102 protein-coding genes, 1 tRNA gene and 2 pseudogenes (1 of these 105 running past the window's edge) are annotated in these 114536 nt (G+C 71.6%); 57 read left to right on the top strand and 48 right to left on the bottom strand.

Going from position 1 to position 114536, the window contains the following annotated elements; translation table 11 throughout:
- The 5 genes in view from CLV70_RS23065 to pknB are tightly spaced (at most 31 nt apart) and all read left to right on the top strand, a layout consistent with a single transcriptional unit that may run on beyond the window.
- A protein-coding gene (locus tag CLV70_RS23065; protein ID WP_106128671.1) for a PP2C family protein-serine/threonine phosphatase crosses the window boundary here: on the top strand, positions 1-1122 show its 3' portion. It extends 324 nt beyond the left edge of the window; only the last 1122 of its 1446 coding nucleotides appear in the window; its start codon lies off the left edge, out of view; the stop codon is at positions 1120-1122.
- Positions 1123-1153: 31 nt separating this feature from the next.
- Positions 1154-2659: an FtsW/RodA/SpoVE family cell cycle protein gene (locus CLV70_RS23060; RefSeq protein ID WP_106128670.1), complete on the top strand. Its 1506-nt coding sequence runs from the start codon at positions 1154-1156 to the stop codon at positions 2657-2659.
- Positions 2656-4158: a peptidoglycan D,D-transpeptidase FtsI family protein gene (locus CLV70_RS23055; RefSeq protein ID WP_106128669.1), complete on the top strand. Its 1503-nt coding sequence runs from the start codon at positions 2656-2658 to the stop codon at positions 4156-4158. The genes CLV70_RS23060 and CLV70_RS23055 overlap by 4 nt, the downstream gene beginning before the upstream one ends.
- Position 4159: 1 nt before the next feature.
- Positions 4160-5512, top strand: coding sequence for a serine/threonine-protein kinase (locus CLV70_RS23050; protein WP_106128668.1), 1353 nt, complete (start codon positions 4160-4162; stop codon positions 5510-5512).
- Positions 5509-7326 (top strand): Stk1 family PASTA domain-containing Ser/Thr kinase, encoded by a 1818-nt coding sequence (gene pknB / locus CLV70_RS23045; protein ID WP_106128667.1) that lies wholly within the window; start codon positions 5509-5511, stop codon positions 7324-7326. The genes CLV70_RS23050 and pknB overlap by 4 nt, the downstream gene beginning before the upstream one ends.
- Positions 7327-7344: 18 nt before the next feature.
- Here the strand turns inward: pknB and CLV70_RS23040 are convergent, their stop codons facing one another.
- From CLV70_RS23040 to CLV70_RS23025, 4 genes are all read right to left on the bottom strand, one after another.
- Positions 7345-7995 carry an aminodeoxychorismate/anthranilate synthase component II gene (locus CLV70_RS23040; RefSeq protein ID WP_106128831.1) on the bottom strand — a complete coding sequence of 217 codons (651 nt, stop codon included), beginning with the start codon at positions 7993-7995 and terminating at the stop codon, positions 7345-7347.
- Positions 7996-8000: 5 nt separating this feature from the next.
- On the bottom strand, positions 8001-8276 hold the full coding sequence (locus CLV70_RS23035; RefSeq protein ID WP_106128666.1) for a hypothetical protein: 276 nt from the start codon (positions 8274-8276) through the stop codon (positions 8001-8003).
- Between the two features lie 9 nt (positions 8277-8285).
- Positions 8286-10022: a class E sortase gene (locus tag CLV70_RS23030; protein ID WP_245908402.1), complete on the bottom strand. Its 1737-nt coding sequence runs from the start codon at positions 10020-10022 to the stop codon at positions 8286-8288.
- 1304 nt (positions 10023-11326) lie between these two features.
- A complete protein-coding gene (locus CLV70_RS23025; RefSeq protein ID WP_106128829.1) occupies positions 11327-12136 on the bottom strand; it encodes a DUF881 domain-containing protein in 810 nt (269 codons plus the stop codon).
- Between the two features lie 204 nt (positions 12137-12340).
- Here CLV70_RS23025 and CLV70_RS23020 point away from each other — a divergent pair, with 204 nt between their 5' ends.
- From CLV70_RS23020 to CLV70_RS23000, 5 genes are all read left to right on the top strand, one after another.
- Complete coding sequence (locus CLV70_RS23020; protein WP_106128665.1) at positions 12341-12604, top strand: cell division protein CrgA; 264 nt, start codon at positions 12341-12343, stop codon at positions 12602-12604.
- A 162-nt stretch (positions 12605-12766) separates the two neighbouring features.
- Entirely contained in the window at positions 12767-14902 is a 2136-nt protein-coding gene (locus tag CLV70_RS23015; protein ID WP_106128664.1) for a (Fe-S)-binding protein, read from the top strand.
- Positions 14903-14954: 52 nt separating this feature from the next.
- Complete coding sequence (locus tag CLV70_RS23010; RefSeq protein ID WP_106128663.1) at positions 14955-16289, top strand: hemolysin family protein; 1335 nt, start codon at positions 14955-14957, stop codon at positions 16287-16289.
- Positions 16282-17325: a hemolysin family protein gene (locus CLV70_RS23005; RefSeq protein WP_106128662.1), complete on the top strand. Its 1044-nt coding sequence runs from the start codon at positions 16282-16284 to the stop codon at positions 17323-17325. The genes CLV70_RS23010 and CLV70_RS23005 overlap by 8 nt, the downstream gene beginning before the upstream one ends.
- 210 nt (positions 17326-17535) lie before the next feature.
- Positions 17536-18399 (top strand): LamG-like jellyroll fold domain-containing protein, encoded by an 864-nt coding sequence (locus tag CLV70_RS23000; protein ID WP_106128661.1) that lies wholly within the window; start codon positions 17536-17538, stop codon positions 18397-18399.
- 4 nt (positions 18400-18403) lie between these two features.
- Here the strand turns inward: CLV70_RS23000 and CLV70_RS22995 are convergent, their stop codons facing one another.
- From CLV70_RS22995 to CLV70_RS22980, 4 genes are all read right to left on the bottom strand, one after another.
- Positions 18404-19039 carry an MSCRAMM family protein gene (locus CLV70_RS22995; protein WP_158277804.1) on the bottom strand — a complete coding sequence of 212 codons (636 nt, stop codon included), beginning with the start codon at positions 19037-19039 and terminating at the stop codon, positions 18404-18406.
- A gap of 66 nt (positions 19040-19105) precedes the next feature.
- The gene (locus CLV70_RS22990; RefSeq protein ID WP_106128659.1) at positions 19106-20173 is read right to left on the bottom strand and encodes a threonine aldolase family protein; all 1068 of its coding nucleotides are present in this window, start codon (positions 20171-20173) and stop codon (positions 19106-19108) included.
- Positions 20174-20183: 10 nt separating this feature from the next.
- The gene (locus tag CLV70_RS22985; RefSeq protein WP_106128658.1) at positions 20184-21599 is read right to left on the bottom strand and encodes a cytochrome P450; all 1416 of its coding nucleotides are present in this window, start codon (positions 21597-21599) and stop codon (positions 20184-20186) included.
- 122 nt (positions 21600-21721) lie between these two features.
- Positions 21722-22768: an AraC family transcriptional regulator gene (locus CLV70_RS22980; RefSeq protein ID WP_211303846.1), complete on the bottom strand. Its 1047-nt coding sequence runs from the start codon at positions 22766-22768 to the stop codon at positions 21722-21724.
- Between the two features lie 190 nt (positions 22769-22958).
- On the opposite strand from CLV70_RS22980, the gene CLV70_RS22975 reads away from it, so the two are divergent.
- The 3 genes from CLV70_RS22975 to CLV70_RS22965 all read left to right on the top strand — a co-directional run bounded on the left by CLV70_RS22975 (position 22959) and on the right by CLV70_RS22965 (position 26277).
- A complete protein-coding gene (locus CLV70_RS22975) occupies positions 22959-24833 on the top strand; it encodes a substrate-binding and GGDEF domain-containing protein (RefSeq protein ID WP_158277803.1) in 1875 nt (624 codons plus the stop codon).
- 159 nt (positions 24834-24992) lie between these two features.
- Positions 24993-25955, top strand: coding sequence for an NADP-dependent oxidoreductase (locus CLV70_RS22970; RefSeq protein ID WP_245908401.1), 963 nt, complete (start codon positions 24993-24995; stop codon positions 25953-25955).
- Between the two features lies 1 nt (position 25956).
- Positions 25957-26277: an NIPSNAP family protein gene (locus tag CLV70_RS22965; RefSeq protein WP_106128654.1), complete on the top strand. Its 321-nt coding sequence runs from the start codon at positions 25957-25959 to the stop codon at positions 26275-26277.
- Between the two features lie 372 nt (positions 26278-26649).
- Here CLV70_RS22965 and CLV70_RS22955 read toward each other — a convergent pair.
- Together CLV70_RS22955 and CLV70_RS22950 are read right to left on the bottom strand one after the other, a co-directional pair.
- Positions 26650-26720 (bottom strand) — tRNA-Gly (locus tag CLV70_RS22955).
- 415 nt (positions 26721-27135) lie between these two features.
- A pseudogene (locus CLV70_RS22950) lies at positions 27136-27627 on the bottom strand (pyridoxamine 5'-phosphate oxidase family protein); the annotation flags it as partial.
- 75 nt (positions 27628-27702) lie between these two features.
- Here CLV70_RS22950 and dcd point away from each other — a divergent pair.
- Entirely contained in the window at positions 27703-28281 is a 579-nt protein-coding gene (gene dcd / locus CLV70_RS22945; protein WP_106128653.1) for a dCTP deaminase, read from the top strand.
- 16 nt (positions 28282-28297) lie between these two features.
- On the opposite strand, the gene CLV70_RS22940 is transcribed toward dcd, so the two are convergent.
- On the bottom strand, positions 28298-28681 hold the full coding sequence (locus CLV70_RS22940) for a VOC family protein (RefSeq protein ID WP_106128652.1): 384 nt from the start codon (positions 28679-28681) through the stop codon (positions 28298-28300).
- A gap of 83 nt (positions 28682-28764) precedes the next feature.
- Between CLV70_RS22940 and CLV70_RS22935 the strand changes: the two genes are divergently transcribed.
- On the top strand, positions 28765-29073 hold the full coding sequence (locus CLV70_RS22935) for a YciI family protein (RefSeq protein ID WP_245908400.1): 309 nt from the start codon (positions 28765-28767) through the stop codon (positions 29071-29073).
- Between the two features lie 16 nt (positions 29074-29089).
- Here CLV70_RS22935 and CLV70_RS22930 read toward each other — a convergent pair whose 3' ends face one another.
- The gene (locus CLV70_RS22930; protein WP_146164127.1) at positions 29090-29395 is read right to left on the bottom strand and encodes an SCO4225 family membrane protein; all 306 of its coding nucleotides are present in this window, start codon (positions 29393-29395) and stop codon (positions 29090-29092) included.
- Between the two features lie 66 nt (positions 29396-29461).
- Entirely contained in the window at positions 29462-30010 is a 549-nt protein-coding gene (locus tag CLV70_RS22925; protein ID WP_106128650.1) for a phosphoribosyltransferase, read from the bottom strand.
- Positions 30011-30110: 100 nt separating this feature from the next.
- Between CLV70_RS22925 and CLV70_RS22920 the strand changes: the two genes are divergently transcribed.
- Positions 30111-31238 carry a PP2C family protein-serine/threonine phosphatase gene (locus CLV70_RS22920; RefSeq protein ID WP_106128649.1) on the top strand — a complete coding sequence of 376 codons (1128 nt, stop codon included), beginning with the start codon at positions 30111-30113 and terminating at the stop codon, positions 31236-31238.
- Here CLV70_RS22920 and CLV70_RS22915 read toward each other — a convergent pair.
- The gene (locus CLV70_RS22915) at positions 31235-31462 is read right to left on the bottom strand and encodes a hypothetical protein (protein ID WP_106128648.1); all 228 of its coding nucleotides are present in this window, start codon (positions 31460-31462) and stop codon (positions 31235-31237) included. The genes CLV70_RS22920 and CLV70_RS22915 overlap by 4 nt on opposite strands.
- Before the next feature lie 291 nt (positions 31463-31753).
- On the opposite strand from CLV70_RS22915, the gene CLV70_RS22910 reads away from it, so the two are divergent.
- Positions 31754-33610 (top strand): acyl-CoA dehydrogenase, encoded by a 1857-nt coding sequence (locus CLV70_RS22910; RefSeq protein ID WP_106128647.1) that lies wholly within the window; start codon positions 31754-31756, stop codon positions 33608-33610.
- A 75-nt stretch (positions 33611-33685) separates the two neighbouring features.
- Here the strand turns inward: CLV70_RS22910 and CLV70_RS22905 are convergent, their stop codons facing one another.
- Entirely contained in the window at positions 33686-34201 is a 516-nt protein-coding gene (locus tag CLV70_RS22905) for a SixA phosphatase family protein (protein WP_106128646.1), read from the bottom strand.
- A 101-nt stretch (positions 34202-34302) separates the two neighbouring features.
- Here CLV70_RS22905 and CLV70_RS22900 point away from each other — a divergent pair, with 101 nt between their 5' ends.
- On the top strand, positions 34303-34593 hold the full coding sequence (locus CLV70_RS22900; RefSeq protein WP_106128645.1) for a DUF6458 family protein: 291 nt from the start codon (positions 34303-34305) through the stop codon (positions 34591-34593).
- Between the two features lie 37 nt (positions 34594-34630).
- On the opposite strand, the gene CLV70_RS22895 is transcribed toward CLV70_RS22900, so the two are convergent.
- Positions 34631-35473: an SDR family oxidoreductase gene (locus CLV70_RS22895; RefSeq protein ID WP_106128644.1), complete on the bottom strand. Its 843-nt coding sequence runs from the start codon at positions 35471-35473 to the stop codon at positions 34631-34633.
- 125 nt (positions 35474-35598) lie between these two features.
- On the opposite strand from CLV70_RS22895, the gene CLV70_RS22890 reads away from it, so the two are divergent.
- Complete coding sequence (locus tag CLV70_RS22890) at positions 35599-35973, top strand: winged helix-turn-helix transcriptional regulator (RefSeq protein ID WP_106128643.1); 375 nt, start codon at positions 35599-35601, stop codon at positions 35971-35973.
- A gap of 1 nt (position 35974) precedes the next feature.
- On the opposite strand, the gene trhA is transcribed toward CLV70_RS22890, so the two are convergent.
- The 7 genes from trhA to pdhA all read right to left on the bottom strand — a co-directional run bounded on the left by trhA (position 35975) and on the right by pdhA (position 46631).
- Positions 35975-36628, bottom strand: a complete 654-nt coding sequence (gene trhA / locus CLV70_RS22885; RefSeq protein ID WP_106128642.1) for a PAQR family membrane homeostasis protein TrhA — start codon at positions 36626-36628, stop codon at positions 35975-35977.
- 69 nt (positions 36629-36697) lie between these two features.
- On the bottom strand, positions 36698-38473 hold the full coding sequence (locus CLV70_RS22880; RefSeq protein WP_106128641.1) for an NHL domain-containing thioredoxin family protein: 1776 nt from the start codon (positions 38471-38473) through the stop codon (positions 36698-36700).
- A 492-nt stretch (positions 38474-38965) separates the two neighbouring features.
- On the bottom strand, positions 38966-42346 hold the full coding sequence (locus CLV70_RS22875) for a hypothetical protein (RefSeq protein ID WP_106128640.1): 3381 nt from the start codon (positions 42344-42346) through the stop codon (positions 38966-38968).
- Between the two features lie 358 nt (positions 42347-42704).
- A complete protein-coding gene (locus CLV70_RS40155) occupies positions 42705-42845 on the bottom strand; it encodes a hypothetical protein (protein WP_170148650.1) in 141 nt (46 codons plus the stop codon).
- Positions 42846-43009: 164 nt separating this feature from the next.
- Complete coding sequence (locus tag CLV70_RS22870; RefSeq protein ID WP_106128827.1) at positions 43010-44500, bottom strand: dihydrolipoamide acetyltransferase family protein; 1491 nt, start codon at positions 44498-44500, stop codon at positions 43010-43012.
- A 5-nt stretch (positions 44501-44505) separates the two neighbouring features.
- Positions 44506-45495 carry an alpha-ketoacid dehydrogenase subunit beta gene (locus CLV70_RS22865; RefSeq protein ID WP_106128639.1) on the bottom strand — a complete coding sequence of 330 codons (990 nt, stop codon included), beginning with the start codon at positions 45493-45495 and terminating at the stop codon, positions 44506-44508.
- The gene (pdhA, locus tag CLV70_RS22860; RefSeq protein WP_106128638.1) at positions 45492-46631 is read right to left on the bottom strand and encodes a pyruvate dehydrogenase (acetyl-transferring) E1 component subunit alpha; all 1140 of its coding nucleotides are present in this window, start codon (positions 46629-46631) and stop codon (positions 45492-45494) included. The genes CLV70_RS22865 and pdhA overlap by 4 nt, the downstream gene beginning before the upstream one ends.
- A gap of 1743 nt (positions 46632-48374) precedes the next feature.
- Between pdhA and CLV70_RS22850 the strand changes: the two genes are divergently transcribed.
- Positions 48375-48611 carry a hypothetical protein gene (locus CLV70_RS22850; protein WP_106128636.1) on the top strand — a complete coding sequence of 79 codons (237 nt, stop codon included), beginning with the start codon at positions 48375-48377 and terminating at the stop codon, positions 48609-48611.
- Positions 48612-48881: 270 nt separating this feature from the next.
- Here CLV70_RS22850 and CLV70_RS22845 read toward each other — a convergent pair whose 3' ends face one another.
- Genes CLV70_RS22845 through CLV70_RS22835 form a run of 3 tightly spaced genes read right to left on the bottom strand, consistent with a single transcriptional unit; the run spans position 48882 to position 54156 of the window.
- Positions 48882-50105, bottom strand: a complete 1224-nt coding sequence (locus CLV70_RS22845) for a hypothetical protein (protein WP_106128635.1) — start codon at positions 50103-50105, stop codon at positions 48882-48884.
- Positions 50106-50140: 35 nt separating this feature from the next.
- Complete coding sequence (locus CLV70_RS22840) at positions 50141-51829, bottom strand: GTPase (RefSeq protein WP_106128634.1); 1689 nt, start codon at positions 51827-51829, stop codon at positions 50141-50143.
- Positions 51826-54156: an ABC transporter gene (locus tag CLV70_RS22835; protein WP_425440199.1), complete on the bottom strand. Its 2331-nt coding sequence runs from the start codon at positions 54154-54156 to the stop codon at positions 51826-51828. The genes CLV70_RS22840 and CLV70_RS22835 overlap by 4 nt, the downstream gene beginning before the upstream one ends.
- 362 nt (positions 54157-54518) lie before the next feature.
- On the opposite strand from CLV70_RS22835, the gene dnaK reads away from it, so the two are divergent.
- From dnaK to CLV70_RS22815, 4 genes are all read left to right on the top strand, one after another.
- The gene (gene dnaK / locus CLV70_RS22830; RefSeq protein WP_106128633.1) at positions 54519-56393 is read left to right on the top strand and encodes a molecular chaperone DnaK; all 1875 of its coding nucleotides are present in this window, start codon (positions 54519-54521) and stop codon (positions 56391-56393) included.
- Positions 56390-57016 (top strand): nucleotide exchange factor GrpE, encoded by a 627-nt coding sequence (gene grpE / locus CLV70_RS22825; protein WP_106128632.1) that lies wholly within the window; start codon positions 56390-56392, stop codon positions 57014-57016. Before dnaK ends, grpE begins: the two co-directional genes overlap by 4 nt.
- 67 nt (positions 57017-57083) lie before the next feature.
- A complete protein-coding gene (gene dnaJ, locus CLV70_RS22820; RefSeq protein WP_106128631.1) occupies positions 57084-58277 on the top strand; it encodes a molecular chaperone DnaJ in 1194 nt (397 codons plus the stop codon).
- A gap of 24 nt (positions 58278-58301) precedes the next feature.
- Positions 58302-58742: a heat shock protein transcriptional repressor HspR gene (locus CLV70_RS22815; RefSeq protein ID WP_106128630.1), complete on the top strand. Its 441-nt coding sequence runs from the start codon at positions 58302-58304 to the stop codon at positions 58740-58742.
- A 106-nt stretch (positions 58743-58848) separates the two neighbouring features.
- Here CLV70_RS22815 and CLV70_RS22810 read toward each other — a convergent pair whose 3' ends face one another.
- The 4 genes from CLV70_RS22810 to CLV70_RS22795 all read right to left on the bottom strand — a co-directional run bounded on the left by CLV70_RS22810 (position 58849) and on the right by CLV70_RS22795 (position 62434).
- Positions 58849-59295, bottom strand: coding sequence for a hypothetical protein (locus tag CLV70_RS22810; protein WP_106128629.1), 447 nt, complete (start codon positions 59293-59295; stop codon positions 58849-58851).
- A 221-nt stretch (positions 59296-59516) separates the two neighbouring features.
- On the bottom strand, positions 59517-60722 hold the full coding sequence (locus CLV70_RS22805; protein WP_106128628.1) for a cation:proton antiporter: 1206 nt from the start codon (positions 60720-60722) through the stop codon (positions 59517-59519).
- A 7-nt stretch (positions 60723-60729) separates the two neighbouring features.
- The gene (locus CLV70_RS22800) at positions 60730-61227 is read right to left on the bottom strand and encodes a cation:proton antiporter regulatory subunit (protein WP_106128825.1); all 498 of its coding nucleotides are present in this window, start codon (positions 61225-61227) and stop codon (positions 60730-60732) included.
- A complete protein-coding gene (locus tag CLV70_RS22795; RefSeq protein ID WP_106128627.1) occupies positions 61175-62434 on the bottom strand; it encodes a sugar efflux transporter in 1260 nt (419 codons plus the stop codon). Before CLV70_RS22795 ends, CLV70_RS22800 begins: the two co-directional genes overlap by 53 nt.
- A gap of 171 nt (positions 62435-62605) precedes the next feature.
- Between CLV70_RS22795 and clpB the strand changes: the two genes are divergently transcribed.
- On the top strand, positions 62606-65194 hold the full coding sequence (gene clpB, locus CLV70_RS22790) for an ATP-dependent chaperone ClpB (protein ID WP_106128626.1): 2589 nt from the start codon (positions 62606-62608) through the stop codon (positions 65192-65194).
- A 48-nt stretch (positions 65195-65242) separates the two neighbouring features.
- Here the strand turns inward: clpB and CLV70_RS22785 are convergent, their stop codons facing one another.
- A complete protein-coding gene (locus CLV70_RS22785) occupies positions 65243-65422 on the bottom strand; it encodes a hypothetical protein (RefSeq protein ID WP_106128625.1) in 180 nt (59 codons plus the stop codon).
- A gap of 350 nt (positions 65423-65772) precedes the next feature.
- Between CLV70_RS22785 and CLV70_RS22780 the strand changes: the two genes are divergently transcribed.
- From CLV70_RS22780 to CLV70_RS22760, 5 genes are all read left to right on the top strand, one after another.
- Positions 65773-66768 carry a hypothetical protein gene (locus CLV70_RS22780; protein ID WP_146164126.1) on the top strand — a complete coding sequence of 332 codons (996 nt, stop codon included), beginning with the start codon at positions 65773-65775 and terminating at the stop codon, positions 66766-66768.
- Positions 66769-66859: 91 nt separating this feature from the next.
- The gene (locus tag CLV70_RS40460) at positions 66860-67954 is read left to right on the top strand and encodes an FTR1 family protein (RefSeq protein WP_211303845.1); all 1095 of its coding nucleotides are present in this window, start codon (positions 66860-66862) and stop codon (positions 67952-67954) included.
- A gap of 353 nt (positions 67955-68307) precedes the next feature.
- Positions 68308-68700, top strand: coding sequence for a hypothetical protein (locus CLV70_RS22770; protein ID WP_106128623.1), 393 nt, complete (start codon positions 68308-68310; stop codon positions 68698-68700).
- Between the two features lie 57 nt (positions 68701-68757).
- Positions 68758-69135, top strand: a complete 378-nt coding sequence (locus tag CLV70_RS22765) for an ArsR/SmtB family transcription factor (RefSeq protein ID WP_014440216.1) — start codon at positions 68758-68760, stop codon at positions 69133-69135.
- Positions 69136-69482: 347 nt separating this feature from the next.
- Positions 69483-70163 carry a class II aldolase/adducin family protein gene (locus tag CLV70_RS22760; RefSeq protein ID WP_106128622.1) on the top strand — a complete coding sequence of 227 codons (681 nt, stop codon included), beginning with the start codon at positions 69483-69485 and terminating at the stop codon, positions 70161-70163.
- 3 nt (positions 70164-70166) lie between these two features.
- Here the strand turns inward: CLV70_RS22760 and CLV70_RS22755 are convergent, their stop codons facing one another.
- The 4 genes from CLV70_RS22755 to CLV70_RS22740 are packed head-to-tail and all read right to left on the bottom strand — an operon-like array spanning position 70167 to position 75182.
- Entirely contained in the window at positions 70167-70991 is an 825-nt protein-coding gene (locus CLV70_RS22755; RefSeq protein ID WP_342750399.1) for a DedA family protein, read from the bottom strand.
- 54 nt (positions 70992-71045) lie between these two features.
- Entirely contained in the window at positions 71046-73523 is a 2478-nt protein-coding gene (locus CLV70_RS22750; RefSeq protein WP_106128621.1) for a polynucleotide kinase-phosphatase, read from the bottom strand.
- A complete protein-coding gene (locus tag CLV70_RS22745) occupies positions 73520-74944 on the bottom strand; it encodes a 3' terminal RNA ribose 2'-O-methyltransferase Hen1 (protein WP_106128620.1) in 1425 nt (474 codons plus the stop codon). The genes CLV70_RS22750 and CLV70_RS22745 overlap by 4 nt, the downstream gene beginning before the upstream one ends.
- A gap of 46 nt (positions 74945-74990) precedes the next feature.
- Positions 74991-75182: a hypothetical protein gene (locus CLV70_RS22740; protein ID WP_106128619.1), complete on the bottom strand. Its 192-nt coding sequence runs from the start codon at positions 75180-75182 to the stop codon at positions 74991-74993.
- Positions 75183-75371: 189 nt separating this feature from the next.
- Between CLV70_RS22740 and fbaA the strand changes: the two genes are divergently transcribed.
- Positions 75372-76397, top strand: a complete 1026-nt coding sequence (gene fbaA, locus CLV70_RS22735) for a class II fructose-bisphosphate aldolase (protein WP_106128618.1) — start codon at positions 75372-75374, stop codon at positions 76395-76397.
- A 117-nt stretch (positions 76398-76514) separates the two neighbouring features.
- On the top strand, positions 76515-77045 hold the full coding sequence (locus CLV70_RS22730; RefSeq protein WP_245908399.1) for a hypothetical protein: 531 nt from the start codon (positions 76515-76517) through the stop codon (positions 77043-77045).
- A 1-nt stretch (position 77046) separates the two neighbouring features.
- On the opposite strand, the gene CLV70_RS22725 is transcribed toward CLV70_RS22730, so the two are convergent.
- Positions 77047-78228 (bottom strand): LOG family protein, encoded by a 1182-nt coding sequence (locus CLV70_RS22725; protein WP_106128617.1) that lies wholly within the window; start codon positions 78226-78228, stop codon positions 77047-77049.
- Positions 78229-78246: 18 nt separating this feature from the next.
- On the opposite strand from CLV70_RS22725, the gene CLV70_RS22720 reads away from it, so the two are divergent.
- Both CLV70_RS22720 and CLV70_RS22715 read left to right on the top strand, forming a co-directional pair.
- A complete protein-coding gene (locus tag CLV70_RS22720) occupies positions 78247-79236 on the top strand; it encodes an ADP-ribosylglycohydrolase family protein (RefSeq protein ID WP_106128616.1) in 990 nt (329 codons plus the stop codon).
- Positions 79237-79299: 63 nt separating this feature from the next.
- On the top strand, positions 79300-79722 hold the full coding sequence (locus tag CLV70_RS22715) for a DUF3151 domain-containing protein (RefSeq protein ID WP_106128615.1): 423 nt from the start codon (positions 79300-79302) through the stop codon (positions 79720-79722).
- Positions 79723-79843: 121 nt separating this feature from the next.
- Here CLV70_RS22715 and CLV70_RS22710 read toward each other — a convergent pair whose 3' ends face one another.
- The 3 genes from CLV70_RS22710 to CLV70_RS22700 all read right to left on the bottom strand — a co-directional run bounded on the left by CLV70_RS22710 (position 79844) and on the right by CLV70_RS22700 (position 84487).
- Complete coding sequence (locus CLV70_RS22710) at positions 79844-81640, bottom strand: MinD/ParA family ATP-binding protein (protein WP_425440206.1); 1797 nt, start codon at positions 81638-81640, stop codon at positions 79844-79846.
- Positions 81641-82123: 483 nt separating this feature from the next.
- Positions 82124-83191 carry a diacylglycerol kinase family protein gene (locus tag CLV70_RS22705; protein WP_425440198.1) on the bottom strand — a complete coding sequence of 356 codons (1068 nt, stop codon included), beginning with the start codon at positions 83189-83191 and terminating at the stop codon, positions 82124-82126.
- Between the two features lie 3 nt (positions 83192-83194).
- Positions 83195-84487 carry an adenylosuccinate synthase gene (locus CLV70_RS22700; protein WP_106128612.1) on the bottom strand — a complete coding sequence of 431 codons (1293 nt, stop codon included), beginning with the start codon at positions 84485-84487 and terminating at the stop codon, positions 83195-83197.
- A gap of 228 nt (positions 84488-84715) precedes the next feature.
- Here CLV70_RS22700 and purD point away from each other — a divergent pair, with 228 nt between their 5' ends.
- The gene (purD, locus tag CLV70_RS22695) at positions 84716-85957 is read left to right on the top strand and encodes a phosphoribosylamine--glycine ligase (protein ID WP_106128611.1); all 1242 of its coding nucleotides are present in this window, start codon (positions 84716-84718) and stop codon (positions 85955-85957) included.
- A 101-nt stretch (positions 85958-86058) separates the two neighbouring features.
- On the opposite strand, the gene CLV70_RS22690 is transcribed toward purD, so the two are convergent.
- A complete protein-coding gene (locus CLV70_RS22690) occupies positions 86059-86511 on the bottom strand; it encodes an SCP2 sterol-binding domain-containing protein (RefSeq protein ID WP_106128610.1) in 453 nt (150 codons plus the stop codon).
- A gap of 130 nt (positions 86512-86641) precedes the next feature.
- On the opposite strand from CLV70_RS22690, the gene CLV70_RS22685 reads away from it, so the two are divergent.
- Genes CLV70_RS22685 through purB form a run of 3 tightly spaced genes read left to right on the top strand, consistent with a single transcriptional unit; the run spans position 86642 to position 89861 of the window.
- The gene (locus tag CLV70_RS22685; RefSeq protein ID WP_106128609.1) at positions 86642-87187 is read left to right on the top strand and encodes an ArsR/SmtB family transcription factor; all 546 of its coding nucleotides are present in this window, start codon (positions 86642-86644) and stop codon (positions 87185-87187) included.
- Positions 87184-88443 carry an MFS transporter gene (locus tag CLV70_RS22680; RefSeq protein ID WP_106128608.1) on the top strand — a complete coding sequence of 420 codons (1260 nt, stop codon included), beginning with the start codon at positions 87184-87186 and terminating at the stop codon, positions 88441-88443. Before CLV70_RS22685 ends, CLV70_RS22680 begins: the two co-directional genes overlap by 4 nt.
- Positions 88440-89861 (top strand): adenylosuccinate lyase, encoded by a 1422-nt coding sequence (gene purB, locus CLV70_RS22675; RefSeq protein ID WP_106128607.1) that lies wholly within the window; start codon positions 88440-88442, stop codon positions 89859-89861. Before CLV70_RS22680 ends, purB begins: the two co-directional genes overlap by 4 nt.
- Positions 89862-89915: 54 nt before the next feature.
- On the opposite strand, the gene CLV70_RS22670 is transcribed toward purB, so the two are convergent.
- Entirely contained in the window at positions 89916-90599 is a 684-nt protein-coding gene (locus CLV70_RS22670) for a S1 family peptidase (RefSeq protein WP_106128606.1), read from the bottom strand.
- 324 nt (positions 90600-90923) lie between these two features.
- Between CLV70_RS22670 and purS the strand changes: the two genes are divergently transcribed.
- From purS to purL, 3 genes and pseudogenes are all read left to right on the top strand, one after another.
- Positions 90924-91190: a phosphoribosylformylglycinamidine synthase subunit PurS gene (gene purS / locus CLV70_RS22665; protein WP_106128605.1), complete on the top strand. Its 267-nt coding sequence runs from the start codon at positions 90924-90926 to the stop codon at positions 91188-91190.
- A complete protein-coding gene (gene purQ / locus CLV70_RS22660) occupies positions 91187-91900 on the top strand; it encodes a phosphoribosylformylglycinamidine synthase subunit PurQ (protein WP_106128604.1) in 714 nt (237 codons plus the stop codon). Before purS ends, purQ begins: the two co-directional genes overlap by 4 nt.
- A pseudogene (gene purL / locus CLV70_RS22655) lies at positions 91897-94473 on the top strand (phosphoribosylformylglycinamidine synthase subunit PurL); the annotation flags it as partial. The gene purQ and the pseudogene purL, both read left to right, overlap by 4 nt.
- 486 nt (positions 94474-94959) lie before the next feature.
- Here the strand turns inward: purL and CLV70_RS22650 are convergent.
- On the bottom strand, positions 94960-97110 hold the full coding sequence (locus CLV70_RS22650; RefSeq protein WP_146164125.1) for a carboxypeptidase-like regulatory domain-containing protein: 2151 nt from the start codon (positions 97108-97110) through the stop codon (positions 94960-94962).
- Between the two features lie 160 nt (positions 97111-97270).
- Between CLV70_RS22650 and CLV70_RS22645 the strand changes: the two genes are divergently transcribed.
- The 5 genes from CLV70_RS22645 (at position 97271) to amcA (ending at position 102211) form a co-directional block, all read left to right on the top strand.
- Positions 97271-97633 carry a sterol carrier family protein gene (locus CLV70_RS22645; protein WP_106128602.1) on the top strand — a complete coding sequence of 121 codons (363 nt, stop codon included), beginning with the start codon at positions 97271-97273 and terminating at the stop codon, positions 97631-97633.
- Positions 97634-97711: 78 nt separating this feature from the next.
- Positions 97712-99316: an amidophosphoribosyltransferase gene (gene purF, locus CLV70_RS22640; RefSeq protein WP_106128601.1), complete on the top strand. Its 1605-nt coding sequence runs from the start codon at positions 97712-97714 to the stop codon at positions 99314-99316.
- A 78-nt stretch (positions 99317-99394) separates the two neighbouring features.
- Positions 99395-100546: a phosphoribosylformylglycinamidine cyclo-ligase gene (gene purM, locus CLV70_RS22635; RefSeq protein WP_106128600.1), complete on the top strand. Its 1152-nt coding sequence runs from the start codon at positions 99395-99397 to the stop codon at positions 100544-100546.
- A gap of 371 nt (positions 100547-100917) precedes the next feature.
- A complete protein-coding gene (amcB, locus tag CLV70_RS22630) occupies positions 100918-102021 on the top strand; it encodes a cyclophane-forming radical SAM peptide maturase AmcB (protein ID WP_106128599.1) in 1104 nt (367 codons plus the stop codon).
- Positions 101990-102211, top strand: a complete 222-nt coding sequence (gene amcA, locus CLV70_RS22625; protein ID WP_106128598.1) for a multiple cyclophane-containing RiPP AmcA — start codon at positions 101990-101992, stop codon at positions 102209-102211. Before amcB ends, amcA begins: the two co-directional genes overlap by 32 nt.
- Before the next feature lie 273 nt (positions 102212-102484).
- Here amcA and CLV70_RS22620 read toward each other — a convergent pair whose 3' ends face one another.
- Both CLV70_RS22620 and CLV70_RS22615 read right to left on the bottom strand, forming a co-directional pair.
- Positions 102485-102700, bottom strand: a complete 216-nt coding sequence (locus CLV70_RS22620) for a DUF3073 domain-containing protein (RefSeq protein ID WP_106128597.1) — start codon at positions 102698-102700, stop codon at positions 102485-102487.
- Positions 102701-102879: 179 nt separating this feature from the next.
- Positions 102880-103962, bottom strand: a complete 1083-nt coding sequence (locus CLV70_RS22615; protein WP_106128596.1) for a Glu/Leu/Phe/Val family dehydrogenase — start codon at positions 103960-103962, stop codon at positions 102880-102882.
- A gap of 162 nt (positions 103963-104124) precedes the next feature.
- Here CLV70_RS22615 and CLV70_RS22610 point away from each other — a divergent pair, with 162 nt between their 5' ends.
- The gene (locus CLV70_RS22610; RefSeq protein WP_106128595.1) at positions 104125-104964 is read left to right on the top strand and encodes a DUF8083 family protein; all 840 of its coding nucleotides are present in this window, start codon (positions 104125-104127) and stop codon (positions 104962-104964) included.
- A 302-nt stretch (positions 104965-105266) separates the two neighbouring features.
- Positions 105267-105476 carry a BldC family transcriptional regulator gene (locus CLV70_RS22605; protein WP_014687221.1) on the top strand — a complete coding sequence of 70 codons (210 nt, stop codon included), beginning with the start codon at positions 105267-105269 and terminating at the stop codon, positions 105474-105476.
- Positions 105477-105562: 86 nt separating this feature from the next.
- Here CLV70_RS22605 and CLV70_RS22600 read toward each other — a convergent pair whose 3' ends face one another.
- Positions 105563-105934 carry a PPOX class F420-dependent oxidoreductase gene (locus tag CLV70_RS22600; RefSeq protein WP_106128594.1) on the bottom strand — a complete coding sequence of 124 codons (372 nt, stop codon included), beginning with the start codon at positions 105932-105934 and terminating at the stop codon, positions 105563-105565.
- An 18-nt stretch (positions 105935-105952) separates the two neighbouring features.
- On the opposite strand from CLV70_RS22600, the gene CLV70_RS22595 reads away from it, so the two are divergent.
- From CLV70_RS22595 to CLV70_RS22585, 3 genes are all read left to right on the top strand, one after another.
- Entirely contained in the window at positions 105953-106729 is a 777-nt protein-coding gene (locus CLV70_RS22595; RefSeq protein ID WP_106128593.1) for a class I SAM-dependent methyltransferase, read from the top strand.
- 115 nt (positions 106730-106844) lie between these two features.
- Positions 106845-107414 (top strand): hypothetical protein, encoded by a 570-nt coding sequence (locus CLV70_RS22590; RefSeq protein ID WP_106128592.1) that lies wholly within the window; start codon positions 106845-106847, stop codon positions 107412-107414.
- Positions 107411-108706, top strand: a complete 1296-nt coding sequence (locus tag CLV70_RS22585) for a PrsW family intramembrane metalloprotease (protein WP_106128591.1) — start codon at positions 107411-107413, stop codon at positions 108704-108706. Before CLV70_RS22590 ends, CLV70_RS22585 begins: the two co-directional genes overlap by 4 nt.
- An 8-nt stretch (positions 108707-108714) precedes the next feature.
- On the opposite strand, the gene CLV70_RS22580 is transcribed toward CLV70_RS22585, so the two are convergent.
- Positions 108715-108963 (bottom strand): hypothetical protein, encoded by a 249-nt coding sequence (locus CLV70_RS22580; protein ID WP_106128590.1) that lies wholly within the window; start codon positions 108961-108963, stop codon positions 108715-108717.
- A 160-nt stretch (positions 108964-109123) separates the two neighbouring features.
- On the opposite strand from CLV70_RS22580, the gene CLV70_RS22575 reads away from it, so the two are divergent.
- Genes CLV70_RS22575 through CLV70_RS22565 form a run of 3 tightly spaced genes read left to right on the top strand, consistent with a single transcriptional unit; the run spans position 109124 to position 110588 of the window.
- Entirely contained in the window at positions 109124-109474 is a 351-nt protein-coding gene (locus tag CLV70_RS22575; protein ID WP_106128822.1) for a hotdog fold thioesterase, read from the top strand.
- 37 nt (positions 109475-109511) lie between these two features.
- Positions 109512-109904, top strand: a complete 393-nt coding sequence (locus tag CLV70_RS22570; protein ID WP_106128589.1) for a hypothetical protein — start codon at positions 109512-109514, stop codon at positions 109902-109904.
- Between the two features lie 3 nt (positions 109905-109907).
- Positions 109908-110588, top strand: a complete 681-nt coding sequence (locus tag CLV70_RS22565) for a DUF2786 domain-containing protein (protein WP_106128588.1) — start codon at positions 109908-109910, stop codon at positions 110586-110588.
- Here the strand turns inward: CLV70_RS22565 and CLV70_RS22560 are convergent.
- A complete protein-coding gene (locus tag CLV70_RS22560; protein WP_106128587.1) occupies positions 110566-110883 on the bottom strand; it encodes a hypothetical protein in 318 nt (105 codons plus the stop codon). The two genes, CLV70_RS22565 and CLV70_RS22560, sit on opposite strands and share 23 nt — an antisense overlap.
- A gap of 152 nt (positions 110884-111035) precedes the next feature.
- Between CLV70_RS22560 and CLV70_RS22555 the strand changes: the two genes are divergently transcribed.
- Together CLV70_RS22555 and CLV70_RS22550 are read left to right on the top strand one after the other, a co-directional pair.
- A complete protein-coding gene (locus CLV70_RS22555) occupies positions 111036-111464 on the top strand; it encodes an ATP-binding protein (protein WP_106128586.1) in 429 nt (142 codons plus the stop codon).
- 14 nt (positions 111465-111478) lie between these two features.
- Positions 111479-111787 carry an STAS domain-containing protein gene (locus CLV70_RS22550; RefSeq protein ID WP_158277801.1) on the top strand — a complete coding sequence of 103 codons (309 nt, stop codon included), beginning with the start codon at positions 111479-111481 and terminating at the stop codon, positions 111785-111787.
- A gap of 41 nt (positions 111788-111828) precedes the next feature.
- On the opposite strand, the gene CLV70_RS22545 is transcribed toward CLV70_RS22550, so the two are convergent.
- Complete coding sequence (locus CLV70_RS22545; RefSeq protein WP_158277800.1) at positions 111829-112755, bottom strand: SGNH/GDSL hydrolase family protein; 927 nt, start codon at positions 112753-112755, stop codon at positions 111829-111831.
- Between the two features lie 1490 nt (positions 112756-114245).
- On the opposite strand from CLV70_RS22545, the gene CLV70_RS42035 reads away from it, so the two are divergent.
- Positions 114246-114536, top strand: a 291-nt coding sequence (locus CLV70_RS42035) for a fumarylacetoacetate hydrolase family protein (RefSeq protein WP_211303852.1), incomplete at its 3' end; no start/stop codon positions are given.

The raw sequence follows: 114536 nt of genomic DNA, 5'->3' as shown, positions 1-114536 counted from the left end.
GGCATGGTGCACATCGGGGACTCCCGCGCGTACATGCTTCGCCACGGAGAGTTCTCGCAGATCACCAAGGACGACACGTACGTTCAGATGCTCGTCGACGAGGGCCGGATCAGCCCGGAGGAGGCGAGCAGCCACCCGCAGCGGTCGCTGCTCACCCGCGCCCTCGACGGCCGCGACATCGACCCGGAGTATTCGGTACGCCAGGTGCTCAAGGGCGACCGTTACCTGATCTGCAGCGACGGTCTCTCCGGTGTGGTGAGTGCGGAAACCATCGGCGAGAGCATGCGGGACATCCCGGACCCGCAGGTGTGCGTGGAACGGCTCGTGCAGCTGGCGCTCCGCGGCGGCGGTCCGGACAACATCACCGTGGTGGTCGCCGACGCCACCGACGCGGACATCGTCGAGCAGGCACCGATCGTCGGCGGCGCGGCCGCCCGCGACCGCGGCAACTCGACCGTGGCGGACAGTTCCAGCGCGGCGGCCCGTGCGGCGGCCCTGCAGGCACCTCCGCGCCCGGCCCAGCCCGAGGGGCCCGCCTACGAGCGCGAGGACCCGGAGCCGCCGCCCAAGCGGCACCCGGTCCGCACCAGCCTCCTCGTCCTGCTGCTCCTCGCCGTGCTCGGCGGCGGCCTGTGGAGCGGCTGGAAGTACACCCAGGATCAGTATTACGTCGGCGCCACGGAGCAGGGCCAGCTGGCCATCTTCCGCGGCGTGCCGGGCCAGATCGCCGGCCTCGACCTGTCGAGCGTCAACGAGACCAGCGCCGCACGCCTCGACGATCTGACCACGGTCGCGCAGGACCGGGTCAAGCAGGGCATCCACGCCGACAGCAGGACCGACGCCCAGCGCCGGTTGCTCGAGCTGACCAGCGAGGACGCGTCCAACCCCAACCTCAAGCCGGTGTGCGCGCCCAGCAGCGCGCCGCCGTCCGCCGGGCCGACCGGTCCCACGACTCCGCCGACCGGGCGGACCACACCGCCCTCCGGGAAGACGACGCCCCCCACCCGGGGCACCGCCTCCCGGGCGCCCGAAACCGCGCCCGCCTCCACGCCGGACGCCCAGCCTTCGGACCCGAACCCGCCGGTCACCAGCGACCCGGTCGGGTGCCGGCCCGTCGACTGAGCGCCGCCCGACCGAAGTCTGGGGACTCTTCTTGACCGCGCCCGCCCTCCCGGCTCCCACACCCGCCACCACGGGTGAGATGCCGCGCGTCCCGGGCACGAGGACGGGACGCAACGCGGAGCTGGGTCTGCTCCTGTTCGCGATGGTGATCGTGGCCCTCTTCGGCGCCACGGCGGAGATCAACCAGCTCGACAAGCTGTCCTCGTCGTTCTGGGTTCCGGCGGCGCTGCTGACCGTTCTGTTCGTCGGGCTCCACCTGGTCGTCCGCTTCCGGGCGGTATACGCGGACCCGGTGCTGATCCCCGCGGTCGCACTGATCAACGGCCTGGGCGTCGCCTTCCTGCGGCGCATGGACCTCGAACGCGCCATCGCCCGCAAGGAGCCCATCCCCGGGATCTTCGGTGCGGTGGGCGGCCGGCAGCTCATGTGGACGCTCTTCGCGCTGATCCTGGCGGCGCTGCTGCTGGTGATCGTCCGCGACCACAAGACCGTCTCGCGGTATGCGTACACGCTGGGCCTGGTCGGTATCGTCCTGGTGATGATCCCGGCGGTCCTGCCGGCATCGATCTCCGAGGTCAACGGCGCCCGCCTGTGGATCCGGATCGGCTCCTTCTCGATCCAGCCGGGTGAGTTCGCGAAGTTGGCGCTGGTGTCGTTCTTCGCGTACTACCTGGTTCGCAAGCGCGAGGTGCTGTCGCTGGCCAGCCGCCGGTTCCTCGGCATCGACTTCCCCCGCGGCCGGGACCTCGGCCCGGTCGTCACGGTGTGGCTGCTCTCACTGCTGGTCCTCGTCTTCGAGAAGGACCTCGGTACGGCGCTGCTCTACTTCGGCCTCTTCGTCGTGACCCTGTACGTCGCCACCGAGCGTGCCAGCTGGCTGATCATCGGCCTGCTCATGTTCTTCGGCGGCGTCTACGTGGCGTACCTGCTGGGCGCCTCGGTGGGCGGCCCGTTCGCCAACTTCTACGACCGCGCCTCGGTCTGGCTCGACCCGTTCGCCGACAAGTTCTACAACCGGGAGTTCGGCGGCAGCTACCAGCTCGTCCAGGGCCTGCTCGGCCTGGGCACGGGCGGCCTGTTCGGTTCGGGGCCGGGTGGAGGCTCGCCCTGGATCGTGCCCGAGGTGCGCACCGACTTCATCTTCGCCGGCCTCGGCGAGGAGATCGGCCTCTTCGGCCTGTCCGCGCTGCTCGTGTGCTACCTGCTCATCGTCGAGCGGGGGCTGCGCGCGGCGCTGGCCGTACGCGATTCGTTCGGCAAGCTGGTCGCCGGCGGCCTGGCCTTCACCCTGGGGTTGCAGGTCTTCGTCATCCTGGGTGGCATCACGGGCCTGATCCCGCTGACCGGGCAGACCACGCCGTTCCTGTCCGCCGGTGGCTCGTCGCTCATGGCGAACTGGCTGCTCGTCGCCATGCTGCTGCGGATCTCCGACGCGGGCCGCAAACCCGCGACGGGCGGGCCGGCGGTGCAGGCCGGCGGCCCCAAGCAGCCACCCGCACAGTTGCACGGCGCCATGACGGAGGTGATCAAGCCGTGAACGCTCCCCTGCGCAAGGCCGGCGTGGTCATCCTCGTCCTGTTCGGGCTGCTCTTCGCCAACCTCAACTGGGTTCAGGCGTACAAGGGCGACGAATACCGCACGACCGACCGCAACGGCCGGGTCCGGGTCGCCGAGTACGAGATCCCCCGCGGCGTCATCGAGGCCGGTGGGCAGGCCCTGGCGGAGAGCAAGGCCACCGACGGCGAGCTCAAGTTCCTCCGCGTCTACCCGGAGAAGCAGGTGTACGCCCCGATCGTCGGCTACAAGCCGGTAGGCGGCGCCGAGGTCGGCATCGAGCGCAGCGAGGACGAGTTCCTCTCCGGCGCCAGCGACAAGCTCTTCGCCGACCGGATCAGCGCCATGTTCACCGGCGAGGAGCCGGCCGGCGGCAACGTCGTGCTCTCGATCAAGCCGAAGGCGCAGGAAGTCGCCTGGAAGCAGCTGACGAACAACGAGCGCGGCGCGAAGAAGGGTTCCGCGGTCGCGATCGACCCGCGTACGGGTGCGATCCAGGCGCTGGTGACCATGCCCAGCTACGACCCGAACCCGCTGGCCAGCCACGACGACAAGGTGTCGGGGGCGGCGTACAAGAAGCTCAACGAGGACAAGGACAAGCCGCTGCTCAACCGGGCGACGTCCGAGAACTACCCGCCCGGCTCGACGATGAAGGTCATCATCGCGGCGGCGGCGCTGAAGAACGGCTACACGCAGAGCAGCGAGATCCAGGCCGGCCCGGAGTACATCGCGCCGGGCTCCGGCGCCCCGATCCGCAACGCCGAGGCGGAGACCTGCCCGTCGAGCAAGGTGACGCTCAAGGAGGCGCTGACCGACAGCTGCAACACCGGCTTCGCGCGCCTCGGCGTCGAGCTGGGCGGCGACAAGGTCAAGAAGGAGGCCCAGGCCTGGGGCTTCGAGCAGGAGGACCTCACCATCGGCAGCCTCCGCGACGGCGGCCTGCCGGTCACCGCGAGCCGCACCGGCGCCATGCAGAACGCGGACGGCAGCATCGACCAGGCCGCCCTCGCCCAGTCGTCGATCGGGCAGAGGGAAGTCCGGATGACCACCGTGCAGGGCGCGCTGATGGCCGCGACCGTCGCCAACGGCGGCCGTCAGATGCGCCCGTACCTGGTGCAGCAGGAGCTCAGCCCGGACCGCCGGCCGATCTACAACGCCGACCCGACGACCCTGCGGACGCCGATCGACAGCAAGGTGGCCGGTGATCTCAAGGAGATGATGGTCAGCGTCGTCGAGAACGGCACCGGCAAGCGGGCGCAGATCGACGGGTACGAGGTCGGCGGCAAGACCGGCACCGCGCAGAACGCCGAGGGCGCCGACCCGCACGGCTGGTTCGTCGGCTTCGCGTTCAACGACAAGGGACAGCCCGTCTCGGCGGTCTGCGTCATGCTGGAGAACGTGTCCGGCGGTCACGCGAGCGCCGAAGCCGCCCGCATCGCCGGGAAGATCATGAAGGCCGCGGCCGGCGGGGGAGGGGACTGACATGATCAGCCCTGGGGTGACCCTCGGTGGCCGGTACCGCCTGGACGAGCGCATCGCCGGCGGCGGCATGGGCGACGTGTGGCGCGGCACCGACGAGGTGCTCGGCCGTACGGTCGCGGTCAAGATCCTGTTGCCGGCCCTGCTGGACGAGCCGGGGTTCGCCGAGCGGTTCCGCGGCGAGGCCCGGACCATGGCGACCATCAACCACCCCGGCGTGGTGGACGTCTACGACTACGGCAGCGACCAGCAGCTCGCCTTCCTGGTGATGGAGTACGTCGAGGGCGACGCGCTCTCCCGCACGCTCAGCCGGGTCGGCCGCCTCACCCCCGCGCGCACCATGGCGCTCGTGGCCCAGGCGGCGGACGCGTTGCAGGCCGCCCACGCGAACGGGATCGTGCACCGGGACGTCAAGCCGGGCAACCTTCTCGTACGCCCGAACGGCACGCTGGTCCTCACCGACTTCGGCATCGCCCGTTCCGCGCTCGTCGGCCAGCTCACGGTCGCCGGCTCGGTCCTCGGCACCGCCTCCTACATCTCTCCCGAGCAGGCATCCGGGGCGGTGGCCACCGCCGCCTCCGACGTGTACGCGCTCGGCGTGGTCGCGTACCAGTGCCTGTCCGGGCACCGGCCGTTCGACGGTGCGACGCCGATCGAGATCGCGATGAAGCACGTACGCGACTCGCCGCGCCCGCTGCCGGCCGACATCCCGCCCGCGGTCCGGGCGATCGTCGACCGGGCGATGGCCAAGGACCCGGGCGCCCGCTGGCCCACGGCGTCCGCGATGGCCTCCGTCGCGCGGCAGGCCGCGTCGTCGCTGACCACGCAGGTGCATCAGCCGGCCGTCAACGGCGCCGGCCAGCAGGGACGCCCGATGTCCGGCGGACCGGCCGTGAACCGTCCGCAGTCCGGCGGCCCCTCGGTCGCCAACCGGCCGCATTCCGGCGCGCCCACGTCCGGCCCCACCGGGCACCCGAACGCCGGACAGGCCCGGCCGCCGTATCCGCCGGTGCCCCGGCCCGTGTCCGGCGGCCAGGGTGCGCGCGGCGCGGCCTCGGTGCCGCCGCTGCAGCAGCCGTACCGGCACCCCTCGGCCCCGCCGATGCAGCACCCGGCGATGACCCCCGGCAAGCAGAGCGACAATTCGGGCGGGCGGCAGGTCCTGATCGTGCTGGCCGTGGTGCTGGCGCTGCTCGTCCTGCTCTGCGCCGGCGTGATCTCGTTCCTCCTCAAGGAGGGCAACACCGCCATGGGCGCGACCGAACCGTACACGGCGTCGTCGTCGTACCGTCTTACGAAGCAGGCTGGCGCCCCGCACAGCCCGAACCCCGCGACCGAAGGACGACAGACGTTATGACGGCGCAGGCCCGCCTGCTGGGTGGCAGGTATCAGGTCGGCGAGCTGCTCGGATACGGCGGCATGGCCGAGGTGCACCGGGGTCGCGACCTCCGGCTCGGCCGCGACGTGGCCATCAAGATGCTGCGGTCGGATCTCGCCCGCGACGCCACCTTCCAGGAGCGGTTCCGGCGCGAGGCGCAGAACTCGGCGGCCCTGAACCACCCGGCGATCGTTGCCGTCTACGACACCGGCGAGGAGACCTCGTCGACCGGTGAGCGTCAGCCGTTCATCGTCATGGAGTTCGTGAACGGCCGGACGCTCAAGGAGGTGCTCGCGGCCGAGCAGCGACTACAGACCCGCAAGGCCCTCGAGATCATCGCCGACATCTGCGCCGCCCTCGAGTTCAGCCACCGGCACGGGATCATCCACCGCGACATCAAGCCCGGCAACGTGATGATCACGCAGAACGGGCAGGTCAAGGTCATGGACTTCGGCATCGCCCGGGCCCTGGCCAGTGGCGCGACGACGATGACACAGACCAGTGCGGTCATCGGTACGGCGCAGTACCTCTCCCCGGAGCAGGCCCGCGGCGAGTCGGTCGACGCCCGCTCCGACGTGTACGCGGCCGGCTGCGTGCTCTTCGAGCTCCTCGTCGGACACCCGCCCTTCGTCGGCGACAGCCCGGTGAGCGTGGCGTACCAGCACGTCCGCGAGGACCCGAAGGCGCCCAGCGACATCGTCCGCGAGGTGCCGCCGGACGTCGACGCGATCGTCCTCAAGGCGCTGGCGAAGAACCCGATCAACCGCTACCAGAGCGCGCAGGAGATGCGCGCGGACGCCCTGCGCGCCGTCTCCGGCCGTCCCGTCATGGCGACCCCGGTGATGACCGAGGCCGAGACCATGGCCATGACCGGCGGCCCGATGCGCCAGGCGCCGACCGCGACCACGCGCGCCATCCCCGCCGGGGCCCGGGGCCCGGTCGGCCCGCCGCCGCAGGAGCGCAGGACGTCCTCCTGGGTCATGGCCGTCCTCGCGGCGCTCGGCGTGCTCGCCGTGATCGCCCTCGGCATCGGCCTCGCCCTGGCCAACAACAAGGACGACACGCCCGACCCGGTCAAGCAGGCGGCCGTGCCGAAGGTCACGAACCTGTCCGAGAAGGACGCCCGGGACAGGCTCACCGCGGCCGGCTTCTCCAAGGTCGTGCTCGGTACGCCCGAGGAGACCCAGGACTGCAAGGACACGGTCAAGAGCCAGAGCCCCCAGCCGAACGAGACGGTTCCGGTCGACCGCACCATCACCCTGGTGATGTGCCAGAGCCCGGAGACCTCCCGCGTGCCGACCGGCTTGGTCGGCGGCTCGGAGGACGCGGCCAGGGACGCGCTGGCCGCCCGGGGCTTGAAGATCAACGTCGACCGGGTGGACAACATCGCCGACGAGGGCGACGTGGTCTCCGTCGAGGACGAGGGCAAGGTGGTCGACCGCGGCACGACGATCACCGTGAAGGTGTCCCGCGGCAACCTCCACGAGATCCCGGACGTGACGGGCCAGCCCTTCGAGGTCGCCAAGGCCCGGCTGGAGGATCGCGGCTTCACCAACATCGTGCGGGAAGAATCCAACCAGGACGGCGTTCCCGGCACGGTCGTCGAGCAGACCCCCGGCCCCAAGCAGCAGCGTTCGTCCTCGACGAAGATCACGCTGACCGTCATCGCGGCGGAGGTGCCGGACCCGGACGGCTCGGGTACGCCCGACCCGGGCGGCACCACGACGCCGCCGGGCAGTGAAGGCGGCACCGGTGGCACCGGCGTCGGCGGCATCCTCGGCCGCAACAACTAGCCGGAGCCGGGCCCCTCGCTACGTGGTGGCGAACGCGGAGCGGCGGCGGGTCTCGACCTCGGCCGCCAGCTCCGGCGCGCGGTCCCGGGCCTCCGGCAGCCCGCACGCCGCCAGCCAGTTCGCCAGCATGGTGTGGCCTCCCTCGGTCAGCACCGACTCGGGGTGGAACTGGACGCCCTCGATCGGCAGCGTGCGGTGCCGCATCGCCATGACCACGCCGGACCCGGTCCAGCCGGTCACCTCGAGCTCGTCGGGCAGGGTGTCCGGCACGACCGCCAGCGAGTGGTAGCGCGTCGCCGTGAACGGGTCGGGGAGGCCGGCCAGCACGCCCTCGCCCTTGTGCTGCACCGACGACGTCTTGCCGTGCAGCAACTCCGGGGCACGGGTCACCGTCGCGCCGAACGCCGCACCGATCGCCTGGTGGCCCAGGCAGACGCCGAAGAGGGGAAGCTTTCCCGCGTACGCGCGGATGACGTCCATCGTGATGCCGGCGCGTTCGGGCGTACCCGGTCCGGGTGAGAGCAGGACCCCCGCGGCGCCGAAGCCGCCGACGTCGGCGACCGAGATTTCGTCGTTGCGCCGCACTTCGCACTCGGCGCCGAGCTGACCGAGGTACTGGACCAGGTTGAACACGAACGAGTCGTAGTTGTCGATCACGAGGATGCGCACGGCGGTCACCTGGGGCTCGCGGACGGGTCGGGGTCGTTCGTGTGCTGGTCGTACGGGATCTCGTCGGGCCCCAGCACACTCTCGTCGCCGGGCACCACCGAGTCGGGGCCCTGCTGCTCGGTGCCCGTGCCGACCTGCACGTCGTCGAAGGGCAGCAGCGGGGTCGCCCACGGGAAGACGACGTACCAGAGCAGCGCGCCGACCGTGGCGATCAGCACGAGCGAGCCGGTGAGCTTGCCCCACAGGCCGAAGGGCAGTTTGCGCCAGATCCAGGCGTACACGGGACTTTCCTACGCCTTCTTCTTGATGTCCGCGGGCCGGCCGGCGTCGGGCAGCTTCGGGTCCCGCTTGACGGTCTCCACCAGCTCGGCGTGCACGATCAGCCGCTGATAGTTGTTGAACTTCGGGTTGCACGTCGTCAGCGTCAGCATCGCCTTCGTCGGCTTCTTCCCCGGCTGACCCGGTACGGGCGCCACGACCTCGATCTGGGTGGGCCGCACGACCTCGCTGCTGCTGACCTTGTAGACGTACCAGTTGCTGCGCGTCTCCACCCCGATCACATCGCCGGGGTGCAACTCGTCCAGCCGCCAGAAGATCTTGCGGATGCGGTGCCCGGCGACGGAGAAGTTACCGATCTTGCCCGGCTTGGCCGACTGCGGATAGTGCCCGGGCGCGTACCGGATGTCGTGCGGCTCCACGCCGTCGACCACCACCCAGTTCATCCCCAGCTTCGGGATGTAGAGCCGCCCCACCAGATCCTTGCCCGGCGCGGCGGGCGCGGCCTTGCTCGGCCCCGTACTCGGCGCCACCGTCGGATCGTTCCACTGCTCGTCCAGCTGGTTGGCCAGGGTGTCCTGCTCGTCCTCCACCTTCGCCGAGTTGCCGAACACCTCGTACCCGGCGAACAACAGCACGATCAGGCCGAACGTGATCATCAGCTCGCCGGACACCCGGACCCCGGTCCGGATCCGCGAACCGAGAGTCGGCCGGGTCAGCTCCGAATACACGCTCTTGTAGCCCTCGCCGGTCTGCTCGGGGCGCAGCTTGACAACCTTCTCGCCGCGCTTCGGCTTCGTCTCCTCCGCCGGCTCGTCACCACCGCCGTCCCGGGCCGCCGCCGCTGCCGCGGCCACGGAAGCAGCCCCGACGGCATCACCCTTGTCCTTCACGGCGGGCCGCACCGGCTTGGCATCATCCTTCTTCCGTACGGCGGGAAGCAGCCCGGTAGGAGCATCAGCAGTCCGGATCACCGCGGTGGCGGACGGATCCTGCCCCGCCGCCTGAGCAGCCACGGGCAACTGCTCCGCACCGCGCCGCTCAGCCCCCCGCCGCCGCTGCGCTCCGTCCCGCCGATCGGCGAGCGGGGGCAGATCGCCGTCACCCCGCCGAAGGTCGCTGTGCGGAAGCAACTCACCCTCATCGGGCCGCCGCAGGCCGTCCTGGCGCAGGTCGCCGCCGAACTCGCGACCTTGACGAGGGTCGGCCCCCTGGCGCAGGCCGGTTTCCTGGCGCGGGCCAGCTTCCTGGCGCATGTCGGCTTCTTGGCGCGGGCCGGCGGCCGGTGCGGAGGTCGGCGCGGATCGGGCGGGGCTGCGGTCGGCCCACGCGCCGGTGTCGCTGGCGCCGGTCCAGGCGTGCTCCTCGCCCCAGCCGTTGTTCTCCCGCGACCCCGACCAACCGTCGGCCGGACCGGACCAGGTGTCAGCGGGCCCACTCCAGGCCCCTGCCAGATCGGCCCGCCCGGCCAGATCGGCCCGCCCGGCCAGATCGGCCCGCCCGGCCAGATCGGCCCGCCCGGCCGGCGCGGCAGCGGCCCAGGCTCCGGTGCGGTCGGCTCCGGGCTCACGCCAAGCATCCGCGGCGGCCCCCGGGTGGCCGTGCGGACGAGCCTCCGCGTGCTCACCGGGCCAGGCGGCCGTCCGCTGCGGGGCGGCGTCGCGCAGCGACGGCACGATCGCGGTCGGCTCGGCGAGCCCGGCATGGTCGGCGGGACGCCCCGACGGACCGGCGCTCGGAGATCCGCCCACACCCGACCCGGCCGCGACGGCATGCGGCGGAATGCCAGCAGCCGACGGCCGACCGGCGGCATACGGCGCGGCACTCGGAGGCGCGGCGGCATACGGCGCCGGACCCGGTGGCGCAGCGACCGGCGGTGGCGTGGCGGCGAAGGGTGGTGCGGCGACCGGCGGTGGCGCAGCGACGGAGGGTGGTGCGGCGACCGGCGGTGGCGCAGCGACGGAGGGTGGTGCGGCAGCCGACGGTGGCGTGGCGGCGAAGGGTGGTGTGGCGACCGACGGTGGCGCAGCGCCGAAGGGCGGTGCGGTAGCCGGCGGTGCGGCGAAGGGCGGTGCGGCAGGCGGCGGTGGCGTGGCGGCGAAAGGCGGTGCGGCAGGCGACCGGGGCGCTGCGGGGGCATTTGGCACGGCGGCGTGCGGGCCGTTCGCGGAGGACGGCGCGACGGACTGCGGCGTGGCCGGCTGCCGCAGTGCGGCCTCGTGCGGCCCAGCGGGTTGCACGGGCGCTTGTGGAGACGTGGGGCGTGGCGGCATGGCGGGATACGCCGCGGTGGGGAGATGGGCGGCGGCCTGCGCTGCTACGTCGCTGGGCAACTGAGCCGGCGACGCAGGGTGCGGAACCGGCCGAGCCGGCCCGGAGACACTCCCGCCGCTGACCGGCCCAGCCATCCCGGCCGGACTCATGCCGCTGACCGACCTAGCCGTGCCCGCTGCGCCCATGCCACTGACGGGCCCAGCTGTCCCGGCCGAGCTCGCGTCGCCGCCCGGCCCGGCCGAGCTCATGCCGCTGACCGGCCCGGCCGTGGCCGTGCGGGCGGCCCCGCTGATCGGTCCGGGGGCCCCGGCACCCGATCCGCCGGCCGGGGCTGCCGCGCCCGCGGAAGCTGCACCGCCGACGGGTCCTGGCGGCGTCGGGCCGGCGGGGGTGGCGGCGGGGGTTGTTCGTGGGGCGAAGAAGTCGAATTCTCCCGGGACGGGTGCCGGGGCCGGGGCGCTCGGGCGTACGGGAGGGGTGCCCTTGCGGGCCGCTGCTCGCGCCGCTGCGGCGGCGCGGGCCACCTCCGGGTCGATGCCGTCGGGGGCCGGGAGTGTCTGATTTGTAGCAGCCTGCGGGGGAACGTCGGTTTCCGAGGTTGGTGCCGAAGATCCGGGCCACGGAGGGGTGAGGGGGGCGGGCTGCGGGTCGAGCGGGCCGCCCGGTACGCCGTCGGCCGACACGTCGGTGATGCGGGGGATGAACGCCGTCTGCGCGTCACCGTCCGGTGCGCGGTGCCGACCCGAGTTCGCCGCGCCCCCCGGGGCGTTCGACGGGTCCATCACTCGGTGACCTCGGCGGATCGGAGGTCACTCGACCCGTCGTACGCCCGCACAGTCACGTTCCTCTCGACGGTTTCCGTGTAGCCGAGGCCGTAATCGGCGACCGCACTCCGGAATTGTTGGACTCCCTCTGCGGACTCCAACGCCCGATGCATCGCTGTGGGTTCGCCGATCGCCGTGATCTTGAATGGCGGCGAGAAGACCTGGCCGTGTAGCAGCAGCGTGTTGCCGACACAGCGTACCGCGCTCGTGGAGATGACGCGGATATCCATGATCGACATTGCCTCGGCCCCACCTGCCCAGAGGGCGTTCACGACGGCCTGGACGTCACCCTGGTGGACGACGAGATCGTCATTCTGCGGGGCGTCGTCGCCGCCGTCGGCGGGCCGCCGCGACGAGTCGTTGAGGGTGACCGTGACGCCGGGGCCGCGCAGCTCCGTGAAGCCGGCCGGCTCGCGCATGCCGTCGGCGCGCTGGCGGGCCTCCTTGACCGGTTCGTCCACGTCGGCGAGCCGGGCGGCGTCCTGGTCGACCGTCGTACGCAGGGACGCGGCCTGATGCTCGCGCTCCTCGAGCCGTACGCGCTTGTCGGTGATGAGCTGGGCGAGCTGCGGCCGGCGATCGTCGCGCAGGGCCGTGCCGCTCGCCGTGGTGGCCGACGTGGTGAAGAGCAGCCCGGCCGCCAGCGCGATGAGCGGTACGCCCACCGACCACCCGCGTTGCCGCTGTCCTCGCCGTCGCGGCCGCAGCCCCCCGAGGGCGCGGCGCATGACAAGTCGCCACGAGGGCGTCCCCGTGGTGTACTCCACGTCCGCCTTCCTCCCCGTGTCCATCCGAACCCGTACCGGTCCGAAAAACCCGTGCTGGTCCGAAAAACCCACCGGCGGGTGCCTGTACGCGCGCCGCCTTGACTACGCTAGCTATCGAACAGTATTCGCCACGGGCAGCATTCGGGGTCCCCGGAGCCGCTCAGCGGTGGGTTGTTCACCACTTGTTGCCCTCAGGAGAGCACCGTGCCGAAGTCACAGGTCCGCAAGAAGAAGGTCTACACGCCGCCGACGGACGTCCGCCCGGCAGCGACGGCCGCGTCCCGGAAGCCGAGCCCGGTGTGGCTGCCGATCACGGCGGTCTTCCTGATCGTCTTCGGCATCGGCTGGCTGGTCGTCTACTACCTCTCCGAGCAGCAGTATCCGGTCGAGGCGTGGCGCTACTGGAACCTGCTCGTCGGCTTCGGCTGCATGGTGGCTTCCCTGGGACTTCTCTCGCGCTGGCGGTAGCCGCCGTAAGGTCTGATTCGTCCCCACTGCGCACCTCAGGGCTCCCGGCCATGAGGTGCGCTTTCGGCTGCGGCGTGAACACCGGAGACGATCTCCCGCACGCAAAACGATTACCCGTGGGTAACATAGGTCGGCACCCCCGACCGAGGAGGCACAAGGCACATGGGCATCGCGCAGATCGTCGCCACCGTCCTGGCGGGCGCCGTCACCCTCGTGGCGGTCGTGCTCGCGGTGCGCGCCGTCATGTCCATGATCGCGGTCATCCGGCTCGGCAAGCCCGACCCCACCCGCTCCGGTGACAGGGGCCTCCGCACCAGGACGATGCTCAAGGAGACCCTGGGCCACACCAGGATGCTCAAGTGGACCGCGATCGGTGCCGCGCACTGGTTCGTGATGGTCTCCTTCATGATCCTGTTCCTGCTGGTGGTCGAGGCGTACTTCGAGGTCGTCGACCCCGAGGGCGGGCTGCCGATCGTCGGGCACTGGACGATCTACGGGCTGGTCACCGAGGTGATCGGCGCCCTGGGCCTGGTCGGCATCAGCTACCTGATCTACCGCCGGCAGCGCGACAAGAACAAGAAGCGCAGCAGGTTCACCGGCTCCACGATGTGGCAGGGCTACTTCGTCGAGGCCGTGATCATCGGCGTACTGATCTGCGGGTTCCTGATCCGGGGTTTCAAGGTCGCCAACGACACGTTCGAGTTCCCCACCTGGGCCACCCCGATCAGCCACGGCGTCGGCGCGCTGCTGCCGGCCGCCGCCGACGGGCCGACCTGGGTCGCGCTGGTCAAGCTGTGCATCTCCATGGGCTGGCTGATCACCATCGCGCTCAACGTGACGATGGGCGTCGCCTGGCACCGCTTCCTGGCCTTCTTCAACATCTTCTTCAAGCGCAGCCCGGAGAAGCCCGCCGGTTCCGGCCTGGGCGCGCTGAAGCCGATGATGAGCGAGGGCAAGCCGCTCGACTTCGAGGAGGCGGACCCCGAGAAGGACCAGTTCGGCGTCGCCCAGGTCGAGCAGTTCACCTGGAAGGGCCTGCTGGACTTCTCCACGTGCACGGAGTGCGGCCGCTGCCAGTCGCAGTGCCCGGCCTGGAACACGGCGAAGCCGCTGTCGCCCAAGCTGCTCGTGCTGTCGCTTCGCGATAACGCGTACGCGAAAGCCCCGTATCTTCTGGCCGGTGGTGGCAAGGACCTGACGGGCGAGGAGAAGGCGACCGAGGAGCAGCTCAAGGGCGTCGACGTGCTGGCCCTGGCCGAGGCCGAGCGGCCCCTGATCGGTGGCGCCGACGAGAACGGCATCATCGACCCGGACGTGCTGTGGAGCTGCACCACCTGTGGGGCGTGCGTGGAGCAGTGCCCGGTGGACATCGAGCATGTCGACCACATCGTGGACATGCGGCGCTACCAGGTGCTGATCGAGTCGAACTTCCCGGCCGAGGCCGGCGTCATGCTGCGCAACCTGGAGAACAAGGGCAACCCGTGGGGCGCGCCGCAGAACACCCGTGAGGACTGGACCAAGGGCCTCGACTTCGAGATCAAGCGGGTCGGCGAGGCGGACTTCGACTACCTGTTCTGGGTCGGGTGCGCCGGCGCGTTCGAGGACCGGGCCAAGAAGACCACCCGCGCGGTGGCCACACTGCTGCACGAGGCCGGCGTCGACTTCGCCATCCTCGGCGAGGGCGAGACCTGCTCGGGCGACCCGGCTCGGCGGATCGGCAACGAGTTCGTGTTCCAGATGCTCGCCCAGCAGAACGTGGAGACGTTGCAGGAGGCGAACGTCAAGAAGATCGTGGCGACCTGCCCGCACTGCTTCAACACCCTGGGCAACGAGTACGAGCAGCTGGGCCTCAAGGTCGAGGTCGTGCACCACACGCAGCTGCTGGCCCACCTGGTGAAGGAGGGCAAGCTGACGCCCGTGCAGCCGATCGAGGGCGACGTCACGTACCACGACCCGTGCTACCTGGGCCGGCACAACCGCGTGTTCGAGGCGCCCCGGGAGGTTCTGGGCGAGGCGGCCAACCTCGTCGAGATGCCGCGCAACCAGGAACGCTCCTTCTGCTGCGGCGCCGGCGGCGCGCGCATGTGGATGGAGGAGAAGATCGGCAAGCGGATCAACGTGGAGCGCACGGAGGAGGCCCTCGCGACCGGCGCCAAGACCATCGCGGTCGGCTGCCCGTTCTGCTACACGATGATCGGCGACGGGGTCACCGGCAAGGGCGAGCAGGAGAACGTCGAAGTCATCGATGTTGCCAGCGTTCTGCTGCGCAGCATCAAGGGTGACAAGACCTCCGCCTGACGGCGCCCCCTCAGCCTCGTTCCGGCACAATGAGGGCCGAGGTGAACCGATCATGGACGGCCTGCTCCTGACCGCGGTGCTCCCGCTGGCGGCCTTCGCGCTGCTCACGCTGGGCAACGCGTTCTTCGTGGCAGCCGAGTTCGGACTGGTCACCGTCGACCGGGTCGAGATCGACAAGCGCGCCGACGCGGGCGACCGCCGGGCCCGTACGGTCCGGCACGCCCTGCACGAGCTCTCCTTCCAGCTCTCCGGCACCCAGCTGGGCATCACGCTGACCGCCCTGCTCACCGGCTACCTCGCCGAGCCCGCGCTGTCCCGGCTGTTCACCCCGGCCATCGCGCCGATCGCCGGCGGGCACACCGACACGATCACGCACCTGCTCGCGCTGGTCCTGGCCACGCTCGTGTCGATGCTCTTCGGTGAGCTCGTACCGAAGAACGCCGCCCTTGCCCGCCCGATGCGCGTCGCCCTGGCGACGGCCGCGCCGCTCCGGACCTTCTCCCGGCTCTTCAAATGGCTGATCGGCGCGCTGAACGGCTCCGCCAACTGGCTGGTCCGGCGGCTCGGCATCGAGCCGCAGGAGGAGCTGGCCAGCGCGCGTTCCCCGGAGGAGCTGGGCCTGCTCGCCGCGATCAGCGCCCGGGCCGGCGCGCTGCCCGCGGAGACCGCGACGCTGCTGCGCCGCACCATCCGCTTCGGCGAGAAACGCGCGGCGAAGGCGATGACCCCGCGCGTCGACGTGGTCGGCCTGAAGACCACCGCGAGCGTCGCGGATCTGATCAAGGTCGCGCGCGAGACCGGACACACCCGCTTTCCCGTGTACGAGTCGACGCTCGACCTCGTGGTGGGCGTCGTCGGGGTGCCGGACGCCCTGGGGGTACGGCCCGACCGCCGGGCCACGACACCGGTGTCGGCGGTGGCCCGGGAGCCGGTCTACGTCCCGGAGAGCCTCGGCCTGGACCGGGTGCTGGCGGCGCTGCGGGCGGCGGACGCGGACCTCGCGATCGTCGTCGACGAGTACGGCGGCACCGACGGCGTGGTCACGGTCGAGGACCTGATCGAGGAGCTGGTGGGCGAGATCGCCGACGAGTACGACGTCGAGGTCACCGATGCCGGCAGCGCCACGCTGACCGCGCCGGGCGGTGACCGTACGTTCCTGGTCGACGGCCTGCTGCGCGAGGACGAGCTGGCCGAGCAGACCGGCTTCCGGCTGCCCGAGGGCCCGTACGAGACGCTCGCCGGCTTCCTGCTCGCCCGCCTCGGGCACATCCCGGCGCCGGGCGAGTCGCTCGAGGACGAGGGCTGGGAGTTCACCGTCATGGAGGTGGACCGGCACCGCATCGAGCAGGTCCGGGTGGTCGCGCCGCCGGAGCACGCCGATGACTGAACTGCTGGTCACGGTGGTGCTGCTGCTGGGCAACGCGCTCTTCGTCGGTGGCGAGTTCGCGCTGATCGCGTCCCGGCGTACGGCGCTGGAGCCGCTCGCCGAGTCGTCGCGCCCGGCCCGCTGGGCGTTGTCGGCGATGAACCAGATCCCGTTGATGATCGCGGGAGCGCAGCTGGGCATCACGATCTGCTCGCTGGGCCTCGGCGCCATCGCCGAACCGGCGCTGGCCCACCTGGTGGAGGGCCCGTTCGAGGCGGCCGGCCTGCCCGAGAACGCGGTCCACCCGGTCGCGTTCGTGCTGGCCCTGGGCGTCGTCGTCTTCCTGCACACGGTGGTCGGCGAGATGGTGCCGAAGAACATCACGCTCGCCGGCCCGGAGCGCTCGGCGTTGATCCTCGGGCCCTTCATGCTTGCCTTCTGTACGGCGACCAGGCCCATCCTCACGGCCATGCGCTGGGCGTCCCGCACGGTGCTGCGGCTGTGGAAGATCGAGGCGACGGACGCGGTCAAGACGGTCTTCACGGCCGAGGAGCTCGCCGGCATGGTCAGCCAGGCGCGGGCGGAAGGACTCCTGGGCACCGAGCAGTACGCGCGCATCCACGCCGCCCTCGGGCTGAACGAGCGGACCGCGGCGGACACCCTGCGCCCGTGGTCGGGCGTGACCACGGTGGCGGACGACGCCTCTCCCGCCACGATCGAGGCGCTGGCCACGCGCAGCGGCCGGTCCCGGTTCCCGGTGGTGCAGCGGGAGACGCGGCGCGTGCTCGGCTTCGTACACGTGAAGGATGTCCTGGGTTACGAGGGCGCCGAGCGGCGGCAACCGGTCCCGGCGCAGATCATCCGGCCGCTCGCCGTGGTGCCGCCGGACCGGAACCTGGCGGACCTGCTGCTGGCCATGCGCCGCGACCGCCGGCACATCGTGCTGGTGAGCGACGGGCGACGGCCGCTCGGCGTCATCGCGCTGGACGACGTCCTGCACGCGGTCATCGGCGAACCCACCTCGACCGCGGAACCGGCGGGCCGGGCCGCGGTCTGAGCGGGTGCCGCCCGCCCGGAACCGGCGGGCGGGGCCGCGGGTCGGGCGCGTGTCACCCGGCCCTGAGCCGGACCGCGGGCCGCCGGCCGGGGCCGGGCCGTGGCCTGGCGCGGACCGTTCGGGTGACCGCAATCGGGTGCTTTACGCCACTTTTGCGCCGACGCGGAGTTTGTACTTAACAGTTGTAGCCGAGTTTCGGACAATAGCCGCATGTTCGCCACCCGCCGGTCCTGGTTCAGCCCGCTCGGCGCCCTCGCGTCCGCCACCGTCCTCGGCGTCGGCCTGCTGACCGTCGCCCACTTCGCGCAGCGCAGCGACGCCGCGCCCCGGCTCGCGCCGCTGGTCCAGCCGCACCCCTCCGGCGGCGTGCTCACCCCCGGCGCCGATTTCGGCTTCCAGGCGCCGGACCGGACCCGCAGGCCCGGCGTGGCGACCGTCCCCGTGACGGTCCGTTACACCTTCGACGGCGGCGTCCACCAGCCGATCACCGACCAGCGCGGCGGCTTCGAGCTGCGGCCGCTCGGCCAGAACGGCGGCACGCTGAGCCTGGTACCCCAGGGGAACGGCCTGGCCGTGCAGTATCCCGAGCGCTGCACGCTGCCGCGCGAACGGGAGTGCCCGCGGGCCATCCTCGAGGGCCTGCCCGACGACGACCTCAACCCCGGCACCCGGCCGATGCGGTACGGCGCGTCGATCCTCATGACGCACAGCGACCTGGCCGACGGCGCCAACGTGCTCCAGAAGGGCTACTCGGTCGGCGGCCGCAGCCAGTTCAAGCTCCAGGTCGACCACCGGCAGGGGCACCCCAGCTGCGTGATCGCCAGCCGTACGCGCATCTACCGCGCGGAGCCCGCCGTCGACGTGGCCGACGGCGCATGGCACGAGCTGGAGTGCTCCCGTACGGGAAACCGGTTGGAGCTGGCGGTGGACGGCGTGCCGCGGGCCTCCGTGGCCGTGCCGCCGGACCTGTCCATCGCCAACGCCGAGCCGCTGCGCGTGGGAGGCAAGGGCCCGAACCGCGGCAACGACCAGTTCGCCGGTCAGATCGACAACGTCTTCCTGACCATCCTGTAGGGCGTTACCGCAGCCTGGCCTCGACCGGCGTGACGACGTCCTCGACGACGCGCGTGAAGGTCCGGCTCACACCCTGGTTGCCGTCCGCGGCCACGGACAGCGCGTAGGTGCCCACCGGAAGGTCGGAGAGCACCAGTACGCCCTCAGCCGTGCAGCCGGCCTTCAGGTAGAGCTCGCCGATGGCGTCGACGCAGAACCCCGGGATGCTCGCGCCGTCGGCCGCGCGCAACGTGATCCGCAGGCCGCCGGTCGGGAAGAGCGCCTCGTCGACGATGGTCGTCTCGCCGTCACGCACGGTGAACCACGTGGCCTGGGACTCCCGGGCCTTCCGCGGCACCCACTGCGTCGACAGCGTCTCCGGGAAGTAGAAGCCGATGCGGTACTGCCCGGCGGGCAGCGGCGCGAGCTCGTAATGCCCGGCCTCGTCGGTGCGGACGAGGGGAAGCTGGTCGTCCGCGCCGGTGGACGACTTCACCTGTACGCGGATGCCGGCGACGGGTGCGCCCTTGGCGGTGGTGAGGGTGCCGGCGATCGTTCCGCCGGAGCCGGCAGCCGGCGCGGCGTGGCCGGGGGCGGGCGCGAGGACGACGGCGGAGACGAGAACGGCGAGGGACGCGGCGAGAGAGCGAAGACGGAACACGGTGTCCTTTCCTGGTCGGTCATCGGCCACCGTAGATGGTCCTGTTCGCCTCCGCTGCCCCGTTTCTCAGCGGGCGAGCTCCTCCCGGATCACCGCGACGAAGGCGTCGACGTCGTCCTCGGTGGTGTCGAACGAGGTCATCCAGCGCACCTCGCCGGCCGCGCGGTCCCAGTCGTAGAACTTCACCCGCTCCCGGATCCGGTCGGCCACGTCGTTGGCCAGCACCGCGAAGACGCCGTTCGCCTGCGTCGGCCGGCTGAAACCCAGGCCGCTGATCTCGCCGCGGGCGATGCCGTCCTCGAGCGCCGCCCGCAGCCGGGCGGCCATCGCGTTGGCCCGGCCGGCCGAGCGCAGATACAGGTCGTCGTCGAACAAGGCCAGCAGCTGGGCGCTGACGAAACGCATCTTCGAGGCGAGCTGCATGTTGAGCTTGCGCAGATAGACGAGCCCGTCGGCCCGGCCCGGAGTGAGGGTCACGATCGCTTCGCCGTACAGAAGGCCGTTCTTGGTCCCTCCGAAACTGAGAATGTCGACACCAGCGTCGGTCGTGAACTCCCGCAGCGGCACCCCGAGAGCGGCAGCCGCGTTAGCGATCCGGGCGCCGTCCATGTGCAACGCCATCCCTTTTTCGTGTACGTGCTCAGCAACCGCCCGGATCTCGCCGGGCGTGTAGAGCGTGCCCAGCTCGGTGGTCTGGGTGATGCTCACGGCCAGCGGCTGGGCCCGGTGCTCGTCGCCCCACCCCCACGCCTCCCGATCGATGTGCTCCGGCGTGAGTTTCCCGTCGGGGGTGTCGACGGTCAGCAGCTTGAGCCCGCCGATGCGCTCCGGAGCACCGTTCTCATCGGTGTGCAGATGAGCATTCGAGGAGGCGATGACGGCGCCCCACCGCGGCAGCAGAGCGGTCAGCGCGGTGACGTTCGCCCCGGTCCCGTTGAACACCGGGAACACCTCGGCCCGGTCCCCGAAATGCCCGCGCATGACTTCGGCGAGCCGCTCGGTGTAGACGTCGGCCCCGTACGAGACCTGATGCCCGCCATTGGCCTCGGCCAGCGCGGCAAGCACCTCGGGATGCACCCCGGCGTAGTTGTCGCTGGCGAACCCCCGCTGACCCGGATCATGTAGCTGCTTCACGGCCGAAAGACTAGCCCCGTGCCGGGCGGGTCTCGCGGCTCCGCGGGCGCAGGAACAGATTCGTGGGAAAGACGGTGAAGGCCGCCTTCTCCCCGACCGGGCCGGACGAGCGGTCGGGCACCAGTTCCATCTCCCGGGCCAGCACCGACACGACCACCCCCGCCTCCAGCAGCGCCAGGTTGCGGCCGGGACAGAAGCGGGGACCGCCGCCGAACGGCGCGAACGGAAACGTCTCGGCCGTCGGCTCGGCGTCCAGCCATCGTTGCGGGCGGAACGCGTACGGGTCGGGGAAGCGCTCGACGTCGCGAAGTGCGCCGTACGTGTTCAGCAGGAAGATCTGCTGCCCCGCCGGCAGGAAGAGCTCACGCCGGTCCTGGCCGGTCAGCGTCAGGTCGCGGGTCGGCTCCACGATGAGGTACGGCGCGACCGGGCACATGCGCTGCGCCTCCTGGACGACCGCGGCGGCATACTTCAGCCGGCCGACCATGGGCGGATCGTCGGGCGTCCGCCGGCTCCCGAGAACCTCGTCGGCCTCCGCGCGCAGCCTCTCCTGGACGTCCGGATTCTCGGCGACGAAGTGCAGCGACCACGCGATCAGCGACGAGGTCGTGTCCTCACCGGCCACCAACATGGTGAGCATGTTGCTGACAACCTCCTCGTCGGTGAGTTCCGGCTCGTTCTCCAGCGGTCGCACCAGCGCCTCGAGGAAGTTCGACGGCGGCCGGCCCAGGTTCACCCGGTCCCGGGCCAGCGCGAAGTGTTCCCGGACCACCGCGGCGAACTCGTCCAGGGTTTCCGCGAGCCGCCGGTCGCGGGGCAGCTTCGCGTAACGCCAGTACGGAAAGGGCGCGAAGAGCCGGTCGGCGATCGCCGGGAAGAGGGTGGCCATCCGGCTGGGCAGCCCGGTGCCGTCATCCTCCAGCGCGTTCAGGTCGACGCCCATGGCCAGGCCGGCGGTGACGTCCAGGGTGAAACGAAGCATGCTGTCGAGCACGTCGACCCGGGCACCCGCCGCGGCGGCGGCCTCCCAGCGCCCGAGCAGCCTCTCGGTCACCCGCGTGATGGTCGCGAAGTACTGCCGCAGATAGGCGGCGTTCAGCGACTGCGTGGCGACGTGGCGAAGCCGGCGCCATTGCTTGCCCTCGGCCGTGAAAACACCGTGGGGAGCCAGTTCCTCGAGGACCTCGGCCATCCGCCGGGCGCGGCGGAAGTCGTCCGGGCGCCGCCGCAGGGCGACATCGAGATGCGCCGGGTCCGCGGTGCCGACGACGTCCGTACGGCCCATGCGAAAGCGATAGGTGGGGCCGTACGTGTCGGCCCAGTCGGTCAGCACCCGGTGCAGCCGGTTGCCACGCGTCAGTTCCGGCAGGTTGCCGACCAACGGCAGCGGCCTCGGTCCGCCCAGGGTGCGTACGCTCAGTGACATGCCGGGAAGTATGTTGCCGGCCCCGACCGCCGGCAACGACCTGACCCGGGTCTCCGGGGAAAGGCCGCGCTACATCAAACTCCTTTCGCGCTCGATCAAATTCTGAGGTCGCCGACGCCCGTTCACCGTGGTGCGCCCTCGTGCGACCCGGCCCTCCGGCGCAACGCGGACGGGCTCATCCCCCACCATCGGTGGGCGCAGCGGCTCAGCACGGCCTGGCCGGCGAACCCGAGCGCACGGCTCACCTGGCCGAGCGACATGTCCGTCGTGGTCAGCAGGATGCGCGCCCGGGACCGGCGCAGGTCGTCGAGGATCCGCGCGAAGGACTGGCCCTCGCCGGCCAACTCGCGCTGCAGGGTGCGTGGGTGTATCAGCAGCACCCGGGCGACGTCGGCCAGCTCTGCCGAGCCGGAACCGAGCTCCCGGGCGAGGACCGCGTACACCCGCGCGGCGGCGTCGCTCGCGGGTTTCGGTGCCTGCCGGGACAGGAACGCCAGCGCCAGGTTCCGCAACGTGGCGTCGGCCCCGTTCAGCGGCCGGTCGAACAGGCTCACCGGGAGCCGGAGCACCGCCTCCGGCCGGTCGAAGTGCACCCGTACGCCGAACGCCTCCCGATAGCGTTCGGCGGGCGCCGCGGCCGGGTGCGGGAGATCCACCGAGCGGAGGCCGTACTCGCCGCCGACCAGGAACGCGATCGACCGGTGCAGGAACAGCATCGTCATGTCGATCGCCTGGGGCAGCGGCCGGACGCCCTCGCCGAACGCGTACCGCATGCCGGTCATGCCCGGCTCGCCCTCCCGGTCCCCGATCAGGGACAGGCGCCCGCCGCGGAAGTGCACGAACATGTACTCCGCGGTGCATTCCAGCGCGTCGCGCATCGAGGGCGCATGCCGGATGGCGACGGCCAACGGGCCCAGCATGCTCAGCTCCTGCGCGGCGGCCACCCGCAGGCCCAGGTCCGGGCAGCGCAGATCGACCGCCGCTATCTCCAGCGCCGCCGCCAGCGCGGCGTCCGGGATCAGCAGGTCGTCCGTGTCGAGGGCGGCCACGGGCAGACCGGCTTCCCGGGCGTAGTGGACGGGGTCACCGCCCAGCCCCACGACGGTGTCCCGGAACCGTTGCAGGCCGGCGGAACGAACGGCACGGCGGCGATCATACGAATCGGGCACCACCACCTTCGGGCAGGTCGGCGGCTGCCAACGGCCGAAGCGCCGGTCGCTCGCGCCGCCTCGGTTCGGCCGGACTTTCGTGACGGGGCCGGGCATGCCTCCTCAGGATCCGGCCGGCCCTGCCGAAAGTGGGGATGGGCCGCCTACGGCGGACAGCTGGGCACCGGAGGTATCGACAAACGGAGGCGGCGTGCCCGACATCCGCACCTTCGCAGTGCTCTCCCCCTTCGTCGGCGGCGACTATTTCGGTGCCCTGATCGCCGGCGTGAACCGGGCCGCGGTCGAGGCCGCCCACCGGATCATCGCGATCCAGACGTTGAACCCCGGGGCGGTCGACGCGGAGTCCAGCGGCCTGCCCGACTTCCGGCAGCCGATCGCGTGGAGCTACCTCGACGGCGTGCTGGTGTTGCCCGGAGCGATCCACCCTTCGTACGCGAAAGCCCTGCGGGACAGCGGCGTTCCGGTGGTGGCGATCGGCCACGAACTGCCCGGCGCCGACGTCCCGGTCGTCCTGGTGGACAACCGCGGCGGGGTCGAGGAGAGCGTCAACCATCTCATCGCGCACGGCCACGAACGGATCGCTTTCGGCGGAGACCTGGACACGTTCGACGTCCGGGAGCGCTACGAGGCCTACCGGACGGCGCTGCTGGACAACGGCATCGACCCCGATCCGGCCCTCCTGCTGACCACGCCCGACAACATGGAGACCGGCGGCCGGCTGCTCGCCGGGAAGCTGCTGGCGGCCGGCATGCCCGCCACCGCGGTCGTGCTCGGCACCGATCGCAACGCGGTCGGCCTGATGGAGACCCTGGCCGCGGCCGGTCATGACGTGCCGGGCGCGGTCGCCGTGGTCGGGTTCGACGACATCCCCCAGGCCCAGTTCCTGCGGCCGAGCCTCTCCAGCGTGCAGCAGCCGCTGGATCGGCTCGCGCGGGTCGCGTACGACCTGCTCACCGACGGATGGGAGAACCGGTCGGCGGCGACGCACACCGTGCCGTCCGTGTTCGTCGCCCGGGACTCGTGCGGGTGCCCGCCGAAGGAACTGGAGATCTCCGAGACCACCTACCGGGCGATGTTCCAGGAGAACGTCTACCTGGATCAGACCCTCAACATCCAGTATCGGCTGAGCTTCGAACTTCTCGGCCGGCACGACCGGGACCCGCTGGACCTGAGCTGGCTGGGCCGGACCCCCGCTGTCGGTGGCTGCCTGGGCCTCTGGCGTACGGCCGACGACCCGGCGGGAACGATCCCGGAGCGCGAGATCGAGATCGTCGGCGCGTTCAGCGCCGGCCGGCAGCAGCCGGAGACGGCGAAGGGACTCGTCCTGGCCCGGGAGTTCCCCCCGGTCGACATGTTCGCGCTCGCCGACGGCGCGGCCGACGAGACCGTCTTCGTCGTTCCGGTACGCAGCGAGACTCACGACTGGGGGCTGCTGGCGGCCGTGGGCCGGATCCAGGACACCACACCGCCGGGACGCGAGATGATGAACCACTCCGGCGCCCTGCTGGCGATGGCGCTCGAGCAGGACGCCCTGCTGCGTTCGCTGCGGGAGAGCGACGAGCGGCTGCGTCAAGCGGCCCTGCACGACGACCTGACCGGTCTGCCGAACCGCGCCCTCTTCACCGAACGGTTGCGGCAGGCCTGGCAGCGTTCGACCGCCGACCCGGGCCACCGGTTCGCCCTGCTGTTCCTCGACCTCGACGGCTTCAAGCAGGTCAACGACTCGCTCGGGCACGCCACCGGCGACCAGCTCCTGGTGTACGTCGCGCGGCGACTTCACGGACTGCTGCGCGACGGCGACACGGCGGCCCGGCTGGGCGGCGACGAGTTCGTGATCCTCCTCGACGGGGTGGACCTGCCCCACGGCCCGAACCACGTGAGCGAGCGCATCCGTACCCTGTTCGTCGACCCGATCCTTCTGGACGGCCAGGAGATCCGCGTCGGCGCGAGCGTCGGCGTCGCCACGTCCGTCGAGGGGCTGTCCAGCCCGGACGACGTCCTCCGGCAGGCCGACGCCGCCATGTACGACACCAAACAGCGCCGCAAGGCCAACCGCGCAGCCTAGGTGGGCGGAGTGCTCCAGCTCGCATTCCAGGGCCGGAGAGGCGCGTGTGAGCAGCGCATTCGGGGTCAGGGCTGGTTACCTCGAGGTGCCTAGGCGTCCTTGCCGGTTACCAGGCTTCGGCGGCTACGGTCCCGTTCACCTGACGTCGTGGAGGTAACGATGACTGACAAGACGATGCGAGCCGTGGTCCAGCACGAGTTCGGCGGCCCCGAGGTGCTTCGCGTCGAGCGGGTGCCACTGCCCGATCCTTTGCCGACGGAGGTCCGGGTCCGGGTGACCGCCGCCGGCATCAACCCGGTCGACTGGAAGACTCGGGCCGGCTCGGGAATGGCCGGCGTGCTCGGCGCGCCGCCGTTCGTGCTCGGCTGGGATGTCTCCGGCGTCGTCGAGCAGCTCGGCTTCGGCGTGACGACCTTGGCGGTGGGCGACGAGGTGTTCGGGATGCCGTGGTTCCCTCGGCAAGCCGGCGCCTACGCGGAGTACGTGACCGCTCCCGCCCGCCAGTTCGCGAGGAAGCCCGCGAAGGCGACCCACGAGCAGGCCGCCGGGGTGCCGCTGGCGGCACTGACCGCGTGGCAAGCTCTGGTCGACACCGCCGGAGTACGGGCCGGGCAGCGAGTACTGGTGCACGCGGCCGCCGGCGGTGTCGGACACTTCGCCGTACAGTTCGCGAAGCACCTGGGCGCCCACGTGATCGGCACCGCGTCCGCGGCCCGGCACGAGTGGCTGACGGGCCTGGGCGCCGACGAGCTGATCGACTACCGCACAGCCCGGTTCGAGGACACGGTCGGCAACGTCGACGTGGTTCTCGACCTGGTCGGCGGGGAAACCGGCCTCCGGTCGGTGCCGACCCTCCGCCCCGGAGGCCTGCTGGTCGCCGTCCCCGGCGGAGTCTCGCCGGAACTCGCCGCCGCCGCCCAGGAACACGAGGTACGCACCACGCCGTTCCTGGTCGAACCCGACGGTGTATCCCTGATGAGCATCGCCGCCCTGATCGACAACGGCATCGTCACCACCGAGATCGAGGACGTCTTCGACCTCGCCGACGCCGCAGCCGCCCACGAACGCGGCGAACGCGGCCGCACCCGCGGCAAACTGATCCTCCGGGTCGAGGGAGCCTGACATGTTCTACGAAATCCGTCGCTACTGGACCAAACCCGGCCGCCGCGACGAGTGGGTCGCCTACATGGAATCAGTGGTCCTGCCGTACCAGATCGAACAGGGCATGTCGGTGACCGGCTCCTTCATCGACGAACAAGACGACGACGCCTACCTCTGGATCCGCCGCTTCGACGACGAACAGGACCGCGAACGCCGCTACGCCGCGGTCTACGAAAACCCCCGCTGGACGGACGAAATCGCCCCCCGAGTCCACGAACTCCTCGACACCGACCGCACGGTCGTAACAAGAGCGATCCCCACCCCGGTCTCCGCCCTACGCTGACCCGCCTTGCTCCACCCCCGAAACGCGCCGGCATGGCGAAGGCCGGGCAGCAGGAGGCACATCTTCCCGCTGTCCGGCCTTACCGCGCGTCAGCCCGCAAGCCAGCCGAACGAAGCCAACGCGCCCGCCCAAGCACCGACAAGACGGCCCGCCCAAGCCAACGGCACCCCAATGCCACCCCGCCGCTCCGGCGTTCCGCCGCTCCCGCCGCTCCCGCCGCTCCCGCCGCTCCCGCCGCTCCCGCCGCTCCCGCCGCTCCCGCCGCTCTTAGAGCGACCACTGCAACGTGGGGGTCTGGGGGGGCGCCCCCCAGGCCAGCATGCGAAAAGCCCCTGGTCCGCGCACTTTGCGGACAGGGGCTTCCCGGATTTGAGCGGGTGACGGGAATCGAACCCGCACTGTCAGCTTGGGAAGCTGATGTTCTGCCATTGAACTACACCCGCGGGCGGCCCCACTGTACCCGATGTTGGGGTTCTGTGGCGGGACCGCCCTGGGGTAGGCGCCGACCGGAGGTGGCGCGGCCCAGCTCCCTCCGGGCCTGGCAGCGCCCCGCGAACGCAGATCGCGGTTTCCGGTCGGCGCCTACGCACTGGTGGTGGCGGGGGACAGGTCTTGGAGGAGGCGGGTGGCTGGGCGGAGGGGGCGGACCGGCGGGGTCGGTGGCTTGGGGGATCGGGGCTGGTCGGTGGTGGAGGCTTCGGTCGGGGGTGAGGGTGGGGTGGCCGGCTTCTCGAGGGAGGTGGCGGCTGCGGCTGGGGGTGCGGGGGCGGCGGCCGGGTTGGTGGGAGGTAGGGGGTGGTCGACCGTGGGGGTGGCGAGGGTCACGGTGGTGGTGGAGTGGGGTGCGAGGCCCGGCTGGGGCGGGGTGGCGTGGGGGTCGGGGGCGTGCCACGTGAGGGTGATCGGTGGGTAGCGGACGCTCATGGCCAGGGGGAGGGCGCCGGCGGGGCCATGGCGGCGGAGCATGGCTGTTTCGATGGTGAGTTCGAAGAGGCGCCAGTCGATGTGGGGGGAGGCTCGGAGGGCGTCGGCCAGGCGGGTGGTCACGGCGGGGTCGGTGACGCGGTGGGCGTGGCCGGTCAGGTAGGCCTCGTCGTCGCTCTCCTCCGGTGGGTAGGAGTGGAGGGCGTAGCGGCCGTCGCGTTCCAGGTCGCGGCGTTTCGCCGAGTCGACCACGAAGCAGTAGAGGCCCTCGTCGGTGATCACCGGCGAGACCGGGTGCACGCGGGGGCCACCGTCGGCGCGCACGGTGGCGAGGTAGCCCATGCCGGGGCCGTACTGCTGGAGCAGCGCGCGGATGGCCGCGGCGAGGTCGGGCTCGGCGGCGGTGAATTCGGACCAGGAAGCCATGGCAACATCATATCGAACATATGTACGAGACGACCACTCGAACACGCAGAAAGGGCTGGTCGGTATGGTGTGCCGATGCTGCTCTCCGACCGTGACCTGGTGGCCGAGATCAAGTCGGGCAACCTCGCGCTCGAGCCGTTCGAGCCGGAGCTGATGCAGCCCTCCAGCATCGACGTGCGACTGGACCGCTTCTTCCGGGTGTTCAACAACCACCTGTACACGCACATCGACCCCGCGGAGCGGCAGGACGACCTGACCGCCGAGGTCGAGGTCGGCGACGGTGAGCCGTTCGTGCTGCATCCGGGCGAGTTCGTGCTGGCGTCGACGCTCGAGGTGATCACGCTGGGGGATCAGCTCGCGGGGCGCCTGGAGGGCAAGAGCAGCCTGGGCCGGCTCGGCCTGCTCACCCACTCGACCGCCGGGTTCATCGACCCGGGCTTCTCGGGGCACGTCACCCTGGAGCTGTCCAACGTGGCCAATCTGCCGATCAAGCTGTGGCCCGGCATGAAGATCGGCCAGCTCTGCATCTTCCGGCTCTCCAGCCCGGCCGAGCATCCGTACGGGTCAGCCGTGTACGGCTCGCGCTACCAGGGGCAGCGGGGGCCGACGCCGAGCCGGAGCTCCCACAACTTCCGCACCTGGCCGACCGCCTGAGCGGAAGGGGCGAGGCTCAGCGGTGGGTCGCCCCGACGCAGAAGAGGTTGCCTTCCGGGTCGGCCATGGTCGTCCAGTCCACCCAGGGCACCTCGCCGATCACGTCCCACTTCTTGGTGGCGCCGAGCCCGATCAGCCGCCGCACCTCCGTCTCGCGGCCTCCCGGCGGCGTCGCGAGGTCCAGATGGATCGTGTTGCGGCCGGGGCGTGTGCCGGCGACCCGCTGGAAGTACAGCTTCACGCCGCCGCGAGCGGGTGGGGAGACGAAGACGAAGTCCTCGTAGCGGCCGGTGACCGAGCCGCCCGTCGCGGCGGCCCAGAAGGCGGCCAGGCGTTCCGGGTCGGCGCAGTCGATGTTCACCGATTCCACCGTCAGTCGGGGGGCCTGCTCTGCTGTCATGTCCCGGACGCTAGACCCCGTCGCTGACAATCGGGCCGGAACACCCGGGCGGGCCGGCGATCGTACGATGACCGCGAGCTTCCGTGCCGGAGAGGACCACCATCGTGTACCTGATGATCTCGACGTATCTTGTCCCGCTCGACGAGGTGGACCGGGTGCGCGACGAGCACCTCGCGTTCCTGGCGGGCCTGGAGGAGCGGGGCCTGGTCGTCTCGGCCGGCCGGCAGGATCCCGCCGTCGGCGGTGTCGTGCTGCTCGGCGTCGGCACCGAGGAGGAGGCCCGCGAGCTGATGGCGCAGGATCCGTACGTCCTTCGCGGCGTGGCCGAGTACACGGCGACCGGCTGGACGCCCACCCGCGGCGTACTCGCCGACTGGAAGAGCCCGGCCTGAGCGAGGGCTGCGGACGTCAGGCGCGGCGGGAGCGGAAGCGGCCGACCTCGCCCACGATCGTGTTGATGAGCAGCGTGTTGAGCAGCAGCCCGGCCACGACGCTGCCCCACAGCATGCCGATGGCCGGCCAGCCGTCGCCGAGCAGCGCGATCGGCGCGAAGATCACCGAGACCGGGGCGGTCAGGCCGATCAGGTAGATCGCCGCGAACGACGGCTCCTGATCGCCGGTGGCGAGGTTGGCACCGATCAGGATGACCGCGGTGATGGCGACGGCGAACAGATAGATGCGGGTCACCCAGTTGCCGAAGAAGAACTTGGTCATGCCGACCATCCTGGTAAGCCATCGACGGCCGTTCCTGAGTAGCGGTACCTAGGCGCCACCCGGTACCTAGCTCAGATCCGCCCCGGTGAGCAGGCCGCGGAGGCCGAGTCCGGCGGCGACCTCCGGCGGGCACTCGTCCACGATCACGGCGGTGCCGGCCACGCTCGCGCCGAGGCGGCCCGCGAGGATGTGCAGGGCGTGGGTCTGCGCGCCGGTGACCGCCCAGTCGTCCACGATCAGGATGCGGTCGGCCGTACCGATCAGATGGGTACGCACTCCCAGACGCTGCGCGTCGCCGCGGTGATCGGCCGGAATGTCCACCCAGGTCATCGGTTCCGCGATCGGCCGGCGGGCGCCGGCGCGGTACGCCTCCACGAAGCCCACCCCCAGCGCGCGCGCCACCAGCGGCCCGACGAGGAAGCCGGTCACCTCCGGGGAGACGACGACCGTCGGGCTGCTGCCGGGGAAGAGGCCGGCCAGACCGGGTCCCAGGCCGTCGAGGATCCGTGGGTGCCGCCACCACCCGGATCGGTCGCTGACGAGCAGGCCGCTGCCGGGTTCCGGCTCGGTCCAGCGGAACTCGGCACGCAGGAGGTCACGCAGCTCGGATGTCACGCGAACATGCTGTCACCACCGTGCCCGCGACAGCCGCCGAGTGGACAGAACGCGGTCAGACTAGGGGTCAAGATGATGCAGCGGCCGGTGCGGATCAGGCATGCTGTTCGGCGTACCCATGCCTAAGTTGCCGTCGGGCCGCCGCCCGCTCAGTCCCGGGAACCGCGCCGGTCTCGGCGCGGCCCTCGTGCTGCTCGCCGCAGTGTCCGGGCTGGAGATCACGGACGGCCTCGAGGCCAACTTCGTCGGGCTCTTCGCGGCGGTGCCGTTCCTCGCCGCGGTGTTCGCGTACTGGCAGGCGGTGCTGTCGGTGGGTGCGCTCGCCACCGCCGTCGGCCTGGTCTTCGCGACCGCGAGCGGTTCGTTCGGCTCGGTCGGCATGATCAACGTGACGGGCATCATGCTCTCCACCGGGATCGCCGCGGCGGTGGCGACCATCCGGCAGCGGCAGGCCACCCGGATCGCGGAGCTGGTGCGGCTCGCGGCCGTGGCCCAGCAGGCCGTGCTGCGCCCGGTGGGGCCGCAGGTGGGCGCCCTGGCGGTGGCCGGCCGGTACATCTCGGCGTCCGCCGCCGCGGACATCGGCGGAGACCTCTACGAGGCGCTGGACACCCCGTACGGCGTACGGATCATCATCGGCGACGTGCGGGGCAAGGGCCTCGACGCGGTCCGGCTGGCCAGCATCGTGCTCGGGTCGTACCGGCACGTCGCGTACGAGCGGGCCGATCTGCGGGCGATCGTCACCGACCTGGACCGGGCGGTGGCCCGCAGCGTCGGCGACGAGGACTTCGTGACGGCGGCGCTGGTCGAGGAGCGCGGCGGCACGCTCACGATCGTCAACTGTGGACATCCGGCGCCGCTGCTGCTGCGGCGGGGTGAGGTCATCGCGCTCGACCCGCCGGCCCCGGCGCCTCCGCTGGGCTTCATGCCCGTCGCCCAGCCGCGCATCGAGCGCCTGGAGCCGGGCGACCGGCTGCTGCTGTTCACCGACGGACTGGGCGAGGCCCGCCGCGACGGCGAGTTCTTCCCGACGGCCGACCGGGCGTGGCGCCTGCTGGGTCACGGCACGGTCGGCGACGGGCTCGCGTCGCTGGAGACGGCTCTCGTCGACTGGGTGCACGGGCAGTTGGAGGACGACATCGCCCTGGTGCTGCTCGAGTACGCCGGGTCCGACGGTGGTCCGGCCGTACCGATTCCCAGCTGGGAGGTCGGCGCCGCCGGCAGTTAGCCGACCCGCGGGGCCGGGGACTCCACGGCCTCCGCGAGCGGCGCGTTCGCCGTCGTGGACGGCGTCACCTGCGACGGTACGCCCCCAGCCGGCACGGGGACCGGCACGACGGGAACCGCGGCGATCGCCGTCACCGTCTCGGGCTGCCGGTGCCGCCCGACGTAGTGGCGGGGCTGGTCGGCCTGGCGAGGCTCGGGAATCAGGCTCTTGATCGTGGCGAACATGAAAGACCTCCCCGGGTCTGCGTACGTCCTGCGCGTACATCGAAAGCAACGACGCGGCGCACACGTCGATACGTCCCTGCGGCGCGGCGGCTTGCAAATGTCCGAACGGTGGTCGGCCCGCTCGGACATTCGGCGGCGTTCGTCCCCCAAGCCGCCGGAGATCGTCCCGCCCGCTCAGGCCGGCCGGCCCTGGCCCGAATGATCGGACGCGACTTGTCGGGTCCTACCAGTGGGTAATACAGTGGGGTTACTGACGGGTAACTCGCGTCCGGAGAGCGGGGCCAAGAACACATGACTCACTACAAGAGCAACCTGCGCGACCTGGAGTTCAACCTCTTCGAGGTCTTCGGGGCGGATCGTGCGTTCGGGCAGGCGCCGTTCGACGGCATCGACGCCGAGACCGCACGGGATGTGCTCGCCGAGGTGAACCGGCTCGCCCGCGAGGATCTCGCGGCCAGCTACACCGATGCGGACCGCAACCCGCCGAAGTTCGACCCGGCGACTCACACCGCGCCGCTGCCCGAGTCGTTCAAGAAGTCGTACGCCGCGTTCATGGCGTCCGAGTTCTGGCGCCTCGACCTTCCCGAGCGCCTCGGCGGCACGCTCGCGCCGCGGTCCCTCTGGTGGGCCATCGCCGAGCAGATCCTGGGCGCCAACGCCCCGATCTGGATGTACTCCTCCGGCCCCTCGTTCGCGCACGTCGTGGACGTCGAGGGCACGGACGAGCAGAAGAAGTGGGCCAAGCTCTTCGTCGACAAGCAGTGGGGCTCGACGATGGTGCTGACCGAGCCCGACGCGGGTTCCGACGTCGGCGCCGGCCGCGCCCGGGCGATCCCGCAGCCGGACGGCTCGTGGCACATCGAGGGCGTCAAGCGCTTCATCACCTCGGGTGAGCACGACCTCAGCGACAACATCATCCACTACGTGCTCGCGCGTCCGGTGGGTGTCGACGGCGTCGGCGGCCCGGGCACCAAGGGCCTGTCGCTGTTCATCGTGCCGAAGTTCCACTTCGACGCGGAGACCGGCGAGCTGGGCGAGCGCAACGGCGTCTACGCCACGAACGTCGAGCACAAGATGGGCCTGAAGGTCTCGAACACCTGCGAGCTGACGTTCGGCGAGCACGGCACCCCGGCCAAGGGCTGGCTGCTCGGCGAGAAGCACCAGGGCATCCGGCAGATGTTCATGATCATCGAGTACGCCCGGATGATGGTCGGCACCAAGGCCATCGCCACCCTGTCGACGGGTTACCAGAACGCGCTCGAGTACGCGAAGAACCGCGTCCAGGGCGCCGACCTGGTGCAGAATTCCGACAAGGCGGCCCCGCGCGTCACGATCACCCACCACCCGGACGTACGCCGCTCGCTGATGCTGCAGAAGGCGTACGCGGAGGGCCTGCGTTCTCTGGTCATCTACACCGCGACCTGGCAGGACAAGGTCTACATCGCCGAGGCCGCCGGCGACACCGAGGGCGCCAAGTCGGCCGCCCGGGTCAACGACCTGCTGCTCCCGCTGGTCAAGGGCGTGGGTTCGGAGCGGGCGTACGAGCTGCTCGGCCACGAGTCGCTGCAGACCTTCGGCGGTTCCGGCTTCCTCCAGGACTACCCGCTCGAGCAGTACGTCCGGGACGCCAAGATCGACACCCTGTACGAGGGCACCACCGCGATCCAGAGCCTCGACCTGATCTTCCGCAAGATCGTGAAGGACCAGGGCGTCGGGCTCGCCACGATCGCCACCGAGATGCAGGGGTTCATCGAGAGCGAGGCCGGCAACGGTCAGCTCAAGGAGGAGCGGCTGGCGCTGGGCAAGGCGCTCGGCGAGCTCCAGGCCATCCTCGGCGTGCAGATGGGCTGGCTGCAGGCGGTCCAGGGTGGCGAGACCCGCGAGCTGTACAAGGTCGGCCTGACCTCGCGGCGGGTGCTGCTGGCGCTCGGCGACGTGGTCGTCTCGTGGCTGCTGCTGCGTGGCGCCGAGGTCTCCCTCAAGAAGCTCGGCACCGACCTGAGCGCCTCGGAGAAGGCCTTCTACGAGGGCAAGGTCGCCGCGGCCCGGTTCTTCACCCGCGAGATCCTGCCCCGGATCGGCGCGGACCGCCGGATCATCGAGAACACCACGCTCGACCTGATGGACCTGCCCGAAGAGGCATTCTGAGCTTCGCACTCCCCGGAGTGCTCTCCTGAACACGGAAAACCGGCGGACAAGGGCGTCCGCCGGTTTTTCGTGTGCTCAGCCGCGTGCCGTGTGCTCGGTGAGGAGCGGCATCGACCCCGGCTCGGTCGTCGACCAGGACCCTTCCATCCGGTGTACGGCGATCCCGGACGTCTTCAGGCCCTCGGTGAACGCCCCGGTGTCGTCCGGCCGCAGCAGGACGGACACGTCGGACACGGTCGGATTGTGCCCCACCACCAGCACGGTCGAGACCGCGTCGGGCAGTGCCCGGAGCAGGTCGACGAGCTCGGTGCGGCCGCCCGCGTACAGGCCGTCCTCGTAGCGGACCTGCGGCACCGGGCCCTCCGGCGCGGCCGCGGCCAGTGCGGCCGCCGCGGCGTCCCAGGTCTCGCGGGTCCGGGCGGCCGGCGAGCACAGCACGACGTCCGGCCGCAGGTTCTGCGCCGCCAGCCAGGCACCGGCCACGGCCGCGTCCGCGCGCCCGCGGTCGGTCAGCCGGCGGTCGAAGTCCGGCCGCTCATCGGGGGTTTCCGCCTTGCCGTGGCGGAGCAGGACGAGGGTGCGTGCGGTCATGGGAAGAGCATGCCTGATTGAGCTTCGGCCCGTCTGGGTAGACACCCGCAACGACGAATTGCCGCGGCTCGGTGCGGCAGCCGCGAGCCAGGGAGGTCCCGATGGGCATCGGTGGAAGCATCTTCTTGTTGGCGCTGGGCGCGATCCTCGCGTTCGCCGTCAACGCGGACATCAGCGGTCTGGATATCAACGTGGTCGGCTATGTGCTGATGCTGGCCGGCCTGATCGGTCTGATCATCACGGTCTGGTACTGGAACAGCCGGCGTCGCCCCGCGACCGTCGTCGAGCAGCGCCCGGTCGTGCGCAACGAACCCGTCTACCGCGACGGCGAGGTCGTGGAGGAGTACCGCGAGACGCGGCGCCAGCCGCCGCCTCCGCCGTACGGCGCGTGAGCGTGAGGGGGCGCCACCCGGCGCCCCCTCTTCCGCATCAGGCCAGGGCCGCCGCGACGGCCTGCGCGAGCGGGGTCACCGGCCGGCCGAGGAGCTTCTCGATGTCCTCGGTGCCCGTGTGCAGAGCGCCCTCGGCCGCGTGCTTGTCCGAGTCGGCCAGGATCGCGGCGAAGCCCTCCGGTACGCCGACACTCACCAGGAATTCCGTGTACTTCTCCGGGCCCAGGTCGGTGTACGCGACCTCGCGGCCGGACTGCTGCGACACCACGGCGGCCAGCTCGGCCAGCGTCACACCCTCGCCGCCCAGCTCGTACACCCGCTGCTCGTCGTCCGTGAGGACCGCCGCCGCGGCGGCCTCGGCGTAGTCCGCCCGGGTCGCGATGCTGATCTTGCCCTCGCCCGCGGCGCCGTAGAGGCCGTGCTCGAGCGCACCCTTGAGGTCGTAGTTCTCCAGGTACCAGCTGTTGCGCACGAACACCGACGGGACGCCGGACTCGGTGAGCGCCTGCTCGGTGACGCGGTGCTCGCTCGCGAGGATCAGCGGCGAGGTGTCGGCGCGCGGGATGCTGGTGTAGACCACCTTGCCGATCCCGGCCTCCTTGGCGGCCTCGATCACGTTGGTGTGCTGCTGAATCCGCTTGCCCGGCTCGCTGGCCGAGACGAAGAGCAGCTTGTCGGCGCCGGCGAACGCCTCCCGCAGCGTGTCGGGTTCGTCGTACGAGGCCTGCTTCACGACCACACCGCGGTCCGCGAGATCCTGGATCTTCTCGACGCTGCGGCCGATGGCCACGATCTCGGCGGCGGGCACTCCGCGGCCGATCAGCGACTCGACCGCGAGGCGGCCGAGGTGTCCGGTGGCGCCGGTGACGACGATGGTCATCAGTGAACTCCCTTTGCTCGTACGGCGGCCGGTCGACCGCCGTACGAGCACAACGGCGGTGGTCGAACGTCACTTCCCGATGGAGAGTGAGCACCTTGAAGTGCAGTACTTACCTGAGGGATAGTGTGCAGGTGGAACCCGATGTGTTTGCCAAAGACTGCCCGAGCCGCCAGCTGCTCGATCGCATCGGCGACGCCTGGAGCGTACTGATCGTCGGGTCGCTCAGTGGCGGATCGCTGCGATACACCGAACTCGCCCAGCGGGTGCCCGGCGTCAGCCCCAAGATGCTCACCCAGACGCTGCGCGGGCTCGAGCGGGACGGGCTGGTCACGCGTACGGTGCACGCGGTCGTGCCGCCCCGCGTCGACTACGGCCTGACCAGCCTGGGGTGCAGCCTGCTCGGGCTGGTCGGGGCCCTGAAGGAGTGGGCCGAGCAGCACATCGGCGACGTCGTCGAGGCCCGGGAGGCCTACGACTCCCGGACCGCCGTCAAGGTGTGACTCAGGCGTACAGGGCGAAGTAGATCGCGATGTGGTGACAGATCGCGGCCACCAGCGTGCAGGCGTGGAAGAACTCGTGGTGGCCGAAGACGGTGGGCCACGGGTTCGGCCGCCGGAGCGCGTAGAACACCGCGCCGATGCTGTAGATCAGGCCGCCGGTGGCGAGCAGCACGAGCGTGGCCACCCCGCCGTTGCGCATGATCTCCGGGAGGATCGCCACCGCGCCCCAGCCCAGCGCCAGGTAGAGCGGGGCGCCCACCCAGCGGGGCAGGTGCGGCCAGATGCTCTTGAGGGCCACGCCGCCCAGGGCGCCGCCCCAGATCAGGCTCAGCATCACCGTGGCCTTGCCGCCGTCCAGGAGCAGGACGCAGAACGGCGTGTACGTGCCGGCGATGAAGATGAAGATCATCGAGTGGTCCATCCGGCGCATGATCTGGTAGCCGCGCTCGCTCCAGACCCGCCGGTGATACAGCGCGCTGATGCCGAACAGGCCGCACACGGTCAGGCTGTAGACCAGGCAACTGAACAGGGGCGACAGCCCCGGTCTCGTGGCGGCGATGGAACAGAGCACGACGCCGCACACGAGGGCGACGAAGAACGCGTACTGGTGCAGCCGGCCACGCAACCGCGGCTTGCCGAGGTCGGCCGGCTTCATCCGGAACGGGGTCGATGTCACGGCCTCAAGGTTACGGCACCGTAGGTTACCCGTGGGTAGTGAAGCCGCTCACGCGTCCAGCCCGCGCAGGATCAACGGCAGCCGGTCGGGCGCCGCCGGGTCGAGGACGACCGGCACACCCCAGTCCTGCCGGGTGAGGTGACAGGCCGCGTGCTCCACGTCCGCGTCGCAGGTCGCTGCCTGGGCGACAACCTGCAGGATCCCCTTCGGTACGGCCGGATTCAGCACCAGCCGCCGGGACAGGTCGGTGCCCGTACCCTCGCCCTCCAGCAGGAGCTCCGGCGGTGCGGCCGAGACGACCAGCCGCGTCGACGGGCCGAACGTGGCGTCGAGTTTCTGGCCCGGCGCCGGCGTGAACACGACGTCCAGGGTCACCTCGCCCGGCGCCAGCGGAGACGGCGGCCGCTCGGTGCGGTGCCGCTCGCCCTCGACGGTCCGCACCGCGCCCGGTGCCAGCCGCACGAGCCGGTGCGCGCCCGACTCCACCACGAACACCTCACCCGCGCGGGTGACCAGGAGGTCGCTCGGCTCGGCCAGCCCGGAATCGACCGTGGACATCTCCCCGGACACCGGGTCGTACCGGCGCACGGCACCGTTGTAGGTGTCCGCCACCAGCACCGAACCGTCCGGAAGGGCACTCACCCCCAGCGGATGCTGCAACAGCGCCTCCTTGCCGGGGCCGTCGACGTGACCGAAATCGAAGAGCCCCTGACCGACGGCGGTGTGCAGCTCACCGTCCTCGACCCAGCGCAGCGCGGACGTCTCGCTGTCCACGATCCACAGCTTTTTCCCGTACGCGGAAAGCCCCGAAGGTTGGGCCATCCACACGTCGGGGATCGGGCCATCGCGCAGCGACTCGACGGTGGTGCCGGCGAGGACACCCGTGGTGCGCAACTCCGGATCGAACCACCACAGCTGGTGGATGCCGGCCATCGCGACGACGACCCGCCCCTCGAACCAGGTCACGTCCCACGGCGACGAGAGCGACACGCCGTCGTCCGCCGCGGACCGCCACGGACGCCCGGTGCCGGCCAGGGTGCTGACCCGCCCCGACTCCAGGTCGAAGCCCCGCAACAGATGATTGACGGTGTCGGCGACGACCACGGTCCGGCCGTCGGGGAGCAGGCACAGCCCCTGCGGCTCGGAGAAACTCGCCTGCCCGGCCGGCCCGTCGGTACGCCCGCGCCGCCCGGTGCCGATCCGGCGTACCAGGGACTCGCCGTCCGGGGTCAACTCCGCGAGCGAGTGCCGGGCCGAGTCGGAGACCAGCAGGTTCCCGCTCGGCAGCTCGATAACCTTGCCCGGAAAGCGCAACAGCGTGTCATCGGCAGGCGGCGCCACGTAAGGGCCGTCGCCGCGGTGCAGGGTGCCCTTCGCCTCGTGCGTGGCGATCAACTCGTCGAGCAGCCGGGTGAGCCCCTCGGCATGCCCCTCCCCGGCCATCGACGCGACGACGTAACCCTCGGGATCCACGACGCTGAGCGTGGGCCAGGCCTTCGCGGCATACTGCTGCCACATGACCATGTCGGCATCATCCAGCACGGGATGATGCACCCCGTACCGCTCGACGGCGGCGGCCAGGGCCTGCGGGTCACGCTCATGCTCGAACTTCGGCGAATGCACCCCGATGACCACGAGGGCATCGCCGTACTTCTCCTCGAGCGGCCGCAACTCGTCGAGCACGTGCAGGCAGTTGATGCAGCAGAAGGTCCAGAAGTCCAAGACGCAGACACGACCCCGGAGGTCGGCCAGCTTCAACTCCTTGCCGCCAGTGTTCAACCAGGCCCGGCCCCGCAGCTCGGGCGCCCGCACGCGCGCACTCATGCGCCCATCGTGCCCGATGATCTCCGCCGGAACGGGTCGGGGTGACCGACGCCTCGCCCCGCCGTGACCTGCATCTCTCCGGGCTGCGAGCGTGCCTGCCGCCGTTGGAGGCGCTCGCGCTCGGGCCGCCTCGCGCCCCGCGCTCGGGCCGCCTCGCGCCCCGCGCTCGGGCCGCCTCGCGCCCCGCGCTCGGGCCGCCTCGCGCCCCGCGCTCGGGCCGCCTCGCGCCCCGCGCTCGGGCCGCCTCGCGCCCCGCGCTCGGGCCGCCTCGCGCCCCGCGCTCGGGCCGCCTCGCGCCCCGCGCTCGGGCTGCGTCGGGACACCCGCTCGGGGTGCGTCGGGCCCCGCGCCCGGCCGCGTCGGGTTCGGCCGCGCCGAGTCACGTGGCGCTGGCGGTCCGAGCCCTGTGGTGCCCGGCCGGGCGAGCCCGTGGTGTCGGGCAGGGCTCGGGGCGGGGGTCATGGGCCCGGCGTTGTGCCGGGCCCTGGGTGCTCAGGCTCGGGGCTTGAGGCAGAGGACCTTGGACTTGTCGTCGCCCGCGGGGTTGAGGACGTAGGGCTGGCCCGGGTCGGAGCACTTCTCCTTGGCGTCGACGATCGATGTCACCTCGAAGGAGCCGGCGTCGCCGCAGTTGGCGGTTACGGCGGCGTCGCCTTCGCGCTTCACGCAGTCGCCGATGTTGACCGAGAAGCCGCTGTCCGAGCCGCGGGCGATCAGCCAGGTGACGCCGAGGGTCAGGCCTACCAGGAGGCCCGCGCCGAGGATGACACCGAGGAGGACCGGGAACATGCGTACGTGCGGGGTTTCGGACTTCGGGGGCTCCGCGGGCGGCTGCGGTTCCGGGCGGAACGAGCTGAACCGGTCCTGTTCCTCGTCGTTGCCGTCCTGGTCGTGGCCAGCGCTGCCGGGCCAACTGGCCGTTGCCTCGGGATCCGGCGGGGGCGCCACGGTGGCGCGGTTCGCCGGACCGGAGAAGGCGCCTCCCGTGCGGGAGTGGTCGCCGAAGGGCTGCGTCGAGTCGGGCGGCGGGAAGCCGTTCTCCAGCGGCGGTGCGGCGTGCATCGTCGGGAGGGCGGGGGCGGGCACGTACGGCTGCTCGGGTCCGCGGCCGGGGGCGTCGGGCTGGTAGCCGTCGAAGTCCGGCGGCGCGGCGCGGCCGGATTGGCGATCCCCGAAGTCGGGCTGCGCGGTGCGGCCGCCGTGATCGCCGAAGTCCGGAGGTCCGCTGCGGCCGGCGTGCTCCCCGAAGTCGGGGGGTGTGGCGCGGGCGGCGTCGCTGAAGTCGGTGGGTGGGGCGTGTTCGGCGAAGTCGGGTGGGGTGGTGCGGGCGGCGGGGTTGCCGGGCACCGGACCGGGCTGGGAGGGCTGGCCCGGGCGGCCCCGGCCGGCGATGTCGGTCGTGTACTCGCTGAAGGCCGCCGGGTTGGGGGCGTCCTGCGGGTTGGCCGGTGGCGGTGAGTGCGGCGCGGGGGTGAACGGCTGGCCGGGGGGTGCCACCCGGGCGCTGGCCGATGCGCGGCCGGCCACGCGGCCCTCGCCGCCACCTGAGGTGGGAGCGGGGCCGAATGCTCCGTCGGCGGGCGGCGCGCTGTCCGGCCGGGCCGTCGACGGGGAGCCGTAGGTGCCCGGGGCGGAAGCGGCGCCGAACGGTGCCTCGGCCGGCGGGGCGCTGTCGGGGCGTGCGGGTGACGGGGTTCCGTACGTGCCGGGGCGGTTGGGCGGCGGGGCGAACCGGTCCTGCTGGTCGTCGAAACCGCCGGGGGTCGCGCCGCTCGCCGGGGAGGCGGGGAAGGCGTCGCCGTGGCGCTCCGGGAACGGTTCGGAGGTGTGGCGCTCCGGGGACGGGTCGGCGGACGGCGGGGTGCCGAACATCCGCTGGTCGTCCGGGGAGTCGGTGCCGGGCCGCCGGCCGAACGGGCCGTCGGAGCCGGGCGGGTTCCCGAACGGGCTGTCAGTCCTGGGCGGGGCACCGAACGGGCTGTCAGTGCCGGGCGGGGTGCTGAACGGGCTGCCCGCGCCGGGCGGACTGAACGGGCTGCCCGAGCTGGGCTGGGCACCGAAGGAGTTGTCCGCGCCGGGCTGAGCACCGAAGGAGTTGTCCGCGCCGGGCTGAGCGCCGAACGGCGATTCCGGGCTGGGCTGGGCGCCGAAAGGCGATTCCGAGCCGGGGCGGGGGCCGAACGGGCTGTCCGGGGTGGTGCTGTAGCCGTCGGAGGTCGGGGCGGGTGCTGCGGAGGCCGGCTCGTCCTGGTCGGGGGCGGCGGCGGGGCGGCCGTAGACGCGGGACTGGGGTGCCGGGGACGGGGGTGGGACCTCGTCGGGGTCCACCGGGGCGACGCGGCTCGCTACCGGCACGGAGGCGCTTGCCGAGACCGGGCGGGCGGAGCCCTTCGCCGGGGCGGGGTGGTCGGTGCCCGGCTCGGGCTGCTCGGCGGCGTCGCGGGGTTGCGGGATCGGGGCGCCGCTGCGGGGCTCGGTGGCGATCGGGGCGCCGCCGCTGCTCAGGGCGGCACCCGGCACCCGCTGGGGGTAGCCGGGGGAGTCGGGCCGGCCGGCGTCGGGGTCGGCGAACGATGCGCCCGGAATGCGCTGCGGGTAACCGCTCTCCGGGCGGTCGCCGTCGTTGCGGCCGCCGTCCGTGGCCATCGGAGCGGAAGGGGCGAACGGGGCGGAAGAGCTGCCAGCGTCCGCGGCGAACGGGCTGCTGCCGCCGTCGGCGCGGAACGGGGTGCTGCCGCCGTCGGTGGCGAACGGGCTGCTGCCGCCGTCGGTGGCGAACGGGGTGGAGGGGCTGCCGCCGAAGCTGTCGTCGGCCGGGGAGTCGCCGGAGGAGCTGCCTCGGAGCGGGAAGCTGGCGCCGTTCGGTGAGTGGCCGCGCATGGGGAAGCCGCCGCTGTCGGGTGCGCCGGCCGGCGGGGTGTCGGGCAGGCCGGTCAGCGTGGCGCCGGGCACCCTGACGCGCTGGTCGCCGAAGGCGGAGACGCCGGGCGGCCGGCCGGACGACTGCTCGTCCGTGGAGCCGCCGCCCGAGGAAGGACCGAAGCCGCCGCCCGAGGAAGGACCGAAGCCGTCGCCCGACGAAGGACCGAAGCCGTCGCCCGAGGAAGGACCGAAGCCGCCGGATGAAGAAGGATCGAACGCACCGGAGGAAGACGGGCCGAACGCGCCGGACGCGTCGGATGAGGACGGGCCGAAGGCGCCGGGAGCCGCGTCGAACGGGCTGCGGCGGGGGCCGTCGGGCTGCTGGGGGACCGCTGGGGCGCGGGTCGGGGTGAAGCCGTTGAATTCGCCGACCGGGCCGGAGAGCGGCCCGCCCGCGATGCCCGGTGAGCGCTGGGGGAGGTCGCCGCCCTGGCCCTGACGGTACGGGTGGGGCTCGAACGGGTTGCTCTCGCTGGACGGCTGCGCGGGCGGCGGAGGGGCCCAGGCGGACTGCTGCTCGTCCGAGGCTGGGGCGTACGAGGACTGTGCGGCGGCGAACGGCTGCTGTGCGGCGGCCGGGGGCTGCTCCGGCGCGTACGGCGAGCTCGGGGCCGCGGGCTGGCCGGGGCCCGGCGAATAGGCGGGTCCGGGAACGGGCGGCTCGGCCTGGGGCACGCGCGCCGAACCCGCGGAGGCGAACTTGGCGGCGCCCGGGCCGAAGGCGGGGCCCTGGCCGGCCGGCGGCACCGCGGGCACCACGAACGGCGAGCCACCGTTCGGCGTGGAGTGCGGAGGGGGCCCGTACGCGCTCGGCATCGAGTCCTGCGCGTGCGGATAGGCCGCGTCCGCAGGGGAGGCGTCGGGTGGGTAGCCCTCGCTGCCGAACGGCTCGGAACCGCCGCCCGGCGCGGCCCCCGGCACTCGGCCGGCGTGCTGGCCCTCGGACGTCATATCCGCCTCCTCCATGACTGTCGGCCGTGCCAGCTTAGGCACGAACGCGGCCGACCTTGCAGAGCTGGGCGTGACCCCGATCACTATCCCCGACCGGCCGAGCCGGGGCGGGTGACCGTGCCCAACCGTACCGGTCGGGGACGACACTCGGAATCCCGGTGTACGCCGTCCGGAGCGCCCCGGCCGTCCGGATACCACCGAACGTGATCACGGGGCGGACGGTCCGATGAGGAACGCCACGAGGCCCCGACCTGTGCACCGGTCGGGGCCTCGGGGACCGCGTCGTTCACGAGCGCGGTCGGGTGGGTTCTGGGAGCCGCTGCCGGCCGCGGGGAACGGCGGCGCGGCGCGGGCGAGATCAGAGAATGCGCTGGTGCTGGGCGAAGTACGCGATCTCGTCGCGCATGGACTGCGTCGGAGCCGACCTCCACGCGCGGTCGATGGCGCGCTGGTTGCGCTTGATCTGCCGACGGTTACGGATGCGGTCGATGACGCTCATGGTGCTGTCACTCCCTCGGCCTCGTGGGCCTCGTCGCTTGTGGTGCCTGTGTTTCGGCGCTGAGTCCATTGAACCGCACCGAGACACAGGCTGCCAACGATTTAGGGGGTGACCTCGCTTACCCGCCTAAGAATCTAAGGTCAGGGTAACCGTATGCCGATGATTTACGTCCAGGCGAGCAGTGCGCCCTCCGGGTCCTCGAGGAAGCGGCCGACGTCGCGGAGGAACTTCGAACCCAGCTCGCCGTCCACGATCCGGTGGTCGAACGAGAGGCCCAGCGTCGTGACCTGGCGAACCTTGATCTTCCCCTTGTGCACCCAGGGCGTCGGACGGATCGCGCCGAACGCCAGGATCGCCGACTCGCCCGGGGGCAGGATGGGCGTACCGGTGTCGACGCCGAAGACTCCGACGTTGGTGATCGAGAAGGTGCCGCCCGACATGTCGGATGGTGGCGTCTTGCCAGACTTCGCGACCTGCACCAAACCGTTCAAAGCCTCGGCCAGTTCGCGCAGACTCAGCCGGCCCGCGTCCTTCACGTTCGGGACGATCAGGCCGCGCTCGGTCGCCGCCGCGATGCCCAGGTTCACGTACTCCTTGACCACGATCTCGTTCGTCGGGCCCGACCAGGTCGAGTTGACCATCGGGTGCCGCTTGATCGCGAGGAGCACGGCCTTGGCGACGAGCAGCAGCGGCGAGATCCGTACGTCACGGAACTCGGGGCTGGACTTGAGCCGCTCCAGCGACTTCATCGACCGGGTCACGTCGACGGTCAGGAACTCCGTGACGTGCGGGGCGGTGAAGGCCGACGCGACCATGTTCTCCGCCGTCAGCTTCCGGACGCCCTTGATCGGGATCCGCTGCTCGCGGGACGCGTCGAACACCGCGGGCGCCGGAGCGCGGCCGTTGACCGCCGCCGGAGCCGGGGCGGCCAGGGCCGCCGCCGCTGCGTGGACGTCCTCCCGGGTCACCGAGCCCAGCGGGCCGCTGCCGGCCAGGGCACGCAGGTCGACGCCCAGGTCCTTGGCGAGCTTCCGGACGGGCGGCTTGGCGAGAACCGGCCCGGTGGCGCGCACCGGGTCGGCGGGTGGTGCCGGAGCGGGGGCCGGCACCGCGGGAACGGCCGTGAGGGCAGCCGAAGCCGCCGCAGGCGGGGTGGCCGGTGCTGCGGTCGGCGACGCTGTGGGCGTACCGATGCGGGCTCTTCTTTTTGCAGTGACCGTGCGCGGGCCGTATCCGACCAGCACCGCCGTCCGGCCGCCCGGAGCCGGACCACCGATCAGGCCCGGCTCGACCGCACCCTCGGCGGGCGCGACCTGCACCGCGGCGAGCGATTCGGCGGACGGGACCGGACCGTCGAAGCCGGCCGGTGCGGACGGCGCCGGATCGCCGGCGGGCAGCGGGCCCGCCGACGGGTCGGTGTCGATGGCGACGATCGGGGCGCCGACCTCGACCGTCGAGCCGGCCTCGTGGAAGATCCGGGTCACGACGCCGGCCCACTTCGCCGGGATCTCGACCGCGGCCTTGGCCGTCTCGACCTCGACGATCGGCTGGTTCAGCTCGATCGTGTCGCCGACCTTGACGAGCCAGGCGAGGATCTCGCCCTCGGTCAGGCCCTCGCCGAGGTCGGGCAGGGTGAACTCCTTGATCCGCGACATCGGCGTCACCAGCCGAAGGAGCGGTCGACGGCGTCCAGGAGGCGGTCCAGGTCCGGGAGGTACTCCTCCTCGAGGCGGGCCGCGGGGTACGGCACGTCGAAGCCCGTCACGCGCAGCACCGGCGCCTCCAGGGAGTAGAAGCACTCCTCGGTGATCCGGGCGGCGATCTCCGCGCCCAGCCCCGCGTTGCCGGGCGCCTCGTGCACGATGACGGCCCGGCCGGTGCGGCGGATCGACTCGAAGACCGGGGCCAGGTCGAGTGGGGAGAGCGTACGCAGGTCGACGACCTCCAGGCTGCGTCCGTCCTCCTCCGCGGCCGACGCGGCGTCGAGGGCCACCCGCACCATCGGGCCGTACGCGATCACCGTCGCGTCGGTGCCCGGGCGCGCGATCCGGGAGGCGTGCAGCGGGTACGCGCCCGCGAGGTCGAGCCCCAGGTCGACCTCGCCCTTCTCCCAGTAGCGCCGCTTCGGCTCGAAGAACACGATCGGGTCGTCCGAGGCGATCGACTGCTGGATCATCGCGTACGCGTCCGCCGGGTTGGAGCAGGTCACGACCTTGAGGCCGGGGGTGTGCGCGAAGTACGCCTCGGGCGACTCGGAGTGGTGCTCGACCGCGCCGATGCCGCCGCCGTACGGAATCCGGATGACGATCGGGATGCGCACGTTGCCCAGCGAGCGGTAGTACATCTTCGCGACCTGCGCGACGATCTGGTTGTACGCCGGGAACACGAACCCGTCGAACTGGATCTCGCAGACCGGCCGGTAGCCGCGGATGGCCAGGCCGACCGCGGTGCCGACGATGCCGGCCTCGGCCAGCGGGGTGTCGATGACGCGGTCCTCGCCGAAGTCCTTCTGCAGGCCGTCGGTGATGCGGAACACGCCGCCGAGCTTGCCGACGTCCTCGCCCATGATGACGACCTTGGAGTCGTTCTCGAGCGCGCGGCGCAGGCCGTGGTTGAGGGCCTTGCCCAGGGTGATCGTCTCGGCCATCAGTGTGCGCTCCCCTCGAACGACGCCTGGTATTCGGCGAACTGCCGGCGCTGCGCGTCGACCTCGGGCGAGCCGGTGGGATAGACGTTGTCGAACAGCGTGACCGGCTGCGGATCCGGCATGGCGAGGACCCGCTCGCGCAGGTCGAGGGCCAGCGTGCGGGCGCTCTCGTCGACCTCGGTGAAGAAGGTGTCGTCGGCCAGCTGCTGCTTGGTCAGGAACGCCTTGAGCCGGCTGATCGGGTCCTTCGCCTTCCAGGACTCGACCTCGCTGGCGATGCGGTAGCGCGTCGGGTCGTCGGAGCTGGTGTGCGCGCCCATCCTGTACGTGTACGCCTCGATCAGCGTGGGGCCCTGGCCGTGCCGCGCGTTGTCCAGCGCCGCCCGGGTCACCGCGTAGGTGGCGAGCACGTCGTTGCCGTCGATGCGTACGCCCGGGAAGCCGTAGCCGTCGGCCCGGCGGTGCAGCGGGATACGCGTCTGGCGCTCGAGCGGCTCGGAGATCGCGTACTGGTTGTTCTGGCAGAAGAACACGATGGGCGCGTTGAACACGCCGGACCAGACGAACGCCTCGTTGACCTCGCCCTGGCTGGTGGCGCCGTCGCCGAAGTACGCGATGACCGCCTCACCGTCGGGACCGCCGGTCTTGCCGTCCATGGTCACGCCCATGGCGTAGCCGGTGGCGTGCAGCGTCTGCGAGCCGATCACGATCGTGTACAGGTTGAACTTGAACTCGTTCGGGTCCCAGCCGCCCTGGTCGACGCCGCGGAACAGGCCGAACGGCATGATCGGGTCGATGCCGCGGGTGTAGAGCACGCCGTGCTCGCGGTAGGTCGGGAACGCCATGTCCTGGGGTCGCAGCGCCCGCCCGGAGCCGACCTGCGCGGCCTCCTGGCCCAGCAGGCTCGCCCAGATGCCGAGCTCACCCTGCCGCTGCAGGGCGGTCGCCTCGGTGTCGAGGCGCCGGACCGTGACGAGGTCCCGGTACAGCCCGCGATACTCGTCGTCGGTGAAGTCGACCGAGTAGGTGACGCCCTCCGCCGTGGTGACGCTGTCGACGCGCTCACCGTCGGGCGTCAGCAGTTGAACGAAACCGCCGGCCGGGGCGTCCGCCCCGGGTTGGCTCTCGTCGTTCGCCATCCGTGTCTCCCTGTTCATCTCTGCGCCCACGGCGGGTGTTGCCCGTCCGCGCGGCTGACCGCTAATGCGCCGCGCCTGGCCCGGGTGAGGTTGCCGCGCGGTTGGTCGGCGGGACCACACGCCCCGCCGGGGAGTGACGACCCCCACCGCCCTGCTGGTGGGCAGGCAACGGCGGCGGTGCCGTCGCCCCCATCCTCGCAGAGAACGTGAGTGGCGCCACAGGTCAGGTCGATCACAGATCCGAAATCTTGCAGGATCATCGGTAACCGTGTTTGTCCGGGTTCGCGGTTTTCGTACCCTCACTTCCGTCTGAACGGCCGATGCGCACCGCTCCCGAACGCCGCATGCCTCGTTCACCCCAGCAGCCGACAGATCCATGTGGATCTACAAACTCTGGGGAGGGTGCCGGCCGTGCCGGAGCAGCCGAACGACGACGGCCTCGTGCCACCGATCAAGGTGCTGCGCAAGCGCCTGAACGGCGTGTACAGCGCGGAGGGCTTCACCGGCCCGACCCGTCGGTATGTGCTCCTGGTGGTGATGCTCGTCGGCCTCGCGTCCCTGCCCACCCTGGCGGCGATCACGGCGGGCTCCCAGGAACTCGCGGACGGCGGATCGACGGTCACGGACGTGCCCTTCATCCCACCGCCGTCGGGCGGACCGGTGATGGTCCCGCCGGAGGGGGTCTCCCCGGGGTCGGTCCCGCCGCCCGCGACCGGCTCGGCGCCGGTGCAGGGCCAGGCCCAGAAACGCAAGATCCGGGTGTACGCCGGGAGCAGACGTGACGAGGGCCCGGGCCCGTCGAGGGCCGGGGCTGCACCGGGCCGGTTCTCGCCGGGGCCGGGTGGGCCCCAGGGAGGTTCGGACCGGCTCTCGGCGGGGGAGGAGGCGTCTTCGGCCGGGTCTGATCGCCCCGGGTCGCATGTGCCCGGATCGCCGGCGCCCGGGCCGCATTCGCCGGGGTGGGGCCGGCCGTTGCCGGGGTCCGGGCCCGATCCCGTCGTGAAGCCGGAAGCGCCGGTCAAGGTGGTCGAGCCCGACGGTGGTGAACCGCCGGCGTCGGGAGGGCGGCCGGAGAAGCCGGGCACTCCGACCGCTCCGACCGATCCGACCGATCCGGCTGAACCAGCCGAACCGGCAGAACCGGCTGAGCCGGGACCGGGACCGGGATCGGAGCCGGGGTCGGGACCGGGGCCGGGATCGGGAAGCGACCCGCACTACCCCACCGACGGCAACCATTCCTCCGACGGCGACCACGGTTCGGACGATCCGAACGGGCGGGACGATCATGGCGACTCCGGGGGGCATGGGGGGCCGGGGGGTTCTGGCGACTCGCCGGAGCTTCCGCCGGGGAAGCCCGTTCGGCCGCCGTGGTGCTCGGATCGGTGGCACTGCTCGTCCCGGCCGGCGCATCACCATCGCCCGGGTTGGTCCGGCCGTCATGACTGCGATGACGCCGACCGTCGTACGCACCGATCACGCTATCGGGACGACCGGCGGCGGACTGTCACTGTCCACAGGTCACGGTCTGTGGATAAACGGCGGGCTGTCGTCCTCCACATGCCGCCGTCTGTGGATAGGCGGCGGGCTGCCGTCATCCACAACTCGCTGTCTGTGGATGCGCGGCGTGGGGGTGTGACTGTCCACAGCAGTCCTGTGGATGACCGGCCGGCTGCGGAACAACCGAAGACCGTCAGTCACCGCCGGGCCCAGCGTGCCCGGTCCGTCACGAGCCGGAGGTCGGCAATGTCCGAACGCCCGCAGAATCTCAAGTCCGCCCGAGCCGCCGGACGTACGCACAACAGCCACCGCCACCAGCCGGCGGCCGGGCAGCAGGACGACACGTCCTTCGCCGCGCGGGCCTACCGGGGCAGCCACCGGGCCGGCCGCCTGCACCGGCCCGAGGACCACCGCACGGCGGCTCTGCGCCGCAGCGCCGGATCGGGCCGCCACCACTCCGAACCCGACCGCCCCCACCGCTGACAAACCCCGCATCCAGCGGATGTCGCCGGTCGGGCGGTAGGAAGTGCGCGGGGAGCGTCGCTGGTCAGGCGTTAGCGGCCTGGGTCGTCGGCGGTGGGGCGGTAGGAAGTGCGCGGAGCGTCGTTGGTCAGGCGTTAGCGGCCTGGGTCGTCGGCGGTGGCCACCGCCGACGACCGCCGTCAGCTGAGCGGTCGTCGCGCGTGAGCGGTCGTTGCGCGGAGGCCCGGCGGTGTCCGGCCGACGGCGCGGCCGGGCTTCTGGCGTGTGCTGTCAGGAGTCGTCCGTCAGGCGGTGGCGGTTGGTTTCGATCCAGGCGTCGATGGCGTCCGGGTCGTTGGGGTCGACGCCTTCCGAGATCAGTTGGGCCACCGCCGCCGTTGCCGGGCTTCGCTTCTCGCCTGTGGCGTACAGGCGGGCGAATTCCGGGATCATTTCCTCGACCACCGTGTCCGTCTGTTCCGTGGCGGCTTCCGGGAGGCCCTTCTTCCTCATCGCGTACGCCGACCAGGCCCTGGTCACGCGGGGGAGCATCGCGGCGTCGTCCATGTCGAGGACCGCGCGGCGGTGGACCCAGTCGAGGAGGAAGAGGCCTGCCACCGCCGGGCTCCAGCGCAGCGGGTCGGTGTCCGGGAGGCTGGCCGCATGGTCCAGCAGGAGGCTGAGGCAGAAGTGCAGGGACGCCAGCTCGTCGTCGGCGGAGATGGTGTCCAGGCCGAAGCGCTGGGCTTCCGGGGAGGCGAGGAAGTCGCGGAGGAGTCTTTCCCGGTCGGGGCCGCTCAGCTCCGGGGGCTCCGGCAGCGGGGGGACCGTCGCCTTCGGCAGCAGGGCCAGGCGGGCCGTGGCCAGCGCGCGGTCCGTTGCCAGGTTGCCGTCCTGGGGGAGGTCGCTGATGTCGTCCGTCACCTCGAGGTGGCGGCCCACCTCGGCGCGCAGGCGGCCCGGGTCCTCCTCGCGGAACCAGGTCAGCTCGTCGCCCGCGCACATCTCGCGGACCTGGCCGAGGATGCGTTCCGCGGGGGCTCCCACGAACACGTCCTTGGTGATGCCGATGTTGTGGTCCACGAGCGCCACCACCGCGTGGTCGAGGCCGCCGTCCCCGGGGTCGTCGTAGGCGAAGGTGACCAGGTAGGACGTCTGGTCGCCGTACACATCGCCGTACGCGTAGCAGCCCGTCGGCCGGACCCGGCCGAGCTGGGCGACCCATTCGGGGGCCTGGGCTCCACGCCGGACCTCCGCGGCGCCCTCGGCGTCGGGCACGAGCGCGGCGAACACCTCGCGGATCGTCGTCGCGGAGGCCGTGCGGCGGCGGGTGGTGGTGGCGAGGAACTGGCTCACGAAGTCGCGGACCGCCGTAGCGCGGTCCGTCGTGGCTATCGCGTACACGCTGCCGAGGAGGGCGGTGCCCAGCATCTCGGCGTCCAGTGCGCAGCCGAGCTTCGCCACGTCGCGGGCCGCGTGCAGGACCGCGTCGTACGGATTCTGAGGTGCCGCCATGTCGCCGAGCCTACCGGTACGGCAGGCGCCGGGCCCTATTCCGAACGGACGACGGTCAGCGCCTCGCGGGCCTGGGCGTACCCGTTGAGCACCTCGCGGACGGGCGCCACGACGTACTCGCGGCCGACCTCGGTGACCGACGCGCGCAGCCGCTGCTCGGCCCGCCGGCGGGCGCGGCGAGCGCCCACGTTGACGATCGGGCGCAGCAGCACGGCCAGCAGGAGTCCGAGGATCAAGCCTCCGAGCAGCAGCAACGTCGGCAGCGGCACCTGGCCGATCTTGGGATCGTGGAATTCCGGCAGGCCGAGGACGCGGACCGCGTAGCCGGCGACGAGCCAGCCGAGGCCGGCCACCGCGGCGATGGTGAGCAGCCATTGGAGCAGGCCGACGGCGGTCCACCAGAACGGCTTGCGGTCCATGCCCAGATCGGTTTTCGCGACCGCGCGGTCGAGCGCGTCGGGCAGGTCGCCGAGCTTGGAGCGGGCGGCCGCGTTCAGCGCCGGCGCCCACACGTCCGGGATCGGCGCGGCGGCCCGCGCGGCCACCGCCCGCACCGAGAGACCGACCGCGGACTTCTGCGCGGCGTCGGCCTCCGGCAGGGAGGTCCGGGACACCGGCACGAGCTCCTGCGACGGCGTCTCCTCGGTGGGCTTGTCCGAGCCGATGTGCAACCGCTTCAAAGGATCAGGACGAAGCTTCCGTACGCCGCGCAGCAGCGGCCATCCGGTGCTCGCGATCGCCCGGTGCCGGTACGCCCCCTCGGCGGCCTCGGCCACCGCCGGCACCCCCGCGGAGGCGGCGAGGGCGTCGCTGAGCTGGCGTACGGTGGCGCGGTCGACCTCGTCCTCGGCGGCCGGCGGCCCGATGGCGGCGGCGAGCTGCTCGGCCACCGTGTCGAGGTCACCGGCGAGCCGGCGCAGCGCCGCCTGCCGGTCCGCGACCGTCTTCTCCAGGGCCGAGCGCAGCTCGTTGAGCATGCCCGGCTGCTTCGCCGAAGTGGCCATCGCCGGCACGCCGGTGAGCCCGTCCTCCTCGAGCAGCCGCTTGAGGTCGGTCAGCACGAGCTCGGTGTCGGTGGGTGACAGCCGGTCGGCCTGGTTGAGGACCACGATGGTGACGTCGCCGTGCGACCGGAACTGGCGCAGGTACGCGTTGTGCAGGATGCGGTCGCCGTACTTCTGCGGGTCGACCACCCACACGACCTGGTCGACGAGGCCGAGCAGGCGGTCCACCTCGAGCCGGTGGCCGCGTTCGACCGAGTCGAAGTCGGGCAGGTCGAGCAGGACCAGCCCGCGCAGGGCGGCCTCGTCCTCGCCGTCGAGCGCGCTCTCCCGGATGAAGCGCTGGCGTGGCAGCACACCGACCCAGTCGAGCAGGCGGTTGGCGGGCTCGAGCGGCCCCCACACGCAGGCGTGGGCCACCCCGGTGGTGGGCCGGCGCACGCCGACCGGCGACAGTTTCAGCCGGGCCAGCGCGTTGAACAGGCTGGACTTGCCGCTGCCGGTGCTGCCGGCCAGGGCGACCACGGTGTGATCCTGGGACAGGGCGAGCCGGCTGCCCGCGCGCTCGACCAGCGTGTGCGCGGCGACCAGGTCGTTGTCCGGAAGGTACGGGTCGGTGACGCGCAGGAACCGCTGCAACGCGTCCAGCCGCTCGGTGAGCTGCTCGGCGTCGATGCGATCGTCGCCGGTCAAGGCGCGCTTGACCTTCTCGGCGAGGTTCATGACGGCGTACCGGTCAACGCGAGTTCCTCCCTGGCCTGCTCCACGTCGGCCGCGGCCCGCCGCAGGGTGGTACCCGGTTCGAGCTCGAGCCCCACCGCGGCGGTGCGGTCCGTGAAGCGGGCCGCCTCCGCGTCGAGCAGCACGTTAACCCGGGACACGAGTTCCTCGCGCGCCCGGGCCGCCAGCGTACGGATGGCCTGATCGCCGAAGATCGCCTCGAGCACCTTCTGGGCCGCCACGGTGGTGCCGGCGCCCACCGCCACCTCCGCGCCCGTCGGGATGAACGCGGTGGAGGTGAAGACCGCGATCATGACCGCCAGCCCGACGCCGTTGACCGCGTACGCCGCACCGCGGGCCACGAAGCGCTTGTCGCCGGCCTCGGTGCGGACCAGTTCGAGCACCCACTGCTGCCAGTCGCGGACCACGCGCTCGGCCCGCTGCGGCAGGTCGGGTGACGGCTTCTGCAGCGACGGCTCCAGCAGCCCGGCGCCCGCCGGATGCGCCTGCCACGACGCGTACGCGCTCTCCGCGGCGTCCGTGGCGACCCCGCGCAGCAGCGTGACCAGCTGCGACTCGAGGGCGACCTGCAGGTTGCGGCCCGGGGCCGGCCGGCCGGTGACCGCGGCGACGACCTTGTCGCGCAGCTGACCGATCCGCGACTCGAGGGTGCGCAGGAACTCGCCGGTGCCGATGAACTCCTGCCAGCGGGCGAGCACCTCGCCGCGCAGCAGCCGGCCGTCCTGGAGGCCCTGCTCCATGGTCCGCCGGGCGTTGCGGTAGGCGGCGACGACCCGCTCGTCGAGCGCCTTCGCCGCGGTGGCCTGCTCGTCCGCGGCGGCGGCGAGCCCCTCCACGGCCGGTCCGAGGGCGGCGAGCGCGCCGTCCAGCGTCTGCCGCACCACGGTGGCGCGGGCGTCGGCGTCCGCCGCGAGCTGCGCGAACCAGTCGTGCAGCTGCCGGGTCGCGTCCTCGGGGAGCAGGCCCTGACCGTCCAGGGTGGTCTCCGGCAGCACGAACAGCGGGGCCGCGCCCATGTCGTGCTCGGTGAGCATCTCCGCCAGGTGCGCGGAGATCTCGCCGGCGGCCTCCGCGGGCACGCGGTCCAGCACCAGCGCGATCACGGTGCCGCGCAGCCGGGCCGTCGTCAGAAGTTCCCACGGTACGGCGTCCGCATAGCGCGCGGCGGTGGTGACGAACAGCCACAGATCCGCCGCGGCCAGCAGTTGCGCCGCCAGTTGCCGGTTGCGGTCGACGACCGAGTCGATGTCGGGCGCGTCGAGGAACGCCAGGCCCGGGCCGAGCGCGGGGGCCGAGACGAGCTGCAGCGTCTTCGGGTCGGCACTGGACTCCGCCGTACGCGTCAGCCCCGGCAGCAGTTCGCCCTGGCGGAACCAGGAGGCGTCGGCGGGGTGGCTGACCAGCACCGGCGAGCGGGTCGTGGGGCGCAGTACGCCCGCGGTGCTGACGGGGGCCCGCACCAGGCTGTTGACCAGCGTGGACTTGCCCGCGCCGGTGGAACCGCCGACGACCACCAGCAGCGGGGCGTCGAGCCGGGCCAGCCGGGGCAGCAGGTAGTCGTCCAGCTGCGAGACGAGCGCGGCGCCGACCCGCCCGGCCTCGTCGGCCGACGGCATGACGAGCGGGTACGTGGTGCCGCCGATCGCCGCGCGGAGCTGCGACAGGGCCGTGGCGAGCCGGCCGAGGGCGGCGGGTGGTTCGGTGGGCGGCCCGGGCTGGGCCGCCAGCCGCACCGGCCGGGCGGGAGCGCTCTCCGGCCTCGGCTCGGCCGTGGGACGCGCGGACAGGTCGTCGAGCGTGGCGGGGCGGCTCTGGGTGGTGACGATGTTGCCGGTGGTGGAGGCGCTGGCCGGCGGCCACTGCGGCGTGGCAGGCGGTCCAGCGGGCTCGGGCTCGGGCTCGGGCTCGGGTTCAGCGGCAGCAACAGCCTCGGTCTCGGGCTCCTCGTCGATGGCGACGGGTTCCGTGACGGGCTCGATGTCGGGCTCAGCGACGGCGACCGGCTCGGTGGTGGGCTCGGTGTCCGGCTCGGCGGCAACGGGCTCGGTGTCCGGCTCGGCGGCGGCAACGGGCTCGGTCTCGGGCTCGGCGGGCTCGGCGTCGGGCTCGGCCTCGGGTTTCGCTTCCGGCTCCGGCTCCTCGACGTCGGGCGATTCGGAGGCTGGGGATGAGGGCGAGGCGGGCTCGGGCTCGGGTGGCACGGTGTCGGTGGTCACGGTGTCGGGCGCGTCGGTGGGAGCCGCCGGCGCCTCCGGGGGCTCGGAGGGCGCGGTAGTGCCTCGTTCCTCGGGTTCGCCTTTGTCTGCCATCGATTCCGGCTCGTGGGGTGCTGCGTTCGGGGAGGCTGTGGGCGTACCGGAAAATCCGGAGGACCTGGCCGGACCACCGTTGGCCTTGGCTTTTTCGGGCGGTCCGTCGGCTACGGCGGGCGTGGCCGACGGACCGACCGCGTCACCGTGCGTCGTCACGGGTAAAGCGTGCCCGATCTATCCATCGCAGACAACAGGTACCCCACCCGTCGTGACCGGACGGGAACCTTCGGCACTCAACTTGCGCCGGGTTGACTCAACTTCGACTTGCAGTCTGGTGATCCCGTGGCATCATTGAGTCCGGTCCACTCAACTTGAGTACCGCACAGCTTTACAAGCCTGGTCAGAAGCGAGGAAGCAACATGGCACGAGCGGTCGGCATCGACCTCGGCACCACGAACTCCTGCGTCAGCGTTCTGGAAGGAGGCGAGCCCACCGTCGTCGCCAACGCGGAGGGTGCTCGGACGACCCCGTCCATCGTCGCCTTCGCGCGCAACGGCGAGGTGCTCGTGGGTGAGGTCGCCAAGCGTCAGGCGGTGACCAACCCCGACCGGACCATCCGTTCGGTCAAGCGTGAGGTCGGCACCAACTGGTCCATCGACATCGACGACAAGAAGTACACGCCGCAGGAGATCTCGGCGCGGGTGTTGATGAAGCTCAAGCGCGACTCCGAGGCGTACCTCGGCGAGACGGTCACGGACGCGGTCATCACCGTGCCGGCCTACTTCAACGACGCGCAGCGCCAGGCCACCAAGGAGGCCGGCGAGATCGCGGGCTTCAACGTGCTCCGCATCGTCAACGAGCCCACCGCCGCCGCGCTGGCGTACGGCCTGGACAAGGGCTCCAAGGAGCAGACCGTCCTGGTCTTCGACCTCGGCGGCGGCACCTTCGACGTCTCCCTGCTCGAGCTCGGCGAGGGCGTCATCGAGGTCAAGTCGACCTCGGGTGACAACCACCTCGGCGGCGACGACTGGGACCAGCGGATCATCGACCACCTGGTCAAGACGTTCCGCGGCGAGCACGGTGTGGACCTGTCGCAGGACAAGATGGCCCTCCAGCGCCTCCGGGAGGCCGCCGAGAAGGCCAAGATCGAGCTGTCCGCGGCGACCACCACCAGCATCAACCTGCCGTACATCACCGCCGGCCCGTCCGGCCCGCTGCACCTCGACATGAGCCTGAGCCGCGCCGAGTTCCAGCGCATGACGCAGGACCTGCTCGACCGCTGCAAGGGCCCGTTCGAGCAGGCGATCAAGGACGCCGGCGTCAAGGTCTCCGACGTCGACCACGTCATCCTGGTCGGCGGCTCCACCCGCATGCCCGCCGTGGCCGACCTGGTCAAGTCGCTGACCGGCCGGGACGCCAACAAGGGCGTGAACCCGGACGAGGTCGTCGCCGTCGGCGCCGCCCTGCAGGCCGGTGTGCTCAAGGGTGAGGTCAAGGACGTCCTGCTGCTCGACGTGACCCCGCTGTCGCTGGGCATCGAGACCAAGGGCGGCATCTTCACCAAGCTCATCGAGCGCAACACCACGATCCCGACCAAGCGCTCCGAGGTCTTCACCACGGCCGACGACAACCAGCCGTCCGTGCTGATCCAGGTCTTCCAGGGCGAGCGTGAGATCGCGGCGTACAACAAGAAGCTCGGCACCTTCGAGCTGACCGGCCTGCCCCCGGCGCCGCGCAACGTGCCGCAGATCGAGGTCACCTTCGACATCGACGCCAACGGCATCGTGAACGTGCACGCGAAGGACCTGGGCACCGGCAAGGAGCAGAAGATGACGATCACCGGCGGCTCCGCGCTGCCGAAGGACGACATCGAGCGCATGATGCGCGACGCTCAGGACCACGCCGACGAGGACAAGAAGCGCAAGGAGGACGCGGAGACGCGCAACCTCGCCGAGCAGCTTCAGTGGCAGACCGAGAAGTTCCTCGCCGAGAGCGGCGACAAGCTGCCCGAGGACTCGCGCAACCAGATCAGCGAGGCGCTGGGCGACCTGCGCGGCGCGCTGGGCGGCAGCGACATCGAGAAGATCAAGACCGCTCACGAGAAGCTGGCCACCGTCTCTCAGCAGGCCGGTTCCCTGCTGTACGCGCAGCAGCAGCAGGACGGCACGCAGGACACCCCCGGCCCGGACGGCACCCAGGGCGCGCCCGGCGGCGCGGCCGGTGCGAGCGCCGGCCCGCAGGGTGGCGCCGATGACGTCGTCGACGCCGAGATCGTCGAGGACGACAAGAAGTGAGCCGCGCGGACGACGAGAACGACGGTCAGGCGACCGAGCGCGTCGTCATCCGCGATCGCCGCAAGATCGACGTGAAGGGTAAGGACACCACGGTGACCAAGGAGGCCGAGGAGTCCCAGGAGACCAGGGGTGGCGCGCACCGCGCCGCCGAGGAACCCGAGGACGAGACGATCCCCACGCCGGGTCTCGGTGCGGAGCTCGAGGCCCTGCGGACCGAGCTGGAGGAGCGCACGCGCGACCTGCAGCGGGTGACCGCCGAGTACGCGAACTACCGCAAGCGCGTCGACCGGGACCGCAGCGCGGCCGCCGAGCAGACGACCGGCGCGGTGCTCACCGCGCTGCTGCCGGTGCTCGACGACATCGACCGGGCCCGCGAGCACGGCGACCTGGTCGGCCCGTTCGCCGCGGTGGCCGAATCGCTCGGCGCGGTGGTCGGCAAGCTCGGGCTCGTCGCGTTCGGCGAGAAGGGCGACCCGTTCGACCCCACCCGCCACGAGGCGGTGGCCCACCTGACGTCGGCCGACGTCACCGAGCCGAGCTGCGTCGAGGTCATGCGCCGCGGCTACACGCTCGGCGAACGGTTGCTGCGGCCGGCCATGGTCGCGGTCGCCGATCCGGAGTGACGATGTCCCGTCCCGCCCACCGGCCGGTGGGCGGGAGTCGTCGCACCCGCTGGAGGAGGTGGGCAGGATGAGTTCGAAGGACTGGCTGGAGAAGGACTTCTACGCCGTTCTCGGGGTGGGCAAGTCCGCCACCGCCGACGAGATCAAGAAGGCGTACCGGAAGCTGGCCCGGGAGAACCACCCCGACCACAACCCCGGGAACAAGGACGCCGAGGACCGGTTCAAGGCCGCGTCCGAGGCGTACGACGTGCTCTCCGACGACCGGAAGCGCAAAGAGTACGACGAGATGCGCTCCCTGTTCGGCTCGGGCGCGTTCCGTCGTGGTGCCCGGGCCGGCGGCAGCGGTCAGTTCGACCCGTCGGACCTGTTCGGCGGGTTCTCCGGGGCCGGCGCGGGCGCCGGCGGCGGTGCCGGCGACCGGCGGTTCGGCGGTGCCGGCTTCTCGGACATCTTCAGCTCGATCTTCTCGGGCGGGGGTGCGGGCACCGGAGGACGCCGGGGCCCGCAGCGCGGCCGGGACGTCGAGGCCGAGGTGACGCTCGACTTCGCGCACGCGGTGAAGGGCACGACGCTGCCCCTGACCCTGCGCTCGCCCGGGGTGTGCGACACGTGCCACGGCAACGGCGCCAAGCCGGGCACCGTGCCGCGGACCTGCCCGCAGTGCCACGGCTCCGGACTGATCTCTCGCAACCAGGGGTCGTTCAGCTTCTCCGAGCCGTGCCGGGAGTGCCAGGGTGCCGGCAGCATCGTGGACGAGAAGTGCCCGGAGTGCCGCGGCACCGGCGGGGTCACCAAGAACCGCACGATCAACGTCCGCTTTCCCGCCGGCGTCGCCGACGGTCAGCGGATCCGGCTGAGCGGCCGCGGCGAGCCCGGCGAGAAGGGCGGGCCCGCGGGCGACCTCTACGTCCAGGTCCGGGTACGCCCGGACGAGCTGTTCGGCCGCACCGGCGACGACATCACGCTCACCGTGCCGATCAGTTTCGCGGAGGCGGTGCTCGGGACCGACCTGCGCGTGCCGACCCTGGACACGCCGGTGACCCTGCGGGTGCCGCCGGGCACCCCCAGCGGCCGGACGTTGCGGGCCCGGGGCAAGGGCGTGCAACGTCGCGATGGACAGGCGGGGGATCTGCTCGTCACCATCGAGGTGCAGGTCCCGGCCGGGGTGTCGGACGAGGCCAGGGAGGCGCTCGAGCGCTTCGCGAAGCTGACGCCGACGCCGGAACGCGGCCGGATCGAGGCCCGGCTGCGCCGGGGATGACGGTGAACCTTCGGGAGGTGGCGCATGTATGAAGAGATCAGCATCTCGATGGAGCAGGCCTCCGACGCGAAGGTACTGATCATCTCCGTCGCGGCGAAGCTGGCCGGGATGCACCCGCAGACGCTGCGCCAGTACGACCGGCTCGGCCTGGTGCAGCCCGGCCGGGCCGGTGGTGGCGGGCGCCGCTACAGCGAGCGTGACGTCGCCCTGCTGCGCGAGGTGCAGAAGCTGAGCCAGGAGGAGGGCGTCAACCTGGCCGGCATCAAGCGGATCATCGGGCTCGAGCAGCTGGCGGGCGAGCTCCAGGAGCGGGTCGCCGAGCTGGAGGCGCAGTTGGAGGCCGCGTACCAGCGGATCGCCCAGCTCGAGTCGGTGGGGCCGTACCCGGGGCGCGACCTGGTGCGCCGGGAGCCGGCCTCGACCGCGCTGGTGGTGTGGCGCCCGCGGCGTTCCGGCGAGCGATGACGAGGACGGCCGCCGCTGAGCGTCAGCGGCGGCCGGAAATGCGGCGGCTTGCGGGAAGCCGGCGGGCGGAGCGCCGGCGGCGTGCGGTGAGCCGGCGGGCGGAGTGTCAGCGGCGGCCGAACATGGCGAGGCGGCGGGGGTGGCGGACCAGGCCGCCCTCGATCCAGTCCTCGTAGTCGAAGAGCTCGGGGCGGGTCATCAGCACCCGGCAGTTGTGCGCCCAGATGGACATCGGCTCGTCGCCGACCTCCTCCGCGCGTTCCACGTACTTCTTCAGCCGGCGCTTGCGCTGCGACGACGCGTTGGGGCGTACGCCGTCGGCGGCGTAGATGTACATGCAGTGCTGCGCGAACCGCCGGGCCGGGCACTGCCGGTCCATGGCCAGCTCGAAGAGGGTCGGTGCCAGCACGTCACCGGAGATCAGCAGGTCCCAGTCCGACGGCATGGCGTCGAGCGGCACGGCCTCCGGGTGGTAGGCCCACGCCTGCAACTCCTCCGGCCTCGGGTCGACCGGGTTGGCGAATCCGAAGAACGTCGACTCGCGCACGCTCACGATGCCGCCTCGTCACGATGGGTCATTTCCGCCGTCCTCCTCCGGCAGAGGGCCCGCGCCTGCGCCGGAGAGCCCCCTCAAGTCCGGCGTGTCGCTGGTCACCCTGTAACTCGATGTTGTCGCGGCGACACGGTAGCGCGTGGGAACACTCCGGCGGAAGTGATGAAGTATCACTTTCGGATACTGGCCGGTAGCTTTGAGCTGCCTGGCCCCGGTGCAGGTCAGTCGGTTGCGGGCAGCGGACCGGCCGGATGGCGCAGCGCCATCCGCCGGCGTACCAAAGTCTTGAACCAGGCGTAATCGGGCAGGCGCGCCAGCAGGGGCCCGCTGACCACGGTGATCAGCACGTACGCGGTCGCCACGGGGGCCAGTTCCGGCTCGACGCCGGAGGCCACGGCGAGCCCGGCGATGACGATCGAGAACTCACCGCGGGGCATCAGGGCGAGGCCGGTACGGATCTGACCGGGCAGCGCGATGCCGGCCCGTCGCGCGGCGAGGACGCCGGTCAGCACCTTGGTGAGCATCGTCAGCACGGCCAGGCCCAGCGCCGGCAGCAGCACCCCCGGCATCGCGGCCGGATCGGTGGAGAGGCCGAAGAACACGAAGAAGACCGCGGCGAACAGGTCCCGCAGCGGCGACAGCATCTGCACCGCGCTGTGCGCCACCTGCCCGGACAGGGCGATGCCGACCAGGAACGCGCCGACCGCGGCGGAGACCTTGAGCTCGGCGGCCACCCCGGCGACGAACAGGGTCAGGCCCAGGACGCTCAGCAGCAGCGCCTCGGCGTCCTTGACCGACACGAAGCTGGAGATGGCGTGGCCGTACCGGATCGCCACGACGAGGACGGCGACCACGGTGAGCACCGCGACGGCCAGCGCCTTCGCCCCGCCGATCAGCCCGACGCCGGCCAGCACCGCGGTGACCAGCGGCAGGTAGAACGCCATCGCGAGGTCCTCGATGACGAGCACGGACAGGATCACCGGCGTCTCGCGGTTACCGAGCCGGCCGAGGTCGCCGAGGACCTTCGCGATCACGCCGGACGACGAGACCCAGGTGATGCCCGCCAGCACCAGCGCCGCCTCCCAGCCCCAGCCGAGCAGCAGCGCGAAGCCGGCCCCGGGCAGGGCGTTGAACAGGGCGTCGATCAGCCCGGCGGGGGCGGCCGAGCGCAGGTTGCCGACGAGCTCGGTCGCCGAATACTCCAGCCCGAGCATCACCAGCAGCAGGATGACGCCGATCTCGGCGCCGATCTCGATGAACTCCTCGCTCGCCTGGAGCGGGAGGAGACCGCCGTGCCCGAACGCGAGCCCGGCGAGCAGGTAGAGCGGGATGGGCGAGAGCCCGATGCGGCGGCCGAGCCGGCCCAGCATGCCGAGCGCGAAGAGAAGCGCGCCGACCTCGATCAGAAGGATCGTCGTGCTGTGCACCGGCGCCTCAGTCGCGGGTATCGCCGGCGAGGATGGCGGTGACGCCGTCCAGGCCGTGCCGGGTGCCGACCGCGACCACCACGTCGTTCGCCTCGAAGACGAAGGACGGGCCGGGGGAGGCGATGACCTCCCGGTCGCGCAGCACGGCCACGATCGACGCGCTCGTCCGGGTGCGGGCCCGGGTGTCGCCGAGCTGCCGGCCCACGAACGGGGAGCCGGCGGGCAGGGCGATCTGCTCGGTGAGCAGTCCGGCCGCCTGCTGACGCAGGCCGGAGAGCTGGCCGAGCATGAGGGACGCGCCGAGGACGTCGGCCAGGGCCTCCGCCTCGTCGTCGGTGAGCGGTATCGCGGCGAGGCACGCGTCGGGGTCGTCCACGTCGTACAGCACCAGGTCGCGACGGCCGTTGCGGTGCGAGACCACGCCGACCGTACGCCCGGAGGACGTCACCAGGTCATGACGGACGCCGATACCCGGAAGTGGAGTCTGTTCTACCCGTACGCGCACGCGATCCACGGTAACCGGTGCCGGGGCGAACCACGGTCAGCAGTGCCAGACCGGCGAGGCAGAGAGCGGTGCAGATCACGTACGCGAGCCGGTAACCGAAGTGCTGCGCGACCCCGAACAGCGGCCCGGCGAGCATCGCGCCCAGCGGGAACGAGTTGGTGAAGAGCGTGGTGGCCCGCCCGGGATGCCGCGGCAGCATGTCCTGCATGTAGGTGATGCCCAGCCCGGACACGGCCGCGATGAACAACGCGTTGAGGACCTGCGCCCCGACCAGCACCCACACGCTCGTGGCGACCGCGGTCAGCGCGTAGTACGCGGCCCCGCACCCGGCCCCCGCGAACAGCAGCAACCGCAGCGGCAGCCGGGTGGAGAGCACGCCCAGCCCGAGCATCAGGGGAATCTCCAGCGCCGCGCAGAGACCCAGCACCAGTCCCGCGTCGGAGACCTCGCCGCCCAGGTCCGTACGGATGAACAGCGGCAGAGCTTGCACGGCCAGGGTGAGCGGGGTCTGCATCAGGGTGAACGCGGCGGCCGTGAGCAGCAGCGTCCAGCGGGCGGCATCGGGCGCGTCGACGGCCCCGGCATCGTCCGTGGCCGGCGCCGCCGCGGGCGCCCCGACCTCGTCCAGCCAGCAGATGCCGACCACCGCGGCGAGCCCGTACATGATCGCGGCGCCGCCGTAGACCCAGGTGAAGCCGCCCGTCGCGAGCAGGAACGCGGCCAGCGGCGGCCCGGCGACCCAGGCCAGCGAGAAGACCGTCCGCAGCCCGCTGATGCCCATGGCGGCCCGGTCGGGGGCGTCGCGTTCGAGCACCTGCCGGGCGTACGCGAAGGATTGCGGGAAGAGTGAGTTGGCGACGGCGAGGGCGGTGACGGTCAGGCCGAGCAGGATCCAGTAGTCGCGCACGACCGCCGTCAGAGCGCAGCCGGCCATCCCGGCCAGCGCTCCGCCGATGAGCAGCAGGCGCCGCACCGGGCCGCGGTCGGACAGCCGCCCGACCACGGTCGAGCCGAGCACCCCGGAGAGCGGCGCGACGATCAGGAAGACGGTCACCTTCAGCGGGCCGGCCTCGACGTCGGTGCTCAGGAAGAGCGAGAGGAAGGGCATGACCAGCGCGGTGGAGATGCCGACCGCGAGGAAGAGCAGGCCCAGGGGGAAGAGCGCGCGAGTGAGCCGCGGCGTATGCCGCACGGTTCCGGGGGCCATACGTCGGACGTTACGGGCCGCGGCGGGCGTCCGCCGCCGGATATCGCGGTAACGGACGTCTCTTTCCGGGTATGGACTCGCCGACCTAGAGTTGAGCGGAATAGACTCAAGTCTCAGATCGCTGATCCACGCGGATGCTGCATCTCTTGGAAGATCCGATCAGGGGAGCTCATGAACGCCGAACGCCTTACCACCAAGAGCCGCGACGTCATCACCGGTGCGGTCGCCGACGCCAACCAGCGCGGGCACGCCACCGTCGAGCCGTGGCACCTGCTCCTCTCCCTGCTGGACACCGGCGGGTCCACCGCGCCGGCCCTGCTGCGCGCCGTCGGCGCCAACCCGGCCGACGTTCGCCGCGCCGCGGCCCGGACCGTCGAGCAGCAGCCCTCCGCGCGCGGCTCCAGCACCGCCGAGCCCAGCCTGTCGCGGGAGTTCGTCAACGCCATCGGTGAGGCCGAGCTGATCGCCAAGCCGCTCGGCGACGAGTACATCTCCACCGAGCACCTCCTGGCCGGCCTGGCCCGGGTCGGTGGCCCGGTCGGCAAGGTCCTGCGCGACGTCGGCGCCACCGAGGAGACGCTCGTCGCGGCCTTCCCGTCGGTGCGCGGCGGCGACCGCCGGGTCACCAACCAGGATCCCGAGCAGACGTACAAGGCGCTGGAGAAGTACAGCGTCGACCTGACGGCGCTGGCACGCGAGGGCAAGATCGACCCCGTCATCGGGCGGGACGCCGAGATCCGTCGCGTGGTGCAGGTGCTCTCCCGGCGTACGAAGAACAACCCGGTGCTGATCGGGGAGCCCGGCGTCGGCAAGACCGCGATCGTCGAGGGCCTGGCCCAGCGCATCGTGGCCGGCGACGTGCCGGAGACGCTGCGCGACAAGAAGCTCGTCTCGCTCGACCTCGGCGCGATGGTGGCCGGCGCGCAGTACCGCGGCCAGTTCGAGGAGCGCCTCAAGAGCGTGCTCGAGGAGATCCGCAACTCCAACGGCCAGGTCGTCACCTTCCTCGACGAGCTGCACACCGTCGTCGGTGCCGGCAAGGGCGAGGGCTCGATGGACGCGGGCAACATGCTCAAGCCCATGCTGGCCCGCGGCGAGCTGCGCATGGTCGGCGCCACCACCCTCGACGAGTACCGGGAGCACATCGAGAAGGACCCGGCCCTGGAGCGCCGCTTCCAGCCGGTCGTGGTCGGGGAGCCGACCGTCGAGGACACCATCGGCATCCTGCGCGGGCTCAAGGGCCGCTACGAGGCCCACCACCGGGTGCAGATCACCGACGCCGCGCTGGTCGCCGCCGCGGCCCTCTCGGACCGCTACATCAGCGACCGGTTCCTGCCGGACAAGGCCATCGACCTGATCGACGAGGCCGCGTCGCGGCTGCGCATGGAGATCGACTCGCGGCCGGTGGAGCTCGACCAGCTCCAGCGGCAGGTCGACCGGATGCGCGTCGAGAAGCTCGCGCTGGAGAAGGAGACCGACCCCGCCTCGGTGGCCCGGCTGGAGCGGCTGGAACGCGACCTCGCCGACCGCGAGGAGGAGCTGACCGCCCTCAACGCCCGCTGGGAGCGCGAGCGCGGCGGCCTCAACCGGGTCGGCGAGCTGAAGAAGAAGCTCGACGAGACCCGGGCCGAGCTCGAACGCGCCCAGCGCGAGGCCGACTGGGAGCGGGCGTCCCGCCTGCAATACCAGGAGATCCCGGCGCTGGAGCGGGAGCTGGAGACCGCGGCCGCGGCGGAGGACGAGAAGACCGAGCCGCCGATGGTCAAGGAGGAGGTCGGCGCCGACGACATCGCCGAGGTCATCGCGTCGTGGACCGGCATCCCGGCCGGCCGGATGATGGAGGGCGAGACCGCCAAGCTGCTGCGCATGGAGGAGTCGCTGCAGGCCAAGGTGGTCGGTCAGGCCGAGGCGGTCGCGGCCGTCTCCGGAGCCGTACGGCGGGCCCGCGCGGGCGTCGCCGACCCGGACCGCCCCACCGGCAGCTTCCTGTTCCTCGGGCCCACCGGCGTCGGCAAGACCGAGCTGGCCAAGGCGCTCGCGGGCTTCCTCTTCGACGACGAGCGCGCCATGGTCCGCATCGACATGAGCGAGTACGGCGAGAAGCACTCCGTCGCCCGCCTCGTCGGCGCCCCGCCCGGGTACGTCGGCTACGAGGAGGGTGGACAGCTCACCGAGGCGGTGCGGCGGCGGCCGTACAGCGTGGTGCTGCTGGACGAGGTGGAGAAGGCCCACCCGGACGTCTTCGACGTGCTGCTCCAGGTGCTCGACGACGGCCGGCTCACCGACGGCCAGGGCCGTACGGTCGACTTCCGCAACGCGATCCTGGTGCTCACCTCGAACCTGGGTTCGTCGGTCATCTCCGACTTCACCCTCGGCGAGGAGGAGCGGCGCGAGGAGGTCATGGCGACCGTGCGCTCGCATTTCAAGCCGGAATTCCTCAACCGGCTCGACGACATCGTGGTGTTCCACGCGCTGACCGCCCAGGACCTCGCGGCCATCGTGGACATCCAGCTCGGCCGCCTGCGCAGCCGGCTCGCCGACCGGCGGCTCAGCCTCGACGTCACCGAGGCGGCGGTGCACTGGCTCGGCGAGCACGGCTACGACCCGATCTACGGTGCGCGGCCGCTGCGCCGGCTGGTCCAGTCGGCGATCGGTGACTCGCTGGCCAAGGCGCTGCTGGCCGGGGAGATCGTCGACGGCGACACGGTCGTGGTCGACCTGAGAGATCAGAAGGACGGGCTGCGCGTCGCCCGTGCGTGACGCCCGCTCATGACGAAGGGCCCCGAGTTTCCTCGGGGCCCTTCGCTGTCAGCTGGCCCGGGCCTCCCGCTGGCGGTAGGCGTGGGTCATGAGGATGTCCGTGAGGGCGTGCTCGCCCTCGTCGGACCAGATCCTGATCCCGTCGCGGTGGAGCTGGTACCGGACGTCGGTGTAACGGGTACGGGTGTCGTCATGGTGAACGACGGTCAGGGTGTCTGCGTGCGGCATGGGACTCACCGGTCCTTACGGGGTCTGGGGCGGCCGCGGTGTGGACACGCGGCCTGCGCAATCGGGAAGGCGCCCTGATCCGGTCTGCCTGGGCCCCGGCGAGGAAGGAGCGGGGGCGGCGACCCGGTCGGGCACAGGGCGGCGCCGAGGGACTCAGTTGCCTGCGGCGCGCCACGGGATGGAAGTGTATGGGTCGGGATCGACTCCTGTCGCCCCCTCGAACGAGCGACCTGTTTCATCCGATTTCGTCCTATGTCGGGCGATATTGCCACAGTTGCGGATCTTGTACCGGCGGATCGTCGATTCTGGCAGCCGCCCGTTACCGTGTGTGGATCTAGGAGGGAGCGCCGATGTATCCGGGAGCACCGGCACCGAGTTCACGCCCCACGGTCGTCACCGTGTCGTCGTACCTGCTGTATTTCAGCGCCGCCGCGTCGGTCGTCAGCGCGCTGTTGTCGCTCACCACCATCAGCACGATCTCCGACGTCTACCGCGACCTCTACGCGGACACCGCGGACAGCGGGCTGGAGAACATCATCGTCGGCGTCAGCGTGGTCGGCGTGGCGATCAACGTCCTGTTCGCGGTCGGGCTGGTGATCCTCGGCCTGTTCAACGGCCGGGGCCGCCAGGGTTCCCGGATCACCACGTGGGTGATCGGCGGCATCTTCCTGTGCTGCAACGGCTTCGGCCTGATCGGCAACGCGGCGACCAGCGGCATGAACCTCGACACGGGCAGCACCACCGGGCCGAGCGCGCGCGAGATCGAGCAGCGACTCTCCGACGCCCTCCCGTCGTGGTACACACCGATCACGACGACGCTGACGGTTGTCCTGGTGCTCGCCATGCTGGCGGCGCTGATCCTGCTCGTGCTGCCCGCGGCGAACGCGTATTTCCGCAAGCCGCAGGCGACCTGGGACCCGTCGATGCCGTACCCGTACCCGGGGCAGCCCGGCTATCCGGCGCCGGGCTACCCGCCGGTCGGGTATCCGCAGCCGGGTCAGCCGCCGTATCCGGCGCCGGCGTCGTACCCGCCGTACCCGGGGACCGCGGAGCCGTCGACGCCACCGCCGGTCACGCCGCCGCCGGGGCCGTCCGATCAGGCGCCGCACACCGGGAGCGTGCCGGCGACCGATCCGTGGAGCGTGCCGACACCGCAGGCCCCACCGTCGCCGTCCCCCTCACCGTCCTCCTCGCCGGACGCGCCCGCCGATCGGGATGCGCCGCCGGCGTCCGGGCCCGATCGGGATGCGCCGCCGGCATCCGAGCGGGATGCGCCGCCGGCGCCGGAGGCCGGGCCGGACTCGCCGCCTGAGCAGCCCGGCCAGCAGCCCACCGATCCGTCCTGACAGCAGTGCTCTCGCGCGCCGCCGGGTAAGCCCGGCGGCGCGTCGCGCGTCCAGGTAGGTTCGTCCGCAACGGATCACCCGGGAGACCTGAATGTCGTACGCAGTGCAGCACCCGGCCGCCGCGGCCGGTCCCGCGCCCGCCGCGACGCCACGCCGGCCGGTCCCGGTCGCGTTCGCGTCCGTCCTGCTGCTGGTCATGGCGGTGGTGGGACTCGGGTACGCGGTGGCCACGCTCGCCGTCGCGCCCGGCACGGTCGACCGGTTCCGGCAGGCGGCGGGCGACCGTCCCGACGTCGACGGGTACGTGACCGTGGTGTGGATCAGCGCGGCCGTCGGCGCCGTCCTGGCGGTGCTCCTCTTCGCCCTGTACGTCGTGCTCGCCCTGGGGCTGCGCCGCGGCAGCAACGGCGTACGCATCGCCACCCTGGTCGTGTGTGTGCTGGGTCTCCTGGCCGGTGGTGCGGCGACCCTGACGATGGTGGCGCAGGAGGGCTGGAATTCCCTGCCCGGTTCGGTGGGGGCGGCGCTGTCGGACGCGTACCCGGGGCCGTGGATCGGGTTGAACGTCGGCCTGAGCGTGGCCCAGATGATCGGGTACGCGGTGGTGGCCCTGCTCCTGCTGACGGCCCCGCGAGCCTTCTTCGGCAGGGCGACCGAGCAGGGCCGGTCGGCGACCCCCGGTCAAGCACCTCCCCCGGGCTACGCGCCTCCGCCGGGCTACGCGCCCCCGCCCGGCTATGGGCCTCCGCCGGGCTATGGGCCTCCGCCCGGTTACGGAGCTCCTCAGGGCTACGGTGCGCCCGGCTCCTACCCGCCCGCCCAGTACGGCCCGCCCGGCGCGTACGGGCCGCCTCAGGGTGGCTACCCGCCCCAGCCGATGTACGGAGCCCCCTACCCGTCCGCCCCCGCCGTGACGCCCCCGGTGGAGAACCCGGGCGAGCCGAGCCCGTGGGCCGCGCCCGTCGCCCCCGAATCTTCACCCTCCGTTGCCGAGCCGGCCGCCGAACCGACGCCTCCGGTTTCCCCTGCCGCCCCGGCCGCCTCACCGTCCGTTGCGGAGCCCGCCTCGGGTTCGCCGTGGACGGCGCCGCCCGCGGGTGACTTCCCGGCCACGCCCGACGCCGCCGGCGCCACCCCCGCCCCGCAGCCTCCCGACGAGGGTTCCGGGACGCGTCCGTCCAGCTGACGGGGTAGACGACATCGACGGATGTGCGTCACCCGAACGGGTACCGTTGAGCGACGAGGGTCCGTTCGACGGCGCTGTCCGGACGGGCTTTCCCCGAGGACGGGCAGAACTGCCGGTATGACATCGGTGTCAGTGCGTACTCAGTTGATGACCGTCGTTGTCTCGGGCCTTGGGAACCGAGGTGGGCATATGTGCTTTGAGCTGCATCTATGCCTGCAGCAAAGGGGTCGTGGCCGGTGGTTCAGTTAACAATATTTCCTGTTACGACGAGGTTTAGCCGAGGGTCAATAGTTCCTTTCCGCCCCGCCAGGGCAGAACGTTCCAGTTTTCGTGCAGCCAGTACGCTCGATGTCATGGAAGCCCATCACGACCTGCGTAAATTCATCACTGAATTGCCCGTCGCGCAGCGTTGTGCCGTGCTTTCATCGGGTCGTGAAGACGACTGCGGTGGGCGACCCCGCCGTGTGACGGTGCAGTACACGGCGGTCCCGGCGAACGGGCGGGGGCCGGGCGGCGGCCGTACTGATCGCGACATCGAAATGTGGGGCGGCTCACTCCGGGGGCGGGGATCGAGGAGCTCGACGACGATGGGCAGCGACCAGACGGCGGCTGAGGCGTTGCAGGAGGCAGAGACCGAAGTCGGTGTCGGGGGAATGGTCGATCGGGGTGCGGACGCTGCCGTGCGGGGTGCCGGACAGACGTACCGATCGGCCTACCGTTCGATCGACTTCGGCCTTACGGCCTGAAAGTCAGCCGGTTCGTTCCTGCGCACATGCAGGAGAATCGATGCAGTTGGTGGAAGGATGGAGATCGTGGGAACTGCGTTGGCGGAAATGACAATGCCTCAGATCTCGCCGCTGGCCGGCGAGCCTATTGAACGTGCGGATGCGGAGCGGTTGGCCGGGGTGCTCAAGGCACTCGCGGACCCCGCCCGGCTCCGGCTGCTCAGCCTCATTCAGTCCGCTACGGACGGTGAGGCCTGCGTCTGCGACCTCACCGCGCCGCTCGGGCTGTCGCAGCCGACCGTGAGTCACCATCTGCGGATCTTGACCGAGGCGGGACTGCTCGAGCGGGAGAAGCGTGGCGTGTGGGCGTACTACCGCCTGGTGCCGACCGCGATCGCGACCATCGCGGATCTGCTCACCCCGCCGCGCAAGCGGGCCACGAAGAAGGCTCGCTGACAGCGGGCCGACGTCGAGCGGAGCCCGCTCCGACCGGGCGGGCCACGGGCAGGCCCGCTCAGCGACGAGCGGGCGGTGGAACGGCCGGGGTGCGACCGGACGTCCGCCGCAACGGCCCGCACGGGTGGGCGGGCCGCTGACCCGAGGGCGGGATCCGCGCCGGGCAGGTGGGTCGGAACGGCCGCACGGGCCGGACGGACAGGCACGAAGACCCGCGTGAGCGGGCAGACATGGCAAGGCCGCCGAGCTTCGGCGGGAAGGTGCCTGGCGTCACCGAAGGACGAGCGTGACGCCAGGCGGGACACCCTCCATCAGGCTCCACCCCCAGGACCCGAAGGAGTTGACGGGTGAACTACGTGCCCGGAGATCTGCGCGACCAGCTCGCGCACGTGGGATACGACGTCGTCCAGGCCGGCCTCGTCTGCGGTTCGGGCGGGAACCTGTCGGCCCGCATCCCCGACGAGGACGCCTGCTGGGTCAGTGCCGGCGGCTCCTGGCTGGAGCGGCTGGGCCGCTCGACGTTCGCGCCGGTACGCATCAGCGACGGCGCCCCGGCCATGATCGGTACGGGCGCGGTCCCGGCCCCCCGGCTCGAGCCCACCAGCGAACTCGCCCTGCACCTGGCGCTCTACCGCGCCCGGCCGGACGTCAACGCGATCGTCCACCTGCACCCGCAGACGGCCCTGCTGCTGGACGCCCTCGGCGAGCACATCCGGATCGTGACCACCGACCACGCCTACTACCTGGGCCGGGTCTCCACGGTGCCGTTCCGGCTGCCGGGCAGCATCGAGGTGGCCGCCCTGACCGCGGCGATGGCCGCCGACGGCACCAACTGCCTGGTGCTGAGCCAGCACGGGTGCGTCGTCGTCGCCGACAGCGTGGAGCTGGCCCACAAGCGGGCGCGCAACCTCGAAGAGGCCGCCCAGCTCACCTACCGGGCGCTGACCCTGGGCCGGCTCGACAATCTGCGCGAGGTGCCGGAGGAATTCCTCAGCCGGCTGTCCGGCCCGGCGCCGGTGAGCATCTGACGATCAGGCGGAGTGCCGGGGCCGGTGGTGCCGGTGGTCGTCCTCGTCGTGGTCGGCGAACTCCTCCGCGATGCCGGCCACCGTGGCGGCGGCCACGACGCCGATCGCGGTCGCCGGACCGGCCTCCTCCTGCACGCCGAGCTCGGCGGCCCGCTTCTTGGCCTTCCGCTCGCGCAGCATCTCGATGAGGATCGGCAGCACCGAGATCAGCACGATCAGGGCCACCACCGGCAGGATGTAGTGGTCGATCTTGTCGCCGATGGCGTCGTAGATCTGCTGGGCGAGCAGGTAGCCGACCAGGAGCACGCCGTCGCACCAGAGGATCGCGCCAACCACGTTCCAGAGGAAGAACTGGCGGGCCGGCATGCCCAGGGTGCCGGCGACCGGGTTGAGGAAGGTCCGGACGATCGGGATGAACCGGGCCAGGACCACCGCCTTCGCCGGGCCGAACTTCTGGAAGTAGTACTCGGCCTTCTCCACGTACTCGCGCTTGAAGAGCTTGCTGTCCGGGCGTTCGAACATGCGGCGGCCGTACTTGGCGCCGAGGACGTGCCCCAGCTGGGCGCCGACGATCGCGCACAGCGGCGCGCCGATCAGCAGGCCCGCCAGCGACATCCGGGTGCCGTCGCCGAAGATCGAGTCGGCCACCGGTGACGCCGCGACGCCGGCCAGGAACAGCAGGGAATCCCCGGGGAAGAAGAACCCGACCAGCAGGCCGGTCTCCGCGAAGAGGATCGCCCAGACGCCGATCAACCCGAAGGTCTGCAGCAGGTCCTTCGGGTCCATCGGGTTGAGAGCGAGCTGCTCGGTCAGCGCACGGTAAGTCACGAGAAGGAAGGGTACCGGCCGCTGCCCCGCCGGCGCCTGTACGGATGCTGTGGATTACAGCCGGGGGTCCACCGGTTCGGACTCCGCGGCCAGGATGGCGAAGACCAGCTCGTGCACCCGCCACAGCGGGGCACCCTGGGCGTGCCGGTCGAGCGCGGCGAGGCCCAGGCCGTGCTCGCGCAGGGCCAGGCCACGCTTGCGGCCGAGGTGCCGCTGCCGCAGCCGTTCGAGCTGCTCCGGCCGGGTGTACTCGGGGCCGTAGATGATCCGCAAATACTCCCTTCCACGGCATTTGACCCCCGGCTGCACCAATCGGCCCTTGGCGTCGGTCGCGCCCAGTCCGGCGTACGGCTTGACGACCATGCCCTCGCCGCCGGCCGCGGTGAGCTCGAGCCACCAGTCGGTGGCCGCCCGCTCCGCCTCCGCGTCCGCGAGGTCCACCACCCGCCGCCGGGTCGGCGTGAACAGCACCGGATCGGCCGCGACCAGCCGGTCCGCGAGGTCCAGGTGCCAGCCGTGGTCCCGGTCCTTGTGGCTGACCCCCGGCCCGGCGAGCACGGCGAAGGGTGCCACGGTCACGCCGGTCAGGCCGTCGGTCGGCCGCACGTACGCGCGGTAGGCGTCCGAGTATCCGGCGATCTCCGCGGCCCGCAGCTCGATCCGCTCCCGGAGCATGCCGACGTCGAGACCCCGGGCGGCCACCCGGTCCAGCACCTCCAGGGCGGCCGGCAGCGCGGCCCGGCCGGCGGCACCGACGCCCGCGTACCGGTCGCGGATCAGGCCGCCGGCCTTGGCGGACCAGGGCAGCAGCTCGGTGTCGAGGAGCAGCCAGCCGTCCTCGAGCACGCCCGCGGCGATCGCGGCCGTGCGGACCTTCGCCAGCAGGGCGGCGTTGCGGCCGGCGTCGAAGAACGGCCGTCCGGTACGCGTCCAGATCGCGTCGCCCACACCGTCGCGGGAGATGCGTACGACCGCCCGCGAGCCCATGTGTTTCTCCTCGCACACGACCTTGTCCACGCCGGCGGATCGCAGGTCGGCGAACGCGGTCGACGGGTGTTCGAGGTAGCCGTCCACGGTCGCCGTCGAGCAGGGCGCCATCGTCGGCGGCAGCCAGATCAGCGTCTCCGGCGCCAGGGCGAAGCGGCTCATCACCTCCAGCGCGGCGGCGGCGTTCTCGGCGGCCACGGTCGTGCGGCCGTACCCGTAGTCCAGATGCCGGCGCCCGGTCACGTCCGCCAGGTCCAGGCCCTCGTCCGGCCGGGCCGTCTCGGCGACCAGCGGCCGGGCCGGGGCGTAGTACTCCCGCTGGGCCGGCACCGAGACCAGCTCGCGCGACGGCCAGCGCAGGGCGGTGAGCTTGCCGCCGAACACGCAACCGGTGTCGAGGCAGATCGTGTTGTTGATCCACTCGGGCTCGGGCGTCGGGGTGTGGCCGTACACGACCGCGGCCGAGCCCCGGTAATCACGCGCCCACGGGTAGCGGACCGGCAGGCCGTACTCGTCGGTCTCGCCGGTGGTCTCGCCGTAGAGCGCGAACGAGCGCACCCGGCCCGACGCCCGGCCCTGGTACGCCTCCTTCAGGCCGGCGTGCGCGACCACGAGGTTGCCCCCGTCTAGCACGTAGTGGCTGACCAGGCCGTCGATGAAGGTCCGGACCTCCTGCACGAACTCCGGCGGCTCGGCGTCGAGCTGGGCCAGGGTCTCGGGCAGGCCGTGGGTGAGCTGCACGTTGCGGCCGTTGAGCTTGCGCGCCAGCTTCTGCTCGTGGTTTCCCGGTACGCAGATCGCCGTACCGTTGCGCACCATGCCCATGACCAGGCGCAACACCCCCGGTGAGTCCGGCCCGCGGTCGACCAGGTCGCCGACGAAGACCGCCGTACGCCCCTCCGGATGCACCGCGTTGTCGCGGCTCACGGCGTAGCCGAGCGTGGTGAGCAGGGTTTCCAGCTCGGCATGGCAGCCGTGCACGTCACCGATGATGTCGAAGGGGCCGGTGAGCTCCCGCTTGTCGTTGAACAGCTTCTCGTAGCGGATCGTAGCGCCGGCGATCTCCTCCGGGCCGCGCAGCACGTGCACCTTGCGGAAGCCCTCCCGGGCCAGCTGCCCGAGGGATCGCCGCAGGTCACGGTGCATCCGGGTGAGGACCTGGCGGCCGAACGTGCGGTCGGCGCGGGCCTGGGTGCGTTCCCAGGCCAGGGCCTCCGGTACGTCCAGCACCACGGCGACCGGCAGCACGTCGTGCTCGCGCGCTACCTTGATCAACCCGGCGCGGGCGTGCGGCTGGAGGTTGGTGGCGTCCACGACGGTCAGCCGGCCGGCCTTGAGCCGCTTGCCGGCCACGTAGTGCAGCACGTCGAACGCGTCGCCGGACGCGGACTGGTCGTTCTCGTCGTCGGCCACCAGGCCGCGGAAGTAGTCGGAGGACAGCACCTGGGTGGGCGCGAAGTGCTCCCGGGCGAAGGTCGACTTGCCGGATCCGGAGATGCCGACGAGCGCGACCAGCGCCAGTTCCGGGATGTCGAGCTCGCTCATGCCGCCTCCTTCCGCGTGAAGATCGCCATCTGGGTGGGACTTCCGTGCCGTTCGTCCGTTTCGCCGACGCCGCGGACCGTGACGTCGTAGCCGTGCGCGGACGCCGTCCTCGCGGTCCAGCCGGCGAACTCCGCGCGGTTCCACTCGAAGCGGTGGTCGCTGTGCCGCATGCCGGTCAGGCCCGGGTAGAGGACGTTGTACTCGGCGTTCGGCGTGGTCACGACGACGGTGGCCGGGCGCGCGTGGCCGAAGACCGACGCCTCCAGCGCGGGCAGGCGCGGCGGGTCGACGTGCTCCACGACCTCCATCAGCACCGCGGCGTCGTAGCCCTTCAGCCGGTCGTCCCGGTAGGTGAGCGCCGACTGCCACAGCGTCACGCGACCGCGCTGCCGTTCCGGCACCCGGTCCAGGCGCAGGCGGCGATGGGCCAGGTCGAGGGCACGCGAGGACACGTCCGTACCGACGATCTCGGTGTAACGCTTGTCCTTGATCAGGGCCCCGAGCAGCGCGCCGCCGCCGCAGCCGAGGTCGAGCACCCGGGTGGCGCCCGACTCGGCGAGCGCGGCCAGCACCGCCTCCCGCCGCTGCTCGGCCAGCGACTGCTTGCGCGCCACCGGCAGCTCGGCCTCCTCGTCGGCGGCCGTGTCCACCGGCGCGTCGACGGTGTCGGCTTCGTCACGGTCGAGCTGCTCGAGGGCGGTCGCGGCCAGGGACCGGCGGTGCGCCAGGTAGCGCCGCGTGATCAGCACCTTCTCCGGATGGCCGGCCAGCCAGCCGTCGCCCGCGCGCAGCAGCTTGTCGATCTCGTCCGGCGCCACCCAGTAGTGCTTGGCGTCGTCCAGCACGGGCAGCAGGACGTACAGGTGGTTCAGCGCGTCGGACAACCGGAGGGTGCCGGTGAGGGTGAGGTCCGCGTACGGGCTGTCACCGGCCAGCGGGTGACCCTGCGGCACGTCGTCGAGCGGGATCGGCCTCGCGGTGACCTCCCAGCCCAGCGGCGCGAAGAGCGCGACCGGATCGCCCTTGCAGCGCAGAACCGGCACGCGGATCTCCAGCGGCAGCGCCTCGCCGGTGAGCTCCGGGCGGTCCTTCGACTCCCCGCGCAGGGCGCTGCGGAACACCTTGGCCAGCGCGCTCGCCAGGAGGCTGGAGGCCGCGTACGGGCGGTCGTTGACGTACTGGCCGAGCGTGAACGACTCCGGCGCCGCCTGCTGCCGGCGACCGCCGCGGGCGGCGCCCAGCTTCTGCGGGTCGACGTCGAGCAGCAGCGCCGCCGTGCACCGGTCGCCCGTCGCGTCCGGGAACAGCACGTGCGCCGTGCCGGTGGGCACGTCGAAGGAGTGCACCCGGTCCGGGTGCTTGACCAGCAGATAACCGAGATCGGTCGCCGGCCGGTGGGTGGTCGTCACGGTGAGCAGCACCGACCGATGATCTCAGCGGGCGCCCGGACCGGGCGAACGATTTGCCTTACCGGTAGTCGTCCTCCATCTCGACGATCCGGCTCTGCTCCTGGGCGTCCCACTCCGAGACCTCGATCGCCGTGGGCGCCTCCACGTCCTCCCGGCTCTCGTCCAGCCAGCCCGGGGCCGCCTCGACCGCCTGCTCCGCCGCGTCCACCTCGGGTGTCTCCAGGTCGTGGTCGTTGCTCGGGTACGTCATCAGCCGACTCCCTCTCGCCGTTGCGGGCACCGTCAATGGTGCCCGGTCCCCAACCGTCCCGCCGGGCAAACCGGTGCGCCGGTCGCGGGGCGATTTCCGTCACCGTCCCCGGCTGCGGAATACTGCCTGCTGGAGGACAGCGCGGTCCTGCCCTCTGCCTTCCGTCAGAAAGATCAAGGAGCGCTACCGATGCCCATCGCTTCCCCTGAGGTCTACGCCGAGATGCTCGACCGCGCCAAGGCCGGCGCGTTCGCGTACCCCGCGATCAACGTCACGTCCTCGCAGACCCTGAACGCGGCCCTGCAGGGCTTCGCGGAGGCGGGCAGCGACGGCATCATCCAGATCTCCACCGGCGGCGCCGAGTACGTCTCGGGCCCGACGGTCAAGAACATGGTCACCGGTGCGGTCGCGCTCGCCGAGTTCGCCACCGAGGTGGCCAAGCACTACCCGATCAACATCGCGCTGCACACCGACCACTGCCCCAAGAACAAGCTCGACGGGTACGTGCGCCCGCTGCTCGCGATCAGCAAGGAGCGCGTCGCCAACGGCAAGGCCCCGCTGTTCCAGTCGCACATGTGGGACGGCTCGGCGGTGCCGGTCGAGGAGAACCTGCAGATCGCCGAGGAGCTGCTGGCCCAGGCTGCCGCCGCGCACATCATCCTCGAGATCGAGGTCGGCGTGGTCGGCGGCGAGGAGGACGGCGTCTCCGCCGCCATCGACGACAAGCTGTACTCCACCGTCGAGGACGGCCTGGCCACCGCCGCCGCGCTGGGCCTGGGCGAGAAGGGCCGCTACATGACGGCCCTCACGTTCGGCAACGTGCACGGCGTCTACAAGCCGGGCAACGTCAAGCTGCGCCCGGAGATCCTCAAGGAGATCCAGGAGGCGGTCGGCGCCAAGTACGGCAAGGAGAAGCCGTTCGACCTCGTCTTCCACGGCGGCTCGGGCTCGCTGCTCTCGGAGATCCACGGCGCCCTGGACTACGGCGTGGTCAAGATGAACATCGACACCGACACCCAGTACGCGTTCACCCGCCCGGTCGTCGACCACATGCTGAAGAACTACGACGGCGTGCTGAAGATCGACGGCGAGGTCGGCAACAAGAAGGCGTACGACCCGCGCGCCTGGGGCAAGCTGGCCGAGAACGGCCTGGCCAAGCGCGTCGTGGAGGCCTGCGAGCACCTGCGCTCGACGGGCACCACTCTCGCCAAGTAACCAACCGGTAGCGGCCGGTCCCCCCTCCGCGGGGGCCGGCCGCTCTCGTGTTGCGGGGTGCCGCTCGGCCGTGGGTACGATCGTCGTCTGCTGGCCAGGACCGAGGCCCGGGAGGCGGTGATCTTGCTCGGGATCGAAGGTTACGAACCGGAGTGGCACTACGACGCCCACGCTCTCGCCGCCGTCCACAGAGCACGGTTCGCTCGGCTCATCGGGCGCAAACTGCTGCACGGCTGGCTCATGTGGGACCTCTCCGAGCGCGGCTGGTTCGCCGACGGTCCGGTGATCCTCGGCTTCGGAGGCACCAACGTCGAGGTCACCCACCGCAAGTTCGACGAATGCGCCATCACCTGGAACCAGGTGGACATGAGCGCCGCGATCGACTGGTACGCGACCGGCATCCAGCTGGACTGGCGCGCGGATCCGCACGCCGCGCTGCGCAACGCCCGCGGGCGCACGCTGCGCGAGGTCAACATCATCGAGCGGACCACGGTGGCGGAATGGCGGCCCCGCGTCCTGCACGCGGTCGAGTTCCTCTTCGAGGGGGCGCGACTCGCCGTCTACAACGCGATGGACGAGAACGGGCTCACCGACGTACCCGAAACGGACCTGCCCGTGATCAATTGGCGCCGCGTCCACGTCGCCTGAGTCACTCCGCGCCGAGGGCCGCCATCGCCTCGTCCAGCGAGTCCGTGACGACGATCAGGTCCGACTGGTCGCCGTGGGGTGACTTGGCGAGCAGCGGCCTGAGCAGCTCCTCCACCGGCAGCTGCGCCCAGTGGGCGACGCCGAGGAAGACGAAGGCGCCCGACGGGCCGTCCGTACGGTAGAAGGTCTTCGTCGCCGCCTGGAAGACCTCCTGCACCGTGCCTGCCCAGCCCGGGGCGAACACGATCCCGCCCCGGGACAGCCGCAAAATGGAATCCTCGCGGACCGCGTTGGAGAAGTACTTGCCGATCTGGCCCGCGAAGAGGTTCGCCGGCTCGTGGCCGTACAGCCAGGTCGGGAGGGCGAGACCGCCGTGCGTGAGCCGGCCCACCACGTCCGCCGCGACGGTCTCCGGCACCGGGAACCTCTCGCGGACGGCCAGGGCGGCCGCGGTGTAGGGGTCGTGGTCCAGGAAGTCCGGCGTCGGCGCGAGCGTGTCGATGGCCCGGGACAGCTCGGCCTCGGTCCGGGTGGCGAAAGAGGCGCCGAGGTTGGCCGCCTCCATCACCCCCGGACCGCCGCCGGTCACGATCAGCCGGCCCGCCGCGGCCAGGCGGTGGGCCAGGGTCGCCGCCATCCGGTACGGGTCGGAGCCGCGCGGTTCGGCGTGCCCGCCCATGATCCCGACCGCACCCCGGGGGCCGTGCGCCCCGACCCACGCGGCCAGCGCCTTGCCCAGCGCGTTGTCGATGCCGGCGTCGTGCAGCCGCTGCGCGATCGCCTCCCGCAGGTCGGGCGCCGCGCCGCCGTGCTCGAGAAAGTGCTGGTAGACACGGGTGTCGTACATCCCGGCGAAGCCCTCGGCGGCGAACCCGAACGCCAGATCCTCCGGCGTGTAGAGCTGCGCCGGATGCGTCGGGTACGGCCGCGCGTCGAACGGCGGCACCAGATGCGCGCCGCGCCGGATCAGGTCGACCTCCACCTCGGCGGACGCCAGCTTGCAGCCCACGAAGAGGGTGTCCGAGACGTCGACGCCGGCGAAGTCGGGCGGGTCCCGGTCGAGGCGCAGACCGAGCACGATGAGCCCGGCCAGCGACCGCTTGGCGAGGTGGACGTCGAACTCGGCGCGCGACTCCACCTCGAACTCGGTGGCGTCGAAAGGGTGAGAGAGGTCCCCGAACATGCCCGTAGGGTAGCCACCGTGCGAAACGCCTCAGGATCGTTGTACGGGCTGGCCTACGGGGACTCGCTCGGCAAGCCGACGGAATTCCAGGACTACGCCACCATCGTCGCCCGGTACGGCCCCGGCGGCCCGCGCGAACTCGACGGCGACCCGGCCCTGGTGACCGACGACACGCAGATGATGCTGGCGGTCGGCGAGGCGCTGGTCACCGCCCCGGCAGTCACGCCACAGGGCTACGAACCGGTGCTCCGGCGAGCGTTCCTCGACTGGGCGGCCAGCCCGGACAACAACCGGGCACCGGGCATGACCTGCCTGCGGGCGTGCGCCGACCTCTCCGACGGCCGGCCCTGGCAGCGCGCCTCGCAGCTTCACTCGAAGGGGTGCGGCGCGAACATGCGGGTCACGCCGCTGGGCCTGGCGCCGGGGTTGACCGAGGACCAGCGGGCCGGCGGGGCGCAGTTGCAGGCCGGGTTGACGCATGGGCACGCGACCGGGCTGGCGGCGAGTGAGTTGACCGCTCTCGGCGTACGGTGGCTCGCCGACGGTCTTGATCCTCGGGAGCTGTTGTCCGCTCTGCGGGACCGCTGCGCCACCCAGCGGCGGATCTACCGGGAAGAATGGCTCGGCGATCTGTGGCAGCGGCCCGGGGTGGACAGCCCGTCGGAGTTCATCGCGGCCGGATGGGACGAAACGGCCGCGGCACTGGCCCGGGTCGAGGAGGCGCTGCGCCGCGGAGATCATTCCGGCGATCCGTGCCTGGCCACCGGCGAGGGCTGGATCGCCGAGGAGGCGCTGGCCACGGCCCTCTACTGCTACCTGATCTCGCCCGAGGAGCCGGTGGCGGTCCTCGGCCGCGGGGCGGCCTCGTCGGGCGACTCGGACTCCATCGCGTGCCTGGCGGGGGCGTTCGCGGGGGCGGCGCTGGGCATGGCGGCCTGGCCGGCCGGATGGCAGAACCGGATCGAGTACGCGGACCGGCTGCGAGCGCTCGGCGACGCCTGGGACTGATCGTGCCGCACCTCTCAGTGGGGCGTCCGGAATGCGGCCCGTCCCGGCGGGTTGAATGGGTGCATGCAGAATCTCCTTCCCGAGCCTCCGGCGACGCGCCTGCCCGCCGACGAGGCTGCCGACGCGGCCCTGACCGAGGCGGCGAAGTCCGGCACCGACGAGGCGTACAAGGAGGTGGCGGCGCGCTTCCCGGCGTACAGCGGCGGCTGGGCGGCGCTCGCCGAGAACGCGCTGGCCGAGAAGCAGCCGGTCACCGCGTACGCGTACGCCCGCACCGGCTACCACCGCGGCCTCGACGCGCTGCGCCGCAACGGCTGGAAGGGCCACGGCCCGGTGCCGTGGTCGCACGCGCCCAACCAGGGCTTCCTGCGCTGCCTGCACAGCCTGTCCCAGGCCGCGGCGCAGATCGGCGAGGCGGACGAGGCGGCCCGCTGCGCCCAGTTCCTCCGTGACAGCGACCCGGCGGCTGCCGACGCCCTCACCTGACCCACCACCGCGAAACGCCAGGCCGGTTCCCCGGCCTGGCGTTTCCTGTTACAGGCCTCGGCTCCTTTACAAGCCCTCGGCTCCCTTACAGCCCCTCGGCTCCTCAAGCCCTCGGCTCCCTCTACAGGCCCTCGGCGACCGCGGCGGCGATCTTGAGCCAGGAGTCGCGAGTGCCGTTCGAGAGGTGCCCGTAGCGGAGCGGCTCGCCCGAGTCGATGAGCTTCTCGTACGGCGCCAGCAGCACCGCCCGGGTCCGGGCCGCGAAGTGCCGCTGGATCGCCGGCAGGTCGATGTCCTTGCGCGTCGGTGGCATCGTCACCACGCTGACCGCCTGCCGCACCAGCCGTTGCCGCCCGCTCTGCTCGAGATGGTCGAGCATCCGCGCGGCCGTCTCCGCCGAGTCGTTGCGCGCCGACATCGTGATCACCAGCTGGTCGGTGGCATCCATCGCCGCCTGCCAGTTCTGGGCGCGCACGTTGTTGCCGGTGTCCACGAAGATCAGCTTGTAGAACCGGCTGACGATCTCCCGGATCTCGGCGAACGCGCTGGCCGTGAGCATCTCGCCGGCGGTCGCCGACTCGTCCGACGCCAGCACGTCGAACATGCCCTCGCCCTGCGCGCGGACGTACTGCGACAGGTCGCCCACCCGCCCGTGCGAACCACGGAACAGGTGCAGATCCCGCATCATGTCGCGCACCGTACGAGCGTGGAAGTCCTGCTGCGCCCGCATGCCGAGGGTGCCCTGGGTCTCGTTGTTGTCCCAGGCCAGCACGTAGCCGCCGCGCTTCTGCCCGAACGTCATGGCGAGCAGCAGCACGGCGACGGTCTTGCCGGCACCGCCCTTCGGGTTGACCACGGTCACCTGCCGCAGCCCGCCGAAGTTGCGCCGCACCATCTCGACGTCCTGCTTGTATTCCTGCTCCCGCTTGCCCGGCGCGAGCCGGACCAGGCCCATCGTGCCCTTCTGCAGCATCGCCCGGGCCCCCATGGTGGCCACCGGCTCGGCCGGCTTCGCCAACCGCCGCCGCGCGAACTCCTCGGCGGTCGGCGTCCCGTCCGAAACCCACGGCAGCTGCTGGTACGGGTCGACAGGCGGCGGATTCGGACCGGGCTGCTGCCCCTGGTTCGGGGGCGCGACGGCAGGCGGGTACGGGCCGGGAACCGGCGGCGCCTGGCGGCCGTTGGCGACCCAGGCCGCGGGTGGTCCGGGCTGGGCCGGGGCGGCCTGTTGCGAGCCTGCCTGTTGCGGGCCTGCCTGGTGGGGGCCCGGCGGAGTGCTCTGGTGTGGGCCTGCCTGGTGCGGGGCCGGCGGGGCCGGCGGGGCCGGCTGGTGCGGGCCGGGTTGAGGCAGGACTGCCGGGTTCGGAGTCGGTTGTGCCGTCGGTGCCTGGCGCGGGCCGGGGGTCACGGGACCCGGGCGGTACACCGCGCCTGTGCTGTTCGGCTCGGCTCCGCCGGACACGGGCTCCGCCGCCTTACCGGACGCAGGCGTCACGACGGCACCGGAGCTCGGCGTCGCGGGCGTGCCGGAGCCGGCCGTGCCCGGGACCGATGTCGCGGCAGGGCCGGAAGTAGGCGCGAGACCTGGTGTAGCAGCCGTGCCGACAACAGGCGTGGGACCCGGTGCTGCGGCGGCGCCGGAGACGGGCGCGGGACCCGGCGTGCCGGAATTCGGCGCGGCGGCCGTGCCGGAGACCGGGGCCGCCGGCCGGGACGCGGGCGCGCTTGCGCTGGTCACCGGCGTGCCGGCGGTAGTCGGGCGCTGCAGCGGTTGGGCCCACGGAGAATCGGCGGTGTGCGACTGTTCCGCACTGCTTTCTTCGGTCTCCGAGCCCGTGCCCGCTTTGTTGACGCTGTCGGCCGGCGTGCCCGCCCATGGCCTGCCCGAACTGTCGCGGCTCGGCGGCTGCCCGGCCAGCCGCCGAGCCGCGACCGCCGGATCGGGCGCCCCGAACTGCGGGCCGGGTGGCTGATAGTTAGGCGCCAGCGCGGTGGCCCTGTCCACCGGCCGATACAGCCCCGCGTCACCCTGCTGCGGCGCCGATAGACCCGGCCCACCTTGCTGGACCGCCGGGGCACCGTGCTGCGCTGCGGGGCCACCGTGCTGAGCTGCGGGGATGCCCGGGCCGGCCTGGTGAGGTGCGGGAACGCCGGGGTGGGGCGTCGGAGCCGTCACCGGCGGGAGCGGGAAGGCCGGCGAGGCGTCGTGCGGCACCGGCTTGCCACCGTGTACGGGAGGGCTCAGCTCCTCCGGCGGCCAGAACGGCTCGACATCCCGGTCGGGTGGTGAGCCGTTGGTGCCCGGGACGTAGACGCGGTCGGCGTTCTCGTCCTCCACGGATGCGACCTCCCGTAATGCGTTCTCTCGTACCTGCGTGCTACTTCAGACTCGCACAAACGGTCATGCTGCGTACACCGCCCAGGCCCCGGGCTCGGTCCACCACGAGCGTTTGCGGTTGGTGCTGCCCGCCACGCCGTCGTCGAGGAACTGGAGTTCGCCGTCGCGGGGGAGGACGGACACCGCGCGGCCCCGGGCCCGGCGCACTTCCACGCGTACCGTCGTCTTCCTGAAGCGCTGCTTGACCGCGACCGGGACCGCCACCGCGACCTCGACCCGGCCGTCGGTCGGATCGCCGGCCGGGAGCAGCCGCAGGCCGTCGAACTCCGCGTAGCCGCCGCCGTTGCCGATCGCGCAGGCCAGGATGCCCTCGGTGCCGTCGGAGAGGACGGTGTCGTCGACCTCGATGCGGCCCCGCCACGGCACCGCGCGCCCGTCGTCGTCGACGCCGCCGACCAGCGCACCGTCCACAGTGACCGATCCGCCGTCGTTGCGCAGCAGGTCGAGGCGGCGCACGCTGCTGCCGAGCACCGCGGCGGCCACGGCGGCGGGATCGCGGGGCAGCCCCAGCTGGGCGGCCAGGTCGTTCCGGTTGCCGGCGTCCAGCGGGAGGATCGCCACGGGCGGCAGATCCGGCACCGTACGGTTCTCCGCCAGGTCGCCGGGGCGTTTGCTGGGCGGTGGCGCGTACCGGCGGACCAGCCGGCGCATGACGGCCCGCAGCTGGCCGTCGGTGGCCGTGGCGACGACCAGCCGCACCTTGCTGTCGGGGTCGGGCCAGGTGAGCCCGTCGGCCCGCGGCGCCGCGTCGAAGCGCGCGATGACGGCGTCGATGTCGGCATCCGAGGAAGCGACGACCGTCTCGACCCGCGCCCCGGCCCGAGTGAGAGCCTCGGCACATTTCAGCACCGGCACCCGCGGCGTCCCGCACGCCTCAGCCGTCTCGACGGAATCACCGCCGGGCGCGGCCGCGGAGCTCACGCCGCCGGTCGCGGAGCTCGCGCCGGCGGTCGCGGCTGCGGAGCCGGCGGGCGCGGCGGGGGAGTCGCAGCTGCCGCACGCGCCGCCGCAGGCACCCGGGCCCGACCCGCCGCCGCCCTCCGCGAGGCTGAGCAGGATCACGTCGTACACGGCTCAGGCCTCGCTGAGCACGGAGTGGCGCTCGATGACCTCTTCGCGGCCGGGACCGACGCCGACCACCGAGATGCGTGCGCCGATGCGGCTCTCCACGAACTCGACGAAGCGCTGGGCGTTCTCCGGCAGGTCCTCGAAGTGGCGTGCGCCGCTGATGTCCTTCTTCCAGCCCGGGAGCGTCTCGTAGATCGGCACCGCGTGGTGGAAATCGGACTGGCTCACCGGCATCTCGTCGTGGCGGACGCCGTTCACCTCGTACGCGACGCAGACCGGGATCTCGTCCAGACCGTCGTAATTGTCCAACTTGGTCAGCACGAAGTCGGTGACTCCGTTGATGCGCTGGGCGTACCGGCCCATGACGAGGTCGAGCCAGCCGATGCGGCGGGGGCGGCCGGTCGTGGTGCCGTACTCGTGACCGACCTCACGCAGGTAATCGCCGGTGGCGTCGTGAAGCTCGGTGGGGAACGGCCCCTCGCCGACGCGGCTGGTGAACGCCTTGAGCACCGCGACCACCCGGTCGACCCGCGTGGGCGGGATGCCGGAACCGGTGCACGCGCCGCCGGCCGTGGCGTTGGAGCTGGTCACGAAGGGGTAGGTGCCGTGGTCGACGTCGAGCAGCGTGGCCTGGCCGGCCTCGCACAACACCACCTTGCCGGCGTCCAGCGCCTGCGAGAGCTCCAGCGCGGTGTCGCCGACCATCGGACGCAATCTTTCCGTGTACGACAGCAGCTCCGCGATGACCTCGTCGGCCTTGATCGCGTTGCGGTTGTAGATCTTCGACAGGACCTGGTTCTTGAACGACAGGGCCGCCTCGACCTTCTGCCGCAGGATCGACTCGTCGAAGAGGTCCTGGATGCGCACGCCGAGGCGGTTCATCTTGTCGGCGTAGGTCGGGCCGATGCCGCGGCCGGTGGTGCCGATCCGCCGGGCGCCGAGGAACCGCTCGCTGACCTTGTCGAGGGACCGGTTGTACGACGCGATGACGTGGGCGTTGGCGCTGATCCGCAGCCGGGAGGTGTCGATGCCGCGCGCCTCGAGCACGTCGAGCTCCTGGAAGAGCACGGCCAGGTCGACGACGACGCCGTTGCCGATCACCGGGGTGACGCCCGGGGTGAGGATGCCGCTGGGCAGCAGGTGCAGGGCGTACTTCTCGCCCTTGATCACCACGGTGTGGCCGGCGTTGTTGCCGCCGTTGAACTTGACCACGTAGTCCAGCCGGTCGCCCAGCAGGTCCGTCGCCTTGCCCTTGCCCTCGTCGCCCCACTGGGCACCGACCAACACGATCACCGGCACTTGACTGACGCCTTCCGTTGCCAACACGTCGTACACGGAGAGGCCCGGGTACTGCCGAAGTTTACGTGACGTCGTCCCTGGCCGCCGGGGGGTTGTCCACAGGTCGGACCGGTTATCCACAGGCTTCGCGAGTTATCCACAAGGCGTCATCCCGACGTCGCAGCACGTGCATTGTGGACCTGTGGACGACCGTGAGGGAGATCCCCGGCGGCCCGTAGGATCTGCGGCGTGCATGTACTTCTGATCGGATCCGGTGGGCGCGAGCACGCCCTCGCCGTCGGCCTCGCCGCGGACCCCTCGGTGGAGCGGCTGACCGCGGCTCCCGGCAACCCGGGCATCGCCTCGGTCGCGACGCTGCGTGACGTCGACGCGACCGATCCGGACGCGGTCGCCGCCCTCGCCGTCGAGGTGGCCGCCGACCTCGTCGTGGTGGGCCCCGAGGCGCCCCTGGTGGCGGGCGTCGCCGACGCCGTGCGGGCCAAGGGCATCGCCTGCTTCGGCCCGAGCGCGGCGGCGGCACAGCTGGAAGGGTCCAAGACCTTCGCCAAAGAGATCATGACGGCCGCCGGGGTGCCGACCGCCCGCTCCTTCACCTGTGCGTCGGAAGCCGAGGCGACCGCCGCCCTGGAGCAGTTCGGCCCGCCGTACGTGGTGAAGAACGACGGGCTGGCCGCGGGGAAGGGCGTGGTGGTCACCGACTCGATCGACGCCGCCGTGCAGCACGCGCGGGATTGCGGCCGGGTCGTCATCGAGGAGTTCCTGGACGGGCCCGAGGTGTCGCTCTTCGTGGTCACCGACGGCACCGCCGCCGTGCCGCTGATGCCCGCGCAGGACTTCAAGCGGGTGGGCGACGGGGACGCGGGACCCAACACGGGCGGCATGGGGGCCTATGCGCCGCTGACCTGGGCGCCGGCGGATCTGGTCGACCGGGTGATGGCCGAGACGGTGGTGCCGACACTCGCCGAGATGCGGGGCCGCGGCACACCGTTCGCCGGCCTGCTCTACGTGGGGCTGGCGTTGACCTCGAAGGGCCCGAAGGTCATCGAGTTCAACGCGCGTTTCGGCGACCCGGAGACCCAGGTGGTGCTGGCGCTGCTCGCCTCGCCGCTGGGCGAGCTGCTGCGCGCGGCCGCCACGGGCGCGCTGGCCGGCTTCCCGCCGCTGCGCTGGCACGACGGCGCCGCGGTGACCGTGGTCGTGGCCAGCCACAACTATCCGGGCACCCCGCGCACGGGCGACGTGATCGAGGGCGGCGAACGGCCCGGCGTGATCCACGCCGGGACGGCACGCCGCGAGGACGGCGCCCTGGTGTCCTCGGGCGGCCGGGTTCTCAGCGTGACCGCCACGGGCCCCGATCTGGCGGCGGCGCGGGCGGCGGCCTACGAGCTGGTGGAGAGCGTGCGCCTGGACGGCTCGCACCACCGCACCGACATCGCCCTCGCCGCGGTCGAGGGACGCGTCACGCTCTGACAGCGCCGGCGCCGCCGCCCGGCTCGGGTCGGCTCGGGTCGGGCGGCGAACGGCGCCGGCCCGGACCGATGGTCCGGGCCGGCGGGCGGTCGTGGGGGCGGTCAGCCCTTGGGGATGTCGAAGAGCTTGGCCACCTGGGCGGCGAGCCCGAGGTCGCCCTTGGCCTTGATCTTGCCGGTCATGAACATCATCATCGGGTTGCCGTCGCCGGAGACGACCTTGAGGAACGTGACCGGGTCCATGGTCATGGCGAGCTTGGGCTCGCGGACCGGCTGGTTGGTCACCGTGCAGGCGCCGTTCTCGATCACCGTCTCGTAGGTGTCGGTGCTGCCGGCCGGGCCACCGGTGATGTTCCAGTGGATGACCGCCTGGGTCGAGCCGGCCCGGTCCGCGCGGAACAGCGTCGGCATCCGGCCGAAGACCTCGTCCAGGATCTTGCTGCGGCTGTCGGAGCCCATGACCTCGGCGATCTTCGAATCCGGGGTGGACTTCACCAGCGCGGCGAACTCCTTCGGACCGATGGTGGCGAGCGACTCGGGGCTGAAATCAGTCATCGGTGGACCTTTCGGGATGAGCGCTAGACCTACTCACGAGTAACCCTAGCGATTGCCGCGTCGGATCGCAGTGTCTCAACCTCCCAAGAAGTGTTGGACAGTGAGCCCCGTCTCTCCTAGACTCCCCAACATGTCTTTGGGAGATGCTCCGGACCAGCGCCAGGCCGCCCTGCGTGCGCTTGCCCATCCCGTACGGCTGCGGATCATGTCGCTGCTCACCGGGGCCTCGCTGACCGCCGCCGACATCGCCCGGGAGCTGGGCCTGACCCACGCCAACGCGAGCTACCACCTGCGCAACCTGCTGTCCGGCGGGCTGATCGTGCAGGACGGCGAGGAGCGCATCCGCGGCGGTGTGGCCAAGCGCTACCGCTACGACAGCGTGCGGGACCGGGAGCGCGATCAGGAGACGTTCCGGCCCGCCGACGCCGACTCGCAACGGGCGTTGTTCGCGGCTCTCGGGAACGAGTTGATCAGGCGTACGGCGGAAGCGGACTGGTCGGTCGGCGCCTCGATGACCGACGCCGAGCTGTGGGTCGACCCCGTCGTCTTCCGGGAGATCCGCGACCGCATCCTTCGGGCCAGTCGCGAACTGCACGACGCCGCGCAGGCCCCGCGGACGCCGGGAACCGTCCGGACCAGCACCACCATCGCGATGTTCCGCATGGGGGACTCATGAGTGCGTTCGCGCCGCTGCGTCACGTGGCGTTCCGCTATCTGCTCGCGGGCCGGACCGTCACCGCGCTCGGCAACGCCGTCGCCCCCGTCGCGCTGGCCTTCGCCGTCCTCGACCTCACCGGATCGGCGAGCGATCTCGGCCTCGTCGTCGGCGCGCGGGTGCTGGCCAACGTGCTGTTCCTGCTCTTCGGCGGCGCGCTCGCCGACCGCCTGCCGAAACACCTGCTGATGGTCGGGTCGAGCGCCGCGGCGGCGGTCACCCAGGGCGCGGTGGCGGCCCTCGTGCTGACGGGTACGGCCACAGTCCCGCTGCTGATCGCCCTCTCCGCGGTCAACGGCATGGTGTCCGCCCTCGCGATGCCCGCGTCGTCGGCGATCCTGCCCCAGCTGATCCCCGCCGACTTGCGCCAGCAGGCGAACGGCCTCAACCGCATGGTGTTCAACGGCGCGTTCATCGTCGGCGCGCCCCTCGGCGGCGTCCTGGTGGCGACCGTCGGCCCGGGCTGGGGCATCGGGATCGACGCGATTGCCTTCCTGATCGGCGGCCTCTGCTTCGCCGCCCTCCGGATCCCGGGCGCGGCGCAGGGCGAGGAATCGGGCCGGAGCGGCATCGTGGCCGACCTCCGGGCCGGCTGGACCGAGTTCCGCTCGCGGACCTGGTTGTGGGTCATCGTCGCGGCGTTCGGGCTGATCAACGCGTGCCTCAGCGGCGGCCTGGGCGTGCTCGGCCCGCTCGTCGCCGACGCCTCCGTGGGCCGCCGGGCGTGGGGCTTCGTGCTGGCGGCGGAGACCGCCGGGATGGTGCTCGGCGCCTTCATCGCCATGCGGATCAAGGTGCGCAGGCTGCTGTTCGTCGGCGTCCTGTGCACGTCCTTCCTGGCGCTGCCCCTGCTCACCCTCGGCCTCGCCCCGCACCTCGGCCTGCTGATGGGCGCGACCTTCGTGACCGGGCTCGCCATCGAGCAGTTCGTCGTCGCCTGGGAGACGACCATGCAGGAGCACGTGCCCGCCGACATGCTTGCGCGCGTCTACTCGTACGACATGGTCGGCTCCTTCATCGCGATCCCGATCGGTCAGGTCGTCGCGGGACCCATCGCGGAGGCCGTCGGCGTCGAGCCGACGCTGGTCGGCGCGGCCGGCCTGATCGCGCTCGCCGTGCTCGGCATGCTGAGCAGCCGCGACGTGCGTAACCTGAGCCACCGCCCGCCCGAGCGCGGACGGACCGCGCCGGAGCCCATGGAAGAATTGCCGGCGTGAGCATCCCGAACGTCCTCGCCAGCCGCTACGCGTCCGCCGACCTCGTCGACCTGTGGTCGCCCGAGGAGAAGATCCGGATGGAGCGCCGGCTGTGGCTCGCGGTCCTGCGCGCCCAGCGCGACCTCGGCGTCACGGTGCCGGACGGCGTGGTGGAGGCGTACGAGCGGGTCGTCGACGACGTCGACCTGGCGAGCATCGCCGAGCGCGAGCGCGTCACCCGGCACGACGTGAAGGCCCGCATCGAGGAGTTCAGCGCGCTCGCCGGGCACGAGCACATCCACAAGGGCATGACGTCGCGCGATCTCACCGAGAACGTCGAGCAGTTGCAGATCCGGGCGTCCCTGGAGCTCATCCGCGGCCGGGTCGTTGCGGCCCTCGCGCGGCTCACCGAGCGGGCCGTCGAGCACAGTGAGCTGGTCATGACCGGTCGCTCGCACAACGTCGCGGCGCAGGCCACGACGCTGGGCAAGCGGTTCGCGAGCGCGGCCGAGGAGCTGCTGATCGCGTACGAGCGGCTCGACGACCTCATCGGCCGCTACCCCCTGCGCGGCATCAAGGGCCCGGTCGGCACGGCGGCCGACCAGCTCGACCTGCTCGACGGCGACGCGGCGAAGCTCGCCGAGCTGGAGCGCAAGGTCGCCGGGCACCTCGGCTTCGAACGGGTGCTGACCAGCGTCGGCCAGGTCTACCCGCGCTCGCTGGACTTCGACGTGGTCTCCGCCCTGGCGCAGGTCGTCGCGGCGCCGTCGTCGCTCGCCACCACGATCCGGCTCATGGTCGGCCAGGAGCTGGTGACCGAGGGCTTCAAGCCGGGCCAGGTGGGCTCGTCGGCGATGCCCCACAAGATGAACACGCGCTCGTCGGAACGGGTCAACGGCCTCGCCGTCATCGTCCGCGGCTACCTGTCGATGGTCGGGGAGCTGGCCGGCGACCAGTGGAACGAGGGCGACGTCTCCTGCTCGGTGGTCCGCCGGGTGGCCCTGCCGGACGCGTTCTTCGCCACCGATGGGCTGTTCCAGACGTTCCTGACGGTGCTCGACGAGTTCGGGGCGTACCCGGCGGTGATCGGCCGCGAGCTGGACCGCTTCCTGCCGTTCCTGGCAACCACGAAGATCCTGGTCGCCGCGGTGCGCAAGGGCGTCGGCCGCGAGGTGGCGCACGAGGTGATCAAGGAGCACGCGGTGGGCGTGGCGCTCGCCATGCGCGAGAAGGGCATCGCCGAGAACGACCTCTTCGACCGGCTCGCCGCCGACGGCCGGCTGAGCCTGTCCCGGGCCGAGATCGACGCGCTGGTCGCCGACCGGGCGGCCTTCGTGGGTGCGGCGCCCGCCCAGGTCGAGGCGGTTGCCGCCCGGGTTGCGGACATCGTCGCCGCGCATCCGGAAGCGGCCGGCTACGCGCCCGCCCCGATCCTCTGAACGCCCGTCGGGGGCGGCGGAGTCAGCCTCGCGCCACCCCCGAGGGAATCTCCGTCAGACGCCGGCCACCGAGGTGATCCACGACCGGTTGTAGGCGACGCTGCCGTAGTACTGGCGGCTCGTGCCGTCCGCGGTCGAGGCGACACCCACCTGGGCGCCGTTGTAGACCTGCGGGCCGCCCGAGTCGCCGCGCCACGCGTTGCCGTTGACCGCGGTGCTGCCGATCGCGCGGCCCCCGTACGCGTCGGTCTGGTTGGTCGAAGTGACCTGGACGGTCGCGGTCTTCAGCGTGGTCGACGCGCCGCAGCCGCTGTAGCAGGTCTGGCCCCAGCCGTAGATCGAGTTCGTCGAACCCACCGGCGGATAGGCGCTGGAGAGCGGCATGTACGAGGTCGAGACGGAGCTGCTCAGCCGCATCAGCGCGAGGTCGTTGCGGGTCGTCGTGGAGCTGACCGTACGGGTGACGCCGCCCGACGTGCGGTTCACGCTGCCGACCCGGACCGACATCGTGCCGCTGATGCAGTGGCGCGCGGTGAGCACGTAGTTGGCCGAGATGATCGTGCCGGAGCAGGTGAAGCTGCCGTTGCTCAGGACCGCGGCGGCCCAGGGCGCCGACGAGACGGTGCTGCCGCCGATGATCTGCTGGGGACCGTCGTCGGCGGCGTCGGCGGCGGCGGGGACGGCCAGCACGCCGGTCAGGGCGGCGGCCAGAGAGGCGACAGCGATGCGGATGCGCACGCCGGGCTCCTTCCGATTTCGTCGATGCTGGGGGTGACATCGAACTTGGTCGACCGAACGTAAGGTCGCCCACCGCCGGCGGCAAGACTCCAATTGACACCTATCACGGTGTGATGGCAACGATGTCGCCGCTGGTCATCGCCCGATCGCGGCGCGTGGCCACCCCCGTGGTGGAGATCACGGCCGAGATTCCCTGCTCAGCGCGTTCCCCGTCAGCCTGCCGACACCGGCCGATGGGTCGATCGGCGGCCGTACAAGGTAGGCTTTGCCCGCTCGCCCCTTAGAGGGCCACCCAACTGCGCACCTACACAGTCAGGAGTGCCCGTGGCTCGCGTCGTCGTCGACGTCATGCTCAAGCCGGAGATCCTCGATCCGCAGGGCCAGGCGGTCGCCAACGCGCTGCCGAGGCTCGGCGTCAGCGACGTCTCCTCCGTACGCATCGGACGCCGCATCGAGATCGAGTTCGCCGGAGAACCGGATCTCGACACCGCCCGCGAGATCGCCGACAAGCTGCTCGCCAACCCGGTCATCGAGGACTTCTCGATCCGGGTCGACGAGCCGGCCGGTGACGCCGCGCGGATGAGCGCGTGACCATGCGGATCGGCGTCGTCACCTTCCCCGGTTCGCTGGACGACGGCGACGCGGCCCGCGCGGTCCGCATCGCCGGCGGTGAGGCCGTGCGCCTCTGGCACGGCGACGCGGACCTGCACGGTGTCGACGCCGTGGTTCTGCCCGGCGGCTTCTCGTACGGCGATGCCCTGCGCTGCGGCGCCATCGCCCGGTTCGCCCCGGTGATGGAGACCATCGCGGACGCCGCCCGCGGCGGCCTGCCGGTGCTCGGCATCTGCAACGGCTTCCAGATCCTCTGCGAGGCCCACCTGCTGCCCGGCGCCCTCACCCGCAACCAGCACCTGCACTTCCGCAACCGCGATCAGTACCTGCGCCTCGAGAGCACCTCGACGGCCTGGACGACCAGCTTCACCGACGGACAGGAGATCCTGATCCCGGTGAAGAACGGCGAGGGCTGCTACGTCGCCGACCAGCGGACGCTCGACGAGCTCGAGGGGGAGGGCCGGGTCGTCGCGCGCTACGTCCGCGGCAACCCGAACGGCTCGCAGCGCGACATCGCGGCCATCACCAACGCTGCCGGCAACGTGGTCGGCATCATGCCGCATCCGGAACACGCGGTGGAGGCGCTGACCGGCCCGTCGCTCGACGGCCTCGGCTTCTTCACCTCCGCCCTTCGGCACCTGGCCGGGACGGCCGCGGGCGGGCAGCTCACAGGGGGAGCCCAGCGATGACCACCCAGCCCGACACCGCGACCAGCGGCGCGGCGCCCTCCCGAGGCGTGCCGACCCAGCCGCCGTCGGCCGCACCGCCGGGAAAGCCCAGCGGTTTCGCCGCCACCGACGTGCTGGTCAACCAGTTCGACGGCGGACCCGACACCGTCGAGCGGGCCCGGAACACCCCGGAGGAGCTCCAGCCGCACACCGAGCTGGGCCTCAAGGACGACGAGTACGACCGCATCCGGCAGATCCTCGGGCGCCGCCCGACGGCCTCCGAGCTGGCGATGTATTCGATCATGTGGAGCGAGCACTGCTCGTACAAGTCGAGCAAGGTGCACCTGCGCCAGTTCGGCGAGAAGGCGCCGAAGAACACCCGGATGCTCGCCGGCATCGGTGAGAACGCGGGTGTGGTGCAGATCTCCGACGACCTGGCCGTCACGTTCAAGGTCGAGTCGCACAACCACCCGAGCTTCGTCGAGCCGTACCAGGGCGCGGCGACCGGCGTCGGCGGCATCGTGCGCGACATCCTCGCCATGGGTGCCCGCCCGGTCGCGGTGATGGACCCGCTGCGCTTCGGTGCCGCGGACCACCCCGACACCGCCCGCGTGCTGCCCGGCGTGGTGGCCGGCATCGGCGGCTACGGCAACTGCCTCGGCCTGCCCAACATCGGCGGCGAGATCGTCTTCGACCCCTGCTACCAGGGGAACCCGCTGATCAACGCGCTCTCCATCGGCGTCCTGCCGGTCGAGCGGCTGCAGCACAAGGAGGCGGCCGGCCTCGGCAACGTCGTCGTGCTGCTGGGCGCCCGTACGGGCCGTGACGGCATCGGCGGCGTGTCCGTGCTCGCTTCCGCGACCTTCGACGAGGGCGCTGAGCAGCGCCGCCCGTCGGTGCAGGTCGGCGACCCGTTCATGGAGAAGCTGCTCATCGAGAGCTGCCTCGAGCTGTACGACGCCGGGCTCGTGGTCGGCATCCAGGACCTAGGCGGCGCGGGCCTCACCTGCGCGCTCACCGAGACCGCCGCGGCGGCCGGCACGGGCATGCGGGTCTGGCTGGAGCGGGTGCCGCTGCGCGAGCCGTCGATGTCGCCGACCGAGATCCTGGCCAGCGAGTCGCAGGAGCGCATGCTGCTGATCGTCGCGCCGGAGAAGCTCGACGAGGTGCTCGCCGTCGCCGAGAAGTGGGGCGTCTGGGCCACCGCGATCGGCGAGGTCACGCCCAGCGAGACCGAGGGCCTGCCCGGCCGCCTGGTGATCAGCTGGAACGACCACGTCGTGGTGGACGTGCCGCCCGGCTCGCTCGCCGACGACGGCCCGGTCTACGCCCGCCCGATAAGGGAACCGGCCGACCTCATCCTGCTCCAGGCCGATCGGGCCGAGACGCTGCCGCGTCCGGTGACGTCGGACGAGCTGCGCGAGACCGTGCTGCGCATGATCGCCTCGCCGAACCTGTGCGACAAGACGTGGGTCACCGAGCAGTACGACCGGTACGTGCTCGGCAACACCGTGCTGGCCCAGCCCGAGGACGCGGGTGTGCTGCGCATCGACGAGCGCACCGGCCTCGGTGTCGCACTCTCCGTCGACGGCAACGGCCGGTATGCGCGGCTCGACCCGTACCAGGGTGCCCGGCTAGGTCTCGCCGAGGCGTACCGGAACGTCGCGGTGACCGGCGCCGAGCCCGTCGCAGTCACCGACTGCCTCAACTTCGGTTCCCCGGAGGACCCGGCGGTCATGTGGCAGTTCGCCGAGGCCGTCCGCGGTCTTGCCGACGGCTGCCAGGAGCTGGGCATCCCGGTCACCGGCGGCAACGTCAGCTTCTACAACCAGACCGGCGCCGCGGCGATCCACCCCACTCCGGTGGTGGGCGTGCTCGGCATCCTCCAGGACGTCGCGCGGCGGGTGCCGATGGGCTTCCCGCCGCCGCCCACCGCGGACGGCGACCTGCTGTTCGTGCTCGGCACCACCGAGTGCGAGCTGTCCGGCTCGGAGTGGGCCTGGGTGACCCACGGCCACCTCGGCGGTCGCCCGCCGAAGGTCGACCTGGCCCACGAGCAGCGGCTCGGCCGGCTCCTGGCGCAGGCGTCCGAGCGCGAGCACGTGGTGGCGGCGCACGACCTGTCGGACGGTGGCCTCTCCCAGGTCCTCGTCGAGTCCTGCCTGCGCCGTAACGTCGGCGCCCGGGTCACGCTCCCGGAGCAGGACGCGGCGGTCACCCCGTTCGTCTGGCTCTTCAGCGAGTCCGCGGGCCGGGTGCTGGTCGCGGTGCCGCGCGGGCACGACAAGGCGTTCGTGGCCCTGGCGGCGGAGCACGGCGTGCCGTGCACCGCGATCGGCGTCACGTCGCAGGACCCGGTCCTGGACATCCAGGGCGAGTTCTCGATCGGCCTGGACGAGCTGCGCCAGGCGTTCACCGCGACGATGCGCGACCTGTTCGGCAGCCCGGCCGAACTCGGCCCCCGCCCGGCAGCGGCCCCGCCGGTCGCCGAGCCCGCCGCGGCGATCCCCGCGCCCGCCGCGCTCACGTCCGCCGCGCCTACGTCCGATCCGCAGGCCGAGGACGCTTCAGCGGCCACGGGCTCGCCCGCCGCCGCCGATTCGTCGGCCTCGGATGCTTCAGCGGCCACGTCGATCGCGGCCGATTCGTCGGCCACGTCGTCCACGGACGCTTCGTCGGCCACGTCGGCCACGTCGGCCTCGGAGGCCACGTCGGCCTCGGACGCTTCGTCGGCCACGTCGGTCGCGGAGGCTTTGGCGGGCGCGGCTGGTTCGTCGGGCGCCGGCGAAGCCGAGGAGCGGTCTGTGACCCCGGAGGCCACCGAGCCGGCAACGGGCCCCGCGGACGAGGCAGCCGGTCCCGCCGGTGAGGCGGCAGGTCCCGCCGGCGAGGCGGCCGAGGTCCCGCCCGCGAAGCCGGCCGAGAACGTGAAGTCCGAGAAGCCGGCCGACGCTGAGAAGTCCGAGCAGGCCCCGGCGGAGAAGAAGGACTGACCTCCACCGCACGGCATGACGAGAAGGCCGGCCCTGTCGCAATGACGGGGCCGGCCTTCTTCGTGGGTAAGGCGCGCTAGCGGCGGATCAGTCGTCCAGCCAGTCCAGGGACCGGCGCTGACCCGGCTGCGAACCCTCCGGCGGCTGGGGACGGGCGGCCCGCCGGCCGCCGCCCTGCTGGTCGCCGCCGTACGTGCCACCGCGCTGGTCGTAGCCGCCCTGGTCGCCATAGCCGGGCTGCTCGCCGCCGTAGCCGCCGCCACCGTACGTGCCGCCGCCCTGCGGAGCACCGCCGTAGCCGCCGCCCTGGTCGTAGCCGCCCTGATCGCCGTAGCCCGGGTCGTTGCCGTAGCCGTCGTCGGCCGCCGCGCCGTACGTGCCCGCGCCGCCGTAGGTGCCACCGCTCGCGGCGCCGCCACCGTACGTGCCGGCGGCCGGTGCCGCTCCGCCGCCGTAGGTGCCGCCGCTCTGGCCGCCGCCGTACGTGCCACCGGACTGCGCGGCACCGCCGTAGGTGCCCGCGCCCGGCTGCGGCCCGTACCCGTTGCCGTTGTCGAGACCGCCGCCCGGGCCGTCCCAGGAGCCGTAGTCGCCCTCGGGCTGGTCGTTGTACCCGCCGGCGCCGTACGCGTGACCCTGAGCGGGCGCGGCGAAGTCGTCGGCCGGCGCGCCGGCGTAACCGTTGTCGTAGCCCGGCGCCTGGTAGCCCGCCTGGTCGTCGAACGCCTCCTGGCCGGGCCGGTACATGCCGGTCGGCTCGTCGTAGCGCTGCGGCGCCGCGGCGGCCGGCGCGAACCCGGTCGGGTCCTCGTACGGCGCCTGCTCGGCGTACCCGCCACGGTCGTCGTACGCGCCGTAGCCGTTGGCGTCGGCGTCGTCGTAGCCACCGCCCTGGGCCGGCACCGGCGCGCCGCCGTACTGAGTGGCCCCGCCGTACGTGCCCGCGGCTCCGGCGGCAGCACCGTACGCTCCCGCGGCCCCGGCAGCGCCCGCCGCCGGAGCGGAGCCCCAGCCACCGGGTGCGTTGTACGCCCCGCTCTGCGGCATGGGAGCGCCGTACGGGTCCGGGAACTCGTCCACCGGGTCGACCACGGGCGCACGCTGGATCATCGTCGGAGCGTCCGCCATGGACGGTGCACCGGATCGCGGAGCGATCATCGTGGCGTCCCCGCCGCGCCCGCCGACCGGGGCTGCCAGCCGGGTCTCGTCGACGCCGCCCCCGCCGTAGCGGCCGGGCGTGGGCGGGACGGTGCCGCCGGCGCCGGCGGCGTCCGGGTCGTCGTCGGGGTTGTTCTTGCGGCGCATGAACATGAGCACGATGGCGCCGATGCCCGCGGCGACCAGGAGGCCACCGAGCAGGATGAACAGCATCGAGCCGGAGCCCTTGTCCTCGCCCGACGCCTTGTCCGTGGGCGGCCCGGCGGCGGCGCTCTCCTCGTCGGTGGCAGCCTCCGATTCCTCGTCGGTCACCTCCTCGGTCGGGGTGGCGCTCGGGGAGGACGAGGGCGTCGCCGTCGGCGAGGTCGTGGCGGCGATCAGCTTGATCGTCAGCGGGACGTTGACGGACTTGTCCGCACGGCCCTGCGCGGTGACGGGATCACCCTTGTAGCCCTGCTTGCCGGCGATCACCAGCAGCGAGCCGACGGCGATCGGGTTGCCCTCCGTCGAGCGGAAGGAATAGCCGCCGTCGTTGCCGGAGACGCTGTTGAAGTTGCGGCCGGCGCTGTCCCGCATCGCGACCGACGCGCCGGACACGGACTTGCCGTCCTGGTCCTTGACCTTGCCGCTGACCTGGCGCACCGCCTGCGGCTTGTCCGGACCGCGGACCGTGATCCCGCGGGTGGCGCTGCCACTTCCGCCGCCGGGACCGGAGACGGTCGCCACGATCCGCAGCTGGATGTCGTCCTTCTCTCCAGGCTCGACGGTGCCGGCGGTCAGGTTGGCCGTGTAGTCCTTCTTGCCGCCCGCCGGGATGCTGTCGTCGAAGTTGCACCGGTCGCAGCTCATGCCGTCGGCGCTGATGACGACCGTGACGTTCGCGGCCAGGGCGGGGTTCGAGTTGGTGATGGAGTAGTTCAGCGTGGTCTTGCCGCCGGACGGGATGTCTCCCGACGACAAGCCGGTGATGGCCACCGTGGGGCCCGCCGCCAGCGCCGCGGTGGGTGCGACGAACACGCCACCGATCACCGCCAGGAACGCACCGGCCAGGACTGCCCGGGCTCTCAGGTGCGTTGTCACGTCCACCGCCTTCCGGTCGCGCGGTCCCCGGGGTGCCTTGGATTTGCCCTCTGGATCCCGCGACGAGTACACACCGTCGGCCACTATGCCCTGTCGGACGACTTCAGCGCGAGTCAGGGCCGCCGGGTTGTGGCCATTCGCCGGGTCGTATTGTCCCGACGTGTCTCCTGCGCACAATAAATCCGAAGCCGTCGGCGTGGCGTTGGACGCGCTGGACGCCGGTGGCGAACCCGAGCGTCCGGTGCTTCGTGACGCTGTGCGAGCGCTGCTGGCCGAGCTCGCGCGAACCGCTCCGGGCCGATCGGTGGAGGTCCGTATTCCACCTTTCGGTGCTATTCAGTGCGTGGCCGGTCCCCGGCACACCCGCGGCACTCCGCCCAATGTGGTCGAGACCGATCCGATGACCTGGCTCCTCGTCGCCACCGGCCGCCTGAGCTGGTCCGATGCGGTGTCCTCCGACCGGATCCGGGCCAGTGGAATACGCACAGATCTCACTCCGTACCTCCCTGTGCACCCGAGCTGAAGGCCCCTGGCCTCGCGTACACTGGTCGGTCGGTACAGACGAGCAAGTCCGAGCAGATCAGCATGAGGGAGCAAGCGCGTGCCCCGAGGCGACGGCCGGTTGACCGACGATCTCGACCCCCAGGACCGCGGACCCCAGGATGCCTGCGGCGTCTTCGGCGTCTGGGCCCCGGAGGAAGAGGTCGCGAAACTTACCTATTTCGGCCTCTTCGCACTGCAGCACCGCGGCCAGGAAGCTGCCGGCATCGCCGTCAGTGACGGCTCCGGTGTCGTGGTCTACAAGGATCTCGGCCTGGTCTCCCAGGTCTTCGACGAGCCGACGCTGGCGAGCCTGCGCGGTCATCTCGCCATCGGCCACACCCGTTACTCCACCACCGGCGGTTCTAACTGGGAGAACGCCCAGCCCACGATCCGCGCCACCACGGCGGGCACGACGATCGCCCTGGCCCACAACGGCAACCTGGTCAACACCGCCGAGCTGGCCCGGGAGGTCGCCGAGCGCGGCCTCGAGGCCGACATGGCGACCTCGGACACCGCCCTCGTGACGGCCCTGCTGGCCAGCCGTCCCGACCTGTCGGTCGAGGCCGCGGCCATGGAGGTCCTCCCGAGCCTGCGGGGCGCCTTCAGCTTCGTCTTCATGGACGAGGGCACCCTGTACGCGGCCCGCGACGCCCAGGGCGTACGCCCGCTCGTGCTCGGCCGGATGGAGCGCGGCTGGGCCGTGGCCAGCGAGACGGCGGCCCTCGACATCGTCGGCGCGAGCTTCGTGCGCGAGGTGGAACCCGGCGAGATCCTCGCGATCGACGAGCACGGCCTGCGTTCGAGCCGGTTCGCGACGCCGGAGCCGAAAGGTTGCCTCTTCGAGTACGTCTATCTTGCCCGTCCCGACACCACCATCGCCGGCCGCAACATCTACGCCGCCCGGGTGGGGGTCGGCCGCCGGCTGGCCAAGGAGCACCCGGTCGAGGCGGACCTGGTCATCGGCGTTCCGGAATCGGGCATTCCGGCCGCGATCGGTTACGCGGAGGAATCCGGCATTCCGTACAGCGCGGGCTTCATGAAGAACGCGTACGTGGGCCGCACCTTCATCCAGCCCTCGCAGACGATCCGCCAGCTGGGCATCCGCCTGAAGCTCAACCCCCTGCGCGAGGTCGTACGCGGCAAGCGCATCGTGGTCATCGACGACTCGATCGTCCGGGGCAACACCCAGCGCGCGCAGATCCGCATGCTGCGGGAGGCCGGGGCGCTCGAGGTGCACGTGCGGATCTCGTCCCCGCCGGTCAAGTGGCCGTGTTTCTACGGCATCGACTTCGCCACCCGCGCCGAGCTGATCGCCAACGGGCTCGAGATCGACGGGATCCGCCGCTCGATCGGCGCCGACTCCCTCGGGTACGTTTCGCTGGACGGTCTGGTGCAGGCGACCGAGCAGCCGAAGACACGGCTCTGCATGGCCTGCTTCGATGGGCAGTATCCGATCGAGCTTCCGGCCGGTCACCTGATCGGCAAGCACCTGCTCGAGAGCGTCGGCAAGCGCGTGTCGATGCCCGACGCCTCGAAGGATGCGGCGACCGCTGCGGTGGCCGGACTCGAGCAGGAGTACGAGGATGAGCAGTACGCCGACGGCGAGCCGGCACAGCCGCTGGTCGGCAGCCCGGGCGGCGTGGACGCCCTGCACCGACCGTAGTACGCGGTACCACCCACCAGCACCCGACGTCGAACTCAGCGGCCCAGCCGAGCAGCACCACCATCAAAGGGGAGAACCGTGACGCACGTGTCCGAGCGCAGCAGTGCCGGATCGAACGGTGCCGAGGGCGCCGACCGCCAGCCCTGGTCAGCGGGCGCCGGCCGGCCCGGACGCAAGCGCACGGTGACGTACGCGGACGCCGGCGTCTCGATCCACGCCGGTGAGCGCGCGGTCGAGCTGCTCAAGAGCAAGGTCAAGAAGACCACCCGCCCCGAGGTGATGGGTGACCTGGGTGGCTTCGCGGGCCTGTTCAAGCTGAACACCCAGAAGTACACGAGCCCGATCCTGGCCTCGTCGACCGACGGCGTGGGCACCAAGCTGGTCATCGCCCAGCAGCTCGACATCCACGACACGATCGGCATCGACCTCGTCGCCATGGTGGTGGACGACCTGGTCGCCTGCGGTGCCGAGCCGCTGTTCCTGCTGGACTACATCGCCTGCGGCGAGGTCGTGCCGGACAAGGTCGCCGAGATCGGCGCCGGCATCGCGGACGGTTGCCGGTACGCCGGCTGCGCGCTCCTCGGCGGCGAGACGGCGGAGCACCCGGGCGTGCTGCGTCCCGACGAGTACGACGTCTCCGCCACCGGGGTCGGCGTGGTCGAGGAGAGCGAGATCCTCGGCGCCCACCGGGTCGAGATCGGCGACGCGGTCATCGCGATGCGCTCGTCCGGCCTGCACTCCAACGGCTACTCGCTGGTCCGGCACGTGCTGCTGGGCGCGGGACGGATGCGGCTCGACACGGTGGTCGAGGACTTCGGCAAGCAGCGCACCCTCGGCGAGGAGCTGCTCACCCCGACGAAGATCTACGCCAAGGACTGCCTCGGCCTGATCGAGGAGACCGACGTGCGCGCGTTCTCGCACGTCACCGGCGGCGGCATCCCGGGCAACCTGGTCCGCATCCTGCCCGAGCACGCCGACGCGGTGGTCGACCGGTCGTCCTGGCGCCCCCAGTCGATCTTCGACCTGATCCAGGCCAAGGGCCGCATCGAGGACACCGAGATGGAAGCCACGTTCAACATGGGCGTCGGCATGTTCACGATCGTCTCGGCCGACGACGCCGACCGGGCCATGGCCTACCTGACCGGCCGCGGCGTGGAGGCGTGGCAGGTCGGCGAGGTCATCGAGGGCACCGGCCAGGTGCAGATGATGGGCCAGTACACCCGCGGCTGAACCGGCGGAACCGCCCGCCGGGAGGTAGGGCAGCGTCAGGAAGTCCAGCAGGCGGGCGGCCAGGCGGACACCCCGGCCGGCGGCTGGTTGGGCAGCGGGCGGGCCGGCGGGGTGCCGGACCCGAACGCTCGGGTCAGCGGCGGTCCGGCGGTCCGCGGCGGGTCCGGGTGTGGGATGCATTCTGGGCGAGGTGTGAGGCTTTCTCGGGTTCGTGTGAAATGATCCGCGTGTGTCGATGTGAGGGCACCCGCGGATCTTTTCGTCGTGCGGGGCCGGGCGGGGCACACTCGGGTGGACGTCGGCGCTTAGCCTGGCCCTGAGCCGACGACGGCGCGGACGGGGAGGTGGCTGTGCGGGATCGCTGGAGCGGTATGCGCGGGATCGCCACGGTTCCTACCTATGTCGTCATGCAGCCCACCACACTCTGCAATCTTGACTGTTCCTACTGCTACCTGCCGTTGCGGCGGGCGGACCGGAAGATGCCCGTGGAGGTGGCCCGCGCCGTCGCTGCTTCTGTGAACCCCTGGGCCCGTACGGGAAGATTCTCGGTTGTCTGGCACGGGGGTGAGCCCCTCGCGGCGGGACGGGCGCACCTGGCGGAATTGATGCGGCCGTTCGCCGAAGGCGTCGAGCACCACGTGCAGACCAACGCGACCCTGATCGACGATGCGTGGTGCGAGTTCTTCGCCGAGCACGGCGTCCGGGTGAGCGTGAGCGTCGACGGGCCCGAGGCGCGTAACGGCGATCGCGTCACGGCCGGTGACAAGCCGGCGTATGCGCGGATCGTGCGGGGGATCGAGGCCCTGAAGCGGCACGGCATCCCGTTCTCCGCGCTGTGCGTGGTCGGGCGGCCCGTGCCCGGCCTGGCCACCGAGCTGTACGACTACTTCCTCGAGCTGGGCTGCGACGTCCTTGGCATCAACGTCGAGGAGTTGGAGGGCGTGAACCTGCGCGCCAACCGGCATCCCGAGGAGGACGTGACGGCCTTCTGGTCCGAGCTCGTCGGCGCCTGGCGGCGGGACCCCCGCATCCACCTGCGGGAGATCGAGTGGTCGTTGCGCTACGTGGCGGCGGTGCTCGACGGTACGGCGGACGCCGTGCTGCCCCGGCGCCTCGACCCGATCCCGACCGTGGCGCACGACGGCAGCGTGGTGCTGCTCTCGCCCGAGTTGGCCGGCTTCTCCGATCCCCGGTACGGCGACTTCAGCAGCGGCAACGTCCTGACCACCCCGCTGGCGGAGATCCTCGCCGGAGCAACCGGCACCCCGTGGATCCGGGAGTTTCTGGACGGCGTCGAGGCCTGCCGTGACCGGTGCCCGTATTTCGGCTTCTGCGGCGGCGCGCATGCGGCCAACCGCTACTTCGAGCGGGGCCGTTTCGACGTGACGACGACGGACCACTGTCTCAACAGCAAGATTCGCCTACTGGACGGAGTGCTGGACCATGCCCGAGATCACGAGCCCACGGCCGTCTGACCCCGAGACGGACCCCGTGACGGCGCGGGTGCGCGACACCCGTACGGGCCTGGCCGCCCTGATCGAGGAGGCAGAGGAGGCCCGGCAGCGGCGCGCGGAGTCCGTGACGAAGGACGGCTCGGCGGTCTGCGCCTGGAACCACTTCGAGAACATCCCGACGTTCTACAACTGGAACAACCGGCCGCGCTGAGAACGGCGTTGACCGATTTCGGACATGCCGAAGCCGCCGTTGACCACCCCTGCGGGGGACCCGGAAACGCCCAGCACCGACTGTCGGCAGGCGTCGGCGGCTCCCGTACGCCGAGATACGTGCGGGAGCGCCGCGCAGGCCGCGCGGTGGAAGGGAACGACTACGACGAGAACATGATGCCCGCGCGGTCAGGCTGCGGGGGCACCATGAACTGCCGGAACGACCGCGACACACGGAAGCACGCGGGAAGCCGCGTGCTCTGTGCGATACGGGTCAGCGCCTCGAAGGCGACCAGCTGTCGTGCTCGTCGTCCGCATCGTCATCGTCTTCATCGTCGACGAACTCGTTGTCGTCGTCGTTGAAGTGATGGTCGGACTTACCAGCACCCGCCAGTTCGCGCTGCAAGGCGGTGAGGTCGGTGTTCGGGGAGTGATACTTCAACTCCCGGGCCACCTTTGTCTGCTTGGCCTTAGCACGGCCGCGCCCCATGGCTCGACCCCCTCGCACAGAATTCGGGGCAGCCCGAAGGCGGGCCCCGATGACGTCAGGCATCTCTCGTGGGTCTTACGGTACATGGACGATGCCGCCTTCGGCACCTCGGGTTACGTGTACCACCGTCGCGCGTCGCGGCGTGTCGGGGACGCGGCGCGCGACGGCGTACAAAAGCCTCAACCCAGGTAGATACTGCGGAGTCGTCCGACTTCGGCCATCCGGCGCTCCGCGAGGCGGTCCGCGGCCACCACCGGCGGCACCCCCTCGTCGTCGGCGAGCCGCAGGATCTGGCTCGTGGTGTCGAAGATCCTCGTGGCGCGCAGCTTGGCCCGGTCGAAGTTGAAGCCCTCGATCTCGTCGGCGACCTGGATGACGCCGCCCGCGTTGACCACGTAGTCGGGCGTGTAGAGGATGCCGCGCTCCTCCAGCAGCTTCTCGATGCCGGGGTGGGCGAGCTGGTTGTTCGCCCCGCCGGTCACGATCTTGGCGTGCAGGACGGGCACGGTGTCGTCGTCGAGGGCGCCGCCGAGCGCGCACGGCGCGTACACGTCGATGTCGCTCGTGATCATGGTCCGGGTGTCCGGGACGAGATCGATCTGCGGGTACGTGGTGCGGGCCCAGTCGAGCGCGGCCGGGCTGACGTCGGTGGCGACCACCGAGGCGCCGTCCTCGATCAGGTGACCCGCCAGATACTTGCCGACCTTCCCGAGGCCCGCGATGCCGACCCGGCGGCCGGCCAGGGTGGGGCTGCCCCAGGTGTGCTCGGCGGCGGCGCGCATGCCCTGGAAGACGCCCCAGGCGGTCAGCACCGAGGAGTCGCCCGCCCCGCCGTGCTGCACGCTGCGGCCGGTCACGTAGCGGGTCTCGCGGGCGATGATGTCCATGTCCGGCACGTACGTGCCGACGTCGCAGGCGGTGTAGTAGCGGCCGTGCAGCGACTCGACGAAGCGCCCGTACGCCCGGAGCAGCGCCTCGGTCTTGTCCAGCGCCGGGTCGCCCCAGATGACCGCCTTGCCCCCGCCGAGGTCGAGGCCGGCCAGCGCGTTCTTGTACGCCATGCCGCGCGAGAGGTTCAGCACGTCGGTGACGGCCGCCTCCTCGCTCCCGTACGGGTAGAACCGGGTCCCGCCCAGCGCCGGCCCGAGAGCCGTCGAGTAGATACCGATGATCGCCTTCAGGCCGGTGTGCCGGTCCTGACAGAAGACGACCTGCTCGTGCCCGGCGGCATCGGTGCCGTCGCTGCTTACGAACACGCCCATGGCTGCTCTCTCCTACAGGTGTGTGGGTGCACGCCCTCGTGGGACGCGCTGCCTGCTCCGGCGGGGTGTGCCGGACATCAACGAGCCTAGTCGCGCGCGGTGCCACCTGATTGGCTCCGCGCGGGAAGTCAATCGGCGGCGATTTCGTGAAAGGATCGCGCCGTGCCGTCACTGTTCGCGTCGTACCTGCGCGTTTACGAACCGCTGACCGCCTTCGACCGGGACCGTCAGCTTTTCTGGCGTCGTTATGCCCGGGAAGGCCGGGCATTGGGCCCTGTCGAGGGGCCGGTCCGGCAGCGGACCGCCGTGCTCGAGGCGCTCGGCGCCGGCTGGACCCGGCTGCCCGATCTGCCCGACGAGGCGTACGTGATGGAGTGGGGCGACACGCTGCTGGTCTGCCCGTGGAATCTGCGGCTCCGGGTCGCCGAGGCGGCCCTGAACGCGCGCGACGGGGTGCCCAGCGTCCTCGCCGACGCCTTCGTGCCGCCGGTGCTCGCCGGTCAGGCGAAGGCCGTGGTCGAGGACTGGCGCAGCGGCGCGAAGGTGCTCGAGCACGGCGTGCCGCGGGTGCACGAGCAGATCGCCACGTGGGGCGTGCCGCTGCGCTGGTTCGTCTTCGTGGACCTGGACGAGCGGGAGATCAACCTGACCGGCGGCAAGCGCACGCTGCGTTACCGCACGGAGATCTCCAAGGCCCGCCGGCGCGCGCACCGGGGCGTCTCCGTCCTGCGCAAGTCCCTGGGCGATGCGCCGATCACCGAGGCGGTCGAGGAGGGTACGCGCTGGCTGGAGGAGTTCCACCCGCGTTCCATCGTCGAGCTGGACTACGGCGGCCTCACCGGCCTGCTGAAGAACGACGCCCTGCACGACGACGATTCACCCGGGCTGGTGGCGGCCGGCCTGTCGGCGCTGTCGCGGGGCGACGCGGACGCGGCGACCGAGGCGTACGAGAAACTGGTCGCCCGGTGGCGCGCTGTGCAGTTGCTGGAGCGCTGCAACTGATCGACGAGGGTAACGCCCTGACCAGCGAAAAGGGTACGAAGGGGCACGGATCGCTGCCCCTGGGAACGCTCCCAAGGCGAATACTCTTCGTAGCCATCGTCGCTCGAAGCGTGATTTTCGGTCCAAACGCGACACTTTCTGGCGTATAAAGCCCGGATAAATCGGGCATGCTTCAACCGTCTATCTAGGGACGTTCGGCCGTTCGGCCCATGTCGGACATCGGGGACTAGCCGGACCATGAGAGACGCACCGGCCGGCGGGACCCCGGCCGATGTCTTTAGGTACCTGTGGAGGAGTGACCGATGGCATCGCGTACGCACGATCCTGAGCCGCTACTAACACCGGCCGAGGTGGCGTCGATGTTCCGTGTCGACCCGAAGACCGTCACCCGGTGGGCCAAGGCGGGCAAGCTCAGCGCAATTCGCACCCTGGGCGGGCACCGACGCTACCGGGAGTCGGAGGTTCGCGCCCTGCTGCAGGGGCAGATCCCCACGCAGCGTCAGGGCGATTGAACGAACCGCAGTCGACCGAGAGATCGAGCAAGGGGCGAGCGCCGGGGAAGGCGATCGCCCCTTCTTCGTCCCCGGCGGCGGCGTGCTCAGGACACCAGGATCGTCGTGGTGCCCTGCGCCCCGCGGCGGAGGCGGCTGCCCAGCAGGACCAGGCGGCCGGTCACGCCGTACTTCCGCTTGAGCAGCCGGCGGACCCGGGCCAGGTCGGCCTCGTCGCCGATGCGCGCGGTCGCCTCGACCGGTTCGCCCTTCGGGGTGCCCCGCACGTCGCACGGTGCCACGGTCACCCGGCCGCTGTTGCGGATGCGCTTGAGCTTGCCGGTGCCCTTGACCGTCCAGAAGGCCATACCCGCGCCGTCGGGCACGACCCAGAGCGGCGTGGCCACCGCCCGGCCGTCCTTGCGGAACGTGGTCAGCAGGGCGTACTTCTCGGCAGCGATTTGCTCCAGGGTCGCCATGCCTCAAGAGTAGTGACAATGGATCAGCCTGTGATCGGCGACGTCTTCGGAGAGATGATCCGGGACGCGTACGCCGTGCGAACCGGGATCGGCCCCCGCCCCCTGGCCGGCGGCCGGGTGCCGCGGCCGGTCATCGAGATCATCGAGCGCGACGACGGCCTGATCAACGGCGCCCCCGCCGACCACTACCTCGCCGAGCCGGCCGAGTGGCAGCCCCACGACGTGCGCGCCCTGCGGCTCTGCCGGGGCGCCGTGCTGGACATCGGGTGCGGGGCCGGGCGTACGGCGCTCGAACTGCAGCGCCGCGGCATGGCCGTCACGGGCCTCGACACCTCCGCCGGCGCCGTCGAGGTCGCCCGCGATCGAGGGCTGCGCGACACGGTCATCGCCACGGTCGACGACTATGCCCGCGCGACCGCCCGCTACGACACGTTCCTGCTGCTCGGCAACAACCTCGGGCTGCTCGAAGGGCCGGAGCGCGCCCCCGCCTTCCTGACCGCGCTCGCCGCGCTGGCCCGGCCCGGCGCCCGGATCATCGCGCAGGGCACCGACCCGTACGGCACGACCGACCCGGTGCACGTGGCCTACCACCGGCGGAACAGGGAACGCGGGCGGCTCGGCGGCCAGCTGCGGCTGCGGCTGCGCTACCGGCTGCTGGCCACGGACTGGTTCGACTATCTGAACTGCTCGGTGGAGGAGCTGACGGGGCTGCTCGAGGGCACCCGGTGGCGGCTCAAATCCGTCGACACCGCCGACCGCCCTTACTACCTTGCGGTCATGGAGTTGTCCCCGTGAGCCCCGCGCCGAACTCTACGTCGTTGGCGTCGGGACATTTCCACGAACGTTCCGAGTAAACGGACAAAACACTCTCCATCGGGAGCCTGCCCGCGCGGACCGTTAGCGTATGGGGATGGGGAGGGTTACCGGGCGTCAGCGGACGAATCTCCTCGGTGCGATCAGCCTCGTCGCGGCCCTCGGTGCGATCGCCTTCGGGCTGCCCGCCCTCAACCAGATGCTGCCCTCCGACCGGCCGGTGCCGACGGATCGGCCGTACGAAATCGGGGGTGGGGTGTCGGTGGTGCCGCCGGCCGGCGCGCGCATCGACGTGACCGAGACCCGGCCGGCCGCGAGCTCCGGGACCGTGCTGTTCCGGCTGGGCCCGGTGCGCTACCTGGTCAGCGTCCAGCCGTTCGACGGCACCCTGCAGACCGCCGTCGCCCGGCTGCGCCAGCGCATCACCGGGACCGCCGGCTACCAGGTGACCGGCACCGAGCTCACCGTCGCCACGGCCGGCGGCCTTGACGGGATCCAGGGCGGCTACAGCGGGCCCGGACGCGGCGGGCGCTACGCGGTCTTCGTCGCCGACGGTCACACCATCGAGGTCACCGTCAGCGGCGCCGACCTCGATCTGGGCCGGACGCTGCCGGCCATCGACGCCAGCACCCGGACCCTCCGGTACGCGCCGGAGCAGGCCGGATGACCGCGGAGCCCCGGTTGCGCAGTGCCCGGTCCGCACCCGTGCAGCCCGGACCCGACCCCGACCTCGGCCTCGTGCGCAGCCCCGCGTTCTGGATCGTGCTCGCGCTGCTGCTGGCGGGGGCCGTACGGATGTGCCTGATCACGGCGCGGTTCGCGGAGGCGTACCCCCGGGCCCTGCTCACCGCGACCGCCCTCTTCGCCCTGCTGGCCGTGCCGTTCTGGTTCGTGGTCTCGGAGCTGGACTTCCTCGAGCGGGAGCCGCCCGCCCTGCTGGTCCTGGCGTTCGCCTGGGGCGGGCTGGTGGCGACGACCGTCTCGATCCCGGGCAGCGCGGCGCTCGACGACATCATCGCCAAGCTCGGCTCGCCGCACCTCGCCGCGGACTGGGGTGCCGCGTTGGCCGGGCCGACGGTCGAGGAGATCGCCAAGACCCTCGGGGTGGTCGCCGTCGTGCTGATCGCCCGCGCCCAGGTCAACAGCGTCCTCGACGGCGTCGTGTACGGCGCCATGGTCGGCCTGGGCTTCCAGATCGTCGAGGACATCGTGTACGCCATGGGCGCGGTCGCCCTCGCCGGCCGTGGCGACGCCGTCGAGCCGGTCGTCACGACGTTCCTGCTGCGCGGCTTCCTGTCCGGGGTCTGGAGCCACACCCTCTTCGGCGCGCTGGCCGGGGCCGGCATCGGCTACCTCGTGGTGCGCGGCGACCGGAACCTGCGCACCCGGATGGGCGTGGCCATGCTCGCCGTCCTCGGCGCGTGGGCGTCGCACGTGCTGTGGAATTCGCCGCTGCTGCGGGACGGCCTCGGCAACGGTGCGCTGGCCCTGCTGGCCGTCCTCGTCTTCAAGGGACTGCCGCCGCTGCTGCTGATCTGGCTGCTCGTGCGGGCCGCCCACGACCGGGAGGCCGACTACTACACGACCCAGCTCGCGACGCTCGACGACCCGGAACTGGTCACGCCCGCGGAGCTCGAGGCGCTCAAGTTCGGGTCGCGCCGGGCGAGCGCCCGCCGGCACGCGCGGGTCAGGGCCGGAATCCGGGCCAGGGCAGCCGTACGCCGGCTGCAACGCGCCCAGGCCCGGCTGGCGGTCGAGATCAGCCGGGGCACCCCCGACCTCACCCGCTGGTGCCACGAGGTACGCCGGCAGCGCCGCACGCTCACGAAGCTCGGGCACCCGGAAGCGGTCGTGCCCGAGGGCCGAGGGCCGTGGCGGCGTACGGCTTCCACGGTCTTCTCCACGGCCCTCGCCATCGCGGTGCTCTGGGCCGCCATCAGCACGCTCGGCGGCGGCTGAGCGGGCGGTCAGACGGCCGGCGGCAGCCCGCCGTCGCCGTCGACGATCGTGTCCGGATTGCCGTCCTGGTCCAGGTCGACCATGGTGATGTCGACCTTGCCGTCGTTGTTCGTGTCGAACTGGAACAGGTCCGCCTTGCCGTCGCCGTCGGTGTCGGCCACCCACACGTCCGGCTTGCCGTCGCCGTTGGTGTCCGTGGCGAGCAGGTCGACGCGGTCGTCCCCGCGGGTCTCCACGATCTCCTGGGGCTCGCTCATGGCTGTCTCCTCGCTGCGGCTGCGGACTCGGTCGGTATCAAGGTAGAGGCCCGGTCAACACCCCGCGACCCGAGAAGTAACGTGGGCGGACGTGAGTACAGGGGCGGACGGCAGGCAGGACTACCTCGGCAGCGGGGGCGCGGGCGCCCTCGGCGAGCGGATGGGCATCCGGATCACCGAGGCGGCTGTCGAGCGGGTGGTGGCCACGATGCCCGTCGAGGGCAACACCCAGCCGTACGGGCTGCTGCACGGCGGCGCCTCGTGCGTGCTCGCCGAGACCATCGGCTCGGTCGGGGCGGTGCTGCACGGCCACACGGTCGACCGCCCGTTCGCGGTGGGCGTCGACATCAACGCCACCCACCACAAGGCGGTCCGCTCCGGCGTCGTCACGGGGGTCGGCACGCCGGTGCACCGCGGGCGTACGGCGGTCACCTACGAGATCGTCATCACCGACGAGGACGGCGACCGGGTGTGCACCGCGAGGCTGACGTGCCTGCTCCGAGGCGCTTGAACGGCGACGGTTGACGAATCCGCGTACCTTTCTTGACGTGACCGACGTACCACAGCATGCACTGGACGACGCGGCGGAAGTGCTCCACTGCGCGCTCAGCGGTGACAGCGACGCTGTGGTCGGCACCTTCGACGCGGTCGTGGACCGGTCGGGTGTCGTGGGGGCGTACGACGTGGCCTGGTGCCTCGCCGCGACGATGGTGGGACAGAACGTGCCGACCGGGGGCGCGTGGACCCTCGACTTCCCCGGGATCGACGACGCGCGCTACGACAAGCGGTGGGTGGCGCGGTTCGTCAGCGCGTACGTGAACGGCGACATCCCGACCGGCGAGGCGCTCTTCGGCGCGGCCATCGCCGACGGCCAGCTCCCCGACTGCCTCCTGGCCCTGGCCGGCTCCACCGTGGCGACCCTGCGCCACCGCGCGGCCTGATCCGTGGCCGAGGATCCGCTGCTCGCCCGGGTGCGCAAGCTCCTGGCCAAGGCCGAAGATCCCGCGTGTACGCCGCCCGAGGCGGAGGCGTTCCTGACCAAGGCCACCGAGCTGATCGCCAAGTACGGCATCGACCAGGCGCTGCTCGCCGGCGCGGACCCCGCCCTCGACCCGGTGGGCGATCGGGTGGTGACGGTGGAGCCGCCGTACTCCCGGGACAAGGCCGCGTTGCTCGGTGCCGTCGCCATCGCCCTGCGCTGCAAGGTCGTGCACCTCGAACGCAGCGGCACCGCGCGGGTGCATCTCTTCGGGCACGCCGCCGACCTGGAACGCGTGGAACTGCTCTTCACCTCGTTGCTGATCCAGGCGGCGCACGGCCTGGCCGCGGCCGAGGTGCCCGCGTACGACCACCCGGCGGCCTTCCGGCGCTCCTGGCTGGCGGGGTTCACGGAAGCGGTCCGGGCCCGGCTCACCACCGCCGAACGGGAAGCGGCCGCCTCGGCACCCGGCGCCGAACTGGTTCTGGTCGACCGCACCGAGCTGGTCGAGCGCCGGCGCGACGAGACGTACCCCCGGCTCACCCGGCTGGGCCCGCGACGCCTGGCCGGCACCGGGCACCGCGACGGCTACTCGGCGGGCCGCACGGCGGACCTGGGTGGCGCTAGAGGCCTTCACCATTCTTGAGATAGAGCGCCTTCGCATACTGCGCGGCCGCGGCCTGGTTGTACATCGACGCCTGTGACATGTACCAGCCGTTGTCCGCCAGGGCCTTCTTCGCCTGGGTCATGCCGGACCAGCGGATGTCGGCGTCCACCTCGGAGAGACCCCGCGCCTTGAAGTTGCGGCGCATCTGCATCTTGCCCACCCGGAAATTCTCGGCGGCCTGTTCCGCCTCGCGCATGCACGCCATGCCCTTCTCGCTGAGTGCTTCGGCGAGCGCCCACGCAGCCTGCTCCTGGGCGTTCTTGAATTTCAGCACGTCGTACCTCCCGCGAATCTGGTTCCCGGATAGCAGTACGTAACAGGTGCCGGTTGCGCTAGGTGCATGCAAGAAAGGTCAAAAAGGCTGACGCCCAGCTCATCGCGCCGGTCAGAGACATGATTCACGGCGCGGGCGGGCATAACCGGGGCATGGCTTTCATCAGCGCGCAGAGCCCGCCCAGCATGATCGAGCTGCAGCAATGGGTCCTGGACAGCCCAGGTCAGCTGAGGATCCTGCGCGCGTCGCTGCACAAGGCGATCACCGGTGAGGTGCTCGCCGAGAACGCGCCCCTCGACGAGGTGCCGGAGAAGATGGTGCTGGTCGCCACCGAGCTGGCCACCAACGCGCTCCGGCACGGGCTGCCGCCCACGATCGTCCGGCTGGGCCGGGCCGGCGACCGCTTCGTCCTCGACGTCCTCGACCACTCACCCGAGGCGGCACCGCAGTTCAGCGAGGGCCGGCCGCTCGGCCAGGGCGGCCTCGGCCTCCAACTCGCGAAGAAGTTCGCCCTCGAGATCGGCTGGTACGTCGAGGCCGAGGTCAAGCACGTCTGGGCCGAGTTCCCGATCTCCGGCTGACCTATGATCGCGGCGTGACGGACGCCGACTACCAGCTCACCCGGGAAGCGGGCGTCGTCCGGCTGTCCGGCGAGTTCGACATCAACGCCCGGGAAGAGCTGCAGGCGGTGCTGGCCCGCGCCATCGAGGAGGACGGCGCCGGCGGCATCGTCGTCGACCTGGACCGGGTCACGTTCCTCGACAGCGAGGCCATGAGCGCCCTGATCGACGGCTACCTCACCGGGCGCGCGGCCGGGGTGAAGCTGTCGATCGTCAACGCCCACGGCCTCGTCCACCGGGTGCTCGACGTGTCCGGCGTCCTCGAGATGTTCGAGAACGGCTAGGCCCCTGGGGAGCCGGGGCCGGAGCTCCTTGGCTGCCGGGGCTAGAACTCCGACAGGTTTCCGGGGCCGGTCCAGCGCCGGACCAGGCGGGTGCGTTCCACGAGCTTGCCGTCCACGCGTACGCGGTAGGTCTGCCGGAACTCGCGGAGCGTCTGCCAGGCGCGTACCCGACGATTGACGCCGTTGACCGTCTTGGTGATCGTCCGGAGCGTCCAGGTGCGGCACTCGGTGCGGTGATGCACCTCACCGTCCTCGACGACCTTCGCCGCCAGGCACCGCACCGTGTCCCGCATCAGGTACGGGTTCGGCCCGGTGTCGCCGGAGGTCCCGAACACCGGCGCCATGGCCCGGTACCAGTTCCAGGCCATCTTCGAGTATCCGAAGTCGTTCGGATGGTGCAGATCGTGCAGGTCGATGCCCCCGACGGACGACTGGTCGACGACGCTCAGCCGCGCATCCCGCTTCTTAGCGACGAGCTGCGGAATCAGGCTGTTGTAGACGCGATCCTGGGCCGCCTCCCGAGGAACCCGGGACCGCACGATCTTGGAGACGAAGATGTACGCCCCCGGCCGCGCGACCCGAATCTGGTCGATCATCGCGGAGAGCTTCCGGGCCGTGACATAGGGCCCGTCGCCCTGCGTGATGTTGTTCGTGCCGGCATGCACGAGCACGACATCGGGCCGGTACATGTCCAGCCACCCGTCAAGCTCGGCGGACAGATCATCGATGGTCCAGCCGCCGTGACCCTCGTGGTTGACGTCGGACCCGGTGCCATCGGTCTGCGACCCCACATAGTTGATCTCAAGGCCACCCTTGAGCAGCCGCTCCGCCAACGCCATCCGGTACGACGACCGGGTAGGCGACCCGGCTCCCCGGGTGATCGAATCCCCGAGCGGCATGACCCGAGTGGCCTGGAAGTCGTCCCCGCTCACCTCCGCCGCCGGCGTCGGCCGCGCATTGGTGATCATGAAGGGCTCGGTGCTCCGCGCACCGACGGGAACAGGCATGCCGGAAGCCGCGGACACATCACTGGCGGCGATGACGGGAGCCCCGAGCCCCACCACCAGCCCGGCGGCGGCCACCCCCGTCCCGATCTTGACAGCCAACCGGCGCCCGCTGGTCCAACCCTGCCCCGCAACCCCCACGACGCGCCCCTCCCGATCGCCGGCAACTCAGACGCCGGTCAAATCGGTCAGCCGGCGGGCAACACGATTTCCGCCCGGTAGCCAAGGGTTGTGATCAAGGTGCACACCGCCCGACGAGGTCCTGCGGCCGATGGGCCGGGCGATTTCCGGTGCGATCGCAGCCTCACTCTTGCCGTCGATGCTCCGTCGTGGGGCATTCGGGCTTAAGAAGGCTGAAGGGCACCATCCCGTTGAGTGACTCGGCAGTGAACCTTAGGGCGGCCGGAGCCGTCTACCACACAAGTCCTACCAACTCGATGCGGCGGAGCGCGGATACGTCCGTCGATCGTCTCGTACAGGAGGCACAGCATGCCGGATGGGTACCAATATCCTCAAGCCGAACCGTCGCCGTACCTGGTGCAGCAGCCACTACAGACCTCTAAGAACTTCATGAAAGCGGCAGAGGACAGGTTCGGAACAATGCAGGACCGGGCCGAGGATGCTGCTGTTCAGATGATGACATCCGATCCGACGGAGCAGGAGCGTCTGCTGGGCCGCCCCCGGTCGCGGACGTCAACCAGTATCAGGCGTACGCCGACACCCGCGATTATGCGAGCACCAATCTCTATGCCTGGCAGCAGACCTACGCAAGCGCCCAGGCATGGGAGGAAGGTGCCGATGTCCCGGAGGAGCAGCTAGATTTCAACATCGCTCTGCATGATTCAGCTTCTCGACGGGCGGCTGCAGCCGGGGTATCCTCCGCCCAGACGAGAACCAACCTCGGTCAGGCAGTCAATCAACACATGCGGCGTCACGATCCAGCGCGGCCCAGGAAGTCCAGCGGGCAGAAGCGCAAGGGCACCCGCGGTTGACGACGCTATAAAGGTACGCCGTGGGTGACCAATGAAGTTGAACGATGGGTATCTTTATTGATACCCATCGTTCGCGCCCTCCAGTCAGTACAACAATTCGTAGAAGGTGGTGGGCGGCGTCGCGGTAGGTCGGCTCGCCGATGTGGGAAACGCAAACCGGTGCGGTGGGCGATGTGGGTGCTGCTCTCGGTGGCGCAGGAGGTGGTCCTCGAAGGGATCCTCGTCATTGCCTGATCGCTGAGCGTTATTCTGCAGGCTTCCGTAACTATGTGCAGCTCCGTCTCGCAGGGCCACGATCATGCAGGAGGCCATCCGCGCCCCGCGCCATGTCGAGCACTCGATCCACCAAGGTCGCAGCGCTCCCCCGTGAACCTGCAGATGTCTGCGTACGTGGCGGCACGTGACGTCAGCGGCTGTCGCCCATGTGGAGATGCCGGGCTGGTCAACGGCCACGTGAAGTAGATCGACCCGAGGCGTCATCATGGCTTACCCGTCACCCGCCGAGAGCCGTTCCCGCTGGCTGCGCTTCTGGGACAGATTCCTGCGCGCTCTACGGATACGCCGGCCCGATCCTGTGCCGCAAACCGACTGGGCAGCGCCGCCGACAACCGGAAGTTTCGCCGGCGGACCACGCCGCTCGGGCCGTGGCTCGTCACCGCGGATGAGGCCGGCGATGCCCGCGACCTGACCCTGTCGTTTCGCGTCGACGGCGTCGAGTGGCAGAGCGGGTCGACCGCCGACATGCTGTTTCGG

The sequence above is a fragment of the Pseudosporangium ferrugineum genome, from assembly GCF_003002065.1.
In the GTDB taxonomy this organism is placed as follows: domain Bacteria; phylum Actinomycetota; class Actinomycetes; order Mycobacteriales; family Micromonosporaceae; genus Actinoplanes; species Actinoplanes ferrugineus_A.
Note: the sequence above shows the minus strand (reverse complement) of the source record. Positions and strands in the feature narration are given on the sequence as shown.

Excerpts from the sequence above, each read along its gene's own strand:
- CLV70_RS23050 (WP_106128668.1), top strand. The coding sequence starts at position 4,160 with ATGATCAGCCCTGGGGTGACCCTCGGTGGCCGGTACCGCCTGGACGAG.
- pknB (WP_106128667.1), top strand. The coding sequence starts at position 5,509 with ATGACGGCGCAGGCCCGCCTGCTGGGTGGCAGGTATCAGGTCGGCGAG.
- CLV70_RS23015 (WP_106128664.1), top strand. The coding sequence starts at position 12,767 with ATGGGCATCGCGCAGATCGTCGCCACCGTCCTGGCGGGCGCCGTCACC.
- CLV70_RS23010 (WP_106128663.1), top strand. The coding sequence starts at position 14,955 with ATGGACGGCCTGCTCCTGACCGCGGTGCTCCCGCTGGCGGCCTTCGCG.
- CLV70_RS23005 (WP_106128662.1), top strand. The coding sequence starts at position 16,282 with ATGACTGAACTGCTGGTCACGGTGGTGCTGCTGCTGGGCAACGCGCTC.
- CLV70_RS23000 (WP_106128661.1), top strand. The coding sequence starts at position 17,536 with ATGTTCGCCACCCGCCGGTCCTGGTTCAGCCCGCTCGGCGCCCTCGCG.
- CLV70_RS22985 (WP_106128658.1), bottom strand. The coding sequence starts at position 21,599 with ATGTCACTGAGCGTACGCACCCTGGGCGGACCGAGGCCGCTGCCGTTG.
- CLV70_RS22970 (WP_245908401.1), top strand. The coding sequence starts at position 24,993 with ATGACTGACAAGACGATGCGAGCCGTGGTCCAGCACGAGTTCGGCGGC.
- CLV70_RS22965 (WP_106128654.1), top strand. The coding sequence starts at position 25,957 with ATGTTCTACGAAATCCGTCGCTACTGGACCAAACCCGGCCGCCGCGAC.
- dcd (WP_106128653.1), top strand. The coding sequence starts at position 27,703 with ATGCTGCTCTCCGACCGTGACCTGGTGGCCGAGATCAAGTCGGGCAAC.
- CLV70_RS22940 (WP_106128652.1), bottom strand. The coding sequence starts at position 28,681 with ATGACAGCAGAGCAGGCCCCCCGACTGACGGTGGAATCGGTGAACATC.
- CLV70_RS22930 (WP_146164127.1), bottom strand. The coding sequence starts at position 29,395 with ATGACCAAGTTCTTCTTCGGCAACTGGGTGACCCGCATCTATCTGTTC.
- CLV70_RS22920 (WP_106128649.1), top strand. The coding sequence starts at position 30,111 with ATGCTGTTCGGCGTACCCATGCCTAAGTTGCCGTCGGGCCGCCGCCCG.
- CLV70_RS22915 (WP_106128648.1), bottom strand. The coding sequence starts at position 31,462 with ATGTTCGCCACGATCAAGAGCCTGATTCCCGAGCCTCGCCAGGCCGAC.
- CLV70_RS22910 (WP_106128647.1), top strand. The coding sequence starts at position 31,754 with ATGACTCACTACAAGAGCAACCTGCGCGACCTGGAGTTCAACCTCTTC.
- CLV70_RS22905 (WP_106128646.1), bottom strand. The coding sequence starts at position 34,201 with ATGACCGCACGCACCCTCGTCCTGCTCCGCCACGGCAAGGCGGAAACC.
- CLV70_RS22900 (WP_106128645.1), top strand. The coding sequence starts at position 34,303 with ATGGGCATCGGTGGAAGCATCTTCTTGTTGGCGCTGGGCGCGATCCTC.
- CLV70_RS22895 (WP_106128644.1), bottom strand. The coding sequence starts at position 35,473 with ATGACCATCGTCGTCACCGGCGCCACCGGACACCTCGGCCGCCTCGCG.
- trhA (WP_106128642.1), bottom strand. The coding sequence starts at position 36,628 with ATGAAGCCGGCCGACCTCGGCAAGCCGCGGTTGCGTGGCCGGCTGCAC.
- CLV70_RS22880 (WP_106128641.1), bottom strand. The coding sequence starts at position 38,473 with ATGAGTGCGCGCGTGCGGGCGCCCGAGCTGCGGGGCCGGGCCTGGTTG.
- CLV70_RS22875 (WP_106128640.1), bottom strand. The coding sequence starts at position 42,346 with ATGACGTCCGAGGGCCAGCACGCCGGCCGAGTGCCGGGGGCCGCGCCG.
- CLV70_RS40155 (WP_170148650.1), bottom strand. The coding sequence starts at position 42,845 with ATGAGCGTCATCGACCGCATCCGTAACCGTCGGCAGATCAAGCGCAAC.
- CLV70_RS22870 (WP_106128827.1), bottom strand. The coding sequence starts at position 44,500 with ATGTCGCGGATCAAGGAGTTCACCCTGCCCGACCTCGGCGAGGGCCTG.
- pdhA (WP_106128638.1), bottom strand. The coding sequence starts at position 46,631 with ATGGCGAACGACGAGAGCCAACCCGGGGCGGACGCCCCGGCCGGCGGT.
- CLV70_RS22850 (WP_106128636.1), top strand. The coding sequence starts at position 48,375 with ATGTCCGAACGCCCGCAGAATCTCAAGTCCGCCCGAGCCGCCGGACGT.
- CLV70_RS22845 (WP_106128635.1), bottom strand. The coding sequence starts at position 50,105 with ATGGCGGCACCTCAGAATCCGTACGACGCGGTCCTGCACGCGGCCCGC.
- CLV70_RS22840 (WP_106128634.1), bottom strand. The coding sequence starts at position 51,829 with ATGAACCTCGCCGAGAAGGTCAAGCGCGCCTTGACCGGCGACGATCGC.
- CLV70_RS22835 (WP_425440199.1), bottom strand. The coding sequence starts at position 54,156 with ATGGCAGACAAAGGCGAACCCGAGGAACGAGGCACTACCGCGCCCTCC.
- dnaK (WP_106128633.1), top strand. The coding sequence starts at position 54,519 with ATGGCACGAGCGGTCGGCATCGACCTCGGCACCACGAACTCCTGCGTC.
- dnaJ (WP_106128631.1), top strand. The coding sequence starts at position 57,084 with ATGAGTTCGAAGGACTGGCTGGAGAAGGACTTCTACGCCGTTCTCGGG.
- CLV70_RS22815 (WP_106128630.1), top strand. The coding sequence starts at position 58,302 with ATGTATGAAGAGATCAGCATCTCGATGGAGCAGGCCTCCGACGCGAAG.
- CLV70_RS22795 (WP_106128627.1), bottom strand. The coding sequence starts at position 62,434 with ATGGCCCCCGGAACCGTGCGGCATACGCCGCGGCTCACTCGCGCGCTC.
- clpB (WP_106128626.1), top strand. The coding sequence starts at position 62,606 with ATGAACGCCGAACGCCTTACCACCAAGAGCCGCGACGTCATCACCGGT.
- CLV70_RS22785 (WP_106128625.1), bottom strand. The coding sequence starts at position 65,422 with ATGCCGCACGCAGACACCCTGACCGTCGTTCACCATGACGACACCCGT.
- CLV70_RS22780 (WP_146164126.1), top strand. The coding sequence starts at position 65,773 with ATGTATCCGGGAGCACCGGCACCGAGTTCACGCCCCACGGTCGTCACC.
- CLV70_RS40460 (WP_211303845.1), top strand. The coding sequence starts at position 66,860 with ATGTCGTACGCAGTGCAGCACCCGGCCGCCGCGGCCGGTCCCGCGCCC.
- CLV70_RS22770 (WP_106128623.1), top strand. The coding sequence starts at position 68,308 with ATGGAAGCCCATCACGACCTGCGTAAATTCATCACTGAATTGCCCGTC.
- CLV70_RS22765 (WP_014440216.1), top strand. The coding sequence starts at position 68,758 with ATGGAGATCGTGGGAACTGCGTTGGCGGAAATGACAATGCCTCAGATC.
- CLV70_RS22750 (WP_106128621.1), bottom strand. The coding sequence starts at position 73,523 with ATGAGCGAGCTCGACATCCCGGAACTGGCGCTGGTCGCGCTCGTCGGC.
- CLV70_RS22740 (WP_106128619.1), bottom strand. The coding sequence starts at position 75,182 with ATGACGTACCCGAGCAACGACCACGACCTGGAGACACCCGAGGTGGAC.
- fbaA (WP_106128618.1), top strand. The coding sequence starts at position 75,372 with ATGCCCATCGCTTCCCCTGAGGTCTACGCCGAGATGCTCGACCGCGCC.
- CLV70_RS22725 (WP_106128617.1), bottom strand. The coding sequence starts at position 78,228 with ATGTTCGGGGACCTCTCTCACCCTTTCGACGCCACCGAGTTCGAGGTG.
- CLV70_RS22715 (WP_106128615.1), top strand. The coding sequence starts at position 79,300 with ATGCAGAATCTCCTTCCCGAGCCTCCGGCGACGCGCCTGCCCGCCGAC.
- CLV70_RS22690 (WP_106128610.1), bottom strand. The coding sequence starts at position 86,511 with ATGACTGATTTCAGCCCCGAGTCGCTCGCCACCATCGGTCCGAAGGAG.
- CLV70_RS22685 (WP_106128609.1), top strand. The coding sequence starts at position 86,642 with ATGTCTTTGGGAGATGCTCCGGACCAGCGCCAGGCCGCCCTGCGTGCG.
- CLV70_RS22680 (WP_106128608.1), top strand. The coding sequence starts at position 87,184 with ATGAGTGCGTTCGCGCCGCTGCGTCACGTGGCGTTCCGCTATCTGCTC.
- amcB (WP_106128599.1), top strand. The coding sequence starts at position 100,918 with ATGCGCGGGATCGCCACGGTTCCTACCTATGTCGTCATGCAGCCCACC.
- amcA (WP_106128598.1), top strand. The coding sequence starts at position 101,990 with ATGCCCGAGATCACGAGCCCACGGCCGTCTGACCCCGAGACGGACCCC.
- CLV70_RS22620 (WP_106128597.1), bottom strand. The coding sequence starts at position 102,700 with ATGGGGCGCGGCCGTGCTAAGGCCAAGCAGACAAAGGTGGCCCGGGAG.
- CLV70_RS22615 (WP_106128596.1), bottom strand. The coding sequence starts at position 103,962 with ATGGGCGTGTTCGTAAGCAGCGACGGCACCGATGCCGCCGGGCACGAG.
- CLV70_RS22605 (WP_014687221.1), top strand. The coding sequence starts at position 105,267 with ATGGCATCGCGTACGCACGATCCTGAGCCGCTACTAACACCGGCCGAG.
- CLV70_RS22600 (WP_106128594.1), bottom strand. The coding sequence starts at position 105,934 with ATGGCGACCCTGGAGCAAATCGCTGCCGAGAAGTACGCCCTGCTGACC.
- CLV70_RS22595 (WP_106128593.1), top strand. The coding sequence starts at position 105,953 with ATGGATCAGCCTGTGATCGGCGACGTCTTCGGAGAGATGATCCGGGAC.
- CLV70_RS22590 (WP_106128592.1), top strand. The coding sequence starts at position 106,845 with ATGGGGAGGGTTACCGGGCGTCAGCGGACGAATCTCCTCGGTGCGATC.
- CLV70_RS22585 (WP_106128591.1), top strand. The coding sequence starts at position 107,411 with ATGACCGCGGAGCCCCGGTTGCGCAGTGCCCGGTCCGCACCCGTGCAG.
- CLV70_RS22580 (WP_106128590.1), bottom strand. The coding sequence starts at position 108,963 with ATGAGCGAGCCCCAGGAGATCGTGGAGACCCGCGGGGACGACCGCGTC.
- CLV70_RS22575 (WP_106128822.1), top strand. The coding sequence starts at position 109,124 with ATGGGCATCCGGATCACCGAGGCGGCTGTCGAGCGGGTGGTGGCCACG.
- CLV70_RS22555 (WP_106128586.1), top strand. The coding sequence starts at position 111,036 with ATGGCTTTCATCAGCGCGCAGAGCCCGCCCAGCATGATCGAGCTGCAG.
- CLV70_RS22545 (WP_158277800.1), bottom strand. The coding sequence starts at position 112,755 with ATGATCACCAATGCGCGGCCGACGCCGGCGGCGGAGGTGAGCGGGGAC.